67 protein-coding genes, 1 rRNA gene and 1 pseudogene are annotated in these 95,342 nt (G+C 38.8%); 12 read left to right on the top strand and 57 right to left on the bottom strand.

Annotation, left to right across the window (positions count from 1 at the left end; translation table 11 throughout):
* Nucleotides 1-119: 119 nt before the first annotated feature.
* The 13 genes from rpoC to DS885_RS05425 form a co-directional block, all read right to left on the bottom strand.
* The gene (gene rpoC / locus DS885_RS05360) at nucleotides 120-4,340 is read right to left on the bottom strand and encodes a DNA-directed RNA polymerase subunit beta' (RefSeq protein WP_113818373.1); all 4,221 of its coding nucleotides are present in this window, start codon (nucleotides 4,338-4,340) and stop codon (nucleotides 120-122) included.
* A gap of 80 nt (nucleotides 4,341-4,420) precedes the next feature.
* Entirely contained in the window at nucleotides 4,421-8,458 is a 4,038-nt protein-coding gene (rpoB, locus tag DS885_RS05365) for a DNA-directed RNA polymerase subunit beta (RefSeq protein ID WP_113818374.1), read from the bottom strand.
* 241 nt (nucleotides 8,459-8,699) lie between these two features.
* The gene (rplL, locus tag DS885_RS05370; protein ID WP_113818375.1) at nucleotides 8,700-9,065 is read right to left on the bottom strand and encodes a 50S ribosomal protein L7/L12; all 366 of its coding nucleotides are present in this window, start codon (nucleotides 9,063-9,065) and stop codon (nucleotides 8,700-8,702) included.
* Nucleotides 9,066-9,108: 43 nt separating this feature from the next.
* Nucleotides 9,109-9,612, bottom strand: a complete 504-nt coding sequence (gene rplJ / locus DS885_RS05375; RefSeq protein WP_113818376.1) for a 50S ribosomal protein L10 — start codon at nucleotides 9,610-9,612, stop codon at nucleotides 9,109-9,111.
* A gap of 267 nt (nucleotides 9,613-9,879) precedes the next feature.
* Entirely contained in the window at nucleotides 9,880-10,584 is a 705-nt protein-coding gene (rplA, locus tag DS885_RS05380) for a 50S ribosomal protein L1 (RefSeq protein WP_113818377.1), read from the bottom strand.
* Between the two features lie 4 nt (nucleotides 10,585-10,588).
* Nucleotides 10,589-11,017 (bottom strand): 50S ribosomal protein L11, encoded by a 429-nt coding sequence (gene rplK, locus DS885_RS05385; RefSeq protein ID WP_113818378.1) that lies wholly within the window; start codon nucleotides 11,015-11,017, stop codon nucleotides 10,589-10,591.
* 283 nt (nucleotides 11,018-11,300) lie between these two features.
* Entirely contained in the window at nucleotides 11,301-11,849 is a 549-nt protein-coding gene (gene nusG, locus DS885_RS05390; protein ID WP_113818379.1) for a transcription termination/antitermination protein NusG, read from the bottom strand.
* Between the two features lie 9 nt (nucleotides 11,850-11,858).
* A complete protein-coding gene (gene secE, locus DS885_RS05395) occupies nucleotides 11,859-12,239 on the bottom strand; it encodes a preprotein translocase subunit SecE (RefSeq protein ID WP_113818380.1) in 381 nt (126 codons plus the stop codon).
* Nucleotides 12,240-14,046: 1,807 nt separating this feature from the next.
* The gene (locus DS885_RS05400) at nucleotides 14,047-15,216 is read right to left on the bottom strand and encodes a nucleotide sugar dehydrogenase (RefSeq protein WP_113818381.1); all 1,170 of its coding nucleotides are present in this window, start codon (nucleotides 15,214-15,216) and stop codon (nucleotides 14,047-14,049) included.
* A 68-nt stretch (nucleotides 15,217-15,284) separates the two neighbouring features.
* On the bottom strand, nucleotides 15,285-16,241 hold the full coding sequence (locus DS885_RS05405) for a DHH family phosphoesterase (protein WP_113818382.1): 957 nt from the start codon (nucleotides 16,239-16,241) through the stop codon (nucleotides 15,285-15,287).
* An 83-nt stretch (nucleotides 16,242-16,324) separates the two neighbouring features.
* Nucleotides 16,325-17,440 carry a UDP-N-acetylglucosamine--undecaprenyl-phosphate N-acetylglucosaminephosphotransferase gene (gene wecA, locus DS885_RS05410; protein WP_113818383.1) on the bottom strand — a complete coding sequence of 372 codons (1,116 nt, stop codon included), beginning with the start codon at nucleotides 17,438-17,440 and terminating at the stop codon, nucleotides 16,325-16,327.
* A gap of 1,461 nt (nucleotides 17,441-18,901) precedes the next feature.
* Nucleotides 18,902-19,552 carry an ABC transporter ATP-binding protein gene (locus DS885_RS05420; protein ID WP_113818385.1) on the bottom strand — a complete coding sequence of 217 codons (651 nt, stop codon included), beginning with the start codon at nucleotides 19,550-19,552 and terminating at the stop codon, nucleotides 18,902-18,904.
* 121 nt (nucleotides 19,553-19,673) lie between these two features.
* Nucleotides 19,674-21,704, bottom strand: coding sequence for a HAMP domain-containing methyl-accepting chemotaxis protein (locus DS885_RS05425; RefSeq protein WP_181817701.1), 2,031 nt, complete (start codon nucleotides 21,702-21,704; stop codon nucleotides 19,674-19,676).
* Nucleotides 21,705-22,016: 312 nt separating this feature from the next.
* Between DS885_RS05425 and DS885_RS05430 the strand changes: the two genes are divergently transcribed.
* A complete protein-coding gene (locus tag DS885_RS05430) occupies nucleotides 22,017-23,321 on the top strand; it encodes an ABC transporter substrate-binding protein (protein ID WP_113818387.1) in 1,305 nt (434 codons plus the stop codon).
* A gap of 825 nt (nucleotides 23,322-24,146) precedes the next feature.
* On the opposite strand, the pseudogene DS885_RS05435 reads toward DS885_RS05430, so the two are convergent.
* The 27 genes and pseudogenes from DS885_RS05435 to DS885_RS05575 form a co-directional block, all read right to left on the bottom strand.
* Nucleotides 24,147-25,523 (bottom strand): annotated as a pseudogene (locus DS885_RS05435) (MBL fold metallo-hydrolase RNA specificity domain-containing protein).
* Nucleotides 25,524-25,709: 186 nt separating this feature from the next.
* Nucleotides 25,710-27,791, bottom strand: coding sequence for a sulfotransferase family 2 domain-containing protein (locus DS885_RS05440; protein WP_113818388.1), 2,082 nt, complete (start codon nucleotides 27,789-27,791; stop codon nucleotides 25,710-25,712).
* An 80-nt stretch (nucleotides 27,792-27,871) separates the two neighbouring features.
* Complete coding sequence (locus tag DS885_RS05445) at nucleotides 27,872-29,629, bottom strand: glycosyltransferase family 2 protein (protein WP_113818389.1); 1,758 nt, start codon at nucleotides 29,627-29,629, stop codon at nucleotides 27,872-27,874.
* Between the two features lie 72 nt (nucleotides 29,630-29,701).
* Nucleotides 29,702-32,002 carry a glycosyltransferase family 2 protein gene (locus DS885_RS05450; protein ID WP_113818390.1) on the bottom strand — a complete coding sequence of 767 codons (2,301 nt, stop codon included), beginning with the start codon at nucleotides 32,000-32,002 and terminating at the stop codon, nucleotides 29,702-29,704.
* Entirely contained in the window at nucleotides 32,002-34,161 is a 2,160-nt protein-coding gene (locus DS885_RS05455) for a glycosyltransferase family 2 protein (protein WP_113818391.1), read from the bottom strand. The genes DS885_RS05450 and DS885_RS05455 overlap by 1 nt, the downstream gene beginning before the upstream one ends.
* 90 nt (nucleotides 34,162-34,251) lie before the next feature.
* A complete protein-coding gene (locus DS885_RS05460) occupies nucleotides 34,252-34,878 on the bottom strand; it encodes an SCP2 sterol-binding domain-containing protein (RefSeq protein WP_181817702.1) in 627 nt (208 codons plus the stop codon).
* Nucleotides 34,879-34,974: 96 nt separating this feature from the next.
* Nucleotides 34,975-36,453 carry a hypothetical protein gene (locus DS885_RS05465; RefSeq protein ID WP_113818393.1) on the bottom strand — a complete coding sequence of 493 codons (1,479 nt, stop codon included), beginning with the start codon at nucleotides 36,451-36,453 and terminating at the stop codon, nucleotides 34,975-34,977.
* On the bottom strand, nucleotides 36,446-37,114 hold the full coding sequence (locus DS885_RS05470) for a sulfotransferase family 2 domain-containing protein (protein WP_113818394.1): 669 nt from the start codon (nucleotides 37,112-37,114) through the stop codon (nucleotides 36,446-36,448). The genes DS885_RS05465 and DS885_RS05470 overlap by 8 nt, the downstream gene beginning before the upstream one ends.
* Nucleotides 37,115-37,151: 37 nt before the next feature.
* On the bottom strand, nucleotides 37,152-39,920 hold the full coding sequence (locus tag DS885_RS05475; RefSeq protein ID WP_113818395.1) for a glycosyltransferase: 2,769 nt from the start codon (nucleotides 39,918-39,920) through the stop codon (nucleotides 37,152-37,154).
* A 360-nt stretch (nucleotides 39,921-40,280) separates the two neighbouring features.
* Nucleotides 40,281-41,696 (bottom strand): phosphomannomutase, encoded by a 1,416-nt coding sequence (locus DS885_RS05480; RefSeq protein ID WP_113818396.1) that lies wholly within the window; start codon nucleotides 41,694-41,696, stop codon nucleotides 40,281-40,283.
* A 17-nt stretch (nucleotides 41,697-41,713) separates the two neighbouring features.
* Complete coding sequence (locus DS885_RS05485; protein WP_113818397.1) at nucleotides 41,714-45,427, bottom strand: glycosyltransferase family 4 protein; 3,714 nt, start codon at nucleotides 45,425-45,427, stop codon at nucleotides 41,714-41,716.
* An 11-nt stretch (nucleotides 45,428-45,438) separates the two neighbouring features.
* Nucleotides 45,439-46,638: a hypothetical protein gene (locus DS885_RS05490; protein ID WP_113818398.1), complete on the bottom strand. Its 1,200-nt coding sequence runs from the start codon at nucleotides 46,636-46,638 to the stop codon at nucleotides 45,439-45,441.
* An 18-nt stretch (nucleotides 46,639-46,656) separates the two neighbouring features.
* Nucleotides 46,657-47,835 (bottom strand): hypothetical protein, encoded by a 1,179-nt coding sequence (locus DS885_RS05495; RefSeq protein WP_113818399.1) that lies wholly within the window; start codon nucleotides 47,833-47,835, stop codon nucleotides 46,657-46,659.
* 17 nt (nucleotides 47,836-47,852) lie between these two features.
* Nucleotides 47,853-49,034: a hypothetical protein gene (locus DS885_RS05500; RefSeq protein WP_113818400.1), complete on the bottom strand. Its 1,182-nt coding sequence runs from the start codon at nucleotides 49,032-49,034 to the stop codon at nucleotides 47,853-47,855.
* 115 nt (nucleotides 49,035-49,149) lie between these two features.
* Nucleotides 49,150-50,562 carry a mannose-1-phosphate guanylyltransferase/mannose-6-phosphate isomerase gene (locus DS885_RS05505; protein WP_309472381.1) on the bottom strand — a complete coding sequence of 471 codons (1,413 nt, stop codon included), beginning with the start codon at nucleotides 50,560-50,562 and terminating at the stop codon, nucleotides 49,150-49,152.
* An 89-nt stretch (nucleotides 50,563-50,651) separates the two neighbouring features.
* Nucleotides 50,652-51,878: a mannose-6-phosphate isomerase, class I gene (gene manA / locus DS885_RS05510; RefSeq protein WP_113818402.1), complete on the bottom strand. Its 1,227-nt coding sequence runs from the start codon at nucleotides 51,876-51,878 to the stop codon at nucleotides 50,652-50,654.
* Nucleotides 51,879-52,958 carry a dTDP-glucose 4,6-dehydratase gene (rfbB, locus tag DS885_RS05515; RefSeq protein WP_113818403.1) on the bottom strand — a complete coding sequence of 360 codons (1,080 nt, stop codon included), beginning with the start codon at nucleotides 52,956-52,958 and terminating at the stop codon, nucleotides 51,879-51,881.
* Nucleotides 52,959-53,398: 440 nt separating this feature from the next.
* On the bottom strand, nucleotides 53,399-53,743 hold the full coding sequence (locus tag DS885_RS05530; RefSeq protein ID WP_113818406.1) for a four helix bundle protein: 345 nt from the start codon (nucleotides 53,741-53,743) through the stop codon (nucleotides 53,399-53,401).
* 112 nt (nucleotides 53,744-53,855) lie between these two features.
* Nucleotides 53,856-54,800: a dTDP-4-dehydrorhamnose reductase gene (gene rfbD / locus DS885_RS05535; RefSeq protein ID WP_113818407.1), complete on the bottom strand. Its 945-nt coding sequence runs from the start codon at nucleotides 54,798-54,800 to the stop codon at nucleotides 53,856-53,858.
* 32 nt (nucleotides 54,801-54,832) lie between these two features.
* The gene (locus DS885_RS05540; RefSeq protein WP_113818408.1) at nucleotides 54,833-55,789 is read right to left on the bottom strand and encodes a glycosyltransferase family 2 protein; all 957 of its coding nucleotides are present in this window, start codon (nucleotides 55,787-55,789) and stop codon (nucleotides 54,833-54,835) included.
* Nucleotides 55,786-56,589, bottom strand: a complete 804-nt coding sequence (locus DS885_RS05545) for a glycosyltransferase family 2 protein (protein WP_113818409.1) — start codon at nucleotides 56,587-56,589, stop codon at nucleotides 55,786-55,788. Before DS885_RS05545 ends, DS885_RS05540 begins: the two co-directional genes overlap by 4 nt.
* A gap of 3 nt (nucleotides 56,590-56,592) precedes the next feature.
* Nucleotides 56,593-57,138: a dTDP-4-dehydrorhamnose 3,5-epimerase gene (gene rfbC, locus DS885_RS05550; RefSeq protein ID WP_113818410.1), complete on the bottom strand. Its 546-nt coding sequence runs from the start codon at nucleotides 57,136-57,138 to the stop codon at nucleotides 56,593-56,595.
* A 1,239-nt stretch (nucleotides 57,139-58,377) separates the two neighbouring features.
* Entirely contained in the window at nucleotides 58,378-59,283 is a 906-nt protein-coding gene (rfbA, locus tag DS885_RS05555) for a glucose-1-phosphate thymidylyltransferase RfbA (protein ID WP_220149650.1), read from the bottom strand.
* Between the two features lie 40 nt (nucleotides 59,284-59,323).
* Nucleotides 59,324-60,646, bottom strand: coding sequence for a lipopolysaccharide biosynthesis protein (locus tag DS885_RS05560; protein WP_113818412.1), 1,323 nt, complete (start codon nucleotides 60,644-60,646; stop codon nucleotides 59,324-59,326).
* 114 nt (nucleotides 60,647-60,760) lie between these two features.
* Nucleotides 60,761-61,549, bottom strand: a complete 789-nt coding sequence (locus DS885_RS05565) for an ABC transporter permease (RefSeq protein ID WP_113818413.1) — start codon at nucleotides 61,547-61,549, stop codon at nucleotides 60,761-60,763.
* Nucleotides 61,550-61,598: 49 nt separating this feature from the next.
* Entirely contained in the window at nucleotides 61,599-63,347 is a 1,749-nt protein-coding gene (locus tag DS885_RS05570; protein ID WP_181817703.1) for a polysaccharide biosynthesis/export family protein, read from the bottom strand.
* Nucleotides 63,348-63,379: 32 nt separating this feature from the next.
* Nucleotides 63,380-63,784: a hypothetical protein gene (locus DS885_RS05575; protein ID WP_113818414.1), complete on the bottom strand. Its 405-nt coding sequence runs from the start codon at nucleotides 63,782-63,784 to the stop codon at nucleotides 63,380-63,382.
* Nucleotides 63,785-64,138: 354 nt separating this feature from the next.
* On the opposite strand from DS885_RS05575, the gene DS885_RS05580 reads away from it, so the two are divergent.
* Nucleotides 64,139-64,987 carry a class I SAM-dependent methyltransferase gene (locus DS885_RS05580; protein ID WP_113818415.1) on the top strand — a complete coding sequence of 283 codons (849 nt, stop codon included), beginning with the start codon at nucleotides 64,139-64,141 and terminating at the stop codon, nucleotides 64,985-64,987.
* Between the two features lie 766 nt (nucleotides 64,988-65,753).
* On the opposite strand, the gene DS885_RS05585 is transcribed toward DS885_RS05580, so the two are convergent.
* The 5 genes from DS885_RS05585 to nirB form a co-directional block, all read right to left on the bottom strand.
* The gene (locus DS885_RS05585) at nucleotides 65,754-66,272 is read right to left on the bottom strand and encodes a transposase (protein WP_113818416.1); all 519 of its coding nucleotides are present in this window, start codon (nucleotides 66,270-66,272) and stop codon (nucleotides 65,754-65,756) included.
* 620 nt (nucleotides 66,273-66,892) lie between these two features.
* Entirely contained in the window at nucleotides 66,893-68,650 is a 1,758-nt protein-coding gene (locus DS885_RS05590; protein WP_113818417.1) for a bifunctional protein-serine/threonine kinase/phosphatase, read from the bottom strand.
* A gap of 18 nt (nucleotides 68,651-68,668) precedes the next feature.
* Nucleotides 68,669-70,141, bottom strand: coding sequence for a NarK family nitrate/nitrite MFS transporter (locus DS885_RS05595; RefSeq protein ID WP_113818418.1), 1,473 nt, complete (start codon nucleotides 70,139-70,141; stop codon nucleotides 68,669-68,671).
* Nucleotides 70,142-70,285: 144 nt separating this feature from the next.
* Nucleotides 70,286-70,630 (bottom strand): nitrite reductase small subunit NirD, encoded by a 345-nt coding sequence (gene nirD, locus DS885_RS05600; protein WP_113818419.1) that lies wholly within the window; start codon nucleotides 70,628-70,630, stop codon nucleotides 70,286-70,288.
* Nucleotides 70,631-70,643: 13 nt separating this feature from the next.
* Entirely contained in the window at nucleotides 70,644-73,169 is a 2,526-nt protein-coding gene (gene nirB, locus DS885_RS05605) for a nitrite reductase large subunit NirB (RefSeq protein WP_113818420.1), read from the bottom strand.
* Between the two features lie 509 nt (nucleotides 73,170-73,678).
* Here nirB and DS885_RS05610 point away from each other — a divergent pair.
* Nucleotides 73,679-76,405, top strand: coding sequence for a nitrate reductase (locus tag DS885_RS05610; protein WP_113818421.1), 2,727 nt, complete (start codon nucleotides 73,679-73,681; stop codon nucleotides 76,403-76,405).
* Nucleotides 76,406-77,050: 645 nt separating this feature from the next.
* On the opposite strand, the gene DS885_RS05615 is transcribed toward DS885_RS05610, so the two are convergent.
* The 7 genes from DS885_RS05615 to DS885_RS05645 all read right to left on the bottom strand — a co-directional run bounded on the left by DS885_RS05615 (nucleotide 77,051) and on the right by DS885_RS05645 (nucleotide 82,904).
* A complete protein-coding gene (locus DS885_RS05615; protein ID WP_113818422.1) occupies nucleotides 77,051-77,977 on the bottom strand; it encodes a biotin-dependent carboxyltransferase family protein in 927 nt (308 codons plus the stop codon).
* A gap of 21 nt (nucleotides 77,978-77,998) precedes the next feature.
* Complete coding sequence (gene pxpB / locus DS885_RS05620; protein ID WP_113818423.1) at nucleotides 77,999-78,682, bottom strand: 5-oxoprolinase subunit PxpB; 684 nt, start codon at nucleotides 78,680-78,682, stop codon at nucleotides 77,999-78,001.
* Nucleotides 78,679-79,437 carry a 5-oxoprolinase subunit PxpA gene (locus DS885_RS05625; RefSeq protein ID WP_113818424.1) on the bottom strand — a complete coding sequence of 253 codons (759 nt, stop codon included), beginning with the start codon at nucleotides 79,435-79,437 and terminating at the stop codon, nucleotides 78,679-78,681. Before DS885_RS05625 ends, pxpB begins: the two co-directional genes overlap by 4 nt.
* A 20-nt stretch (nucleotides 79,438-79,457) precedes the next feature.
* Complete coding sequence (locus tag DS885_RS05630) at nucleotides 79,458-79,973, bottom strand: winged helix DNA-binding protein (RefSeq protein ID WP_113818425.1); 516 nt, start codon at nucleotides 79,971-79,973, stop codon at nucleotides 79,458-79,460.
* A 3-nt stretch (nucleotides 79,974-79,976) separates the two neighbouring features.
* Nucleotides 79,977-81,281: a TRAP transporter large permease gene (locus tag DS885_RS05635; protein WP_113818426.1), complete on the bottom strand. Its 1,305-nt coding sequence runs from the start codon at nucleotides 81,279-81,281 to the stop codon at nucleotides 79,977-79,979.
* Nucleotides 81,278-81,835, bottom strand: coding sequence for a TRAP transporter small permease (locus DS885_RS05640; protein WP_113818427.1), 558 nt, complete (start codon nucleotides 81,833-81,835; stop codon nucleotides 81,278-81,280). The genes DS885_RS05635 and DS885_RS05640 overlap by 4 nt, the downstream gene beginning before the upstream one ends.
* Before the next feature lie 100 nt (nucleotides 81,836-81,935).
* Nucleotides 81,936-82,904: a TRAP transporter substrate-binding protein gene (locus DS885_RS05645; RefSeq protein ID WP_113818428.1), complete on the bottom strand. Its 969-nt coding sequence runs from the start codon at nucleotides 82,902-82,904 to the stop codon at nucleotides 81,936-81,938.
* A 523-nt stretch (nucleotides 82,905-83,427) separates the two neighbouring features.
* On the opposite strand from DS885_RS05645, the gene DS885_RS05650 reads away from it, so the two are divergent.
* The 3 genes from DS885_RS05650 to pcp are packed head-to-tail and all read left to right on the top strand — an operon-like array spanning nucleotide 83,428 to nucleotide 85,666.
* Nucleotides 83,428-84,120: a DUF969 domain-containing protein gene (locus tag DS885_RS05650; protein ID WP_113818429.1), complete on the top strand. Its 693-nt coding sequence runs from the start codon at nucleotides 83,428-83,430 to the stop codon at nucleotides 84,118-84,120.
* Nucleotides 84,114-85,019 (top strand): DUF979 domain-containing protein, encoded by a 906-nt coding sequence (locus tag DS885_RS05655; RefSeq protein WP_113818430.1) that lies wholly within the window; start codon nucleotides 84,114-84,116, stop codon nucleotides 85,017-85,019. Before DS885_RS05650 ends, DS885_RS05655 begins: the two co-directional genes overlap by 7 nt.
* A gap of 8 nt (nucleotides 85,020-85,027) precedes the next feature.
* Complete coding sequence (gene pcp, locus DS885_RS05660) at nucleotides 85,028-85,666, top strand: pyroglutamyl-peptidase I (protein WP_113818431.1); 639 nt, start codon at nucleotides 85,028-85,030, stop codon at nucleotides 85,664-85,666.
* Between the two features lie 73 nt (nucleotides 85,667-85,739).
* Here the strand turns inward: pcp and DS885_RS05665 are convergent, their stop codons facing one another.
* Nucleotides 85,740-86,564, bottom strand: coding sequence for a 2-keto-4-pentenoate hydratase (locus DS885_RS05665; protein ID WP_113818432.1), 825 nt, complete (start codon nucleotides 86,562-86,564; stop codon nucleotides 85,740-85,742).
* 350 nt (nucleotides 86,565-86,914) lie between these two features.
* Between DS885_RS05665 and DS885_RS05670 the strand changes: the two genes are divergently transcribed.
* Genes DS885_RS05670 through DS885_RS05680 form a run of 3 tightly spaced genes read left to right on the top strand, consistent with a single transcriptional unit; the run spans nucleotide 86,915 to nucleotide 89,706 of the window.
* The gene (locus tag DS885_RS05670; protein ID WP_113818433.1) at nucleotides 86,915-87,610 is read left to right on the top strand and encodes an ABC transporter ATP-binding protein; all 696 of its coding nucleotides are present in this window, start codon (nucleotides 86,915-86,917) and stop codon (nucleotides 87,608-87,610) included.
* Nucleotides 87,610-89,037, top strand: a complete 1,428-nt coding sequence (locus DS885_RS05675) for an ABC transporter permease (RefSeq protein WP_113818434.1) — start codon at nucleotides 87,610-87,612, stop codon at nucleotides 89,035-89,037. The genes DS885_RS05670 and DS885_RS05675 overlap by 1 nt, the downstream gene beginning before the upstream one ends.
* A gap of 6 nt (nucleotides 89,038-89,043) precedes the next feature.
* Nucleotides 89,044-89,706: a DUF3299 domain-containing protein gene (locus tag DS885_RS05680; RefSeq protein ID WP_113818435.1), complete on the top strand. Its 663-nt coding sequence runs from the start codon at nucleotides 89,044-89,046 to the stop codon at nucleotides 89,704-89,706.
* Between the two features lie 60 nt (nucleotides 89,707-89,766).
* Here the strand turns inward: DS885_RS05680 and DS885_RS05685 are convergent, their stop codons facing one another.
* Nucleotides 89,767-90,198, bottom strand: a complete 432-nt coding sequence (locus DS885_RS05685) for a hypothetical protein (RefSeq protein WP_113818436.1) — start codon at nucleotides 90,196-90,198, stop codon at nucleotides 89,767-89,769.
* Between the two features lie 170 nt (nucleotides 90,199-90,368).
* Here DS885_RS05685 and DS885_RS05690 point away from each other — a divergent pair, with 170 nt between their 5' ends.
* The 3 genes from DS885_RS05690 to DS885_RS05700 are packed head-to-tail and all read left to right on the top strand — an operon-like array spanning nucleotide 90,369 to nucleotide 92,105.
* Nucleotides 90,369-90,974 carry a flavin reductase family protein gene (locus tag DS885_RS05690; RefSeq protein WP_113818437.1) on the top strand — a complete coding sequence of 202 codons (606 nt, stop codon included), beginning with the start codon at nucleotides 90,369-90,371 and terminating at the stop codon, nucleotides 90,972-90,974.
* Nucleotides 90,971-91,408 (top strand): thiol-disulfide oxidoreductase DCC family protein, encoded by a 438-nt coding sequence (locus tag DS885_RS05695; protein ID WP_258546850.1) that lies wholly within the window; start codon nucleotides 90,971-90,973, stop codon nucleotides 91,406-91,408. Before DS885_RS05690 ends, DS885_RS05695 begins: the two co-directional genes overlap by 4 nt.
* Nucleotides 91,371-92,105, top strand: coding sequence for an SDR family NAD(P)-dependent oxidoreductase (locus DS885_RS05700; protein WP_113818438.1), 735 nt, complete (start codon nucleotides 91,371-91,373; stop codon nucleotides 92,103-92,105). The genes DS885_RS05695 and DS885_RS05700 overlap by 38 nt, the downstream gene beginning before the upstream one ends.
* Before the next feature lie 30 nt (nucleotides 92,106-92,135).
* Here the strand turns inward: DS885_RS05700 and DS885_RS05705 are convergent, their stop codons facing one another.
* From DS885_RS05705 to rrf, 3 genes are all read right to left on the bottom strand, one after another.
* The gene (locus tag DS885_RS05705; protein ID WP_113818439.1) at nucleotides 92,136-92,531 is read right to left on the bottom strand and encodes a DUF2391 family protein; all 396 of its coding nucleotides are present in this window, start codon (nucleotides 92,529-92,531) and stop codon (nucleotides 92,136-92,138) included.
* A gap of 36 nt (nucleotides 92,532-92,567) precedes the next feature.
* On the bottom strand, nucleotides 92,568-93,698 hold the full coding sequence (locus DS885_RS05710; protein ID WP_113818440.1) for a DUF3541 domain-containing protein: 1,131 nt from the start codon (nucleotides 93,696-93,698) through the stop codon (nucleotides 92,568-92,570).
* A 1,311-nt stretch (nucleotides 93,699-95,009) separates the two neighbouring features.
* Nucleotides 95,010-95,125 (bottom strand): 5S ribosomal RNA (gene rrf / locus DS885_RS05715).
* Nucleotides 95,126-95,342 lie beyond the last annotated feature (217 nt).

Raw genomic sequence — 95,342 nt, forward strand, 5'->3', positions numbered from 1 at the left:
TAGATCAGTTACTTACTATGATTGGTATTAATTGTTTCCACTTAATCCGCACCTCAAATTACAGGCATAAAAAAAGGTGCCGAAGCACCTTTTTTAAACAATATAGTTATATTGTTGTATTACTCACCAAAATCAACGGCGTTTAGTAAATCTGCTAAGTTTTGCTCAGCAGCTTCAACATCGATGATTGGCTCTTCTACTACAGGCTCAAGCTCTTTCGCTTTCTCTGCAGCACGAGTACGGTGATGTGCAAAACCAGTACCAGCTGGAATCAAGCGACCTACGATTACATTCTCTTTCAAGCCATGTAATTGGTCACATTTACCTGCAACAGCAGCTTCCGTAAGAACACGTGTTGTTTCTTGGAAAGATGCAGCTGAAATAAATGATTCAGTAGCTAGTGATGCTTTAGTAATACCTAGTAACTGGTATTCAAACTTAGCAACGATTTTACCTTCAGCTTCAAGTTTACGGTTTTCAATGATAACGCGTGCAACTTCAGCTTGCTCACCCACTAAGAATGCAGTGTCGCCGGCATCAGTGATGATACATTTACGTAGCATTTGGTTAACGATAACTTCGATGTGCTTATCATTAATTTTTACACCTTGTAAACGGTATACTTCTTGTACTTCGTTAGTGATGTAGTTAGCCACTGGGCTAATACCACGTAGACGAAGAATGTCATGAGGAGACTCAGGACCATCAGAAATAACCTCACCTTTTTCAATCTTCTCACCTTCGAAGATGTTTAGGTGACGCCATTTAGGGATCATCTCTTCGTATACATCACCGTCAGGTTTAGTAATCACTAAACGACGCTTACCTTTGGTTTCTTTACCAAATGATAATGTACCAGATACTTCCGCTAAGATAGCAGCATCTTTAGGCGTACGTGCTTCGAATAAGTCGGCTACGCGAGGTAGACCACCCGTGATATCACGAGTTTTCGAGCTTTCTTGTGGGATACGTGCAACCGCGTCACCAACTCGTACTTTAGCACCATCTTCTAGACTAACGATAGCTTTTGCAGGTAATGCGTATTGCGCAGCAACATCAGTACCAGGAATGAATAAATCATTACCTTTAGCATCAACTAGTTTAGTCATTGGACGCATTTCTTTACCAGCACTTGGACGTTGTGCAGGGTCAATAACAACAATACTAGATAGACCAGTTAGTTCATCTGTTTGTTTGTCAATGGTTACGCCTTCAATGAAGTCTAGGAACTCTATCGTACCTTCCACCTCAGTGATGATTGGATGCGTATGCGGGTCCCAGTTAGCGATGATTTCGCCAGCTGTGATAGCTTCGCCATCTGCTTTTTCAAGTACAGCACCGTAAGGTAGACGATGGTTTTCTTTCGTACGACCTAGTTCATCGATTACTGTTAATTCAGTAGAACGAGATGTGATAACTACTTTGTTATCAGAGTTAGTTACAAACTTAGCGTTATGTAATTTAACTTTACCAGAGTTCTTAACTTGAATACTGTTTTCAGATGCCGCTCGAGATGCAGCACCACCGATGTGGAACGTACGCATCGTTAACTGTGTACCCGGTTCACCGATTGATTGTGCAGCCATAACACCAACAGCTTCACCTTGACCAACCATGTGTCCACGCGCCAAGTCACGGCCGTAACATTGTGCACAAGCACCGAAGTCAGTGTGACAAGTAATAACTGAGCGAACCCATACTTGGTCAACAGAGGCTTCTTCGATTAAGTCACAGTATTTTTCGTCTAGTAATACGTTACGTGCGATTAATACTTCGTTATCTGTACCTGGTTTGATGATGTCACGAGCAACAACACGACCTAGTACACGTTCACGAAGTGGTTCAACAACGTCACCACCTTGAATTAACGGTGTTACTAATAGACCTTCTTCACTACCACAATCTTCTTCTGTGATAACTAAATCTTGAGCAATATCAACAAGACGACGAGTTAGGTAACCCGAGTTTGCTGTTTTAAGTGCGGTATCGGCTAGACCTTTACGTGCACCATGCGTCGAGATAAAGTACTGAAGTACGTTTAGACCTTCACGGAAGTTAGCTACGATAGGTGTTTCGATGATTGAACCATCCGGTTTAGCCATCAGACCACGCATACCCGCTAGCTGACGAATCTGAGCGGCACTACCACGTGCGCCCGAGTCGGCCATCATGTAAACGCTGTTAAACGAATCTTGCTGAACTTCTTCACCTTTCGCTGTTAAGACAGTGTCTTTAGAAAGGTTTTCCATCATCGCTTTAGCCACTTGCTCATTCGCACTTGCCCAGATATCGATAACTTTATTGTAACGCTCACCCGCAGTAACAAGACCGGCTTGGAATTGCTCTTGGATTTCTAGTACTTCCGCTTCAGCTTCGTCAACTAATGTTTTCTTAGCCTCTGGAATAACCATATCGTTAATACCAACAGAGGCACCCGATAGCGTTGCGTACTCAAAACCTGTGTACATTAATTGGTCAGCAAAGATAACCGTATCTTTAATACCTAGTAGACGGTAACAAGCATTCAATACATTAGAGATTGCTTTTTTGCCCATGTTCAAATCAACATGCTCAAACGGTAAACCTTCAGGCATGATTAACGATAAGATGGCACGACCAATCGTTGTTTCAACTAAAGCAGTAGTTGATGTACGCGTTTTGTCTTCAGCAATGTGTACTTGCGTCATACGAACTTTAACAATTGCTTGTAAGTCTACAACACCAGCACGGTACGCTTTTTCAGCTTCTTTTGCATTTTGGAAATACATGCCTTCACCACGTGCATTAATGCGCGTACGAGTCATGTAGTACAAACCTAATACAACGTCTTGAGAAGGTACGATAATCGGCTCACCATTTGCAGGTGATAGGATGTTATTCGTAGACATCATCAAGGTACGAGCTTCAAGCTGCGCTTCAATTGTTAACGGTACGTGTACCGCCATTTGGTCACCATCGAAGTCGGCGTTGTATGCCGCACATACTAATGGATGTAATTGAATCGCTTTACCTTCGATTAATACAGGTTCAAACGCTTGGATACCTAGTCTGTGAAGTGTTGGTGCACGGTTAAGTAGCACTGGATGTTCACGGATAACACCTTCTAAGATGTCCCAAACTTCACCACCTTCACGGTCAACTAGTTTCTTAGCTGCTTTAATAGTAGTAGCAAGACCTAATGCTTCTAACTTACCGTATACGAATGGTTTGAATAGCTCTAATGCCATCTTCTTCGGAAGACCACATTGGTGTAAACGTAGTGATGGACCCACTGTAATTACAGAACGGCCAGAGTAATCTACACGTTTACCTAGTAAGTTTTGACGGAAACGACCTTGCTTACCTTTGATCATATCTGCAAGCGATTTTAGAGGACGTTTGTTAGAGCCAGTGATAGCTCGGCCACGACGACCATTATCTAATAACGCATCAACAGACTCTTGTAACATACGTTTTTCGTTACGTACGATGATATCTGGTGCAGCTAGTTCTAATAGACGTTTCAGACGGTTATTACGGTTAATAACACGACGGTATAAGTCATTTAGATCAGATGTAGCGAAACGCCCGCCATCTAGTGGTACTAGAGGACGTAAATCAGGTGGAAGTACAGGCAGTACTGTTAAGATCATCCACTCTGGTTTGTTTGAAGATTGGTGGAAAGATTCAACCAATTTCAGACGTTTAGTCAGTTTCTTACGACGTGTTTCAGAATTAGTCGATTCTAACTCTTCACGCATACCTTTGATTTCATGCTCAAGGTCAAGATCTTTAAGTAGTGCAAATACGGCTTCAGCGCCCATCATTGCATCAAACTCATCGCCCCATTGCTCTAGGTTATCTAGGTACTCTTCTTCAAGCAGGATTTGGCCACGCTCAAGATCAGTCATACCAGGTTCAACAACCACGAATGATTCAAAGTAAAGGATACGTTCGATATCACGTAACGTCATATCTAGCATTAAGCCGATACGAGACGGAAGTGATTTAAGGAACCAAATGTGTGCAACAGGTGATGCTAATTCGATGTGTCCCATACGGTCACGACGAACTTTAGCTTGAGTAACCTCAACACCACATTTTTCACAAATAACACCACGATGTTTAAGGCGTTTGTATTTACCACATAAACATTCGTAATCTTTGATAGGACCAAAGATACGTGCACAGAATAAACCTTCACGTTCAGGTTTAAATGTACGGTAGTTAATTGTTTCAGGCTTTTTAACTTCACCAAAAGACCACGAACGGATCATTTCAGGTGATGCTAAACCGATTTTAATACCATCGAATTCTTTGGTTTTATTTTGTTGCTTTAAAAACTTGAGTAAGTCTTTCACGCTACTCTCCCATTAGGAGTTAAAACTAGGTGCCTCAACAAACAAGGCACCACATATGTACTTCAGCCGACAGCTATTGCTTAGCCGTTTTCTTCATCTAACTCGATGTTGATGCTTAATGAACGGATCTCTTTCAACAATACGTTGAATGACTCAGGCATGCCTGGTTCCATTCTATGGTCACCGTCAACGATGTTTTTATACATCTTAGTACGACCATTCACATCATCCGATTTAACCGTTAGCATCTCTTGAAGAGTGTAAGCAGCACCGTAAGCTTCAAGTGCCCATACTTCCATCTCACCGAAACGCTGGCCACCGAACTGAGCTTTACCACCAAGTGGTTGCTGAGTAACCAAGCTGTAAGAACCTGTTGAACGTGCATGCATTTTATCATCAACCAAGTGGTTAAGTTTTAACATGTACATGTAACCAACGGTTACTGGACGTTCGAATGGGATACCCGTACGACCATCAGTTAGTTGTAATTGACCAGATTCTGGTAAATCAGCTAAACGTAATAGTTCACGGATTTCACTTTCGTGAGCGCCATCAAATGCAGGTGTTGCTACTGGTAAACCTTTGTATAGGTTTTTAGCAAGACGTAATACTGCGTCATCATCGAAGTCATTTAAGTCTACGTGACAAGGTGCATCGCCAAATGAGTATAGTTTTTGTACGTATTCACGTACTTTACCGATCTCAACTTCACGTTGATCTTTGATCATACGTTGTAGTTTTTCACCAACACCTTTAGCCGCTAAGCCTAAGTGAGTTTCTAAGATCTGACCGATGTTCATTCGTGATGGTACACCCAGTGGGTTAAGTACGATATCAACTGGAACACCAAACTCATCGTGAGGCATATCTTCAACAGGAACGATATTTGAGATAACACCTTTGTTACCGTGACGACCAGCCATTTTATCACCTGGTTGTAGGCGACGACGTACCGCAAGGTAAACCTTAACAATTTTTTGTACACCAGGTGCTAAATCGTCACCTTGTGTAATTTTACGACGTTTAAGATCAAACTCTTTATCGTAGTCTGCTTTAACTTCATCGTATTGTGCATTGATTTGGTCTAAGTGCGTTTGCTTTTCGTTATCAGAAAGAACGATGTCGAACCACTGTGCCTTAGGCATTTGTAGTAGACGCGCTTCTTCTTGTCCAGCAGACACTAGTACTTTCAATGCTTTTTCGTGGATTGCGTTTTCTAAGATCTTGAACTTCTCAGTTAAATCTTTCTTCGCAGCACGTAATTGCATTTCTTCGATTTCTAATGCACGTTTATCTTTCTCAACACCATCACGAGTAAAGACTTGAACGTCGATTACTGTTGCGTATGTAGAGTTAGATACACGTAGAGAGCTATCTTTAACGTCAGACGCTTTCTCACCGAAGATTGCACGTAATAGTTTTTCTTCTGGTGTAAGTTGTGTTTCACCTTTAGGTGTTACTTTACCTACTAAGATATCACCTGGTTTAACTTCAGCACCTACATAAACAATACCAGACTCATCTAGTTTGCTTAGTGCAGATTCACCAACGTTAGGGATATCCGCAGTGATCTCTTCTGTACCCAATTTAGTTTCACGTGCAATACATGAGAACTCTTGGATATGAATCGTAGTGAAACGATCTTCTTGAGATACACGCTCAGAAATAAGGATTGAATCCTCAAAGTTGTAACCGTTCCAAGGCATGAAGGCAATCTTCATGTTTTGGCCAAGTGCTAAATCACCCATATCAGTCGATGGACCATCGGCTAATACGTCACCGCGAACAATTGGCTCGCCAGGTTTACACGTAGGTTTTTGGTTAATACAAGTATTCTGATTCGAACGAGTGTATTTAGTTAAGTTGTAGATATCGATACCCGCTTCACCAGCTAGTAACTCATCATCAGCAACTTTAACAACGATACGAGATGCATCAACGTAATCGATTACACCACCGCGCTTAGCGATGATAGTAACACCAGAGTCGATAGCAAGACGACGTTCGATACCTGTACCTACTAATGGCTTATCAGCACGTAGTGTTGGTACAGCTTGACGTTGCATGTTCGCACCCATTAAGGCACGGTTAGCATCATCGTGTTCTAAGAACGGGATAAGTGACGCAGCAACAGAGATGATCTGTTGTGGTGACACATCCATATAATCGATGTCATTTGGTCCCATAAAGGTAGTTTCACCTTTATGACGACACGGAATCATCTCTTCATCTAGTAAGCCATTTTCATTAACGTTAGCAGATGCCTGTGCGATAACGAAAGTACCCTCTTCGATAGCTGATAAGTATTCAACTTTATCAGAAGGTTTACCATCAACAACTTTACGGTAAGGTGTTTCTAAGAAACCGTAACTGTTAGTACGTGAGAACGTTGCTAACGAGTTGATAAGACCGATGTTTGGTCCCTCTGGCGTTTCGATTGGACATAAACGACCGTAGTGAGTTGCGTGAACGTCACGTACTTCGAAGCCAGCACGTTCACGTGTTAGACCACCAGGACCTAATGCAGAGATACGACGCTTATGTGTTACTTCTGATAACGGGTTATTTTGGTCCATGAACTGAGACAGTTGTGAAGAACCAAAGAACTCTTTAACAGCAGCAGAAATAGGTTTTGCATTGATCAGATCTTGCGGCATAGTTGCATCAAGGTCGCCTAGAGATAGACGCTCTTTAACAGCACGTTCTACACGTACTAAACCAACACGGAATTGGTTTTCAGCCATTTCACCAACACAACGGATACGACGGTTACCAAGATGATCGATATCATCTACTTCACCATTACCGTTACGGATATCAATCAGTGTTTTCATCACACTTAAGATATCTTCGTTAGATAAAATACCAGGACCTTCATCGCCATCGATACCAACACGACGGTTGAACTTCATACGACCTACTTTAGATAAGTCATAACGTTCTTCAGCAAAGAATAAGTTTTGGAATAGACCTTCAGCAGCATCTTTTGTTGGTGGCTCACCAGGACGCATCATACGGTAGATTTCTACTAACGCTTCTAAACGGTTAGTTGAAGAATCAACACGTAATGTGTCAGAGATGAAAGCACCACAATCTAGTTCATTAGTGTAGATAGCTTCGAAAGTTTTGATACCTGATTGTGCAAGCTCAGCTAATAGCTCAAGCGTGAATACATCATTTGCATTAACGATGATTTCGCCAGTTTCGCTGCTGATGTAATCTTTAGCAGATACTTTGCCTTCTAGGTGTTCAAACGGTACTTCGATGTGTTTAACGCCGTCTTTTTCAAGCTGACGAATATGACGAGCAGTAATACGCTTGCCACCTTCAACATAAGTTGTACCATTGCTCACGATGTCAAATGTAAACTGTTCACCACGTAAACGGTCTGCAATAAGAGCCATAGTGATCACACCATCTTTAATTACAAACTCAGTTGTATCAAAGAAGATGTCTAGGATTTGTTCTGTTGTATACTCAAGTGCACGTAACATGATCGTTGCAGGTAATTTACGACGACGGTCAATACGAACAAATAAGTTATCTTTCGGGTCAAATTCAAAATCCAACCAAGAACCACGGTAAGGGATAACACGTGCGTTATATAACACTTTACCCGAACTGTGTGTTTTACCTTTATCATGGTCAAAGAAAACGCCAGGAGAACGGTGTAATTGTGAAACAATAACACGCTCTGTACCATTGATCACAAAGGTACCATTTTCTGTCATGAGTGGCATTTCGCCCATGTAAACTTCTTGTTCACGGATATCTTTAACCGTACCTGCTGGTGCATCGCGGTCATAAATAACAAGACGTAATTTTACACGTAAAGAAGCAGAGTATGTTACTCCGCGGATTTGACATTCTTTTACATCAAATACGGGATCGCCTAAACGGTAACTAACATATTGTAGTTCCGACGTACCTGAGTAACTAGCGATAGGGAAGATGCTGTTAAAAGCAGCTTCTAGGCCCACTTCTCCAGTTAGATCGACTTCAATGAATCGTTTGAATGAATCTAGTTGAATTTCCAACAAGTATGGTTTTTCCATAACTTGTGGACGTTTCCCAAAATCCTTACGAATACGTTTTTTCTCAGTATAAGAGTAACCCATGTGGTTCCTTTGCTCGCTGATAAAATTGGTCATAGTTGTCTGGCTTGGTTTGGATCTTTAATATTAGACAACGGCGGCACATTATTTTGGTGTTAATGATGCGTTCTATAACATCACCTTAAGCGTCCGATGACCGTAAAAAATAATGATAAATCACGGTATCCTATAGCGCAAAAAGGCCGGTGATTAAATAATCACCAGCCAATGCCATTTTCATGGCTAATAAGTTAGGTAGTCTAACTTATTTAAGTTCAGCAGTAGCACCGATTTCTTCTAGCTCTTTCTTGAATGCTTCAGCTTCTTCTTTAGCGATGCCTTCTTTCAATACAGCTGGGCAAGATTCAACAGCTTCTTTAGCTTCTTTCAGGCCTAGACCTGTGATGCCACGTACAGCTTTGATTGCTTTAACTTTGTTCTCACCGAATGCAGTAAGTACTAGGTTGAATTCAGTTTGCTCAGCAGCAGCTTCGCCAGCAGCAGCAGGACCTGCAGCAACAGCAGCAGCAGATACACCGAATTTTTCTTCCATTGCTTCGATTAGTTCAACAACTTCCATTACAGATAGTTCTGCAACAGCATCAATGATTTGGTCTTTAGTAATAGACATGAGTCAATTCCTATATATAGATTATAAAATGGTATTACAGCTATTACGCTGCAGATTCTTCTTTCTGGTCGCGTAATGCAGCCAGAGTACGTACAAGTTTGCCAGCTGCAGCTTCTTTCATAGTAGCCATCAGTTTCGCAATTGCTTCGTCGTATGTTGGTAATGTCGCTAGACGGTCGATTTGAGCGGCTTCAATGAATTCACCCTCAAATGCTAATCCTTTAACTTCAAACTTTTCGTTTGCTTTAGCGAAGTCTTTTAAAAGACGTGCTGCTGCACCCGGATGTTCGTTTGAAAATGCAAGGATAGTAGGACCGGTAAACGTATCTGCCAGACATGCAAAGTCAGTACCTTCAACTGCACGACGTGCTAGTGTGTTACGAATAACTCGTAAAAATACACCGTTTGCACGTGCTGCTGCACGAAGTTCAGTCATTGCACCTACTGTTACACCGCGTGAATCGGCAGTTACAGCAGACAGAGCGCCTTTAGCAGCTTCGTTGACTTCAGCAACAATAGCTTGTTTGTCTTCGAGTCTTAATGCCATTTGGTTTTACTCCTGGATTCCACTAGGTTTTACCCTAGATAAACACCCCCACCTGATGGTGAGGCACTATTTTGGTTTCGGATCCAGTAGAATAATCTTTCTGGGGTCCGGTACCATCTACGCAGGAAATTAAGTGAATTCAAAGAATTAACACCTGCGGTCTAAGAAGGGACCTAAGGCCCTCCAAAGTAAGGTCGCATATTATACAAGCAATACGCGGCCTTGTATAGTCACTAAATGATTAATCACCTAGTGACTATAAAAAAATTACGCTACTACAGTTACTAGAGTTGCTTGGTCAACTTTAACGCCAGCACCCATAGTTGTAGATAGAGAAACTTTCTTGATGAATTGACCTTTAGCGCCTGATGGTTTTGCTTTTTTAAGAGCAATAATCAATGCTTCTAGGTTTTCTTTAATTTGTTCACCAGTAAATGTCGCTTTACCGATTGTAGAATGGATAATACCATTCTTGTCGTTACGGTAACGAACCTGACCAGCTTTAGCATTTTTAACTGCTTCTGCAACGTTAGGTGTAACTGTACCAACTTTCGGGTTAGGCATTAGGCCACGTGGACCTAAGATTTGACCTAATTGACCAACAACACGCATAGCGTCTGGTGATGCAATTACTACGTCAAAATCCATTTCGCCAGCTTTAACTTGAGCAGCAAGATCGTCCATACCAACGATATCCGCACCAGCAGCTTTAGCAGCTTCTGCGTTAGCGCCTTGTGTGAATACAGCAACACGAACTTCACGTCCAGTACCGTGTGGTAATACAGTTGCGCCACGTACGTTTTGATCACTACGACGAGGATCAACACCTAGGTTAACTGCAACATCAATGCTTTCGCTGAATTTAGCTGTAGCGAACTTTTGTAAAAGTGCTACTGCTTCATTGATTTCGTATTCTTTAGTTCCGTCAACTTCTGCACGGATAGCTGTCATGCGTTTAGATAATTTAGCCATTGTATTAACCCTCTACTTCCAGACCCATAGAACGAGCAGAACCCGCAATACAACGTACCATCGCTTCAAGATCGGCACCCGTTAAATCAACTTCTTTCGCTTTAGCGATTTCTTCAAGTTGAGCAACTGTTACTTTACCTACTTTATCTTTGTTAGGTACAGCAGAACCAGATTTGATGCCAGCAGCTTTCTTAAGTAAGTAAGATGCAGGTGGAGTCTTAGTTTCGAACGTAAAAGAACGGTCAGCATATACTGTAATTACTACAGGAACTGGAGCGCCTTTTTCTTGAGCTTCTGTTTTTGCATTGAATGCTTTACAGAATTCCATGATGTTAACACCGTGTTGACCTAGAGCTGGACCAACTGGTGGTGACGGGTTTGCCATACCAGCTGAAACTTGCAGCTTGATATATGCGGTTACTTTCTTAGCCATGATATATTACCTTTATTTGGGTATAACGCTGAAATAATCAGCTTCCCGTAAAAACGTAAGTGACTGCCTTATTGCAGCCAACTCGAACCCTGATCTTTCTGCTATTTTAAAATGCATTAAAACAGCAAATAAATTGGGCGGCGAATTATAACGTCATCAACACCTTTTCCACAAGATCTTTTGGCGTTTTTTTAAGCGTTTTATTTAATTAAACTTCAGAAAACAAAAAAGCCAATAAGAATGACCTCATTGGCTTTTCAAAATCGCATTTAAAAATGCTTAATTAGTTCTTTTCAACTTGAGAGAACTCAAGTTCAACTGGCGTTGCACGACCAAAGATAGAAACCGATACTTTCAAGCGGCTCTTATCGTAGTCAACTTCTTCAACAGTACCAGAGAAGTCAGCAAATGGACCGTCAGTAACACGAACCACTTCACCCGCTTCAAACAACGTACGCGGACGAGGCGTATCGTGAGACTCTTGTAAACGGTTTAAAATGTTATCAACTTCTTTCTTAGAGATAGGCGCAGGACGTTCTGCAGTACCACCAATAAAGCCCATAACACGGTCGATGCTTTTCACTAAGTGCCAGCTATCGTCATTCATAGCCATTTCAACTAAAACGTAACCAGGGAAGAACTTACGTTCACTCTTACGTTTTTGACCAGCACGCATTTCAACTACTTCTTCAGTAGGGACCAAGATTTGTCCGAAGTGCTCTTCCATCTCATTAAGACGAATATGCTCTAATAATGTTTTTTGCACACGGCCTTCGTAACCAGAAAAGGCTTGTACTACATACCATCTCTTTTTTTGAACTTCTTCAGTCATAATAAACCCTTAAATTGAGGTAGTGATAAACGAAACGACACGAACAAAAATGCCATCAAGACCCCATAGTATCAAACCAACAATGGTTGATACTGCTAAGATGATTAATGTAGTTTGTACGGTTTCTTGACGCGTAGGCCAAACAACTTTACGTACTTCAAGGCGTGCATCCTTAGCAAAGCCAAGGAACGTTTTGCCTTTTTCAGTAAATGCAGCAGAAAGAACCGCTAAAGCAGCTAGTACTAATAGTACAGCTACACGTAATACAACATGTGTTTCTTCACCGTATAAATAATTACCAACAATCACTGCCGCTAATAATAAAACGGTAATAGTCCATTTCAACCCATCAAGTGAGCTTTTGCTGTTTTCAGAATTTACTGTACTCATAACGCTTTGTATCCACTGTTAAAATTAATAATACCAATCTCAGCGCAATTGCTAAGAGGTAAAACAACGACTTATTATTTAGCCATTGTTTAATAGATGAAAGACCGCTTTTTATATTAAGCTAAGTCGCCACCTAAAAATAAAGCACGTAAGTATAAGGATTTTTCTCTCTTTTGTAACCAGAAAAGATACAAAAAGTTCAATTCTTATTGATAAGTCCGATCACACAGGACCATACATCCAACTTTTGCACAACAAAAACAGCCTAATTGAAAGCGGAAACAGCAAAAAACATATCGTAAATTACGCAGATAACCGCAAAAAAAGGCGCGGCAGTTATCAAGTGAAGCTTGATTTCTGGGCGCTTGGCGAATCAACCGTCAGGTTGGTCTCATGAGCGGGTAAGCTCTGCGCACCCTTTTTTTAGCCTGCCAGTCATCGCATACAACCATTAGCCACAATGAGCAAAGCGAACCAACACTCAATTCATAATATAAAACACTAAATTAAAAAAAATTCAAAAGAAGCAGGCTAAAGCATGCGCCCCTTAAAAGATGTTTCGTAACTTTTACAGATAACGTAAGAAATGAAGCTACACTTATTTCCTGAATTAAGAAGCAAACACAAATAAGAAGCGACAGCTATCAGACGAAGTCTGATTTTGGGGCGCAGGTCTTTAGCCTGCCAGTATGCGAGTCATCGCATACGACTATCAGCCACAATGAGCAAAGCGAACCAACACTTAATTCATAATATAAAACACTAAATTAAAAAAAATCAAAAGAAGCAAGCTAAAGCATGCGCCCCAAGGTCAAAACCAACACACAAAAACAAGCAGACTAAAAAAGGAATCGCAGAGCTCTTCCGCTCATTGCTCTAGTCTGCCGGCTAATTCGCTCAGCGCCCCTAAGGATGTGTCGTTACTTCTATTAATAATGATAAAATTCAAAAGATGTACCGTAACCTTCATTGATATCGATAAAGCTAAAAAATGTTTCGTATGATCCACAAACAAACACAAAAAAGAGCAATAGCTATCAAGCAAAGCTTGATATTAGGGGCGCAGGTCTTCAGCCTGCCAGTATGCGAGTCATCGCATACAACGAATAGCCTCAATGAGTAAAGCGAAACAACATGCGATTCACAACATAAAACATTAAAGTCAAAAGAAGCAGGCTAAAGCATGCGCCCCTTAAAAGATGTTTCGTAACTTTTAAAGATAACGTAAGAAATGAAGCTACACTTATTTCCTGAATTAAGAAGCAAACACAAATAAGAAGCGATAGCTATCAGACAAAGTCTGATTTTGGGGCGCAGGTCTTTAGCCTGCCAGTATGCGAGTCATCGCATACAACGAATAGCCACAATGAGTAAAGCGAAACAACATGCGATTCACAACATAAAACATTAAAGTCAAAAGAAGCAGGCTAAAGCATGCGCCCCAAAGTCAAAATCAACACACAAAAACACTGCAAGCTAAAAAAAGGAATCGCAGAGCTCTTCCGCTCATAACACTAGGCTGTCGCCTAATTCGCCAAGCGCCCCAAGGTCAAAACCAACACACAAAAACAAGCAGGCTAAAAAAAGGAATCGCAGAGCTCTTCCGCTCATAACACTAGGCTGCCGCCTAATTCACCCAGCGCCCCTTAAAAGATGTTTCGTAACTTTAATAGGGGTTACGTAAACATTCATAACTTTACACAAACAACAAAACTAAAAAGATAATCCCGACTTTTCCTCCACCAACAAAAAAGCCGTTGTTTATTCAACAACGGCTTTTGAGTGTTTACTTGTGTTCTATTTGTGATTAATCACTACCAAATAGGTCACGCGTGTAAACTTTATCAGCTACGTCTTTGATCTCTTCTACCATACGGTTCGATACAATCACGTCAGACATCGCTTTAAACTCTTCCAATGACTTAACCACTTTTGAGTTAAAGAAGTCATCACCTTCGAATACAGGTTCATAAATAACAACTTCGATACCTTTAGCTTTAATACGCTTCATGATCCCTTGGATACTTGAAGCCCTAAAGTTATCTGAGCCCGCTTTCATGATCAAACGGTAAATACCTACCACTTTAGGCTGTTTAGCTATGATAGAGTCCGCTACGAAGTCTTTACGTGTTGAGTTCGCATCAACAATCGCACCGATAATATTGTTTGGTACATCTGCATAATTAGCACGTAATTGCTTGGTATCTTTAGGTAAACAGTAACCGCCGTAACCAAAAGATGGATTATTGTAATGACTACCAATACGAGGGTCTAAACTAACACCTTCAATAATTTGACGACTATTTAAACCATGTGCTTCTGCATAACTATCTAACTCATTAAAGTAAGCAACACGCAGCGCTAAATAAGTATTAGAAAATAGTTTAACCGCTTCAGCTTCAGTTGAATCAGTGAAAAGTACTTCAATATTTTCTTTAATCGCCCCTTCCACTAACAAACTAGCAAAGGTTTCAGCACGCTCAGACTGCTCACCCACAACAATACGTGATGGATGTAAGTTATCGTATAACGCACGCCCTTCTCTTAAAAACTCAGGAGAGAAAATTAAATTATCACAACCTAACTCTTCTTTAATGCTCTTTGTATACCCCACTGGCACAGTTGATTTAATCACCATCACTGCATCTGGATTAATCGCCATCACTTCTTTAATCACCGCTTCTACTGATGAAGTGTTAAAGTAATTAGTAGTTGGATCGTAATCAGTAGGTGTTGCAATAACAACAAATTCAGCATCTTTGTAAGCTAACTCTTTATCCAAAGTAGCAGTAAAGTTTAATGCTTTATTGGCTAAAAAATCTTCAATCTCAACATCTACAATCGGTGATTTCTTTTGATTCAGCAGCGCGACTTTCTCTGCAATAACATCAACTGCAATAACCTGATTATGTTGTGCGAGTAAGACTGAGTTAGACAATCCTACATATCCCGTCCCTGCGACTGCTATTTTTCTCATATTAGATTTCTCGACTTTGATAATTAGTAAATAATATAAATACTTAATTTATAGATAAAACGATGCAATTACCCGTAATAACTTTCAACAGTACCAATAAACTTCTCTAAAGTAGTAACTGGTAAGTGATTTACCCCTGCCGCCGCGGCTCGCCCACCACCCGTTTCGAATTGACTACAAATATCACCTGCACCTTGCTTGTTCTCTAAAGGCGCACGTAATGACACTAAATAACCACCCAGTGCATTCTTAGTTAATACAGCAAACGCACTTTTGGGTCCTTTATTCGCTAATAAATTGCCATAAACACCACTAATACGACGAGACCATTTTTGATCAGGTAATTCAAACACGCTCAAAGTATCGCTGCTATGCATAGCAGGAATCGCTAACGCTTTTTCTAAGTCATCCTGATAAGCCGCTTGTAATGCATAATATGGAGAAGATTTATCGGCAAACACATCAAACGGACTTGGGTATTTTAATAGCGCTTGGAATAACTCGGCAGGGTCAAAGTGTAAGTCAGATAAATCAGCACCATAACCATTATAGTTAATCAAGGTACCTAACTCTTTTAACTGCTCAGCTTGCTCTTTAGTGTACCCAGCTGCCTCACACAATTGGTCAGCTTTAGCAATTAAATTATCACCGTAAGCCGCACAAATAGCCCAGTCATGGTATTGGCCATTTAAATGCTGATCGATAATTAACGCCGTACACATATTGGCATCTAAATCAATCAACGCAGTTAGGTTATCATGTTGAGGAATATCACCAGCACGGTGATGATCGGCATAAAACACCGTTAAACCTTTATCAAGAATATCAATTAAAGGCTGCGTGTTTTTCTCCATAGAAATATCTAACACAGTAAAACTATCTTCCTCTGCTGGAGAGATAGTTTTTAATAATTGAATATTACGTTTAACACCAGTTACTAATTGAGAATCTAATGGTGTAGCTAAACGCAGTTGGATTAACGAGATAATACCATCGGCATCACCGTTAAAAATATCATAATGCATAACAAAACCTTTTCAATGGAACAGGTAACCTCAAGTAATCACATTAAGTTCATCCCATTATTAATAAAATAACCAGACAACTATTAATTAACGCGATTAACCTTATTACCAAATAAACTATGGATTAAACCGCTCACTTTGTAGCTATGGGAATAGCAATGAAAATAAGCAGTAAATAAAATAATTAACGATAGCGACATCACCACATCCGGCACCTTCGCTATTTCAGCCATCACACCGATACTCACAGTAATCAGTGCAAGTACAGAGATAAAAATCAGCACTTGTTTATCCGATAAGCCCAAATCTTGTAATTTATGATGTAAATGACCACGGTCCGCTTGAAATGGCGACTGTTTCGCATTTACACGCCTAATAATATTAGCAATCATATCCATCACAGGTACCGCCATCAACCATAATGCAATCACAGGTCGAAAGGCAATATCACCAACAGGAGAAGAGCCAGCATCATCAATGTGCATCGATTGTTGACTGCCCGCCACTAATAAACAAATCATAGTGAAACCAATGAAAAAGCTACCAGAATCCCCCATAAATACTTTATAGCGATTATCAGGTAACAGCGATAAATTGCACATCAAAAAAGGTAATAAGGCAGCAATAAAACAGACACAGGTTGAAGATAAATGATATTGACCGTTCACACCAAAAAGCACTGCCATCGCTGCAAAACTAATTATACTGAGGCAACCTAATAGCCCGTCTACACCATCCACCATGTTAAAGGCAGTGATCACACCTATTACCACAATCATGGTAAACACTAAGGTGAAACTATTTAAGTTAACGTCGCCAAAGGCAAATAAATTACCCAGAGTGAAGATTTGAAAATCGGCAAAATAATACAAAAAGGCAGTAATCGACATCATAGATAACAGCCGCAATGAGACCTTTAAATTAATTTTGTCGTCAATCACCCCTAGCAACATTAAAAATCCCGCACAAAATACAAAAGCAAAAATCTCAGGCGTGAAGTTTTGGTTCATAAACAAAGCAAATACTAAAGCAATGTAAATAGCAGGTCCGCCAATAACAGGAATATTACCAGTGTGTAATTTACGGTGGTCAGCTTTATCAACAAGTCCGAATTGGATAGCTCTAGGGTGGAAAAAATAGAATAGAAAGGCAGAAACAGCAAAAGACATTAGCGATGTTATTATCATTGAACTTAACATTACCCATCCTTTATTGTTTGTTCACTTATTGTTCATCATAGGAGGTTATATTAAAACGATCTGAAAATAGGCTAAGTCACTATTTTTGAAATGATTTTAATATAACGAATAGATTAACGTTGAATCTAGATTGTAATTGAATTTGACTTTTAATCAAATAATCAATGGCAAATAAAAGACTATACCCCGCTCATAAAGTTCAATTTAAACAATAATATCTTGTAGTTAGAGAGTTGTACCATTGATAACTGCTTTAATCATCGTCGCTAACAGACGTATACGCTGACTTTAGTCTGCAGTGTTTTTGTGTGTTGATTTTGACTTTGGGGCGCTGGGCGAATTAGGCGACAGCCTAGTGTTATGAGCGGAAGAGCTCTGCGATTCCTTTTTTTTAGCTTGCAGTGTTTTTATGTGTTGGTTTTGACCTTGGGGCGCATGCTTCAGCTTGCAGTGTTTTTCTGTGTTGATTTTGACTTTGGGGCGCATGTTTCAGCCTGCTTCTTTTGAATTTTGTTTTTAATTTAGTGTTTTATATTATGAATTAAGTGTGAGTTCGCTCCGCTCAAGGTCGCTAATAGTCATATGCGATTACTCGCATACTGGCAGGCTAAAGCATGCGCCCCGGGTATTACACTTCGTCTAATTGCTATCGCACTATAATGCATAAGCAATACTTTTAATTTTGATGTGATGAAATTAACGAACAACTTCATAAGATGCGAAGCATGTTTTGACTTTGGGGCGCTTGGCGAATTAGGCGACAGCCTAGTGTTATAAGCGGAAGAGCTCTGCGATTCCTTTTTTTAGCTTGCAGTATTTTTGTGTGTTGGTTTTGACCTTGGGGCACATGCTTTAGCTTGTAGTGTTTTTGTGTGTTTGTTTTGACCTTGGGGCGCTGGCTTCAGCCTGCTTGTTTTGGGTTTTGTGTGTTGACTGTGTTGTTTTAGTTGTTGACGGTTCGCTTTGTTCATTGAGGCTAATAGTCGTATGCGATGGCTCGCATACTGGCAGGCTAAAGCCAGCGCCCCGAGTATTAGGCTTCGTCTAATTGCTATCGCATTGAGTATGGGTTCGCTCCGCTCAAGATCGCTAATAGTCATATGCGATTACTCGCATTCTGGCAGGCTAAAGACCTGCGCCCCTAATATCAAGCTTTGCTTGATAGCTATCGCAGTGTTTTGTGTGTTGGTGTTGAGTTTTACTGTTTTGAATGGTTCATCAGTTCGCTCCGCTCAAGGTCGCTAATCGTCATATGCGATTACTCGCATACTGGCAGGCTAAAGCCAGCGCCCCGAGTATTAGACTTCGTCTAATTGCTATCGCCTTGAGTGTGGGTTCGCTGCGCTCAAGGTCACTAATAGCCGTATGCGATTACTCGCATACTGGCAGGCTAAAGCATGCGCCCCGAGTATTAGACTTCGTCTAATTGCTATCGCATTGAGTGTGGTTCGCCCACCACCTCTATAACTCTTCGTAGACTTTAAGCGCTTCTTGCAGGTTATCGTAAAATTTCATTTCGCCTTGATGTAGGATAATTGCGCTGTCGCAGAACTCTTCTATCTCTTTCAAATCGTGGCTTACCATTATTACGTTGGCGGTTTTGCTTTTATCTAATAATGCCTGGCGGGCTTTTTTGCGGAATTTTTGATCACCTACAGAGGTCGCCTCATCAATCAAATACACTTCAAAATCAATAGCAATACAACAGCCGAAAGCTAAACGTGAACGCATACCACTTGAATAACTTTTCACTGGCAAATCATATTTAATGCCTAACTCAGCGAACTGCTTTACCTTTTCTTCATACTCATCTAGGTTTTCAACACCATTCACGCGGCCGATAAAGCGAGTATTTTCACGCCCCGTCATTTGTGGGTGAATCCCCGTTGCTAATGCCACTGGCCATGAAATCGCTTTATCCGTGACCACCTTCCCTTTATTAGGGTACTCACTACCCGCTAAAATTCGAAACAGTGTGGATTTACCTGCCCCATTCGAGCCTAAAATCCCAATATTATGCCCTTCTGGGATGATAAAATTAATATTCTTGAAGATATACTGAGGACCTAAATCAGAAGGATAATACTTAGTGAGGTTTTGTAATGTAATCATAGGTTGGCTAAGACTTTGTTAAAAAGTGGATGGTTAGCTTATCGTTATTAGCAAACTGGAGCAAGATAACGATAAACAAAACATCATAATTCGATAAGTCGCAATACACTAAGCCACAAGATTAACGCTCAAACACAAACTTAGCGACATTCTCTTGCAGTTTCTTAGCAATAGTTATTTGTGAGGTTGCTTCATCTTTTGCAGATTCCGCCTTGCTGTTGGTCTCGTTGGCTAACATTGCAATCTTGTTAATATTTTTGTCCAACTCACCCACGGTGACCGCTTGCTCTTCCGTTGCCGTTGAAATCAAGTAACTCAAATCTTGCACTTCAGACATCTTACTCTCAAAACTAGCAATAATTTCATCCGCCAACTTCGCCTGCTTAAGACTCTCATTAACCAAGCCTTCACTCTTAGTCGTTGCATCCACAGTTAACTTAGAATCGACCGTCATTGCCGATATTTTTTGTTGAATCTCTAAGGTCGACGCTTGCGTACGAGTCGCTAGAGTTCGCACTTCATCAGCAACTACCGAGAAACCTCTGCCCTGCTCACCTGCGCGAGCCGCTTCAATAGCCGCATTCAACGCCAGTAAATTAGTTTGATCTGCAATTTCAGTGATCGTATCAACAATATCTTCGATACTTTTTACACCATTATGCAAATCATTAATTGCCGATAACGTCACCTGTGTTTGTGAGGCTACTTGCTCAATACTATGATGATTATCCAAGACACGTTGGCGCCCTGTTTTAGACAACTCCACCGCATCCACAACGGCTTCGTGAGTTTTTTCAGTATGTTGCGCCACTTCATTGGCCGTTGAACTCATCTCCACCAGCGCCGTCGCCACCATGTTAAGCTCATCCTTTTGCTGATTCACAATTTCTAAAGTGCTCGTTGAACTATCTACCACAGAATCAACTGACGCTTCCACCTGTTTAGAAGAGCTTTCAATATCCAATACAGTCTGTTTTAAGTTATTAATCACCTTGCTTAAATAATTATTAAGTTGCCCAAATTCATCATTCACAGTAGAGGCAGGTATATCTCGCAATATCCCTTGTGATAACGCATCTAATTCCCCCATAAACCTTTTAATAGATTGACGGATCAAGCGCGTCATGGCGATCGACAACAACACAATACCGATCAAAATAGCCATACCAACCAATATACTAAGATTGTTTTGACTCTCAGTGCTGCTATTAATATCACTAGCTAATTGCCGATTTAAGGCAAAAGACTTATCCAATAACACACCCGTTAACTCACTTGCATGAGTGGTTTGAGCTTGCAACGTCGCAAAGTCAGCTTGTTGTTGCTCAATCAGCGCAATACGTTGCTCTTGAATCGCCAATAACCCTTTATCACCTTCGATAGCATCTAATAAAGACAAAGTTAACTCAGAAAGCTGACGCACAAAGCTTTGATAAAACGCATCGTTTGACGCAAAAATAAGGGAAGGTAATAAACTTGAGTGCTGATTTTGCCAATTAACAAATTGCTCTCGACTCACCGACAAATCCTCAATGGATTGCGCATTGGCAGTTTTTTCGATAATTAACATACCCGCAATCACCGAGCCATTAACCTCATTCACAATAGAGATAGTCGCTTCATCCTCAAGCTCAATTAGCGTATCTGATAAAAGCGGTGCAATTTTCTCTAATAGCCCATCAAGTGTCACAGTGATATCTTGTGTTTGCTTAATGGTCTCAACTATTTTCGCTTGTTTATCAATCAGTAACCTAGACTGTGCATCAACTGCTTGCATATCCGAATTAAGCTCCGACAAAGCATCACCAACAATATTGGCAAACTCACTGTTCAAAGGTAGTTCGGAGAATTCTTGTAAAGTGCTCGCAATCAGCTGGTTATTAGCACTCAATTGCTGTTCAGTTTGTTGGTATTCAGTATCCGTCTGGCTAGACAGTAATTTTAAAATTAACGGCTCAGTGGCATTCACTAATTCATTGGTTTTAGATGAGTAGTTAATAACAGGAGAAGACTCATTATTAATCAAGGTTAAACCGGCGATCACCTGCTTACCATTAATAAAACTAAACAACACCATACCAATAAACAAAACACCAATCAGCGAGAAGCTTAAGATGATTTTAGTGGAAAGATTGATATTAAAAATTTTCATAAATCCGTTTCGCCTGCTAAGGGTATCCATTTCCATAATAGATACTTTTCAATGATACTATTTGACTATATTTTTTACATTTTGTAAATTTAAACATCAGCAAACTATAACCAATTGAATACTCAAAGTAATTCAGCGGATTATACTAAAAAGCTAAATATTAAGCAGTGAAATACCCCACATAGCTGTATTTTTAAGCTTTGATTTTAAAGTAGCAATGCTATTATTTTGCTACTTGAACAAGCTAAACAACGGTTTATTAAACACATTGTTACCTTAGCTTGTACATAACACTTCCAGGATGGAAAGATAATGAAAAAAAACGCGCCCTTTATTCTTAGCCTTTTATCAATGGCATTCAGCACTAATGTATTCTCAGTTGACCTCAATATTGCAACCGTCAACAACGCGCATATGATGGAGATGAAAGCCCTCACGCCTGAGTTTGAACGTGATAACCCAGACATCAAACTGAAATGGCATATTTATAATGAAGGCAGTTTACGAATGCGTGCCATTGCCGATATTGCCTCTGCTGGCGGTCATTATGATGTGGTGACCATCGGCTTATATGAAGCGCCCATTTGGGCACAACGTAACTGGTTAATTCCACTAAAACCAGAAGCAAGCTACGATGAGAACGACCTACTTCCAGCGATCAAAGCCGGCCTATCGTTTGGTGGCGATCTTTATGCAGCGCCTTTCTATGGCGAAAGCTCAATGTTGATGTACCGTAAAGATATTTTAGAGAAGGCCAACATCTCATTTACAGGTCGCCCAAGCTGGACGGATGTTCAAAATGCAGCCAAAGCAGTGCATGATCCAGACAACGAGCTTTATGGTATCTGTTTGCGCGGCAAACCAGGCTGGGGTGACAACATGGCGCTAGTCTCAACTATCGCTAACAGTTTTGGCGGTCGCTGGTTTGATATGAACTGGCAACCTGAAATCAACAGCACAGCATGGAGCAAAGCCGTTAACTTTTATGTTAATCTGCTCAACAACTATGGTCCACCTAACCCAGAAAAAAACAGCTTCCCGGAGATCCTTTCTTTATCACGAGAAGGGAAATGTGCGATGTGGGTTGATGCTTCAATTGCCGCTTCATTTTTGATGGATGGGAAACAAAGCAAATACTCTGAGTTATGGTCTTATGCTGAAGCCCCTTATCAAGTCACCACCCGTGGTGCGAGTTGGTTATGGTCTTGGTCATTGGCAATACCCAAAGCGTCTAACCATGTTGATGCAGCTAAAAAATTCATTAGCTGGGCAACGTCTAAGGAATACATCAAAAAAATTGCAGGCAAAAATGGTTGGGCAAACATCCCTACCGGCACTCGCTTATCAACCTATAGCAACCAAGATTACATCAACGCTGTTGGTGACTTTGCCAAAGCAGAATTAGCGGCATTGAATGGCATAGATCCAAACAACAACACCTTCTATCCATCACCTTACTCAAGTGTGCAATTTGTTACCATCCCTGAATTTGTTTCCATCGCAGGCTTTACCGGACAAAAAATATCAGAAGCGCTACAAGGTAGCATCAGCGTAGAACAAGCACTAGACAGCAGCCAAAAAATCGCCCTCCGTGAAATGCGCAGAGCAGGCTACTAACCAACAGCCACCAAAGAAACATGGCGTCAAATCCCACGCCATGTTTTTCACAATCAGAATCAATGCCTTCGCTCATCGCATAACATTGCGATAGCTATCAAACAACGTTTGATTTAGGGGCGCTGACTTTAGTCTGCAGTTTTTTATGTCAAATAAACGAATGCATAGCGATAGCTATCAAGCAAAGCTTGATTTCGGGGCGCTGGCTTCAGCCTGCCAGTATGCGAGCCATCGCATACAACTATCAGCTTCAATGAGCGAAGCGAACTGATGAAGCATTCAAAACATCAAAACACTAAAACTCAACACACTAAATTCAAAAGAAGCAGGCTGAAGCATGCGCCCCAAGGTCAAAACATGTTTCGTAATTTTTATAGATAACATAAATAATAAAACTACAATTGTTTCGTTGAACTAAAAAACAAACACAAATGAGAAGCGGCAGCTATCAAGCAAAGCTTGATTTCGGGGCGCTGGCTTCAGCCTGCAGATCTTTTTGTGTTGGTTTTTAGGTTTTTTCTATCTTTTCAATTACAAAGCAATAACCCCAAAATCGACACACAAAACCAAAACACTGCAGACTAAAGTCAGCGCCCCTAAAGATGTATCGTAAGTTACATTACATGCACTCAATACAAGTAAGCTAAACTCAATAGCCCAAAGTCAACACACAAAACCAAAACACTGCAGGCTGAAAAAAGGAATCGCAGAGCTCTTCCGCTCATTGCTCTAGCCTGCCGGCTAATTCGCCCAGCGCCTCTAAAGATGTGTCGTAAATTGCCTTACATTCGCTCAGCGCCCCAAGGCCAACACAAAAACGCATTATTACGGTATCGTCACTATCAACTCATCATCCAATGCGATGAGTTTTGCTTTCAATGCCAGCTTTGCTTCATCATCACCGTGTACTATCACTACTTTTGCAGGGCCTTTACGAATACGCTTAATAAAATTTACCAAATTAGATTGATCTGCATGTGCTGAATAGCCGGAAATAGTATGCACGCCGGCTTTTATATCCAATTTAGCCCCATCAATAAACACATAACCACCGCGTGGACCATATTGCTGAATTTGACGGCCTAAGGTGCCATAAGCTTGATACCCCACAAACAACACATCTGCGGTTGGCTCACTAATAAAGCGTTTTAAATAATTGACCACCCTGCCGCCGCTACACATCCCACTGGCAGCAATCACAATCGCAGGCTTATCACGTTTAGCCAAATACTCCACTACCTGAATATGCTCTTGATGTGTATCTACCGTATACAAGGCATCAAAATTAAGTGGTTGCCTGCCTTGCTTAACACACCTTTTAGCTTCCGCATCCCATAACGTTTGAAACGCTTGATAATGTTCTGTGAACTTAGCTGCCATTGGAGAATCCACAATCACCTCAATATCCGCTAACTTTTTAAACTTAGCTTTTGCGGTGATCTGCTCTAACTCATAAAGCAACTCCTAAGTGCGCCCAATGCTAAAAGCGGGAGTAATGACGACTCCATTATCACTAATCGCCTTAATTAACACCTTTTCCAAGCTCTTAGCACGCTCACGACGCCCTTGATGATCCTTATCACCATAGGTACTTTCAATCACCACAATATCTGCTTTATAAGGGCTTTTAGGAGATGCTAACAAAGGCGAATAATTCGCACCTAGATCCCCAGAAAAAACAACACGACTAGATACTTCAGTAACAGGCTTAACATCCACCTCGATATAAGCTGAACCAAGAATATGACCCGCGGGCTGGAACTTAATTTTGGTTTTAACCTCCCCAACTAAATCAAGCACAAACCAGCGCTTATAGGGCACTGCAATCAACTGCTCACTTAAACGCGACAAACACGCCTTAATAATTGATTGATTACGCGTCACGCCGACTTTCAACGCATCTTCAATCACCATAGGCAATAAGGCCGCCGTGGCTTCAGTCGCGATAATAGGCCCAGAAAAACCAGCGGCTAACAAATAAGGAAGGCGACCAACATGGTCGATATGGCAGTGTGTGACTAATAAAGCTTGTACCGTACTAATATCAAACTCGATGGATAACAGGTCATCATCACCTCGTCCTGACGTTTCAGCCCCCTGAAACAAACCACAATCCACCAACACACTATTCGATGAATCAATCACTAATTGATGGCACGAACCAGTCACACCATTAACTGCACCGTGATGAAGTATTTCCATGCCCCCTCCTGAAACTCATTAGCTAAATCACTGCAATGAGTATGATCCAAGAGCCAATAAATACAAAAATAGCGTGTTTGAAATGAGAGGAGAAAACAAAAATAGAAGGGCCAATAAACAAAAAGCACCGTATCCACTTATAACCAGAATACAGTGCTTTTCTTTTATATGACCAAATTCAGGTAATTACTTTTTAACAGTTAACGGCTTAAAGGTAAGTTGCTGCCCTGTTTCCTTAGCAAACACCTCAATCTTATCGCCTTTTTTACAATGGCTAGATAAAGGTAAATGCACACCGATATAACGCTCACGCGGGAAGTTAACTTTAGGCTGACCACCATAAAAACCATCAGCAATTATCGTTTCAATGAGTTCACCATTACACAACACCTCAAATTCAACCGCATCTGAAGAATGACTATAATAAGCACAACCAATCAACACATTATTAGGGTTAATCGCAAAATGACTATACACCCACTGTTTATTCTCTTGGGTTAACGCCATACGTTGTTTGTGAAGAAAGCGCACTTGATTAACACAGGCAATATCTGCTTTATTTTGCTCGCTAATCTGCTTTCTCAACGCCACTGAAACAGCCTCTTTTTCAATGGTCTTTTTCTTATTTACATTAGCATTTTTCACATCTAATTGAAGATCATAATAACCATTAATCAAAGCAACACTTTCATCATAACAATCCGTCAAACCAATATAGCCAATCAGGCCAAGTGGCATCGGGTTTAAATTCTTCCGTTGAAAATTAGACGCTGCAGGACGCTTTAGGAATTGTTCAATGTCCCCTTTGAAACCATGATGAGTAACATAATGATTAAAATGAGAAATCACTTGCTCAACAGGATCTCGCACAAACGCAATGATATGGCGAGCAGACACCATATCCGAATATTGAGGAAAACTAACATGCCCCGAGATCCAAGTATGCTGCATCGTTTTTAATTGGCTTTTCAGTGCAAAAGGCGATTTCGCTTTATAAATAGTCTCTTTTATTTCTTCAGCCGTAAATTTGGATTTATCACCGTAATCTCCTAATACAACAAACTTGTCTTCTAATGCCCGTCTAAAACTAGTTCCAGCTGTTTTAGGGATATGAATAAAGAAAAAATTATGATTTAACTCAATTTCACTCAATTCTCTAGATTCAGTTATTGAAAATCGGTTTTCTTTATTACCTTTGAAAGCACTATTAACTCCGTTAATAAAAATGGATTTTTCATCATTATTTAACCATGGGTATATGTATTTCTTATTGTTTTTCAAAGATTTTTTCAATAATCGATTACGTTGAATATCATCCTCACTTTTATGTGTAGGCGCATCTTCTGAGAGTAATCCTGTATTAATACATGGGAATCCTAGTGTACTTCCCATCAAACCATTAAATCCAAGCTTAAGAAAACGTTGAGTCCACTCTACATGGCCACAACCATACCCTTTGAAAATAGGGTTTAAATACCCATTCTTTTCAAAGGCGGCTAAACTAGTTGCAGTGCATTGACCAGTTACCGCTTTAGAAATAAACGGAGAATGAATTTCTCCATTTCCTTTTATTAGCTTAGCAGGACTTATAACGCGTTTGTGTGCAAAATTAACATGCCCCCACGCCAGTGCAGTTAAAGCCCATCTTTCATCCCAGTTTTCAGCAATAGGTGTACAGTCATCTTCCAGCAAAATACTTACATCGCAGTGTTCAATTTCATGTAAGTAATAAAGCGCTCTATTTTTATTCGCTACGACACCTGTATTCACCTCGCCCATACAAGGAATATTATTTTTATCACACCATGCTTTAGTCCCATCTTGACTGCCGTCATCAGCAACCACCAATGCAGTATTGTCATTAGAGAAAACTCTAATATTATTAATATTATCTTGTAATCGCTTTAGACGATTGTAAGTAATAACCGCCACACCAATTTTAATATTCGCTAAAGCACCTTTCTCTAATGACTTAACATCTACAAAGTGGATAGAAGCAGAGGGAGCAAAATAACGAAATAGAGTAAACAGTTGATACGCTTGTACTGGATAATTACCCTCAACAGCGACAACCAAATCTTGTAAATATTGCAATTGTTTGAATGTTAAATGAGAGCAACACTTAAACCACTCTATATTAAGATTTACAGCTTCAAGTGATAATAGTTCAGAGTCTATCACTCCATTTTTTTGATAATCAGCAAACCCTTTAGGGGCAATTTTACCTTGAACACTTCTATGAATTTTATTTACAATTTTTTTTAACATTATTGTTTATTACCAACATAAGTTTAATTATCTTACCCAGACGCTCCATTTAGAATATTTTCTAGCGCTCAAATTAATATTCAGCGCAAGGTAAAATCTTCTCTGTCCAAAGTAAGCCATTGGCTATAACACGGGTCATGCAATAACTGCTCACCCCATGTTTTTTTCATGTAATTCACTTCACTAGCAAAACGCGCTTGTTTTTCAGGGGTATCTTCTGTACCACGACTAATCGATTCATGATGTACCATTTCAATGTAGGGAGACCATAAATTGCGATACCCTGCTTGTTGAACCTTTAGACAAAAGTCCACATCATTAAAAGCAACCGTCAAATGTTCTTCATTAAAACCACCGACCTCTTCAAATACCTCTTTACGAACCGCCAAACAGGCTGCAGTCACAGCCGATAAATTTTGAACGACTTGTAAACGTTTAAAATAACCTGGATGCCCTTTCGGGAAATATTTATGAGAATGCCCTGCAACGCCCCCTAACCCGGTGATCACTCCGCCATGTTGTAGTTTACCATCGGGATAATAGAGCTTAGCACCGACACAACCAATATCAGGGCGACTCATATTCGCGACCATCTCTGTTAACCAAGACTCAGACAGTATTTCAATGTCATTGTTCATTAATACTAACAACTCACCTTTTGCTTGAGTAAATGCAAAGTTATTAATCGCAGAATAGTTAAAAGGCTTATCGTATGAAATAAGTCTTATCTTACCTTCCGCTTCAAGCGCCTTGAAATACTCCACACTAGCCAAATCATCGGACTGATTATCTATCAGTAAAATTTCAAAATGAGGGTATGAAGTTTTTTTATAGAGTGAGTGAATGCATTGCTTAACCAGTTTTTTAGCATTCTTAGTAGGAATGATAATTGAGACTAAAGGTTGTGACTCTGTAATTGGCCAATTTACCTTGTAAGTATTAGCTAGCTTCCCCTGCTCAACAGAAACAACTTGCCCAGCTAACGCATTTTGTAATGCTTTCAAACCGGCCTGTTCAGCATAAGACTTTTCAGACTCTGCCAAAGCAGTAGAACCTTGAATAGCTCGCCAATGGTATAGCACATAAGGCACATGCACTATTTGTTGGTCATGACACTTAGCCACACAACGTAATAACAAATCATAATCCTGGCTACCTTCAAAACCAACACGAAAGCCACCTACCGATTCCACTAACGCTCGCTGATAAACACCAACGTGAGAGATGTAATTCATGGAGTACAATAAATCACGATTCCACTGAGGTTTAAAATGAGGCGTTACTCGCTCGCCTTTATCAGTTATTTTATCTTCATCACTATAAAGTACTTGTGTGTCAGGACTGTTATGGATCGCTTCAGCCATCGCAGACAACGCATCACTGTGCAACAGATCATCATGATCCAACAACACAATATAATCACCAGTCGCCGCAGCTAAACCATCATTAGAAGCTTGTGATATATGACCATTTTCAACTCGTTGAATAACAGTAATTCGCTTGTCTTCCATTAACGAGCTGAGATAATCAGTTAACGCTTGATCTTTAGAGGCATCATCAACCAGTATTAATTGCCAATGATGGTAACGTTGCAATAAAACAGACTCAACCATCTCTTTAAATAAAGTCAGATCAGGTTGATAGATAGGCACAACAATAGAAAAAGTAGCTTTTAATCGATTAAGCTTGATGCCTGAAAGTAACTTATCTTGAGCCGTTTTTATTTCAGAATAGCCGCCATCAATAGGTAGCTTCATAAAAAATTTTCGGTATAAACGCGCAAGCCAATCAATTTTTTTTAACTGATTGCGTATAATAAAAGGGATTAATTTGATCATATAAAACGCTTATGTAAAGTAATTAAAACCACTACAAACGCATTTCTATAGTGGCTTTAAAATTGCTAAATATTAACTACCTTGCTTGAGCTTTGATTCATAACTAATTATTTTTCTTTTAATTATTAACCCTTTAGGCCTTCCTATTAAAGCTATCCTCATTAGATCTAAAGACACATTCAGGTCAAAACGCTCCATATGAATAGCTAAATCTCTTAACCTATCAACAGGTCTCTCCATTTTTAGTAATCGATCACCAAGGGTTCTCATACGGGAATGTAAAAGAGGGAATGCACTAGTACCATTTAGTACAGTGTAATAGGTTTCAATATTTTCAAGTATTTCTTCATCACTAACGTTTAAGATCTGTTTTGCTCTGCCTTTAATTTCACTTCTTTCTTCGTTTAAAATTTCACGCAAACTGCATGTAGAAATAAAAGCATTAAGACTTTCATAATAAACATTTAAAGTTTCTTTCGGAATATCTAATTTTAATAAGCCAGGCTTTACAAAAATCCCATTACGATTATTTTTCAACCTTAATGTAGATGCAGGCCTTTTCCTTAGTAATAAAGCTAAATACTCTAAATCTGAGCGAATCATTCGATGAAGAATAAAGCCTTTTTGATTGCTAGAAAAGTTTATTTGAGATATTTCCCTATGCTTACCTTCAACAAAAGGTAAGCCACTTGCATCAATATGTAAGCCATTTTTTTCACATAATAATGGGATATGAACAGTAAATTTTTTAATCTTTTCAAAAGCACTTCTTGAGATCACAGTTTTAACTTGTGGCCGAATATAGTATTCATTATTTGCAAATGGAGGCAAAAATTCCTCACTATCAACTCCTTGACAAGCCCAATGAATTGATAACATTTCATTTTCAGGAAAAGAGCCAATAAAATCGTTTATATTTTTTTTAAAACATTTTGGATAGAAAAACTCATCAGCATCTAGACTTAAGCAATGTGTAACATTCTTATTTTTAAAAACTTCGTTAGCCAAAAAACTGTAGGATAACCTTTGCATATTAGGGTTAATTCCGCTTTCGTCAGAGTCTTTATCAATCCAATCTGTAATGAAATACTTAACGGATTGATACTTACTACAAATCTTATCTAAAACCTCAATCGTCCTATCTGATGTTCTATTTACAGCTAAATAGATATGATTAAAACCGAAATGATGATAATGATGAACCCATTCATGAATATATGCAGATTCATCTTTAATAACTGCTATAACAGCAGTTTCATTACAAATAGCTGGGTTACTTTTTTTATTTTGGAACATAGTTAATAAAGACATAATATGATTATCTTCAGGGTTTAGCTTTTTTGCTTTTTCCATAATTAGAATTGCACTTTCTAAATAATCCTCGTTTAAAAAAGCAGCCAATTTACATAAAAAATCACAAAACTCTTGAACTTTATTATTTTCCTCTTTATCCATAGCCCATCTAACGACATCTTGAAGTACTTTTGTCTCATTTACTTCTTTTGTTTGTTCGTTAATTGTCTGCTCTTTAGAGTTTTCTAACTTAATAAAATCATTATTGTGAATTAAATTGTCATTAATCCACTTTAGATCTTTTGTCGCATGCTTCTTTGTTTTCTCGAGCAACTCATCATCATAAAAAACGGCTGTAGACTGCTCAGGGGAGAGGTTTATGAGATAATCAGAAATTTCAGTTGAAAAAACACCTTTATGTAGCTCGTTCATTTTTCTTAATACTTCAGACTCAATGAAGGTGAGACTACGATTAACTTTTTTATTTTTTACAACAAATTTATTTGCTTTAATGCCTAATAATTGAGCAAAAGAATCGTATATATCAGCTTTACAGCTATCGTAATTTAAAACGGTCAGTTCATTCTCAAAAACTTTATTGTAGTTCTCGAGAAAGCGCCGTTGTGGCTTATACCCCATACCTTCTCTTTCCCCGAATCGAAATGTAAAGCCATGCCTCTTTACCCCTTGTAAATAGTTAGAATAAAGTAACTCATAAACACTTCTCGCATAAGCAATAACATTTACCGATATATTATTTTTTTGACAAATATCATTTACCATCTTTATGGCCAAAGGAGATATATTCTGTAATGTTTCACTACTGATAATGGCTTTTTTATTCTTTTTAAAATATACGCTTAATATTAACCTTTCAGCCTCTTCCCAGTTTTCACTATTGCAAGCATGAAATAACAAAACACCGTTACCTGCTGTAATCTTTCCATCTTTAGCACTAGGGTTTAAATCAGCATAATCCACGCCTTGCTTGCTCAATTTTTCGACATTCAACGATAGCCAAGATTGAATAGCTGATGAACCCGTTTTGCTAAGCCCAATATGTATATATAACTTTTTCATTATTTACCCACCGAAAAATCTTCGCGCTCTACGCTTAAATTTGGACTATAACAAGGGTCTGCTTTTTTATCTGTATTCCATGTGTCTTTCATATAATCAACTTCTTTATTAAAACGCGCGACTTTTTCTGGGTTATCTTCCGCACCACGACTGATAGATTCATAATGGTATAACTCTGCATACGGCGTCCACAGATTTCTATACCCTGCAGCCTGTACCTTCAAGCAAAAATCAACGTCATTAAAAGCCACTTTTAAATCTTCTTCATTTAAGCCATTTACTTCATCAAAAACAGATTTACGCACTAACAAACAAGCAGCTGTCACGGCAGATAAGTTTTGCACTAACTTCAAACGATAAAAATACCCTGGATGGTCACGAGGGAAGTACTTATGAGAGTGTCCAGCAACACCACCTAAACCGGAAATAACACCAGCATGTTGAATAGTGTCATTATCAAAGTACAACATCGCACCAACACAACCAATGTCTTTACGCTGGGCATGAGAAACCATTTCAGTTAGCCATTCAGGTGTAATGACTTCTACATCATTATTAACTAAACCAATGATTTCACCTTTAGCTTGCTTAGCAGCAAAGTTGTTAATAGCAGAATAGTTGAACGGGTAAGGATAACGAAGCACTGTTATTTTCTCGTGCTTATCAAGCTCTTCAAAGTATTCTAGCGCAATTGGATCATTAGAGTTATTATCTACGAGCAAAATCTCATAGTTTAGATAAGTCGTTTTTTCTAAAATAGAATCAATTGCTTGCTTAGTAATATCATAACCGTTGTAAGTTGGGATAATCAGCGACACTAAAGGTTCCTCAGCAATTTGCCAACTAACCTTGTACATATTAGCACCCGCGCCCTTTTCAACCGTAACGTATTTATTTAAAGCTTCAAAGTGGTCTTGTAACGCTTTAATACCTGCATCCGTCGTGTAAGTTTTCTCTTCAGAGGCAAGCGCTGTAGAACCTTCTACCATACGCCAATGGTAAAGTACTTTAGGAATATGCACGATATTAGCATCGTCTATTTCACGTGAATAACGCAACAGTAAATCGAAGTCCTGGCTGCCTTCATACCCTTTACGGAAACCACCAATTTTATGAACAATATCTGTTTTATAAATACCAAGGTGAGAGACATAGTTTTGGCTGTATAAAAGGTCTAAATTCCAATCAGCTTTAAAATGAGGGCCACTACGCACACCATCTTCATCTATCTTATCTTCATCACTGTAAATCAGCTCAGTTTCAGGCTGTTGATTTAGGACTTCCACAACATGGTATAGCGCATGCACATGTAATTCGTCATCATGGTCTAACAATGCCGACCATTCACCTGTAGCAACCTCCAAGGCACTGTTACTTGCTTCTGAAATATGCCCATTCTCTTCACGGAAGACAACTTTAATACGCTTATCTTTTGCGGCGTATGTTTCTAATACTTCACGAACATCTTCATTTGGTGATTTATCATCAGCTAAACAAAGCTCCCAATTGTCGTAAGACTGTTTAATAACAGATTCAATACACTCAATGAGTAGTTGTTTTTCAGGGTTATAGACAGGAACGATGATAGAAATAAGTGGCTTATGTTTGAACTCTTTAATGTTTTGTAATGCAAGAGAAGTTGTCACCACTTCATGGTTATTAATCCATTCTTGGTAAGACTGAGAGCTAGCTGAGTTCGATTCGGTTCTAAAGTCACAGTACGCACGATTTTCAGCACAACCATGATTCACAAAGTGTAATAACAGGTTTGCTTCCCACCCTGCTAAATCCGGGTTCTGTGCAACATAAGCAGAGGGCGAAAAATACGGGTTAGGTTTACGCCCTTCTGCTTCACCATGTTCAATGTAGTGCCATAATGGGTTTAAATTAGCTTCTTTAACGTCGGCATTTTCAAATAAATAATAAGCAGTAGAAAAGTGTGGGTGCGGGTTATAAAACTGATTAGCACCTTCAGCTAAATAATGATCTAATGCACTGTTATAGGGGGTATATTGCCCGTATGTACTTACATAAAAAGTTTCATCGAATAGGCCTGACGCATTAACATCATCAAAAATATCTTGGCTAACATATTTACACTTACTTGAAATTCCTAATATTTTTTTTATTTCATATTTAACTTTAGTTGTTAATTTCATGTTTATTTACCATTAAAAGAAGGTTTATATATGTAAGGGCTAAGGCTACTCGTCTTAAGTAAAAGTTCACAAAACAGCCTAATAATTACTCTACTTTGTTAATAACGCTTTATACTGCAACACTTTTTTATTAATAAAAGGGCCTTTGGGTCTTGCTTGCTGCGCTAACAGCATTAAAGATAACGCTTTAGGCAAGTTAGCTTTTTCTAATTTAAGAGCGGCATCTCGTATGAAGTCCACATCATCTTTATTTTTCAAATCACTTAATATTACCGTTTGAATATCAATTCTTTTTGACTCATTCTTAATTCTAAGAAAAGAGAAAAGACGTTCCGAAACTTCATTCAGACGTTTTTCATCCAAATTAGATACTAACCCCCTCATAGCTATAATTAACTCATCATCACCTTTAAGTTTTATCTTGCCTGTTTGTAAAGCACCTAATATTGAACCTTTATCTTTTAAGTTGATTGCCGTATCAAAATCAAGGTTCACTTCAAGGTTAAATTCTCTTGATTTTATGGGGCTAAAGGTGGAACTTTGATAAATAACAGTCCAGTTTTTTTTAAGTTCATTAACTTTAATATTAACTATTTTATGATTAAATTTGGACAACTCGTGCTGAGTAAAAATATAGTTTAATGCTTTACAAATAGCTTTGTTTTGAAGAGTCGATGGGGTAAGCGCTAAAGCTGTGGAGATGATTCTTTTTTTCATACTAATCCGTAGTTTACAAGAGGATCCATTAAGCATTTAATCCTACAGAGTCCTATGAAAATTTCATCTTTTTTATCTATTAAAAAGATTAATAATTTAATTAATATTTTTATTTATCTTTTTAATAAGCTGACTAGTTTCTCGCTCAACTCTATCTCTAGTTAACATTCCATTTGAATAAACATGATTATAAACAGAAATTTTATCGATACTTAGATTTCCTTTATAGACTTGAATATCAATTTCATTGAGCTTCTTACATTTTATTATTAGTAATTTAGCAGCTTCATCGAAGCGTTCACCATTAACACTGAAGTGCAAAAAGTCATCCTTGGATGTACATTTCACTTCTAATATCGCTTCTTTCAAAGGCTCTTTAAGCTTTTGAAATAAGGTCGCTCCATCTCTTAAAATTAAAGTATTATCCAGCTCTTCCGTAAAAGATGACTCCCAGCCCTTAAGGGATAACTCAAATGCCCCGTTAAAAACTTTATCATTAGTCCAGTCAAAAATCCCCCAAATTCCATACCCAGAAGTTCCTGAAGATAAAACAGGTAAAATGCCAGATAAGAAATCATTATGAATTTCTGGTTTAATTCTTCCAAAATTAGGGTATTGAGGATTAGAGATATGGAAATTTAATTGATCAATAAAAGGTAGTCCGCGTTGCACACTGTTTGCCCTAAAGGAATTCACAACCTTAGAAAAGTGATCAATAGCCTCTCTAGCAGTAAAAGCTTTATTGCTTTTTTCTCCAATCATCGGATGATAATAAATAGCATCAACTTTAATATGCTTTTTGCTATAATTTGAGTCTAAACTTCCATCAATAGCGGATAAATCTGAATCAATTCTGTGTTCATAAACTATATCATCATGCTTAAGCGCAAATTTAGTAAGTGATATTATTTTTAATAAATAAATATTATCAAAAAAGAAATGTAACTCTTTAAAAAGTGCTTCGTTAAAAAGTGGTATAACGACCTCATTCAAACTGTTTAAATTACACTTATAAATTAGGTTCAATTCTTCAACAGAGTAACTTGCAGATAAATAATCCTGAAAACCACACCCTTTAGCGATAGCCAACCTATTTTCAAGTGTTACGTTTTCATTGCACCTTAATACAGACCAATAGAAATCTTCCCAACATAAGAAAAACTTATAATTAATATTGAAGCTCGCAACAATATTTTCAATCGTTTTGATATAATCTACCCAAGAGTGTTGAAGTTTTTTATTAATAAAAAACTTCCTATATCTCTCGAAAGTATTAATGTTTTCAGTAGAGTTAGACCATAAATAACCAACCCTTAAAATTAAATTAAAGTTTTGTAACTTAATAATAGAACAAATAAAACTTAAACGATTTAATAACTCTTGATCATAAGTAATTGGATCTATTTTAGTTTGAAAAGGCGACCACGGAAGAATTAAGATAATAGTATTAAAACCATGTAATTTAATTATTTCAAAATCACTTTCGACCTTATTTTTTTCAAAAGTATTCCAAAAGTTTCCCATGGAACATTCACCAAAATAATGAGTAGCTTTAACATATTGATCTTTAAACAATTTTTTTATAACCTAAAAATGCAAAATCTCTAGCATAAAAGGAATTTATTTTTTCAATTGCCTTTTCATTCAACTTATAACTTCCTTCAGTTTTATTTAACTGAGGGCTCTCATTTACATCAACGCTTACACCTTCTATTTGAGACATTATTCTTGCTAGATCTTCATCTAAAGTTTCTAACTTCCCAACATAATCAACAATCACTTTATTTCTATCATTTACATCAGTCAGCCAAAATACTTGAGGTCTAAAAATAGAGTCAGGTCCATCTGAATCTTCCCACATAGAAGAAAGGACATACTCATTAATATCTTTAAAGCTTTCTAATTTCTCTTTGATTGGCGCTGGCGTACCGCCCCATTTTAATAAAAATTTATAAGTAGAAATAACACGGTCATAAGGGTTGCGAACAATACTGAACTTATACATGTTATCCCATGCATCTTGACCAATAACATTGCGAATATTTGATGCCGCAGAGTGTTTACACAAACCAAACCTATTTTTGTAAGCTGGTTGAATAGACTCACCAAAATGAGTACCACCTATCTCCAAGTCTTTATAGGTAGTATATTTTGCCAACACATTAGTCACAGAGGTTCCTGCCGCTTTCGGGACATGTACAAATACAAACTGTTTTGAATTATTAATAATTGCCATAGATAAATGTAAGGCTTACACCTTACATCCTTATATTTTATTTACTTGAATAGACACCAACACTTTCAAAAATACTTTTAAATACTTTTTTACCGTGTTCAAAGGAGTACTTCGCTTCGACTAAGGTTTGGCTATTTTCTGCAAATTTAGTCCACAATACAGGGTCATCATATAACTTAATAATTGCATCTACCCACTCTTGTGGTTCATTCGCAATTAGGGTGCTAATACCATGCGTTAATCCAGTACCTTCAGCAGCAACTTCACTTAAAATAGTAGGGGAGTTATAAGCCATTGCTTCTAATACTTTACCTTTAATACCTGCGCCAGACAATAAAGGAGCGACAAAAAGCCTATGGTCATGATAAACACTGTCTAATGACTCTGCAAAACCAACAATTTTAATATTATCAGTTTCAAGTTCTTTCATCTTTTCAGGCATATTACTACCAAAAACATATAACTTAATATCTGGGCGTATTTTAAGCAGTAATGGCATAATTTCTTGCGCTAAATAGTGAACCGCATCCCCATTAGGGGTGTGGTTAAAACCACCTAAAAATGCAATACCTTCACGACTATCAAAGCTTGGGCCTTGTGCTTTTTCCTCTAAAACCCAAGGGGTAATATGCAACTTTTCAGCCTCTAAAATATGGCTTGTAATAACCGCATGCTCGGTGCTGTTGTAACATAGAATCGCATCAACTTTTTCACAAACAGCTAACTCATCACTTCGAGTGACTAGCGCCTTTTCTAAAGCTTTTGGATCTTTAGCACCTTTTAAAGCAGCTCTCATCTCACGAAGGAAATGTAGATCTGCATTATTAAAGATAATTTTTGCATTTGAGTGCTCACGGATATAAGGGATATACTCCTGTGCAATATGGTAACGAGTAATATAAACCGCATCCATTTCATCAAGCCTTTCTTCAAGCACATGAGCAACACTTTGATAAAATGGAGCATAGAGTACTTCTACACCCATTTTTTGTAGATCAGTTGTATACTTACCAAAATGCGCTAAGTTAGCTGGAATAAACGTCACTTTAAATCCAAGTGACTGAATTAGCTTCATCTCCTGAATAGCAGCATAACTACCAGCATCTTTATTTGGCATAGGTGAAGCGTAATCGATAACTAGCACTCGTTGATCAATGTTACGATCTTTATCAAAGCGAAGGTTATGAAGACTAGGAGAGCCGTTATTGCTATATGTTTTAAACCATTTTTTTCTAAACGTCTCTTCGTTAACCACTTGATAACGTTTTAAGCCTTTATTCAAATCAGTCCCATGACTCCGTCCTTCAAAGTGCGTGACAACAGAATGAGGAACATAAACGGTTTTGTAACCAGCCTCTCTTACTTTAAAAGCTAAATCAGTATCTTCATAATAACATGGGGCTAACTCTTCACTAAAGTGCCCTACACCATGCCAAATATTACTTTGAATGCACATAGCCGCACCAGTCAAATAATCCACTTCTCGTGCATAATTATATTCAGGCGCTAAAGGGTGACTATCGCGCCCAACGTTCCATGGTTCACCTGTTTTCCAAACTAACCCACCGGCTTCTTGCAAAGAACCATCCAAATTGAGTAGTTTAGATCCAGTCATACCAATATCAGGGTCGCTTTTCATCTTATTAATTAATTCATCAATCCAGAATGAGTTCACCTCAGTATCATTATTTAAGAATATAATGAATTCGCCTTTGGCTTTTTCTGCAGCTCGATTACAACTACGTAAAAAACGCAGGTTTTCAGTGTTTCTAGAAACAACAAGGTTTCCAATAATTGACTCAGCGATAGCTGTTTCATCATCAGAACAGTCATCAGCTAAAATCACTTCGTATTTAGTTTTGTTGTAAGCTAAAGCAATAGACGCAATACAATGATAAGTTAATTCAAACTTATTAAAAGCAGGAACAATAATCGACACTTCAGGTTCCTGACATTCAGGTAAAGTAAAAGCGGGGAAGGTTTTTCTTCCTTCGTAACCTTCCACAATAACATGGTGAATAGCAGATATATTAGCCGGGTTAACACTTACATCACCTTTTGCTAAAGCATCCAATTGATATTGTAGTGACTCATAACGACTATCTGCTTGCTTACTCATTCCAAGAAAACCAGGCTTATTGTAGCTATCCTTCAAATACAACCAAGGAGTTTGAATGCACTGTACCGAGAAATAACCAGTGGCAATAATTTCAGGGGTCCCTAAAACGCCAACTTTAAATAATTTACGTTGGCCATCTTGCAATGTAAGTGGAATTGGCTGTCTTATTTGAATTTCAGTTTGGTCTGTATTAAATACTAGACGATGAATCACTTTATCTTCATGAAATAATTCTACCGTTTTTTCCCCTAACGGTTTTTTAGAGACTAAGCGCGTCACAATATGGCCATGCTCTTCTCTTACTATTTGCCCATAAACACCATTATCCTCTATGAGGATTTTCTTAGGCTCCGCCTCTATTTTTTGTAGCGTATCCGCTTCAACAATGGTTAGCTCTATTTCGCCATATAAAAATTCTGGCCAGCTATCCATTACCGTTATCTCAAATGCATGTTGTCCACTGTGGATACCTGCATCCTCTAAATCTTTTCTATAAATATTGGCACACCCACTGCCTATAACTTGTTCATTGCAAATAACGTGTAGATTTATATATCTATTATTTTCATTAGCGACAGCCCATCCCTTGACTGTACCCGTATCGAAACTATCAATAGAGCCTCGTAACGTTTCGGTAACTTCTTCAGAGGCGTGCTCGAGAAGTTGCTCTTTTTTTTCTTCTGTCATTTGTTTTGCCTTTTTCTTCCATATCTATTCTAGTGAAGATATTAATGAATACTTTCAACATTTAAAGGTCATTAAAAGCGGAAAGAACACTAACAAGCTCCTAAATTATCTACTTAACCCAGTAAAGAATCTGATCTGATATGCAATCACACCTGATTCATCACCTACAAAATACTAATTGAGTAAATTAGTTGAGTGTATAACCTGTCAATTGCTCACACTAAATAATTGATAATTTAATAAAGCGCCTAAGTTAGCAACCTTGTTATAGCAGTTATACTGATTAAAATAAATCTTATAAAAAAGGGAAAATCCAATTTTCCCTTTTAATTCAAAAAATTAACGTCTATATAATAAAAGTTATATCAATTGTATTTTAGTTAATACTTGTTGAACGTAAGCCCTTGCTTGCTTTTCTGTCTCACTTTCTGCATAACAACGCAATTCAGGTGCATTACCTGATGGGCGTAAATGAACAACATCATTATTATCCAGTGTTAAACGTAAGCCGTCAGTGACATCAACATGAGTAACGGAATCATCATAACCAAGCTGTGCTAATAGCGCTTTCGGGTCATTAATACCTTCAGCAATAATTGACAGACTACGTTGAGTCTCAAACTCTTTAATACGGTCACTTGCAGTAAAGCGCTGTGGTAGACTTGCAACCAATTGAGATACACCAACTTGCTTTGCTGATGCCAATAACACTATCGCAGGAAGAACAGCATCTCGCGTTGGTAACGCAGTTAAACGACTATTATTAATCGTAATATCTGAACCTAACAAAAAGCCACCGTTTGCCTCAAAACCTGCAACACTAGCAAACTCTGAGTTTAATGTAGCAAACTCCGCAATGACGTAAGGAGAACCAATCTTTGTACGAGTAACTTGTTTAAAACTAGCAGACTTTTCAACAGCAGTATTACAACTAACAGGTATTGCAAGCGCTTCAATGTCAAGTAATTGCGCACAAAGAAGCCCTAAAATATCGCCTCTTAACCAATCGCCATTTTCATCAGCCACTAATGGTCTATCGCCATCACCATCCGTAGAAAAAATAAAATCGAATTGATGTTCGGTAGACCAGTTACGTGCTTTAAGCGCGTCTTCATCACTTACCGCTTCAGTATCAATAGGGACAAACACATCCGAACGTTCTAATGCAGTAACGCTAGCGCCTAGTTTAGTAAAAATATCAGCATACAAGTCTCTACCAGCACTTGAATGCTCGTAGATACCTACTTTTTTACCCGCCAATACACCATGATCAAATAACGATGTGTAACGTTCGATATATTGCTCTGCAGCCGCCGGGTTAACACTTAACTCATCAAGAGAGGTAATCTCTTCAAATGAAGCATTATTATCTAATATCAACGCCTCATCTTGCTTGTCGATTTCACCATCTGGACGATAAAATTTAAGCCCATTTCTATCAAAAGGAATATGACTTCCCGTCACCATAATTGATGGTATTTTCTCTGCCATTGCAGTTGCAGCTAACGCAGGAGTAGGGACAACACCGTAATAGACAACTTCCAGCCCTACTTGAACCAGCATTGCTGCACAAGCTTTTGCGATGTCAGGGCTACTTGGACGATTATCTATTGCTAGTGCCACTTTAGTGAAGTCAAAACCACCTTTCATGACATCGATAAATGCAGCAGTAAAAGCTGCACATGTATTACTAGTAAAATCAGTTACTAACCCACGAGCACCACTTGTGCCAAAGCCAACGCCTGATGCTTTAATTACTTGAGATGTTATTAACATAAAAATATAAACCTTAACTATTTATTAGCGTTCAGGGTGGTGAATGAAATATTCGCAAAACAGATTGACAGCATACGCTCTCCACCGAGCTCTTGAGCATGACCATTAGTAACAAACTTAATACGATATTGATTTTTAATTAACGCGCGCATTTGGTCTTTATTAATGTCGAAGATGTATTCCATAAAATCACTTGAAATAATTTTATTCTCAATGAGTTGTTTGCCAAAAAAGAGATGAAGTTCAACAGGACCTTGAATTTGTTTAAATGGAGAACAAACGACTCTCACTTTAGTCATTAATGTTTTTTCTTTAATCAAGTTGCTGATATCGATTTCACCAGTCATTTCAGACATCCACACATGCGAGCCTTCTAACTCATTAAAGCCACGTAATGTAATAGCGGAGTCTGATGAAAATGACGCAGATAATTCTTGAGTTGTCGCATTATCAGCAGTTAATGGTTCCATCCAAGCAAAGTCGTCAACCTGAACTTTAGGCTCAACTTTTAATTGCTCAATTTCATGAGTTGCTAGATCAAAACGCCACGCGTGATCTTGATAAGTAACTTCAATAAATTCAGAAGCTTCAATATGCTTAGCATTAGTAAATAGACCAATATAACCAGAATTATAAGCTTCAACACAATCAAAGTGACTAACAGCCCAAACACCTTTGTTAGATTTATTACCTTCTTTATCCACTAAAGCATAAGTAAAGAGTGGCGCTTTATCTTGGTCGTAATAAGGTAAAGCAAACTTTTCACTATTAATCACAGAGAATAAAAAGTATTGCTCTGTGTCTAAAGCGGGCCCAAAAGGTCCACGGAAATAAACCAATTGAGGCGCACTTAACTTAACCTCTGCCGGAGCAAGCTCTACATGAGCATCAGCCACATAAGGCTGTGTCAATAATAGATTTAACTCATTACCAAACCAACGAACACCTTCTTGCACAAGCTCTATACCAACAGAGTGAGCACCTTTTAGTAACCAATCTGTATCCACACGAATTGGCATAATAATTTCATTACCCACTGGCAATACAAACGGTATATGAGTGCGTGGGTTATCGTAATTTAAAATGTTTCCGGCCTTATCATATAAATGATAACTCAGATTGATATTTCTACCTGCAGGATGTCCTAAATTGCTTGACCACAAATTTTCACTTAAATTTTTCACCGCAACAGCAATACGTAAGTGAGAACCGTCATCTGACAAGAATGGTCCTTCTGCAATATTCAATGAATGTGCTGTTTCATGCTCATTTAACGCTTTAAGTGTATAAATTTCACCAACATCATCAAAACGTGTATTTGGTAATACTTGTTCAGGCTCATAATATTTATGCCAGTTACCATTTAACACAACGTCTTTAATTTCCTGTGCACTTTCATCCCAACTTGGCCAGCTCACTTCAACTGATTTGAGGTCATCATCTAACTCGGTCTCAATATATTCTACAATCGTATTTGCCAACGATGTAGCAGAGCCTGTCTCAAAATAAGTGGCTTTAGGCGCCCCTTCACCAACTTCACGGAATACCGGTAAATCAGCCAAAATAACAGGGCAGTTTTTACGCCCCGCTTCGACCACAGGTAAACCAAACCCTTCAAGGTAAGAGGTCATAATAAGCGCATCAGCTTCTTGGTAAACGGCAGCTAATCCAGCATCGGAGATGCCTTGACGCCAAAACAGACGTTTTTCTCGTTCAGGGTGATTTTCCAGCATCGCTTGTAGTAGTTTTGTATCCCAACCTGCTTTACCCACAATCACTAAGTTAACGTCAACACCTTGTTCCCATAATTTCTCAAAGGCTTTTAAACCGTAGTATTGCCCTTTGCGTGGTTCAATAGTCCCTACCATTAAAAAGGTCGGACGCGTTTTAACAAAACCAAGTTCAGCAGCATCAGGCTCAACATCAGCAAAATCAGCCCCTAAACGAAAGTAACCAATTTTCATTGGACGAGGTAATTTAATATCTTCAATAAGCTGATAAACTTCGTCGGCTACCGCGCGTGAAACACAGACAATCCCCGTTGAATACCCCAGTACAAATTCAAACCAACGTCTAAACGCCGGCGGCATACCTTCATCAGTCATCGCCGACATGGTTAACGGTCCAATATCATGAATACCATGTACCACTTCTTCACCGCAGACTAACGCATCGGCTAATCTAGGCTCTTGCCCTTCAATGAAGGTCCAAGAACTATCCAGCAATAAGTATGAGTCATTACGTTGAAATGCAATTCTATTTTGAGGCGTTAGTTTGACGGCAGGTTTACTTAATTCAGACAGAGCATACCAACCAGAAGCATCTCGACAATAACTTAAAACTGTTTGATTATGCTCAGTTGCATTTTGTTTTAAGGCTGCTTTTGATAAGTTATGCATCACACGCTGAATGCCTGATAACACAGGGCTTTGTGCCGTTGATGTCACATCCATAATAAGGCGGGACTCAACTTCATTTTCAACAAAGTTGTCAGCTAAAACTTCCGTAGAAGGTGAAACTGGACGTTTATTTAACGCCTTGTAAAATGCATCAATACTTAAGTCAACCGCTTTTTCCCAAGAGAAGGTCGACGCTCGATGATAACCGTGGCTAATAATGGCTTCTTTAAATTGAGGCTCTGATAATAATTTTTGTAAAAGATGGGTCAGTGTATGGTGAACATCAGGATCAAATAATTGTGCTTCATTTTGTACCACTTCTTCAACCGCACCGCCCGCAGCCGAAAAGAAAGGAGTACCACAAGCCATTGCCTCTAATGCACCTAAACCAAAACCTTCCATACGTGAAGGTTGAACAGCAGCAACAGCATTTTTATAGAGATCAACAAGCTCTTTATCAGAGATATAACCGGTCGTTACTAAACAAGTTTGTGGAATATCATATTCATCAAAAATAGCACGTAAAGGTGTAATATATTCATCACCAAAATCCCCTACTAACACTAATTTTAATTCACCTGAACGACATGCAGGTAAATTAGCCATGCCTTTGACTAAACAAGGCACGTTTTTACGCCAGTCCATGCCGCCTACATAGACTATATAATCACCATACTGTTGAGCCAGTGAGTTTTCATCATAAACCCAGTCATTGATGAGAGATTGAATTTCATCAGATAAACCCGCTGAGATGGCAACACTATTTTTTTGTTGATAAATATCTTGGTACTCATCTTCAGTAAATTGAGAGTTACACAGCACCACATCAAAGTTAGCAATTTCATCAAAACGACGATAATACAATTTATGAGCATTCTCATCTTGTAAATAAACATCAGGGTATCGATGTGGAATCGCATCATGAAAAATGCATGACGTTAAAATACTTTTATCAACATAGGCAGTCTTAATAAAGGGGTTAGAGCAATCAACAGAACCTTCGAAAGGGCTAGGGGAAATCGCAATGTCAGGCTTAATCATATTAATATGATCGGCTAAAATATGCTCATCTGTCATGCGCTCTGTACAGTAACCTCGTCTAACTTCTCCATCAGGTGTAATACCGTACCAAATCTGTATATCACAATCAGGAACAACCTTTTTGATATAGTGCCTTGCTGCAACGGTCTCCTGTTTCATTGAACCATTTAAAGAGACAACTAGATCAACTTCCTTTTCTGCCATCTTTTTTATAAAATCAATAACATAACGGCCAATTCCGCGCACATTACTGCCTGTTTGAAAACATTGTCCATCTACCCAAACTTTCATTATTCCATGCCTTATATTTTTACTGTCTGTAACTTAGTTTTTAACGCGTTCACTTTATCGCTAACGCGTTTTAAGTTGTATTTACTTTCAAAATTAATACCATCAAACTTTGCTAATAAACTAAGTAATTTCACTCTAAAAGCAGCTGCATTACTCGGATTCCCCCTTGCTAATGCACGTTCTATTTTTATAAACTCATTTTCACACTGTGCAATATTAATTTCGCAATAATTACGTATTAGTATTTCCACTAAAAATTCAATAGTATCGCTTTGCTCAAACATTTTTTCAGCAGTCCCATCAACAGGAAACTTTTTTAAATCAGCTTCAACATCAGTAAGTGAAAAATGAGGGTTAGCTTCACAAAACTTTAAGTTCGACTCTCGATAAAACGCATTAATTTTCGACGCAAGCGCTCTCGATATGGTTATAGGCTCCTTACACTCTATTTGTTCAAAATATAAGTTAAGTAATTCTTTTTTCATTGAGATTGATTCAATTGCTTCATTTAATTGATGAGCAATTAACCCCATTCTATAGTCGAGTTTTTCGTTTACCCTCGCAGGGGTTTCAAAGTCGGCTAAACCTACACCAACTATTTCAGCTATATCTGCAACAACATTTTTGTGTTTGTTAAAGGGCTTAAATGTAACTTGATTAAATACCGTTGACCAACGTTGCCACATAGCAAAATTATCAAAATAAGTAATATCTTTTTGCCACTTATTATCAAGCTCACTTTCAAATATATCTAAATTACGAATATTTACTGAGACTCGACTTTGGAATAATTCTGCTTGGGGCCTGATATAAGCAAGTATTTCTATATCGTCAAAGTAAGGAGTAAATAGCTTCTTTACCTCTTCAACCATAGCGATATTATCGATTCTGGAGTGAAAATGCTCACTCGATACAAAAAAGTAACGGCTATTTAGACTTTGAGCACACTCAACTTCTTTAGCTAAATCTTGCTCAACCTGGCGCTTAAATTGCTCGTGTTGGTCTACGCTTTCAATACCATAGCGAGTAAAACCATCATCAGGTTCGTTCGATAAGCGAGCATACACACTTGCTTTTCTATGATCGAGCACACCTAATGACTCGGAATAAAACACACCAGCCTCTTTCAATAGTTCTCTATTTTGTGAGCCCCATTGTTGTACTGATGAAGAACCTGTTTTTTCAGTACCAATATGAATAATAAGTTTCATTACTTATCTCACCTTATTTTATAGTTTAGTCGTTTCATTAATTAAGTCGCTATAGAGCTGTAATTTATTTTTAATGGTAGGTCCTTCTGGCCTTATTTTATGTGCTAGACTCATTAACTTATAAGCTGTATCTATTTCCGTATTCTCAAATTTTATTGCTACATCTCTGCATACATCAGCATAACTATCATCAATTGTTGAACTTAATAGCAATTGTATTAACGGTAATAAATCTTTGACTACATGTTCGACATTTTCATTTTTATAACTTTTTTGAGGTGGAGATGGCATAAACAACTGCGTTTTTTTATTAAAATACTTTAAGGCAACTTGGGTATTAATCACTTTAAATTGTTGGAATAGTTTTTGGTATGTAGTTTCATCAACATTCTCCCCTTTGCCTGAATACTGAACATGTATAAACTTGCTAACCGCTGGGCTAAGTGGTTTTTTTATTGCTGAGTCACTGTTTATTGCTTTTAACAAACACTGACCAATGTAATTAAGTGATTGATTAGTTTGTTGTGAACGTATAATTTTGGTTTGGGATGTATCAAACTCTATTTTGTAAAAAAAGTCGTCGACTATATCGTTATTTTTAAGTGTTTTTTTATCAAACAAGCCAACAATTAAATTACTTTTACCAAATACAGCGCTCCACCTATCAAGTAAATCAAGGTAGTTGTAATAAGGGTTTTGTGGTGAGCATTTTTTTATAAAGTTACTTAATTCACTAGACCCTCCTGTTTTTATACTTGTTGAGTAATGTGATAAACAAGTATTTACCTGCTCTCTAAGATAACAAATGACCTTTACGTCATTGAAATATTTTGCTACCAAACTTTTCATTAAGTCAACTTCAGATTGATTAATTAATAATGAATGAAAATGTTCACTACTAATTATTACTGTATGAATATTGCTAGGTAGACTTTCAACTTCATTTTCGAAGGCTTGTTCAAAGTTACTTTTAAACTCTCGCCTTTTTTCTATAGTGTTAATATTATTATTTTTAAAGTAAGGATCATCTCGGCTTTCATCCATACAATAAAGGGGATACTTTAAGTTATTAATTTTACCGCCACATTGTGAGAAGTAATACCCATTTTTAATAAGTAGAGCTCTATTACTTTGTAAAGCCTCTTGGATAGAGCTTGTCCCTGTTTTTTCAGTTCCTATATGAACAATAAGTTTCATTACTTATTTCACCTTATTTATAGTTTAGTTGCTTCATTAATTAAGCCGCTATAGAGCCGTAATTTACTTTTAATGGTAGGCCCTTCTGGCCTTATTTTGTGCGCTAGACTCATTAAATTATAAGCTGCATCTATTTCCGCATTTTCAAGTTTAATTGCAACATCTCTGCATATATCAGCATAAATATCATCAGTTGTTGAACATATTAGTAATTGTATTAACGGGAATAAATCTTTAATCACTTGTTCAGCCTCCTCATTTTTATGCTTTTCTTGGGGTAGAGAAGGCAAAAACATCGGCGTTTTTTTATTAAAATACTTCAACGCAACTTGGGTATTAATCACTTTAAATTGTTGAAATAGGCGTTGATATGTTGGCCCATCAACATTTCCCGCCTTCCCTGAATACTGCGTATCTATAAACTTACTAACAGCAGGATTAAGCGGTTTTTTTATAGTTGGGTCACTGTTTATTGCTTTTAACAAACACTGACCTATGTAATTAAGTGATTGATTAATTTGCTTTGAGCGTACAATTTTAGCTTGCGGTGCATCAAACTCTATTTTGTAAAAAAAATCATCGACTATATCATTATTTTTAAGATTTTTTTTATCAAATAAGTCAACAACTAAATTACTTTTACCAAATACAGCGCTCCACCTATCAAGCAAATCAAGATAGTTATAATAAGGATTTTGTGGTGAGCACCTTTGAATAAAAGTACTTAATTCATCGCTATCACCTGTTTTTATTCTAGTGGAGTAATGCGATATACAAGTAGCTACTTGATCCCTTAAGTAACACACTATTTTTATACTAGAAAACATATTACCCAGCAAAGCCTTAAAGGTTTCTACCTCTTGCACGTTCACTAACAAAGAGTGAAAATGTTCGCTGCTTATAATGACTGTATGTATATCTTTTAAAGCATTTACTTCATCTACAAAATTTTTTTTTAAATCGTTGTAGTATTGCCCTCTTTGCTGGCTAGTTGTTATGCCGTTTCTAGTAAAGTAGTGGTCTTCATCTTCTCGGTCATGGCCCATGCAACTTAACGGAAATTGTATGTTATTTCTGTTACCTGCACATTGTGAAAAATAAAAACCGGCTTTTAAAAGCAGCACTTTATTTTCAAATAAAGCATTTTGAATAGAGCTAGTTCCAGTTTTTTCTGTACCAATATGAACAATAAGCTTCATAACAACCTACAACCATTAGAGTTAAACTTTAAACTACATACAGTATAAATATAGGGTGGCTATTTTCATTTATATACATACGAAAATAGCCACATTCTAACTTTAAAAATTCAGTTTAATCTTTATCAAAACCATATAAATCTTCTAAGCGCACTATATCATCTTGTGCAATATAGGATCCTGTTTGCACTTCCATCATCACTAAAGGAATGCTACCTGGATTTTCAATGGCATGTGCTGCACCAATTGGAATATACGTGGATTGATTCTCAGTAATTAATGACTCTTTGTTGTCACACAATACTTTTGCAGTACCCGATACCACAATCCAATGCTCAGCTCTGTGATAATGCATTTGTAAAGATAAACGCGCATGCGGTTTAATCGTCACCTGCTTAGACTTATAACGCTCACCACGTTGTAATAGATTGATGTGGCCCCAAGGGCGATAAACCGTTCTATGTTGTACTGACTCAGAACGCTTTTCTCTATTAAGTTCTTCTACTATTTTTTTAACGTCTTGTACTCGTGACTGATCGGCCACTAACACGGCATCACTGGTTTCAATGATCACTAAATTATTCACACCAACCGTCGCAACCAATTTGTCACGTGCATCAATTAAACAACCACTGGTATCAATGGTTTTGATATCTCCACGTTTTACATTTTGCTGCTGGTCTTTCTCTTTGACTTCCCAAATAGAAGACCATGAACCAACATCACTCCAACCGGCATTTAAAGGCACCATAGCAGCATGTTCAGTTTGTTCCATAATAGCGTAATCGATTGAATCATCAGGACAGGTTAAAAATGATTCGGCATCAACACGAATAAATTCTGAATCCGTGACGGCATTTTCTACCGCAGCTTTACAAGCTGTTAATATTTCTGGTTGGTGTTTTTCAAGCTCTTGAATGTAGGTGCTGGCTTTAAATAAAAACATACCGCTATTCCAAAAGTACTCACCAGACTCAACATAACGTGTTGCGGTTTCAAAGTTTGGTTTTTCTACAAACTCTTCAACTAGCAAACATTCACTGTCTTGAATTTTTTGACTACTACGGATATAACCGTAACCTGTTTCAGGCTTATCAGGGACGATACCAAATGTCACTAATCGTCCCTCCTTGGCACATTTTTCAGCTTGTGCTATCGCATTATGGAAAGCAGGGACATCACTAATAACATGATCAGCAGCTAACACTAATAGTAATGGATCTGAACCTTTCTCAATCGCCTTAATTGCCGCTAATGCAACAGCAGGAGCAGTATTACGCCCTTGTGGCTCCAATAATATCTCACCGCCTAACGCATCAATTTCATTCAGCTGTTCAGCAACAATAAAACGATGCCCTTTATTACAAATAATAGTAGGGGCAAGCGTTTTTAACCCTTTTAAGCGCAAGATCGTTTCTTGCAACATCGTGCTTTCACCCACTAATGAAAGAAATTGCTTTGGGTGCTGTTTACGCGATAATGGCCAAAGTCTCGACCCGTTTCCGCCTGACATAATTACAGGTAAAATCATAATTTCCCTTTAATATTAAAACATAAATTGTTTATAAAATGACAAAGCAGTATGACTCAGCAGAGTTATACTGCTTTTAAAATTAACTACGCACTAGGTGTTATAGCTCTTGCTATTTTTGCATTACCTTGTACAACATATTGTTTACATTGGGCAGAAACAAAATAACTATCGCCTTTTTCAAGCAATGATTCTCGCTCGTTTTCTGTCGCCCCTTTGAGTGTTAATTTCCCCTCCACAACAAATAATATTTCCGCACTATTAACCTCAATAGTGCCACCTGCTTCAGTGACCTCTAAAATACTAAACTGAAAGTCTATGGCTGGTGTAACGTAAATATGCTCTTGGTTATTACGTGCTAACCTTGGTTTTAATTTTAATTCCGCTAAAGGCGTCGCTTCAAACACAGTTGTCGACATTAATTCAGGGACATCAATGTGTTTAGGCGTTAAACCACCGCGCAGTACGTTGTCTGAATTGGCCATTAACTCTAACCCAGTGCCCTTTAGGTAAGCATGCGGTGTACCTGCTTTTAAATACATTGCTTCATTTGGCGCAAGAATAATGTAATTCAGTATGAACGCTGATGTAATACCAATATCGTTAGGGTAATAGTCATTTAACGATATTACTAACTGGTAAGCGTTTAATGCTTCTTCCGATAGGAGTTCATTGTTTAACTGTTGCGCACAACCTTCTAATACTTCCGCCACGAACTTCGTTTTATCGGGATGCGTTAAGATACTTTGATAAAATTGCTTTAACCCTGCTGACTGTTGCTGGTTTTTAAACTCAGTCAATAAAGGTCGAATAAGGTCACTCTCAATGCGTTCAAATAGGCTAATAATGACATCAAATTCTCTGAACCCATTTAATGCATGATACTCCGTAATAGAAAAAACTAATTCTGGCTTATGGTTATCATCTTTATAGTTACGATGTGCCGCATCCAATGGGATATCAAGCAAATTTTCACGTGCCCACCCATCTTCAGCTTGTTGCTTATTAGGGTGACTTTGAATCGATAAAGGTGACTTTGCAGACAACACTTTAAATAAATAAGGCAGACGGTTGTGAAAACGCTCAGCACATGATGTGCCTAATACGGTATCAGGCTTCGAGGCGATATAGGCATCTAACGCAATAGTTTCCCCTTCACTTTGGATCAAAGAGGGAGCTTTAGGATGCGCCCCCATCCAAAGTTCAGCCATTGGTTTATTGTGTGAATTTTCATAACCAAACAGCTCAGTCATGCTTTTTTCACAACCCCAAGCACTATTCATGATTGTGTTGTTAAGTTTAAAAATACTCATTTACAATAATTCCTTCCACCAAGCCTCATTTTTTAAGTACCACTCGATGGTTTTACGAATACCTGTTTCAAAAGATTCGACAGGTTTGTAACCTAACTCTGTATTGGTTTTTGTTGCATCAATCGCATAACGCCAGTCATGGCCTGCGCGATCTTCAACAAAGGTAATAAGCGAGGAAGCTTGGTCTACTAATACGGCTTTAGCCTGCGGGAAACGAGATGCGAGAGCCGGATCCTTAGCAAAAAACTCCCCCATAAGCTTACAAACTAGTTTCACGATATCGATATTCGCCCATTCATTATGACCACCGATATTGTAGTTTTCACCTAAACGACCTTTATTTAATACAAGCTCAATACCACGAGCGTGATCTTCTACGTATAACCAGTCGCGAATTTGTTGACCGTCACCGTAAACCGGCAATGGTTTATCGTGCAGGATATTAGTAATGATTAATGGGATCAGTTTTTCTGGGAAATGGTACGGGCCATAGTTATTTGAACAGTTTGACGTCGTTACTTCTAAACCGTAAGTATGATGATAAGCACGCACTAAATGGTCACTTGCCGCTTTAGACGCTGAATAAGGCGAATTTGGTGCGTAAGCTGTATCTTCGGTAAAGGCTGGATCTTTAGGACCTAATTCACCGTAGACTTCATCCGTAGAAACATGGTGGAAACGATGTTTAAGCGGCGCTTTACCATCTGCTTTCGGATCATCAATCCATACTTTCTTCGCTGCTTTTAATAAGCTGTATGTACCAATAATATTGGTTTCAATAAAGGCATCTGGCCCAGTGATTGAACGATCTACATGAGACTCAGCTGCAAAATGCACTAAAGTATCAACCTTATGCTCTTTTAATAGACTTTCTACTAACGCAGTGTCACAAATATCGCCATGAGCAAATACAAAATTTGAGTTATCTTCAACAGACGCTAAGCTTTCGCGATTACCTGCATAGGTTAAGGCGTCTAATACCACAATTTTGTCTTGTGGGTTGTTTGCAAGCCAATATAGAACGTAGTTTGCGCCGATAAAACCAGCACCGCCAGTTACTAATAAGTTTCGTTTTTCCATATCTTGTTACTACCTTTTGAGCTTAAAATTGTATTCTTTGTGAGAGACTCAAGGTTCAAGAGACAAGGTTCAAGGTAAAAGTTAAAAGGTTCAAGGAAAACAGTTATCACCTTATGCCTTGCTCCTTGCATCTTGAAGCGAAGCACACTTACCTCTTTCTCGAGGTTCAAGGTAAAAGGTTCAAGGAAAACAGTTATCACCTTATGCCTTCCATCTTGCTCCTTGCGCCTTATGCCTTGTTCCTTAAAGCTTGCGCCTTGTTCCTTGCATCTTGAAGCGAAGCACACTTACCTCTTTCTCGAGGTTCAAGGAAAACAGTTATCGCCTTATGCCTTCCATCTTGTGCCTTGTTCCTTAAAGCTTGCGCCTTGTTCCTTAAAGCTTGCGCCTTGTACCTTATTCCTTGCATCTTGAAGCGAAGCACCCTTAACCTTGCACCTTCAACTTCCCTTTTTCACTGCCATTAAACCCGCTATCATTCTTGATATTTCTTCTGCTTCTTTTACCCAAAGCATGCCTATTTCTTTTTCTATGTAGTTAATTTTAATACCAATATAAATTTGAGTTCTTAGCTCACCGCATGAGCCTTTGGCATACGACAGAAAGTTAACAAACTCTTTGTCACTTTTTCTTTCATAGCCCTCTGCAATATTAGATGGAACTGAAAGTGAGGAGCGTGTGATTTGATCTTTAAAGCCAAAGTCTTTTGAAGCTTGGAAATATTTATATATTTCAGCAGATAACCTGGCAGAACGTTTCCACACATCTAAATCTTCAAATCGCATGAGCCCCCCTTAATATAAAAAAGGTTCAAAGAACAATAGTCCTCACCTTGCACCCGAACTCTTATACCTTTAACCTCGCTCCTTGCACCTTATTCCTTTAACCTTGTACCTTTTACCTCTCACTTTCGGCGAGTTCATCCATCATAGTTGATAGCTGCTTGCGCCAATGCTTTGTTTCTACGCCACTCGCTTGTTCTGCAGTACTTTTATCGATGACGCTAAAGCTGGGTCTTGTTGCTGGTGTTGGGTAGGCGCTAGCGGGAATTGGTCGTACTGGGATGGCTTTATCCAACATACCTTTTTCAATGGCCAGTTCTTGAATGGCTACCGCAAAGTCATACCATGAACACACGCCGGCATCAGTCCAGTGTAGCAGGGTGGCTGAAGAAGAAAGGTTCAAGGGCACTTCGCTTAAAGGTTCAATGTTTTCCTTGTTCCTTTCATCTTGTACCTTGCCACTTTTATCTACTAACGACCAGATCATTTCTGCTAAGCCTTTTGCCCAGGTTGGGGTGCCGACTTGATCATAAACGATGCCTAGTTGCTCTTTTTCAGCCATTAAACGTAGCATGGTTTTAACGAAGTTATTGCCATTGACGGAGTAGACCCAAGCGGTACGAATGATAGTCGCTTGTTCACCTAGAATAGTATTGACTTTACGATCGCCGGCTAGCTTTGATGCGCCATAAACATTAATAGGATTAACGGGATCATCCGTTTGATAAGGAGTGGTTTTCGTGCCATCGAAGACAAAATCGGTAGAGACATGGATCAGTTTTGCTGATACCTTTTTACAAGCAGTAGCGATATATTCACTGCCCAAGTCGTTCACAGCGTAAGCGGTTTCTGTATCACTTTCAGCTTTATCGACGGCAGTATAAGCAGCGGCATTAATAACAACATCAGGTTGAAATTGCGTGATGGTTTGATTCACTTGATCTGCATTGGTGATATCAAGCTCTTCAACTGAACAACTAAGTAATTGTATGCCTTGTGGTGCTAGCTTCTCTAATTCCCACGCGAGCTGACCGCCCTTCCCTGTAATTAATACTTTCATAGCAACCTTACTTGTTTTAAATTATTTTTTTATTACTTTTGTTTTTTTTTACTATCCAAAAGTGATACTAAGAGCGCTACTTTACCGAAAAAATGAGATCGAGTCACTTTCCCTTTACAAAAATAAGACATTTTTTTGCACAAAGTCGCGTCACTGAGACTACTCAAAATAGCGAGGGTTTCATTCTCACTTAATTTATTTTTTTGTTCGAACTGTTTAAAGGCAATTGCTTGATTAATAATGCCTTGTTGGCTTTTTTTAAATTGGCGTAAATGGTGAGTAAATTTTAAAAACAACGAGATAACACTGCGTTCACGTGCACCAATAGTGTTGTGATGATGTTGACGATATTGGATCAATGCTTTGTCGATAAACACTATATATCCGCAACGATGCGCCACCAGTGCTAACCACCAATCATGCATGTAAGCTTGCTCTGGTATTGGCAAAGCTTTATCCATTAATGCACGATTAAATAAGGTAGTACAGCCTGAGACGACGTTCTGTTGGCATAGCTGTTTAAATGTGCGATGCCAATCTTTGCTGATGTTCTTTAAGCTAAAGTAGCTATCGCAAATGAGTTGCAAATTTTGATCAACAATTTGCTTGTCACTAAAGACTAATATTGGCGTATGAGACGGTAATCTGTTTTCTGCTTGTTTTAAGTGCTGTATCGAAGCGCTGATTTTTTCAGGGAACCAAATATCATCTTGATCGCACAACATGAGGTAGTTCGCCGAGGTTTTAGTTAACCCATAGCCGAAATTATGACTTGGGCCGTGTAAACCACTTTCATTGAGATGTAGCTCTATGCGCTGATCTTGTTTAGCTAGCTGCGTAACAAGGTTGAGTGTGTTATCCGTTGAACCATCATCCACAATAATTAAACGTGAGACTAAAGCGTGATAATCGATACAAGCTTGAATTGACTGTATCTGCTCAGCTAAGAAACGTTCTCCGTTATAGGTGGCGAGTACGATATCGATCATTTTTTATATCTATTCTGATATTCAAGGCGCGACGTAAGTGCGGTTTCTTGTTTTTTAGAGAAGGAGTATTTGAAAACGCTTTGTACATGCCAAAAGAAGTATTTGCTCATAAACTGCTTACTGGCACAACGTCTAAAATGCACCGCTTTAACGTTCTCTAAATATTGTAATGGAAAACCCGCTTTATTCGCTCTGAAGCTGAAATCGATATCTTCACAATACATGTAATAGCGCTCATCTAAGCCATTGAGTTGATTATACAGGTCCGCTTTGATGATCATAAAAGCACAACTCGCCCAATATTCTCTATTGTTAGCAAGTCCTCTTTTTCTGTTAACCATGGTTGAGCGATCGTTTAGTAAGTAGGTTTTAACAAAGCTGGAGAATTTAGGGTAAAGACGAATATTATCGTCTTGCACCATCTCTTCTCTGTCTAAAAATAAGTTTCCGACACCTAAATTAATGGTTTGGTTTTTTAGTACATCAATCAGCTCGAGTATATTTCGCTGGGTAATAAATACATCTGGGTTTAGTAGAATAAAGTAGTCATCTTCTTCCATCCCTAACTCAAACTTACAATGCATGTAATTGGCATTATTGTTAGCAGAAAAGCCTTGTTCATGCCCATTAGCAAGGTAGTGTGCATTGTACTTGTCACAATATTTTTTTAACTTGCCAACGGGATCATTATCTCGACAGACGACAGTGATTTCATCGTATTTCGAGAGTGCCTTAATAGTGCCTAGGTTGATGATCACATCATGATGGCGGTGCGACACTATTGATATAAAGATGCGCATTAATTAAAACTTTGGTGCATCAGTAAAGCTTAAACCTGCTTCATCTTTGGCAGAGAGTAATGGTTTTTTATCTGCTGCGATTGGCCAATCAATGCTCAGTGATGAATCGTCCCATTTTAGAGAGACTTCTGCGTTTGGGTTGTAAACGTCTGTACATTTATAGACGAATTCAGCTTCGTCAGTAGTGACGTAAAATCCGTGTGCAAAGCCTTCAGGCACCCACAGTTGGCGTTTGTTTTCAGCTGAAAGTAATACACCAGCCCATTGTCCGAATGTTGGAGAGTCTTTACGCATATCTACGGCAACGTCAAATACTTCACCTTTGGTGACACGCACTAGCTTACCTTGGGTGTTTTCGGTTTGGTAATGTAGACCGCGTAGAATACCGTAACTCGATTTACTGTGGTTCTCTTGTACGAACTCACGTTCACCACAATGTTCGTTAAATAATGTGGTGCGGAATGTTTCCATAAAGAAGCCACGTTCGTCACCAAACACTTGTGGTTCGATAATTTTCACATCAGGAATATTCGTTTCAATAAATTTCATAAATACACTCAGTTATAAGTTACAAGTTAAAAGGCTAAAGTTACAAGTTAAAAGGTTAAAGTTACAAGTTAACAGTCAAAATCAACACCTTCGCTCATCGCATAACACTGTGATAGCTATCAAGCAAAGCTTGATACTCGGGGCGCATGCTTCAGCCTGCCAGTATGCGAATTATCGCATACAACGATTAGTATCGCTGAGCAAAGCGAACCGTGAATGACTAAAACAGCACAATCAAAACACAAAAAAACAAAATCAAAAGAAGCAGGCTGAAGCATGCGCCCCTTAAAGATGTATCGTAACTTACTATATTATTCGTCAATTACGTCACATCAAAATTCAACACCTTCGCTCATTGCATAGCAGTGCGATAGCTATCAAACAACGTTTGATAGCCGGGGCGCTGGCTTCAGCCTGCCAGTATGCGAGTTATCGCATACAACGATTAGCATCGCTAAGCAAAGCGAGCCGTGAATGACTAAAGGCTACATTCAAATTCAACACCTTCGCTCATCGCATAGCAGTGCGATAGCTATCAAGCGAAGCTTGATACTTGGGGCGCTTGCTTTAGCCTGCCAGTATGCGAGTTATCGCATACTGTTGTTAGTTACGCTTCATTCGAAATCAAAGCTCAAGTTCAAAAAACTACAGTCAAAAGAAGCAGGCTGAAGCCAGCGCCCCAAAAACATCGAAACTTACCATGCAGTTCGTTAAAAGCATTACATTCAAAATCAATCAACACAAAAAACACTGCAAGCTGAAGCATGCGCCCCTAAAGATGTTTCGTAACTTACTATATTATTCGTCAATTACGTCACATCAAAATTCAACACCTTCGCTCATTGCATAGCAGTGCGATAGCTATCAAACAACGTTTGATAGCCGGGGTGCTGGCTTCAGCCTGCCAGTATGCGAGTTACCGCATACGTTTTTAGCTACGCTTTATTCAAATATAAAAGCTCAAGTTCGAAAGGCTACATTTAAAATCAAAACACAAAAAAACAAAATCAAAAGAAGCAGGCTGAAGCCAGCGCCCCTAAAGATGTGTCGTAACTTGCGCGACACTCAGCTCAAAACAAGCAGGCTGAAAAAAGGAATCGCAGAGCTCTTCCGCTCATTGCTCTAGCCTGTCGGCTAATTCACCCAGCGCCCCTTAAAGATGTTTCGTCAACTACGTTGTACTAACATCGAACACACAAAATCCAAAAAAGCAGGCTAAACCATGTGCGCCTAAACATGTTATGTGCTTGGTAATATTCTTACTTCTAGTAGGCTTAGTAAGTACTCACCGTAACCTGATTTTTTTAATGGTTCTGCTAGTTTTTTGATGCCGTCTGCGTCTATGTATCCCATACGGAATGCGATTTCGCCTGGGCAACATACTTTTAGACCTTGGCGTTTTTCGATAGCGCGTATGTATAGTGCTGCGTCTAACAGGTCATCTAATGTGCCTGTATCTAACCATGCGGTACCGCGGCCCATTACTTCTACTTTTAATGTTTTATTATCAAGGTATTGAGAAATAACATCAGTGATCTCTAATTCGCCACGTGGTGACGGTTTAACATTTTTTGCGAATTCAACAACATCTGCATCGAAGAAGTATAAACCAGGCACGGCGTAAGAAGATTTAGGCTCTGTAGGCTTTTCTTCAATCGAAATCGCTTGCCCTTCATCATTGAATTCAACCACACCATAAGACGTTGGATTTGCCACGTAGTAACCAAATACAGTTGCTCCCGTTTCTTGTTTGTTAGCTCTTTGTAATGATTTAGCAAGGTCATGACCATAAAACAAGTTATCGCCTAGAATTAATGCGGCAGGTGACCCATCTAAAAACTCTTCGGCTAATAAAAATGCTTGTGCTAAACCATCAGGACTTGGCTGTACAACATATTCAATGCTCACCCCCCATTGTGAACCATCTTTTAATAGCTCTTTAAAACGTGGTAGTTCCAATGGTGTTGAAATGATTAATATTTCAGTAATACCGGCCATAAACAGGTTAGAAAGTGGGTAATAGATCATCGGTTTATCGTAAACCGGCATCAACTGCTTACTCACAACTTTTGTTAATGGATAAAGTCGCGTACCTGAACCACCAGCTAAGATAATCCCTTTGCGGTTTAATGGGTTATTATTCATACTCATTCCTTTCCATTTATTTGTAACAATTGAAATAACGTTATTTCAATTCTTTAATTGTACTAATAATTATTTTACCGATACCAAAAGCAAGGCTTAATAATAGTAAAAACAATGAAATGTTATAGATGACATCTGGGTATTTGCTGTCTTCACTCAAGGTTGCTTTTTCAACGGTAATTAAATATTTCAATTGGCGATAAGCCTCTATACGAGACTTTTCTAATGAGATTTGCGATGACGTATAAGCTTGTAACGCGAGATCCATTTTGATTTTATAGTCAGTAAAGCGAGAGAGAAGTTCACTGACCGGCACTTCGTCTAATCCAGTTTGTGACAACTTATCTCTTTCTACTTCTAACTGTGCATTTAATGCAGATAACTCATTTTTTAACCCTTGTACCTGTGGAGAGCTATCACTCATGATCGCTTTTAAGGTTTTTATTTCTGTCTGTTTAGTGGCGATTTGGCTTTCGATGGTATTAGTAATCGTTTGTTTGGCGGTGCCTTCAGCAGTTGGATCTAATAGGTTATATTTTTGCTGGAACACTAATAAGTCTTTTTGTGCAGAAGAAAACCGTTCTTCGATGCGTTTATGCTCGCCTTGCATAAAAGTTAATTGTGCATTAGCGAGTTGATGGCCAATGGAGTTAATAAACCACTCCGCTCTCTCTACTATAGTGTTGGTGAGTAACTGTGCGTATTGGCTATCAAATCCCTGCGCTGCGACTGTAATTACTCCTGAAGCATCATCTAATATGACATCGACATGTTCTTGATAATATTGGTTTAATGCTTCTTTAGAATCGTCATCATGAATACGGCTAAAGAAATCGATATTAGATTGAGAGTAATGTTCTCTTAAGGCGATGTTATTATCTAAATATTCGACCATGTCATTAGAGTAGATATAAGCTTTCACCAGTTCTGGGTCCGACCCACTACTACTGCCAGTTAATCCCGTTAATAACGCCATCCCAGAATCCATGGTTGAAGCACTATCAGGTTGCTGGACAATCACCTTAGCTTGACTTTCAAAACGCTCCGTCGCCCATAACAATTGATAAGCTGCAAAGATTAAGGTGGGCAATACAACACAAGCAAGGAAAGGCGAACGTTTTAGTTTAGTCAGTTTTGAATGGGGTTTAGCAGTCGCTTTCGTTTTTTGAACAGGTGGATGCTGTTTTGGCTGAGCTTGCTTTTTAACCTGTGATTTTAGATTGTTCACTCGGATTAAAATACGATCTGATAATTCAGGATCTGTTGCTCTCAATGACTCTGCTTTCTTTTGTAAAAATTCAACATGATTAAACTCTGCTGGAGTGATTGAATTTTTAAACTCATTAAATCGTTTATCTAACATAAGTCGCTATAAAGGCTATAGGTAGTAATACCTAAAGGCTTGAAAATTAATAAAAGCTTTAAATATTAATGTTTAAAGCCTGACAAATAGAGCCGTTATCTGTTTGCAATGAGATTAACGACTTATCGCTTGTTTCCACCCGATGTGATAACAAGCGAGTGCAAAAAACACGCTAATTAACGTACACATATCTAAAAAGAAATAACTTACCCCTTCATGACCGTAACTTGGATAAGCCGCATAACGAGTTAATTCTACGGCGTGCAATAAAGGGTTCCAATCTAGGTAGTGCCAATACTCTCTTGGAATATCTTGTAAACTGAAGAATATGCCAGAGATAAAAAACAGAGGACGCGTCAGTAATTGTTGTATTTTTTTTAGTTCCGGTATAAAGCAGTATGATAAGCCAAATATGGTGCCTAAACTGACGCCTATTAACCACACTTTAAAGAAGTTAGTGATCACTGAAATGGCATCATGGACGACTATGTCTATCTGCAAAACAAAACAAATTAAAGCAATGACAAATACAACAGCAATCTTGATGAGTAGTTCAAAGAAGCCAATTGCGATAATTGAGCTGATAGGTTGTACCTGCCTAAAGGCATACAAAGGTTTATTTTTTTGTACGGCACCACTCGTTTTACCTAATACACTTAAGAAAAATTGAATTAAAATCATGCCGTAAACCATAAAAAACATAGTTGGCATGCCGTGCGTATCGCCTCCACCAGACAATAAGGTACGCATTGCTGTCATACCCGCAATCATGATCAAAGGTGAAACCACGGTCCAAATTAGCCCAATTTTATCGGTCGATTGGCTTTTAACTTCACGTAAAAAAATGGCAAATATCACGTCTCCCCAGACTTTCAGGGTTGAGCGTTTTTGAACTAAAGCCATTGTTTTAGGCCTGCCTGATCAGTGAATATTTGCATGTTGAGGCTGTACATTAGTTAATGGCCACATTAGCTGCAACAGCAATTTGATAAACAATTTGTGTAATATCTTTAACAGACTGAATGATTTTTGTATCCACTTTCGGTAATACTAATACTTGATCACCACGATTTATCTTAATGGATTTAGCCTCTTTATCATCTTTAGCAAAGATCACCATGCCGTTAGCACGCACAATTGAGATACGCTCATCGTCAGCTCTGTCAGTAAAACCGCCAGCCCAAGCAACGTAATCGTCTAAAGTTGCATCTGGGTTATAAACAATCGCCTGCGGAACGAGGACTTCACCACCTACATTGATTAAGTCGGTGTAATGTGGGATGACGATTTGATCCCCCTTTTCTAAGAAGATATCTGCTGTAACACCATTATCGGATACGATGACTTTACCTAATGGTTTTACTTGGCGCGCTTTTTCGACAAATTGCATCACTAGTTCCGCTTCTTTTGCACGAATCGATGCCTCTCCATCTGATGCCGCAGGAGCAGTAAAGACACTTCGTTCAAGCCTATCTAATGAGTCATCTAAGATCTGTTTTTGACGTTCAGCCACACTTTTCCTTAAGATGTAAATCGATTGATTATCAGTTAGCTCAGGTACGATAGGGATGGCATTAAGTAGGTCGTGTAAACGAGTGCTTTTTTTCACGGCAAAATATGATGGGCCAAGGTAGCTGCCAGATACTTGCACATCAATGACTTGTGCATGGTTATCGTCATTAAAGACTAGGCTATCACCGTCTTGTAATGTGTAGTTTAAGAAATCTTGATAGGTCAGATAAACTGAGAAAGGCCCCGTGTCACGGGTACCAAACACGCCTACGTGACTTATTTTCACCAGTGGTTTCGCGTATTCTGCTAGCTCACGGCCTTTGGTTTGTTTTTTCTTTAACTCAAAGCGGAATGGGTTTTTAACACCACCAGACACATTCACTGCAGACTTTTGTGGTTTAACGAGAATGACGTCTTTATCTTTAAAGGTAATGCTTGGTAATTGCCCCGTTTGTACAAAATTGTACAGGTCGACCTCTTTTAAGACTTTATTGTCTCGAATAATTTGAATACTGCGGTAACTGCCACGTTCAGAATCGATACCACCAGCACGTTTTAAGTAATATAAAACACTGTCTGATGCCATACCTGCATATTGCCCAGGACGAATAATTGCACCAGATAAATACACGCTTACCGGCGTGGCTGTTAGTAGGTTAACGTAAACTTCAACGTTGTTGGTGTAAATGGCTTTGATTTTAGATTGTACTAGTTGGTTTACCTGGCTTGCTGGCACATCTAACACATTGATTGGCCCGATATTAGGTATGAAGATGTTGCCTTGGTTGTCGACGGTTACTACACTGCTGTAGGAAACTGCGCCCCAAATCCAGATATTGATTTGGTCGCCTGCTGCGATCAGGTAGTTTTCGTTTAAGCCGTCAACACGTTCGGTTTCATACCCACCAGCGAATAAGTTTGCGCCATAAGGCGGTGGGTTATCTTCACCTGATGAAGGTAATAGTTCACTTACGTCCACTTCGCCTGGTAATAAAATGCCTGAACGAGATTGATTTTGATAAGAGCCAATACTGCTACTGGCGGCATCGTCATTGGCTTCTATTTGTGGAATGCCAGCACTAGTGCTGTTTTGAAGGTCAATCGTGCTTGGCTCAAAAGCGGCAAAAGCATTTGGCATGATAAATACACTTGTGAGTAACCAAACCGTGGTTGTTTTAAAAATATTCATATTAGGCTCAACATTGTTAATAAGTGTTCATGCTATAAGTCGATATTATTATCTGCTTCGGTAATAGCGTGCTCTAAAAACCAAGATTTTGTGAGTGTGTCACTCTCTTTATAAGGAATTTCACAGGCAATTCTGGTTTTTGATGCTTGGTTTGATTCATTAAATACCATCTGGCGACATGAGTGCCCTAAAGCAGAGACATAAGTGGGAGCGATGGTGATTTTATATTGTTTGTAAGTCAGCGCTCTTGCTGCTGGATTACTTAGTGCAGAGGCAAAAGTAGGCGGTAGTTGTTTTTTGTTTGGTTTTACATCATTAGCGGTTACTAACGGTATTGTTGCATAAACTTCTCGAGGTTTACTGGTACAAGCAGCTAGGGTTAAGAGCAGAGGGAACAGTAAAAATCGACTGCGTTGTAAAGGTAAAAAATTAATCATAACACCTACTTAAGGCTAATCTAAGAAAGAAATTTTTGACAAAAAAAAGACTGACAATAACAAAATCAAACTTTTAGAGCAATCTATAAGCCATTAATTTACACATCAAATTTTTCATAATCAAATCCATATCAAGCTACTTTATAACAAAAGTAACATTTATGCTCGTCTATTATAGGTATTAATGTTTGTTAATACCTACTTCGCCTGTAGCACCAATTAAGTTAAACTCTGTGACAGCCTGACGCCAATACTATAAAATCGTCTCTATTATATTTACACGTTTGTTGAGATAATTTGAACAAACGCACTATTACTTGTAGTTTTCATTCACTTTCAAAAAGCTAACTTCCTATGATAAAACGCACTTTTACTTCCCCTTGGCCTGACTATGAATTAATCGATGCTGGTAATAGCCAAAAACTCGAACGCTGGGGAGATGTTTATACTATCCGCCCAGAGATGAATGCTTATTTTGAACCAGTTTTATCTAAAAAAGAGTGGCTAAAAAAAGCACACTTCGAATTTATTGAAAGCAGTAGCAGTGCCGGTGAGTGGAAACCACTTCAAGGTAACTTGGAGCATGACTGGCAGATTAAGTTCAATAACATCACTATTAATTTACACCTGACTAAGTTTAAACATGTTGGACTGTTTCCTGAGCAACGCGTTAATTGGGATTTTATTGCTGAAAATTTAAAAACTGGCGATCGTTTTTTGAATTTATTTGCTTATACGGGTGTGGCCTCTTTAGTGGCAAGAGATCAAGGCGCAGAAGTGTTGCATTGTGACTCGGTAAAGCAAATCATTAAATGGGGCAAAGAAAACATGGAGTCATCAGGGTTAACTGATGTGCACTGGGTGTTGGAAGATGCGCTTAAATTTGCTCAACGTGAGATTAAACGCGGTAAAAAATATCAAGGACTGGTGATGGATCCCCCCGCTTTTGGTATTGGTGCGAAAAAAGAGCGTTGGAAAATCGAAAATAAATTCCCCGAACTCATTGAAGCCGCTTTAGCCTTACGAGCAAAAGGCGGTTTTATCGTTGCCAATACCTACTCCCCGCGTTTAAACGCCGAACGTATTCATCAAATCACTAGTGAACTATGTACCAATGAAAAAGTACAAGTCACCACACTTAGTGTAAAAAGCCAAACCGGAAAGATTTTAGACTACGGATTAAGAACAATTATTACTGGGTAGGGTTTTAGTTTCTAAGGGTCGAAACATCTTTTGACCTTAGAGCCTGCCTTTAGGCTGCTTGTTTTGTGTTTTATCGTTATCAATGAAAGTTACGAAATATCTTTAGGGACGCTGGGCGAATTAGCCGGCAGGCTAGATCAATGAGCGGAAGAGCTCTGCGATTCCTTTTTTTAGCCTGCTTCTTTTGATTTTTGTGTTTTTATGTTTTGAATTGATTGTTGGTTCGCTTCGCTCATCCTAGCTAATACCCGTATGCGATAACTCGCATACTGGCAGGCTAAAGCCAGCGCCCCTAATATCAAGCTTTGCCTGATAGCTAGCGCTCTGTTACGCGCTGTGGAATTGAATTCTAATGCGACGTAATTAACGAATAACATCGTAAGTTACGAAACATCTTTCAGGGGCGCTGGGCGAATTAGGCCATAGCCTAGTGTTATGAGCGGAAGAGCTCTGCGATTCCTTTTTTCAGCCTCCTTCTTTTGATTTTTGTGTTTTTATGTTTTGAATTGCTTTTTGATTCGCTTCGCTCATCCTAGTTAATACTCGTATGCGATGGCTCGCATACGGGCAGGCTGAAGCATGCGCCCCTAATATCAAGCTTCGCTTGATAGCTGTCGCTCTGTTATGAGACGAGTGAAGGTGTTGAATTGTGATGTTGATCTAACGTATTTACGAAACATCTTTTAAGGGGCGCTGGCTTCAGCCTGCTTCTTTTGATTTTTACTTTCTGAAGTTATGGCAATACGATTTATTCTTTAATTTCCTACTACTCATATATTCCATAGAAACGCTTTGATGCATCTGCTAGCTCAGCTTTGTATGCGTTGTTTTTGATGTACTCATAAGTGATTCTGAATTGCTCTTCGGACCTGACTATTTTATCGTAATAACTTTTATCCCACAGCACACCGCTCCTCCCTAGATGTCGATTTATTAGTAATGAACTAGCGCCTTTGATGTGTTGCATTATTTTAGTTAGAGGAACTAGTTGTTCAAACATAATATGTACGTGGTTGGGCATTATTGATACTGCTACCAGGTTATAAAGTGAATTGTTTTTTGATAATAGATATTGCATCAGCAATTCAATAACTTCTGTATTTAGTATTGCGCCTTCTTTTGAAAGGTCTAATACTTTATCCATTTCGAATTGTTGTTTAGCTGCACTATTTGCTTTATCTGCATGATTGTTTTGTAGATAATAACGGATGCTTTCTTGTGTTCTGAATGTAACAAACTGAATCGCATTGGGATGGTCGATGTGAAACAGGCTTTTAATATGCATGCGTTCCCCCTTTTAATCGCCACATAAAAATAGTTTAGGTTAGTTTTAGGGATTTGGACTATTGGGCTGAACACTTATTTACGGTTATTGGTTCGCTTCGCTCATCCTAGCTAATTCCCGTATGCGATAACTCGCATACGGGCAGGCTGAAGACCTGCGCCCCGATTATCAAGCTTCGCTTGTTGGTTCGCTTCGCTCATCCTAGTTAATACTCGTATGCGATGACTCGCATACTGGCAGGCTGAAGCATGCGCCCCTTAAATTAGACTTTGTCTAATTGCTGTTGCTCCTTTTTTTGTGTTTTTTTGTGGATCATGAGAAGCATGTTTTGAGTTTTATCGATATCAATGAAGGTTACGATACATCTTTAAGGGGCGCTGGCTTCAGCCTGCTTCTTTTGATTTTGTATTTTGACTGTGTTGTTTTAGTTGTTCACGGTTCGCTTCGCTCATTCTAGTTAATACTCCTATGCGATGCCTCGCATACGGGCAGGCTGAAGCATGCGCCCCTAATATCAAGCTACGCTTGATAGCTATCGCGAGTTAATAGTAATGAGTAATGTTAATAACGCTGCTTTTCTGTCTGCGTTCGAAGCAACAACATATATGTAATCCCTACACTCAGAAGTTATCTCTTAGCATGATGAAGAGTTGTGATGCGCTGATGCCCATGAAGATGAAGGCGAGCCATTGCCAGAATTTTACTGGGTCTCTTTCTAGGAGTGATTTTTTTGGGGCTTTTGCGATCTGTCTTTGTTGCACTTTGGTGAGGTCACCGATGAATTCGCTCATGCTACTGTAGCGTTGGTTAGGCTTTGGATTAAGGGCTTTTTGTAAGACTTTATCTAGGCGTGATGAGATTTCCGGGCGTAATGGTTGAATAGATACATATTCCCAGGTGTATTGTCTTGCTCGGTCTAATGATTGTGCTTGGTTGCTGGGATAAGGCAATTGCCCTGATAGCATTTCGTAGGCGATCACGGCAATCGAGAATAGATCTGACAGCGCACTACTTTCACCGTTGTTTAAGTATTCTGGTGCAATGTAATCCACTGCGCCTAGTGGCTCTTCTTGTTGCTCTTTGACTATCTCTTCAAAACCATTTACACGCACGGTTCCGAAATCTAATATCTTTATGTTTCCGTCTGACGTAAGCATGATGTTTTCTGGTTTTAAATCTCTATGTACCATGCCCGCACGTTGTAATACGCGAACGGCATTAACCACTTTGTTAATGATCGTATTCACTTGCTGTAGTTCAGGATGAGGGTTATCTAGCATCCATTGTCGTAGCGAGACCCCTTCTACATATTCACAGATGTGATATAAAAATACTGAGTTTTTAATATTATTGGCTATCGACATTATGCTTGGGTTATCTATCGACTGCCCTACCCACTGCTCTTTGTAAAAACCAAGTAGGTAATTTAAATCTTCTTCAAAATTAAGCGATGGCATTTTTAATACCACTTTGTTTTGATTACTTTTATCAGTCGCTAAATAAACATGACTTCTTGCGCCTTCGTGCAACACTTTATCAATTCTAAAGCAATCTATCTCGTTGCCTACTTGCAATGCAGGTGGGATAACTAACGTACTCAGGTGAGTAAATAACTCAGAGAGATCCGCATTAGGTAATGTGGTGATTTTGACGATTAAACAACTGATATTATCGCTACTGCCCTGCGCTAAAGCTTGGTCACAAATATCTTTCGCAACTTGTTCGTAGTCTTTGGTGGTGGCTCCCTCTGACAATCGACTTAAGTTTGCAGCTATTACCTCTTTCTCAAGATAATCATGTACACCATCGCTGCTTAGCATAAATAGGTCATCTACTTGCAACGAGACAGCTTGATAATCAATATCTAGATGACAATCCATGCCTAATGCACGGGTTAATACTGAATTTTTAGCATGAGTTCTTCGGCTGTGGTCATGAGACAGTTGTGTTAATGCTTGTTCACGATAACGATAGATACGGCTATCGCCAATATGAATAAGGTGTGCTGTGGTTGATTTAAATATCACACTACTAAAAGTGGTGATCAGGCCGTTATGTCTTAGGTCATTTTGATTATGTTGATATAACCAAGTATTGAGGGAGTTTAAGACTTTACTGGCAGATTGTTTGACGTCCCAACTGTTGTTGGTGCTGTAATAGTCTGCAATGAATTGCGTGACGCTAGTATGGCTGGCTTGTTGCCCGTTATCACTGCAGCTCACGCCGTCAGCAACACAGGCAACAATACCTTTAATACGTTTTTCTGAATCTGAATAAGGGTCCTTTAGCGCAAAAGCATCTTGGTTAACTTCTCGATTACCCGCTGTGGAGTAACCACCCATTGATACTGTTAGCTTAGCTTTAGGACGCTTATCCATGTTCTGTATTACCTTCTATTAATGGCTACTCACATCTATCATAGTAACACTACCATCTTCATTTACTTCGGCAATTTTACCTTTAGGTTCTGCCATGAATAATAGCGTGATTAAACCAATAAAGGCAGTACAAGCAATCACATAGAAGAATGTTTGGTAACTTACAAAAGATAATACTGTTAAGTAAACAACCGCCCCCACGTTACCATACGCACCAGTCATACCTGCAATTTGGCCAGTCATACGACGTTTGATTAATGGTACTGTTGCAAATACTGCACCTTCACCTGCTTGCACGAAGAAAGAACATAACATTGCTGCTGCAACGGCAATCCATAGTGTCCAGCTAGATTCAATTTGTGCCATTAGTAAGTAACCTAATGCTAAACCTGCTGTTAAGATAATTAACGTTGATTTACGACCAAACTTATCAGACAACCAACCGCCACCTGGGCGAGAAGCTAGATTCATAAAGGCATAAGCTGAGGCAACCATACCCGCAATAACCGGTGTTAATTCAAAGGTTTCTAGGAAGAATAACGGTAACATTGAAACCACAGCTAATTCAGAACCAAACGTTGCAAAGTAAAGAATATTTAATACCGCTACTTGCTTGAATTTGTACTGGTGAATTTCAGGTACTGGTGTAGTGAAAATTGATTTATTAACTTTCCATACCTGTGACCATTCATATAGGTACAAAGCAAATAGGAATGCGTAAATCACATAACAGATTGTGTTAGAGATCATACCTACGTTGTCTGGTGATAATTTCCAAGCTAATAGGGCAAGTGCCGCATACATTGGTACTTTCATGATCAGTAATAAGAAGAAATCACCTTTTGAAGTCACTTCCATTGCAGTTAGATTTTTAGGTTTAAAGTAAGTTGAGCCTTTTGGTGTATCGGTAATGTTTGTGTAAAAGATAAAACCAAATACTAAGCTTAGTAGACCCGTTACTACCATTGCATAACGCCAGCCGTCATCACCGCCAAACATTAATGCAACAGTTGGTAGGGTGAATGCTGCAGCAGCACTACCAAAGTTACCCCAACCGCCGTAAATACCTTCGGCTGTACCGAGCTCATTATGTGGGAACCATTCAGATACCAAACGAATACCGATAACAAAACCAGCACCAATGAAACCTAGAGCAAAACGTGAAATCGCCGCTTGCATAAAGTTATCTGAAAAAGCGAAAGTGAAACAAGGGATTGAACATAAAACTAATAACGCAGAGTAAACTAATCGTGGACCATATTTATCTGTTAGCGAGCCGATAATGACACGAGCAGGAATGGTGATCGCAACATTTAAGATTAATAGGGTTTTAATTTCTTCTGTGGTTAAGCCTAGGGTTTCTTTTACTGATTGTAATAATGGCGCAAAGTTAAACCACACAGCAAAAGTAATAAAAAATGCCATCCAGCTTAAGTGTAATGTTTTCATTTTTCCTTGGAAGGAAAATATATTAAATGAACTGTTACTCATAGATATCCTGTCTAATTATTGAGAATTCATACCAAGCATGCTTGTTAATAATTTAAAGCTCGGCATAACAAACAAGTTACTTTAAGAGAGACTGAGTCTCTCATTAAAATAACTTGTTAGGTGTAGGCTGATGTAATGATCTGATTAAGACGCTTCTTTTAGCTGAACTTGATCATTCTCGATACGTACGTTGTAGGTTTTTAATTTATGATCAGGTGAATCTAAACACTCACCAGTTGATAAATTAAAACGCTGTTTGTACAGAGGAGAGGCAACATAGATAATATCTTGCGTTGAACCAATTAAACCACGTGATAACACATTGGCACCGCCAAATGGGTCGTAATTAGCAACGGCATAGACGTTATTCGTTTGTTTACATAAGAAGATAGCCACTTGCTGCTCGTTATATAAAGCACAAATACCTGCGTTAGGTGTTAAATCATTTGCTGCGCAGATATTTGTCCATGTTGTGTTTGATGTTTCCATTTTCTTATCCCTATTAAACTAATTCTGTAACTTCAATTTCTTTCTCTAGCGGGAAACGTTGCCCCCTAACAATTTTATAAACTAGACCAGAATCTTGTTCCTGACTGTTAATAAAGTGTTTGAAACGTTTCAGTTTTTCAGGACTTTCAATGGTAGTTTTCCATTCACATTGGTAATGCGCAATGTTGTTTTGCATCTCTGCTTCTAGCTCTGCATTGATGTTAAGCGAGTCATCAACCACTACTTTACGTAAGTATTCGATACCGCCTTCTAAGTTTTCTAACCACACTGATGTACGTTGTAAACGATCAGCGGTGCGAATGTAGAACATATAGATTCGGTCAATGTAAGTACGTACTTGCTCATCGGTTAAATCAGATGCAAATAGGTCTCCATGACGAGGACGCATACCACCATTACCACCGAAGTATAAGTTCCAGCCACCATCAGTTGCGATCAAGCCAAAGTCTTTACCCTGTGCTTCAGCACATTCACGGGTACAACCCGACACACCGAACTTCACTTTATGTGGTGAGCGTAAACCTTTGTAGCGATTCTCTAGCTCTATCGCAAAACCAATACTGTTTTTCACTCCGTAGCGACACCAAGTATCACCCACACAAGATTTAACAGTACGTAACGATTTTCCGTAGGCATGACCAGTTTCAAAACCCGCGTCCACTAGTTTTTTCCAAATCGTCGGCAGTTGATGTAACTGTGCACCAAAAAGATCCACACGAGCGCCGCCCGTTACTTTGGTATAAAGGTTAAATTCATTCGCTATTTGACCGATAGCAATCAAACCATCTGGTGTCACTTCACCGCCTGGCATACGTGGAACTACTGAGTAAGTGCCATCTTTTTGCATGTTACCAAGGTAGTTATCATTGGTATCTTGTAAACCAACGTGTTCGTCTTCTAATACGTAATCATTCCAGTAAGAAGCAAGGATACTTGCCACGGCTGGTTTACAAATTTCACAACCGATACCTGAACCACATTCCGCTAATAGAGCAGAAAACGTTTTGATGCGTTTAACACGAATGATGTCGGCTAATTCTTGACGTGAGTATGCAAAATGTTCACAGATATCTTTGTTTACTTCAAAACCTAGACTGGCTAATTCGCTGTCTAACACTTGTTTCGCTAATGCTGAACAACCACCACAACCTGTCGCGGCTTTTGTCGACTCTTTTAGGTCACCCATGCTACAACAACCAGCTGCAACGGCTTCTTTGATATCACCTTTTGATACATCAAAACATGAACAAATTGCAGCGGTATCAGGTAACGCATCGACGCCCATTCCAGCAGCTTCTTCACCACCAGCAGCAGGTAGAATTAAGACACTTGGATTAGCCGGTAAATCCATATCGTTTAATTTTAGTTGCAGTAAAGTACCGTAAGCTTCTACATCGCCCACTAATACTGCACCAACCATTTTCTTACCATCAGCTGATACGATTAAACGTTTATAAACTTGTTCGATTTCATCATGGTAAGTATAAGATTGCGCGCCAGGTGTTTGACCGTGTACTTCACCAATACTCGCTACGTCTACACCTAACAGTTTTAACTTGGTACTCATGTCTGCACCAGTAAACTCGGTTTCTTTGTCACCTTGCATATGTGCTGCAGCGACTTTTGCCATTTGGTAACCCGGAGCAACTAGACCGAAGATAAAGTTTTCCCACAGGGCACATTCACCAATGGCATACACGTCATCAATATTAGTTTGACAGTGATTGTTGATTACAATTCCGCCACGCTCACCAATGGCAATACCACAGCTACGCGCTAGTTCATCTTGAGGGCGAATACCCGCAGAGAAGATGATCATATCGGTCTCTAAGAATGAGCCATCCGCAAAGTTCATGCGGTAACGACATTGCTCACCCGCGACTATTTCAGTGGTTGCTTTCTGTGTATGTACTTGTACGCCTAATTCTTCAATTTTGCGTTTTAATAATGCACCACCGCCGTCGTCTAGCTGAACAGCCATTAAGCGTGGAGCAAATTCTACAATGTGTGTTTCTACACCCAGATTAACCAGTGCATTACCAGCCTCTAGGCCTAATAAACCACCACCGATCACCACACCAACTTTACTGGTTTTACCTGATTCAGTGATATTTTCTAGGTCATCAATAGTACGATAAACATGACAATGTTCTTGGTCATTACCTGGGATTGGAGGAACAAAAGGGAAAGAGCCAGTTGCCAATACTAATTTATCGTAGCTTTCTACGCGGCCGCTTGCAGTGATAACGTTTTTGTTTGGGAAATCTAAATCTACGACTTTGTCATTTAAAACAAACTTAATACCATTTTCTTCGTAATACGCAGCATCTGTTAATGCGAGGTCATCAGCTGTTTTACCTGAAAAGAAGTAACTTAATTGTACGCGGTCGTATGCTAGGCGGGATTCTTCAGAAAAAGTGATCACCTCAAAATTGTGGTTATCACTACCAATAATGGTATCGATAAACTTATGTCCCACCATGCCGTTACCGACGACAATAACACGTTGCTTGCTCATAGCTTTTTACATCCTTTTAACATTATATTGTTACTTTCGCTTATTTGCCCGGATAAGCGGCTTAATAATTACGTTGCAAAGAAAACGCCAAAAAATAAATAAAAAACAATAAAAATAATAACTTATATTATTCAACACCTTAGCAATGACCACTTGGACAAGACCTTAATCAAGGTGTATGCCTTACCACCATTTTGTTAAAAAAATGTGAAGTTCTAGTGCGCAAGGCACCAAGATGGTGCGATATTTCTTTTGTTATTAATTCATTTAATTTTTTCTTCTTTATATAGCTGTTTTAAGTTGAACTTTAGCCATTGATTTTAAAGAACATTTAAGATTATTTTTTAGTATGTAGAAAAAGCACCACTAATTGGTCTGCTCTTTGCTGTAAAAGTACTGTAACTATTTAAATAGATATCAACCGGACATTCATAACAGTTAGATTATTGTGTGTATTCCCTATCATCTAGCATTGGTGATAGCGCTAATTGTTATCAAAGAGAGACAAAATGACTCAAAGTAAAGATTTATGGACTAAATCAACCTGTGCTTATTGTGGAGTAGGCTGTGGTATTGAAGCGCAATTACAAGCCTCTGGAGAATTAACAATACGTGGTGATAAATCCCACCCAGCCAATTATGGTGACCTATGTTCAAAAGGATTAGCACTAGGTGAAACCGTTACCCACGAAGGACGTTTACTGCACCCTTCCATTGACGGAACGGAAACAGATTGGCCAACTTCCCTGCAACATGTTGCAGAACAATTCTCACAAACCATTGCTGAACATGGTCCTGACTCCGTGGCTTTTTATGTATCAGGACAGCTATTAACCGAAGATTATTACGTCGCAAATAAATTAATGAAGGGCTTTATCGGTAGCGGTAATATTGATACTAACTCGCGCTTATGTATGTCCTCCACCGTAGCTGGGCACAAGCGCGGTTTTGGTAGTGATACAGTTCCAGGCTGTTATGAAGACCTTGATACTGCTGAACTAGTAGTGATCACGGGATCTAACTTAGCGTGGTGTCACCCAGTGTTATTTCAACGTTTGAAAAAACAGAAAGCTCAGCGTGATAATCTATTTATTGTGGTGATTGACCCTCGTGAAACAGATACTTGTTCCATTGCCGATTTACATTTACCCATTCGACCAGAAACCGATGTGGCGCTATTTAACGGTTTACTCTCTTACCTTGTTACCCATAATAAAATCGATAAAGCCTATATCGACAATCACAGTGAAGGATTTGAAGCCGCATTAAGTAGTGCTCAACAAGATGCACAATGCATTCAAGCATTAGCTGAAACGTTAGCAGTGAATGAACAGCATATTTCTCAGTTTTTTGAACAGTTTGCAAACACAGAAAAAGCGATCACTATTTTTTCTCAAGGTGTTAACCAATCCACACAAGGCAGTAACAAGGTAAACAGTATTATTAATTGCCATATCGCCACTGGCCGTATAGGCAAACCTGGTATGGGCCCATTCTCTGTAACTGGACAACCCAATGCCATGGGTGGCCGCGAAGTTGGTGGCTTATCTAATACGCTAGCAGCGCATATGGAGTTTGGTGATGATCATGCTAATCACTTGATTAGCGATTTTTGGAGAACGAATACTTTAGCCACTAAACCTGGCTTAAAAGCCGTGGATCTATTTGACCAGATGCATCAAGGCAAAATTAAAGCGGTTTGGATCATGGCGACTAATCCAGTCGTCAGCATCCCTAATAGCAATAAAGTCAGAGAAGCCCTAGAGAAATGTCCCTTTGTAGTGGTGTCTGACTGCATTGCAGAGACAGCAACCACTGAATATGCAGATGTGCTTTTACCTGCGCAAGGTTGGAGTGAAAAATCAGGCACAGTGACTAACTCTGAACGCCGTATTTCAAGGCAAAGGCGTTTACTCTCTAGTCCAGGTGTTGCTAAGCCTGACTGGTGGATCATGAGTGAAGTGGCAAAACGTATGGGATTTGAAGAGGCTTTTAACTTTTTGCATGAAGGCGAAGTGTTTGCTGAATTTGCCAAGATGACCACCTTAGATAATGAAGATGGACGTAACCGAGATTTAAACTTGATTGGGTTAACGCAACTTGATGCTAAAGGTTATAGTCAGTTAACCCCACAACAATGGCCAGTGACTGAGTTGCAAACAGAGATTATTCAACAGCGTTTATTTGCCGATAAACAATTCTTCACTGCCTCTAAAAAAGCGCAGTTTGTTTCTGTTTCATCGAGTATCAAGGCGAAGGTCTCTGAAAAATCATTAATTAAATACCCTCTGATTGTAAACAGCGGACGTATTCGTGACCAATGGCATACTATGACCAGAACTGGTTTATCGAGCCGTTTAGCCGCGCATATTACTGAGCCTTTTGTCGCGATTCATCCTGATGATGCCTCACCATTAGCGATTGAAGATAATAACTTAGTTGCCATCAATAGCCCGCAGGGAGCTATGCTAGTCAGAGCCTTAATTACTAAGCAACAAAATGTTGGGCAGATATTCACACCAATTCACTGGAACAGACAAACAGCTAAAACTGCTAATGTATGTAACTTAGTCAATGATGATACTGACCCTGTTTCTGGTCAACCTGCTTTAAAATCAACACAGGCTAATATCAAGAAATGGCAATATCAGAGTGAAGCTATGTTGTTAACGCGTACTCAACTTGATTTTGACGAGTTTGATTATTGGGTGAAACAGAAAGTTGAACAGGGTTATTTATACCGCATTGCCGATGAGCGTTTACCTTCTGAACTAGCTGCCTCGCTTGAAGCTCTGTTAAGTAATGAGTCAGGTAAAACCTTGCAGTTTGCTAGCACAGATAGCACGCAACAGATGTTATATCGCTATGCATTTATTCAGGAAAATCAACTAAATAATGCTTACATAGCGTCGGATAAGCTCACCAATCACTCCTTAGATTGGTTACAGAGTGTATTAGATATGCCTTTAGATGGCAGTATCGAACAGACACTTATTTCAGGTGTGGTAGAAGGTAAACTTGCTCAAGGTAAGATCATCTGTGCCTGTAAACAAGTGGGCATCAATACGATTACCAACGCCATTATCGAAGACGGTTGTTCAACCATCGATAGCATTAAAGAATGTACCAGCGCCGGTACAGGTTGCGGCAGCTGTTTACCAGAAGTGCAAAGCATCTTAGACGAGAAACAAGAAACCGTCATACAACGCATTCAAATCGAAGAGTTTGTAGCTTAAGGTTATGGTTAGCTTAATCGCTGACGCTATTCATCACCATTGAGTAAATGGTATACAGTAAAATATAACGTAGCTTTATCTATCGAAGCTACGTTATATTTTGACTTTGCTATAACGAATCACTTTTTTACCTTGTTATCACGAAGAATCTATCAAAGTTGCTAAACATCTTTTGACCTTGCTATCACGAAGAATCTATTAAAATTTCGAAACATCCTTTGACCTTGCTATCACGAAGAATCTATTAAAGTTACGAAACATCTTTTGACCTTGGGGCGCTGCCTTTAGGCTGCTTCTTTTGATTTTTGTGTTTTATGTTTTGAATTGCTTATTAGTTCGCTTCGCTCATCGAAACCAATACACAAATGCGATAACTCGCATACGGGCAGGCTAAAGCCAGCGCCCCGAGTATAAAGCTACGCTTGATAGCTGTCGCTCTGTTATGAGATGAGTGAAAGTGTTGAATTTTAATGTTGATGTAACGTATTTACGAAACATCTTTTGACCTTGGGGCGCTGGGCGAATTAGGCGACATCCTAGTGTTATGAGCGGAAGAGCTCTGCGATTCCTTTTTTCAGCCTGCTTCTTTTACCTTTTTACTTTTATCTTTTATCTTTTATCTTTTATCTTTTTACCTTACCCTTTTTACTCACCTTCAAAAAAGTACTGTTGTGTTTGTTGTAATTCTGCTTCGGCTTGGTATAGGTCTTGTTCGAAGAATTGAATCTTGGTGCCTGGTGTGGCTTGGCTTAGTAAGTTTAAGTCGCGTTGGCAGATGCAACCTATTTTTGGATAACCACCTATAGTTTGCCTATCACGCATTAATACGATTGGCTGACCATTGGCTGGGATTTGAATTGCACCTAACACGATCCCTTCTGAGATGAAGTTTTGTTGTTTAACTTCTATCGCTTTGCCTTTTAGACGATAACCCATTCGATCCATTTCAGGCGTCACCGTATATAATTCATTAAACAATGTTCTTCTTGCGGCATGACTGAACTCGTGGAATTGATAAGTAGGTAAGACTCCTAATCGAATCATCTTGTTAAAATCAGGAATAAACTGGGTTGTCACTGTCCGTGTGTAATGACGTTTTACGCTTTGATACGGAATAACATCACCATCACTCAATTTATGGCCTTGCTGGTCTAAACCACCTAATTGGTCACGTACCACGCTGCTAGCACTGCCTAAAGTTTCAGATACTTGAAAACCACCAGCAACGGCAAGATAACTACGTAACCCTTTACTTGGATAACCTATTTCTAATAGATCACCCTTTTGTGCCTGCCATGAACGCCAAGGTGAAAGACTTATGCCATTGAGCTTCAATTCCACATCTGCACCGCACACACTGAAAGAGGTTTCTGCTTGAAAGTGGGCTTGGAAAGGCCCCATGGTTATCTCTATTTGTGCGGAATTAGCTGGGTTATCTAGTAATTTATTTGCCCAATGAAATGCATGGCTGTCCATCGGACCACCGGGCGTTACGCCAACATCTTGATGTCCATAACGACCAAGATCTTGTAACAAGCTCAACACTCCAGCTTGTTTGATATGTAATGTCATACTCTGTCCATTTTATTCACGTTACAGCTCGCCACCCATTGCCAAAAAAGTAGCGCGGTCAATGGCTTCAAAACGTACTTGTTCGCCTACCGAGAATTGACTTAAATTATCTTGAGAAAAGTCTAATAGGTTAACCGGAGTACGGCCAATCACTTGCCAGCCACCGGGTGAGGTTCGAGGGTAAACTGCCGTTTGTTGGTCTGCAATAGCGACACTACCTTTAGGCACTTTGGTTCTTGGGGTCATTTTACGCGGCATCTTAATTGATTCTGGTGTATTACCTAAATAAGCAAAACCTGGGGCAAAACCAATGGCAAATACTCGATAGCATTCGGAAGTATGTAACTTCACTACTTCAGAAAAAGATAAACCAGCATGTTCGCTGATCTGTGCATGGTCTAAGGCAACCTCTTCTCCGTAATAAACAGGTAATGTGATCTGTTTGGCAGCAGGGGTTTCAATATTATGTGCTTCTATTTGCTCAAGGACTTTCTTCACCTCCAAGACAAACCCTTGTAGCCCTGTTTTACGTAAATTACAGCTTAATAAAATCGAGGTATAGGAGGGCACGATATCTGACAACATTGTCGATAGTCCGTTTCGTAACAAGTGACAAGCATAAGCAATGCGATCCGCAGTTTCGATACTGACAGCATCTGAGAAATAGATGATCACACTGTTTTCATTAACCAAGTTAATTTTCATGAAACATTCTCAGCGCTTTCACTTACATTTTTAAGTCGTTGATATAATGCCTTTGCAACATCAACTGCAAGCGTCCCATCACCATGTATACATAATGTATCAGCTTTAATAGGCACTTCGACATTATCAATACTCAACACACTTTGTTGCTCCACTAGTTGCATTGCTTGGTCACAGATAGACTGTAAATCACTATGACAAGCGCCTGACTGACTTCTTGGAGTTAAACGACCATCCTGCTGATAAGTACGGTCAACAAAAGCTTCGAATAAAAGGCTAATGTTATGTTGTGCCGCTATCTCTTGGTAGCGTTGATAATCAGGAACCGCCATCGCCATAAACGGTAAGCTGTTATCGTATTTAGCTAACGCTTCCATTAATGCCATAAAAATAGCATCGGATTTCATCATCGCGTTATATAAAGCCCCATGTGGCTTGACATAACTCAGCTGAACACCTTCACTTTGGCAAATACCTTGTAATGCACCAAGTTGGTAAATAAACAAGGCTTGTAATTCAGGCAATGGCATTTCAATAAAGCGGCGACCAAAACCTTGTAAGTCGTTATACCCAGGATGCGCGCCAATTTTAACATTGTGTGCTTTAGCACAGCGAACCGTCTCTAACATCACACTGGGGTCAGAAGCATGCATTCCACAGGCAATATTCGCCATATCGATAAAAGGCATAATCGTTTGGTCTTGTCCTAACTCCCAGATACCAAAGCTTTCACCCATGTCACAATTTATAAGCATCATTTACTCCTTACCAACTATTAAAGAGAACTTGCCGATCTTGAAGCTTGCGCATAGACACCCGACAGCGTTCGCATGAGTTTTGCCACTTCACCTAATGAATCGTCAATAGAGAGATGTTCTAGTGCTTGAATAAGGCACTTCTCTCTCACCTCCGCATACTCTAAACAATATTTTTTACCTAACTCTGTCACGCTGTAGAAGGTTTCTTTACCGCGTTTTTCATGGGTCAACATGCCACTTTTTACTAACTTTCTCACCGAGTAAGAGACGTTATGTGTATCATCTATATTTAAAGTAAAAGCGACATCGGTGATACGTTTTGCTCGCTCTCGATGAAATATATTATGGATAACCAAGTTATCTAATGGGCTTAAATTGTGTTGTTCACAGGCATTACTACATGACTGCATCCAACGTTGGAAAGCATTGTTAACCATGGTTAAACCGTATTCGAACTCACTTAAGGCTTGGCCATTTTTACCCACTAAATGAGCGGACGATAAAATCGGTACATATTCTGGTTTTTTATTCATTTTTTATCCTCTCGACATCGAGTTTGGTAACCAAGTAACAATCTCAGGAAAGACTGTGACTATAAACACTGCGACAACTAATAATAGGAAGAAGGGTAAAGCCGCTTTAGCAACAAAGAAAATATTTCGCCCAGTTAAACTTTGAATAACAAACAGATTAAAGCCAACCGGTGGGGTAATTTGTGACATTTCCACCACTAATACGATATAAATACCAAACCACAGTGGGTCAATACCCGCTTCAATCACCATGGGTAAGACCACTGATGTGGTTAATACCACAACTGATATTCCATCCAAGAAGCAACCAAGAATAACGAACATAATGGTCATCAAAAATAACAGCATATAAGGAGAAAGATCTAATAACGCAATATTCTCAGCTAGCATTCTAGGCAAACCAATAAAGCCCATCGCCATGGTTAAGAAAGCAGCACCAGCAAGAATAAAGGTGATCATACAAGAGGTTTTAACTGCGCCCATTAAACTTTCAATAAAGCTGTTTAAGCTTAATGAACGACTACCAAGTGCGAGCACTAAAGAACCAAGTACACCAAAAGCCGCTGCTTCTGTTGGTGTTGTTAAACCAGCATAAATAGAACCAATGATGAAAATAATTAATGCACTAACAGGTATTAAACGCGTTAATGAACGTAGCTTTTGTGCCCATGAATAGTGTGTTGCTTGTTGTGTTTTATGACCCTTTCGACGCATAGCCCAAAACGCGGTATAGCCCATAAACATGATAACTAACATCAGACCAGGTAATGCGCCTGCCATAAATAAACGGCCAATGGAGACTTCTGCTGCAACACCATAAACAATTAAAATAATTGAAGGGGGTATTAATAGTCCTAAAGTTCCTGAGCCAGCTAGTGTTGCAATGGCCATTTTATCATCGTACCCCTGACGCTTTAATTCAGGTAGCGTCATTTTTCCGATAGTCGCTGCCGTTGCAGCCGATGAGCCAGATACAGCAGCAAAAATGCCACAGCTTAAGATATTTACATGCAATAATTGCCCTGGTACTCGGCTTAACCAGGGGGTTAAACCTTCAAAGAGATCTTTTGACAATCGTGTTCTGAACAGGATTTCCCCCATCCAAATAAATAATGGTAATGCCGCTAATGACCAATCAGAGACGGCACCCCACGTTGATGTACTATATAACAAACCAAAATTATCATTTCCTAACAGCATTAATCCTGCAAATGAAACAGCAATTAAAGTAAAGGCAATCCAAAAGCCACTGGCCAACAATGCAAATAAAACAGCTAATAATATGAATCCAATTGTTATCTCATTCATGACTTACTCTCCGCGGCTGATGATACATTAAGGTCGATAGGCGCACTTTCACTCAGCGCTTCTTCTTCAGATTTTGGAAGAGCTTGATCAAACAGTAAATGACAAATAGTTTGGTCAATAATGGCGACACTGAAAATAATCATGCCAATCGCTAAAGGTAATTGTACTAACCAGAGTGGCACGGCAATGTAACCAGAAGAAAGCTCATCGAAAATATAGGATTCATACACTAAGTAGATAAGTTGCCAGCATAGATACAAAATTAAGCCACAACCTAAAAATAAGATGACTCTTTCAATGAATTTATTAACGGCAGTTGGTAAGCGAGATGTAAATAGACTTACGCGAATATGCCCGCCTTCACGGAAGGTATAAGCTAGCCCTAAAAAAGTTGCCGCGGCTAATAAGAAACCTGCAAAATCATCGCTAGAAGGTGCTTCGATACCCAGCCAACGACCAATAACACGGGCCAAAATAATACAACAGATAGCAATAATACATATGCCCGATAATGCACCGGAACACAGATAAAGTTTATCTAAAAAGGAACGCATAGCGCTAACTCCTATGATCTTGATAATACTGCTCAGAATTAGATTATCTAATCCTGAGCTAAGAAGATAACTAGGTCGTTATCATCATAAAAGTAAGTGACTAGTGGTATTCACTTAATAGTGCTTTACCTTCCTCTCCTGCTTCTTCAGCCCATTCTTTAGCCATATCATCACCAATGGCTTTCAGTGACTCCATTAGTTCAGGCGTTGGCTCAACGACCTTCATGCCTTTCGCTGCTAGCTCTTGAGTTTTACTGGTTGTTTCATTCATTGCCATTTCCCAACCGCGCTGTTCTGCAGTGGCTGCGGCAGTTAATAATGCTTGTTGGAAAGATTTGTCTAAACGTTTAAATGCACGTTTATTAACAATCACCATATTTTTAGGGATCCACGCTTGTACGTCAGTGTAGTTATTGACGTAATCCCAAGATTGGCTACTCACACCTGTTGTTGGTGAAGTGATCATCATATCAATAATGCCCGTTGAAAAGGCTTGTGGAATTTCTACTGATTGTACTGTTGTTGGTGAGGCTTCTAATAAAATCGCAAGACGTGATAAAGTAGAGCTATAGGCACGTAGCTTGGCACCTTTAAAATCAGCGATGTTATTGATTGGTTCTTTACTATATAAACCTTGTGGAGGCCAAGGCACAGAATACAAAAGCATCATCCCTTTTTTATCTAACTTAGCTTGTAGCGCTGATTTAGACACTTCATATAGCTTTTTAGCTTGCGTAAAGTTTGTTGCTAAAAATGGTAGGTTATCCAATTTATAAATAGGGTCTTCATTACCTAAGATGCCGATAAAGACTTCACCGATTGGTACTTGTTGTGTACGCACTGCTCTTGGTATCTCTTTATGTTTAATTAAAGAAGCGCCGGCATGCACAATAATTTCAAATTCACCATCTGTTGCTGTTTTTACTTCTTCAGCAAACTGGCGAATATTTTGTGTATGGTGTGTTGCATCAACATAAGGTGTTGCCATATCCCAACGTGTTGCTGCATTTGCTGTTACAGAGGTACAAACCGCCACTGTTAATGCAGCCATTTTAATAAATTGTTTCATAGATCATCCTTATCCTTTATTAACTTACAAAATCAACGTAAATACATATTACGCGTAAATTACATTCAATATATCCAATGATTCGTAAAATGCATGGTTCGTACCATTTTCAAAGATTGATACTTGACCTTGAGTTCTCCCTTCAAGAATAAAATCTAAATAATTGTTTAATAACAACTAAATTTAATTTTCTATTTTCATCTCCCCCTTTTTTAAAAGTAAAACATTAAAATAACAGGCTCTCCTTAAGTCTAAAAACAAACCAAAGTAGTGCGTTAAGCCCCAAATTAGTGCAATAAAAAACAGCTTTGCTTAATCAATTTCTGTTAAATAAGTAATTTGTGACCGCTCAAGCATCTATTTATCAGGATCAAAAAAAGATCTATCACAAACAAGAATATTGGCTCAGTATATGCTAAATACAATTTACACGCATTTTGCATTCAATATAAACACAAAATGTAAACCAACTAAAAATTCAAACTTTGAGTTTCAACAAACACTTTATATTAGGGACAATATTATGATCGATTTATGGCCATTGATCGGCATTGCTATTATTACGATAGGCTTTGCTTTTAGGCTTAATACGTTACTGGTGATTCTAGTCGCAGGAGTGGTGACAGGTTTAGTTGCACATTTAGATCTTATCGAGATCCTATCTATATTAGGCGCTTCATTTACTAAAAATAGATATATGTCGTTATTTATACTTATTTTACCCATGATTGGTTTGTTAGAGCATTATGGCTTAAAAGAACGAGCTGAATCGTTAATCTCCTCCATGAAAAAATCATCCGTTAGTAAGGTCACATTAAGTTACTTATTACTTCGTAAGGTGACCAATGCTATTGGTTTAAGCCTAGGTGGTCACCCTACTATGGTTCGTCCATTAATTGCACCAATGGCCGAGGCTGCTGCAGTAACTGATAATCCAGACTTACCAGTTAAGGAAGGCTTACGTGTTAGAGCTTTTAGTGCAATGAGTGAAAACTTTGCTAATTTCTTCAGCCAATTATTGTTTATTGGTAGTGGCGGGTTGTTACTTATCAAAGGTGTATTAAATGAAAGCGGTTATGCCATGGAGCTGGATGAGATGTATTACTGGGCGCTGCCAACCGCTTTTGCCTCCATATTTATCTTTTATATATTTGCTAAGTTACAGCAACGCCAAATCGATAATGCCAATGCAACTGTGGAGAAAGAGCAATGTTAGAATATGTATATCAAGCAACAGGCTTACTCTTAATTGCCTTTTCACTACAAACCTTTGTAGATACTAGTAATAGCAAACGTATTGGCACTGGCTTATTTTGGTTAATTTACGGCTTATCCTTTATTTTAGGTACTGTCTTACCTGATTGGTTTATCGGCTTAATGGTATTAGCTTTAACCTTGATTGCTGCAGGTGGCTTTATGGGAATAGGTAATTATCGCCACTCTGACCCAGCATTTCGTACAGCCAGTGCGGATAAACTAAAAAATAAAATGTTCATTCCTGCGTTAATCGTGCCTATTGGTACCATCATGTGGTCTAAGTTTACTGGTACCAGCGCATTAATAGGATTAGGGATCAGTGCTTTACTCGCATTAATCGTTGCGTTAATGATCACCAAAGGCAAAGCACAGCAAAGTTTACATGAAGGACGTCGCCTTATTGATGCGATTGGTTGGGCTGCTATTTTATCGCAATTTCTAGCTGCATTAGGTTATTTATTTGGTGAAGCGGGTGTGGGGAATACTGTGTCACAAATAGTGAAAGAGATCGTGCCCGATAGCAACTTATTTGCTTATGTACTTTGTTACACATGTGGAATGGCACTATTTACTATTATTATGGGTAATGCATTTGCTGCTTTTGCCGTGATCACAACAGGTGTCGCTATCCCTTTGTTGATGATAGAGCAATCAGGCGACCCAATCATCATAGGTGTGATTGGTATGTTATCTGGTTATTGTGGGACATTAATGACACCGATGGCCGCTAACTTTAATATTGTGCCCGCTGCATTATTAGAATTACAAAATAAAAACCAAGTGATTTACATGCAATTTTTCCCAGCCCTATTAATGCTTGCCATTAATACGTTCCTTATCTACTTCTTAGCATTTTAAGGTTAATCATGAAAACTATACTTATTACAGGATTTGAACCTTTCGGTGGTGAAAAAATCAATCCAGCACTTGAGGCTATTACACGATTAGAAAGCACACCTATTGAGGGTGCAAAAATTATTACTTGTTCAGTGCCAGTGGTTCATCAAAAATCGATTGATACTGTAATTGCAGCCATTGAACAACACAAACCAGACTTTGTGATGACCGTTGGACAAGCTGGCGGACGTACCGCAATCACCCCTGAACGTATCGCCATTAATCTTGATGATTACCGCATTCCAGATAATGAAGGTAATCAAGTTACCGATCAGCCAGTCGTTGCAGATGGACCTGCGGCATACTTTTCAACTTTGCCGATTAAAGCAATGACCAAAGCGATTCAAGATAAAGGTATTCCAGCACAGGTATCAAGCACTGCAGGTACTTATGTCTGTAATCATCTTTTTTACGGTGTGCAACATTATTTACGCAACTCCACTATTGGCCACGGTTTTGTGCATATTCCACTTATGTCAGAGCAAGCTATTGACGGTTCCAAACCGACTTTATCTTTAGATTTAATTGTTGAAGGATTAGCGGCGGCGGCACAAGCGATTGTTAGCCATAAGCAAGATATTGACTTTCAAGGTGGCAGTATTTGTTAATTAGCTTTGGAAATGGCATAAAAAAAGCGATCTAATAAGATCGCTTTACCTGTTTCTCTATTCGAGGAGTATTTTAGCTTTTAGTATTATCTACTAGTGTGAAGTTCATTTCACATACATCGCCAAATTTCACTGTAGATGTTGCGCCTACTAATGCTTCATGCACACCAGTAATTGCACCTGTGCTACAAATTGAACCTGCAGGCAGTGTGATGCCACGCTCAGCACAACAGTCGATCATAAAGGCTAATGCAGACATAGGACCATTTAAAATACCATCTGTAGCTGCTGTGTTAATTAACTCACCATTGATGCTAGTGCTGGTTTCCATCTTAGTGATCGCATTTTCCCAATCTTCAATAGCAGTGCCTACGATCACACCGTATTGGTTACCAATATCTGAAATAATTGCCGTTGGGCCGTAACTATTTAAGTCCACCACAGGGCTGCTTGCCATTTCGATACCGGCATAAACGGCTTTAACTAAATGAGTCACACCATCAGCAGTATTGATACTACCAGGTTTAATCTCTTGGTTAATTTCTACTACTAACTCAGGCTCAATAGCAATAAAACCACCAGCAAAAACAGGTAGGTCGAATGCTTCACCAGTTGCTTGCTTTTCAGTTAATTCAATATGTACATCTTTAAAAACCGGACCTAGTACACGTACATCACCTAATGTATCGCGCAAATCAGGTGGTATCATGCCTACTTTCCAACCAACGATTTCTTGATCTAAAGCTTCGATAGAGGCGTCTTGTACTTGATAAGCTTCTTTTAGGGTGTTCGGAATAGGCCCTGGAAAACCTTCTACAATACGAATCTCTTTACGTGCACTTGATAGTGCTTGAGCTAGTTCATTAATTTGTACACTCGTTAATGCTTCAGTTGACATAAAATACTCTCACAATGGTTTGATAAGTTTATGGTTGATTAGCGGCAAGTAGGGTTAATACTTGTGCAGTTAAAATCAGTATAAACGTCCTATAAGTTCAAACAAAGTGATTCTTTTGTATTACTTAATGATTTTGACTAAGATCTATTATTCAACAACTTGCTAAAAATAGTCTCTGTGACAGATATATTTAATATAACAAATGACTGACTATTTTTGCCTATGCTTAACTATTCCCTTATCTGACACAAGTATCTCGTAAAATTTTTAAATTTCGTTATGTTATGACCGGATTATTGTTATATTGTAACAAAATGATGTTTGACTATATTTAAATAAATGAGAGAAATATGATCAATATAAATAACTTACGTTTTGCATGGCAAAAAGAGCCCATTATTAATATCGATGCACTCAGCATTGAACAAGGCCAACACCTTTTTATTGAAGGCTCTAGTGGAAGTGGTAAAAGTACACTATTAAATTTATTGGGTGGTGTTATCACGCCGCAAAGTGGTGAGGTTGAAATACTCGGTCAATCATTAAACCAAATGTCTTCAAGCCAAAAAGATAGTTTTAGAGCCAATCATATTGGTTTTATTTTTCAGCAATTTAATCTTATCCCTTATTTAAGTGTCTTAGAAAATATCACTTTACCTTGTACTTTCTCTATTGACCGTAAACAGAAAGCCTTAAGCCGCAGTGGCAGTTTACAAAAAGAAGCGATTCGTTTGCTGTCTGCATTAGGGATTAATGATCCAGCGTTAATAAAACGCAGTGTAAATGAGTTAAGTGTCGGTCAGCAGCAACGTGTGGCAGCAGCAAGAGCGATGTTAGGTAGCCCGGATATTATTATTGCCGATGAGCCAACCTCTGCACTGGATAATGACCACCGCCAAGTGTTTATTAAAATACTCTTTGAAGAGTGCGAAAAAGAAAATATCACGTTAATTTTTGTTAGTCACGATGCTACTTTAAAACACCATTTCTCACATCATATTAATCTTCAAGAACTTAATCAGGTTAGCATTAAGGAGGCCTTATAATGGCTATTTTATCATTAGCTTTTAAGAGCTTACTTAACCGTAAACTGACATTTTTTATCACCCTATTTTCAATTGCAATCAGTGTAACCTTGTTACTAGGTGTACAAACCTTAAAAACAGAAACCAATAGCAGCTTTATGAAAAGTATCTCTGGTACTGATTTAATCATAGGCTCTAGAGGTGCATCATCACAGTTACTATTAAGTTCGGTTTTCCATATTGGGAATACTCCTAACACCATTCAATACAATACCTATAAAAAGATTAGCCAATCACCTGCGGTTGAGTGGGCAGTGCCTATATCAATGGGTGACTCTCATAAAGGTTATACGGTAATGGCTACTGATTTAAGCTTTTATGATTACTTTAGTTTTGCTAATAAACAGCATTTAAAAGTTGATAAAGGCGCAATTGATGATGATATGTTTGCTGTTGTTATCGGCTCAGAAGTTGCTAAAAAATTAAATTATAACATTGGCGATCAAGTGATCGTGACACATGGTGGCGGTGAAATAGAAGGTCATCATCATGACAATATTCCTTTTTATATTAGTGCCATCCTAGCACCCTCTTTCACTGCGATTGACCAAACATTAATTATTTCATTGGAAGCAATGGAAGCAATGCATACTGATAATCACGGTCACTTTGGTGCACTACCTGGAGAACAAATTCTACCGAGTGATAATCATCAAGCGCATAGTGATCACGATGAACATGAACATCATGACGAAGCTATTCATGAAGAACATGCTGACCATGACGAGCATGAACACCATGATGCAGCAGCGCATGCCGACCACGATGCCCATGCACACCACGGTCATCAAGATACGCAAGAGCAACGTGTTGCTCGCTTATTAAAAATAAAACCAGAAAAAATCAATGCTATTTTTGTTGGTTTAACTTCGCCTCAAGCGATTTTAAGCATGCAAAGTTATGTGAATAACTACCAAGCTGAGCCATTATCTGCGATTATTCCTGCCGTTGCGCTTCAAGAGTTATGGCAGTTCTTTAGCCTTGCTGAAGTCGCATTGAACATTGTTACTGTTTTTGTTGTCTTAGTTGGGCTATTAGGTATGTTAAGTATCATCTTAATGAGTCTGAATGAGCGTCGACGTGAAATGGCAATATTACGCTCAGTAGGAGCAAGACCTGGTCATATCTTTGGTTTAATTATTGGTGAAGCTGGTTTTGTTTGTTTTGCTGGTATTTTATTAGGTGTTGCATTACTTTACCTACTTCTGTTTACGCTACAGGCGCCATTAGCAAGCTATTATGGCTTCTATTTAGATATCAATATGCTCACATCTAATGATTGGTTTATCTTAGCAATCATCCAACTAAGTGCTTTAGTGATCGCATTTATTCCAGGGTGGTTGATTTATAAATATTCATTATCAGATGGGATGAGTATTAAGTTTTAGGAAATTATGAAGAAACTATTTTTAATCACTTTATTGCTGGGTTTGACCTCCATGGTGCAAGCCCAGCCAATGAAAATCACATGGCAGGACTTGGAAGGTAAAGTAGAACCTTACCAAGACCCTTTTGCAGATTTAACCGATGAACAGTTATATAATCTTTCTGTGTATGGACGTATTTCAGAGATGCAACGTTTATACCCTGATTACGATCTGACAGAGGCAATGTTACAAGAAGCAGAAGATGCTAAAGCGCAATTAATAGCAGAGAATGTCGATATTGATTATATGTTTGAACAACGCGAAATCATCATTCAAAAACGCGAGAAAGCAGCATTAATCACCAATGATCTATTAGCTGATAGAGAAATTGAAATGTCGGGTTATATGCTTGCGCTAGAATTTGATAAAGGAACAGTTTCTGAGTTTTTATTAGTACCAACAATCGGCGCTTGTTCTCATAAACCTGTGCCGCCAGCGAATCAGTTGATTTTTGTGAAAGCAAAAACACCTGTTGCTGCTGGCTCACCTTTTATGCCGATTAAGATCACTGGTACTTTACGTATAACACCTGAAGTGAAAGACCTGTATCTTGTGGATGGCAATAAAAAGATCACTATGTCATACAGTTTAGACAATGCAATCGTAGAGCCTTACATTGCAACACACTAAATAATACCAATCACTTATTTTATATAACTTGATGGTAACCAACTCATCGCTGCTATCGAGTTATTTATTATTTCGAATCACCTTAAACTCTTTTCCTGCTTCACTTGATAAGTTCACCGTTACCGTTTTATCACCCCAGCCATGCTCATTACATTTAGCACGGACCACCACTTTCTGTAGTTCAGGTTTAATCTGAACATTACACAAACTGCGTGTGAAAGGTTGTTCATTATCATGAGGGTGAAGTAATTTTCTTTCACCTAATACATTACCTTGTAGATCCAACACTTGCCATGCATCAGCATAATGTTCCCAGCCTTGGTCGTTATGATGCACCTGAGTATTAAAACACCAACTCCCATTTTGGCTCTGTGTAGCTTGTACATAAGTTACCTGAGCGAGATCTAATGAAGCCCCTTCAGTATTACTTGCCTGTGCAAAAGGAGTGATAACCAATGATGTTAATAATAAACAAAGAGAAATGCGTTTCATTAGTTCACCTATAGAGTGCTATAAAGGACTATCAAGATAACATAACAAGCTGTTAATTTTATCTGTGGTAGATCTTAAGTTCAGGCATTAACGTATCTTTGAATATTAAAAATAGATGCTAGGGGCTTGTTATCGCCATTCAACATTTCACACAACAACAAATTAAACAGATGCCAACACGAGAGCGTGCGCGTTTTATTAACAGTTTATCGGGATTTAAAAGCGCGAACCTAATTGCCACACAAGACAAGCAAGGTAACACTAATGTAGCCATATTCAGCTCTGTTGTTCACTTGGGTGCCTCTCCTGCGTTAGTGGGATTTATTATGCGTCCAGACACAAGACAACGACACACTCTAGATAATATTATTGAAACTCAAGTCTATACCATTAACCAAGTCTCTGAGGCGTTTTACCAACAAGCCCATCAAACATCAGCACGTTATCCAATAGAAGAGAGTGAATTTGAGATGGCTGGCCTTGAATGTGGTTATATTGATAATGTCCCTTTTGTCAAAGAAAGCAGTTTAAAGTTCGTGGTTAAATTAAAAGAGATACTGCCTATCGCACTTAATAATACGCAGATGGTGATTGGTGAAATTAGCCATGTATTATGCGAAGAGAGTGCGATCAAAGAAGATGGGTATATTGATATAGAGGCGTTGCAGACCGTTGCTATTTCAGGGTTAGACAGTTACCACAGTAGTCAACGTTTAAGCCGATTAAGCTACGCTAAACCAGATTCACCACTTCATCAAGTAGAGGCGTCGAAATGAATATGCAACAGCTTACTATTTTCTATGATGGGCAATGTCCACTATGCAGCTTAGAGATGCAAAGGTTAAAGGAACAGGATAAAGCAGACCAAATCCTACTCGTGGATCTCCATCAATCGGATTTTAATACTATTTATCCTGAGATCGATATTAACCAAGGATTAGCTATTTTACATGGCAAATACCAAGGCAAAATACTCTTAGGTTTAGATGTTACCCATAGAGCTTGGACACTAGTTGGTAAAGGCTGGTTAGTTGCTCCTTTGCAATGGCCAATAATTAAACCTCTCTCCCATCAAGTTTATCTATTAGTTGCTAAATATCGCCAGCCAATTTCAAATTTCATCTACCAACGTTTTGGTATAGGCATTAAACACTGTGAACAAGGAACCTGTTATGGCAAACCCAACGACATTAATCATCGGGGCAAATAGTGAAATAGCAAAAGCATTAGCGTTACAAACAGTCAATAAAAGTAATAATGGACTAATTGTTATTACTCGTGATCCTAGTTTTTATCTGCAACCGCTATTCCGCAACAGTAAAGTCATCACTTTAGCTGATTATCAAGAGTACTCTATCAATGAAGCTATTGATTCGATTAAGGAAAATAAAGCGACGCTGATAACCAATGTCTTTATCTGTCATGGATTATTGCATAACCAGCATATTACCCCTGAGAAACGCTTACAGGCTTTTGATGTGGATAGTTTCACTGAGGTTATGAATGCTAATACCATCACACCTATGTTATGGCTGAAGAATCTCGTGCCGTACTTATCTGGTAAGGAAACCTGTAAAGTTGTTATTTTCTCCGCAAGAGTAGGCAGTATTGCTGATAATAAAATCGGTGGATGGTATAGCTACCGAGCTTCTAAAGCAGCAACGAATATGTTGTTAAAAACCGCAGCCATTGAGCTTGCTAGAACGGCTAAGAATATTAAGCTCATTTCATTTCACCCTGGCACAACGGATAGCCCTTTATCTAAACCATTTCAGAAGAATGTACCAGAAGGAAAACTATTTACTAGCGAGTTTGTTGCCTCACAGCTTTTTGCCATAGTAGACAACAGTGAGTTAGACGGTGAAGTCAGCTTTGTGGATTGGCAAGGTAAAAGTATCCCTTGGTAATAACTTAGGTAGAGTAAGGTTAATGTTTCCTTACTCTTTATCGAAACTATCTACGACAATTGCGCCCATCGATGCAGGCATACTGATAACGATAATACGTTTAATGGCTATCCAAGGAGAGTCAAGGAATGGCAATTTATTAAGACACAATAAAACCAGTGCAACGACAAAAGCAGTCATCAAATAAGCAATCACAATGCGAAAAACAAAGACATAACGTCGTTCAATAATATTAGTTTGGAAAACACTGTGATAGGTATAAAGGCTTAAAAATAGAATGGATAAGAACAACAACATTAACAAGTTAGGTGTGGGTAAAGTTTCACCCAGTTTCCATGCTTCTTCAGAAAAAGAAACGGGTACCGCTAACGCAAATGCCCCTACAAATATCTGACCAGCATCTTCTACATTAAAGCTATATTTCATATAAACCTTTCTTGTTATTTGTTTTGATTAGAAGCGTTATTTATTAACTAAACCATAGGGCACAGACTTAAATAAATCAGGTTGAGCATTCACCGTTGGCGCTTGATGTACACCTTGCCAATCTAATAGCATAATTGCTAATACATTACGGTGTTCGCCTTTTTTAAGGTCAAACTCGCCATCTACAGAAGGTACTAACCCATGCTCTCTATCAAGTGATTTTTGAATAACACTTTGTGTTTGTAGTACAACAGGATCGTCAGCTAAACCAGCAAGTAAAAAATTAATACCCACTTCTGCAATCACATCTTCTTTAGTGCGCTCAATAATCATATCGATATTGTTTCGATAATAATCATAGATCCATTGAAAATCGGTCTCGTTAATTGGAAATTGATAATAGGCTGAAGCAGCAAATATAATGTGGGTTAAACCATACACTTTGTTAATTAACTGTTGTTCAGATAATTGCTGATCTTGATGATCTGGATAGGTTTCTCTGAATGCTTCGATAAATTCTTCAGTTACATCCTGCTCACCTAGTTGCTTTAACCAGTATACTTGATTAGCTAACTGTGCAGCCCAAGCCTTTATCATCTCCTGATTGGTGGCATAGTTAGTAAAATCATAACGACCTATTACTTCCCTTAACTTAGCATCCTGTTGATGTTTCAAGCCATACTCATTTGCACGGGCCATAGAGCCTAATAAATCAACACCAAGGTACAAATATTCAGGTATCGCTTTTGTAACCTGATAACGTAATACACTTCGTTCACTGGCATCTACTAAATAATTATTAATGCGCTTTGCTGAATAAGCAGTTATTTGCGCGGATGTATTCACTTCATTAGCAAAATAGTTTAAACGACTGGCTACTCGAGCCATATCAGACCAAATAGCAGCCGCATATTTATCATCTAAGCTTTGACGGTACATTCTCAGCCCATAGTGGCCAGATTTGAAAGCAGATAAGGTATATAACTGAGATTCATAGGTATTGCGGATCAAAGCAGCATCTTGTTTAAATGCATTGCCAATAATACTTTTATCACTTGAACTATGAGAATTTACATGCGCAGCATCTTCTGAATGAAATGGTTCAAAGAAGGTCATTGTAATCAATAAACACAAAACAACCACTAGACTAAGCATGAGTGATTTCATAACTATTTCCTTATCAATATAATACCAATTGTATTAAATAAGCGATCTCAATTTTGCGCAGGAAAAATGGCTTAGTTCAAGGCGTCATTTAAGCCTTTCGACGATTAACTTCGTTAATAGTCTATTAACGAAAATCACAACGAAGGCGTCAGTTATTTTAACAAGTAAAATAGATCAGTTACTTAGTGTGATGGGTATAACTACCCTTTAATACCAATACATTAATACCCTGATCATTCTATAAAGCCTAATACTATCTACCAAAAATTTAAAAATTAGCAAAATAAACCTATGTTTAATAATGTATTAAGAAAGTAATGAATAATAAGACATTGTTTAAATGCTTAAGTTGCTATTACTAAATAGACATTTTCTAACTCTCTGATATCAATACTAATCAAGAAATGTTGATGCTTAAACTATCGGGCACAATTAAATAGATGACAAGATTCAAACAATGATTCGAAGTTTCGATGATGAGTGCTTAATGAGTAGCGACAGCAATTAAGCATTGCTTGATACTCGGGGCACTGGACCAATGAGCCCAAGGTCAACACATTAAAATCAAAACACTGCAGACTAAAGTCAGCGCCCCTTAGGAGATGTGTCGTAACTTACAATGTTACTCGTCAATTACCTACCTCAAAACTCAACACCTTCGCTCATTGCATAACACTGCGACAGCTATCAAGCGAAGCTTGATATTCGGGCCGCTGGGCGAATTAACCGTCAGGTTAGTCTATGAGCGGGTAAGCTCTGCGCACCCTTTTTTTAGCCTGCCAGTATGCGAGTTATCGCATATGTGTATTAGTTTCGATGAGCGAAGCGAACCAATAAACAGTTCACAACATAAAACATTAAAATCAAAAGAAGCAGCCTAAAGGCAGCGCCCCAAGGTCAAAAGATGTTTCGTAAATACGTTACATCAACATTAAAATTCAACACTTTCACTGATCTCATAACAATGCGACAGCTATCAAGCGAAGCTTGATATTCGGGGCGCTGGCTTTAGCCTGCAGTTTTAATGTGTTGGCTTTTAGTGATATTGTGAGTATTAATCAGCTCCTTAAACACAGAAAACGACCACATTCGGCTAATACCCTAAATGGGAGAAGCTAATGATTATTTAATTTTTAATGTCATAAGCTAAAACCAAAATTAACACAAAGACACTGCAGGCTAAAGCCAGCGCCCCAAGGTCAAAGGATGTGTCGTAAACAGAATAGGTCAGTACGATAAGTATTATATCCTCGAATTTCAGACATAAAAAAACCCTGTCGACGTAAGTCAACAGGGTTCGTTTAATGAGGCGCTTGGCGATGACCTACTTTCACATGGGGAGACCCCACACTATCATCGGCGCAGCTGCGTTTCACTTCTGAGTTCGGCATGGGATCAGGTGGTACCACAGCGCTATGGCCGCCAAGCATAAATTGTAATTAGGAAAGTGATTTTCTAATGTTCTTGTTTTTTGCTCTATCTAATCAGCACTATGTAAATACGCTATCACAAGCGCTTATATTTTAACGTCTTCTTTGACTATCTTGGTCACATAACAACACTACTTAGGTGTTGTATGGTTAAGCCTCACGGGTAATTAGTACAAGTTAGCTCAATACGTTGCCGCACTTACACACCTTGCCT

Origin of the sequence: Psychromonas sp. B3M02 (assembly GCF_003318165.1) — a bacterium.
GTDB lineage: Bacteria > Pseudomonadota > Gammaproteobacteria > Enterobacterales > Psychromonadaceae > Psychromonas.

What these genes read in the sequence shown, in the direction of transcription:
- rpoB (WP_113818374.1), bottom strand. Translation starts at nt 8,458, where the DNA reads ATGGGTTACTCTTATACTGAGAAAAAACGTATTCGTAAGGATTTTGGG.
- rplL (WP_113818375.1), bottom strand. Translation starts at nt 9,065, where the DNA reads ATGTCTATTACTAAAGACCAAATCATTGATGCTGTTGCAGAACTATCT.
- rplJ (WP_113818376.1), bottom strand. Translation starts at nt 9,612, where the DNA reads ATGGCATTAAGACTCGAAGACAAACAAGCTATTGTTGCTGAAGTCAAC.
- rplA (WP_113818377.1), bottom strand. Translation starts at nt 10,584, where the DNA reads ATGGCTAAATTATCTAAACGCATGACAGCTATCCGTGCAGAAGTTGAC.
- rplK (WP_113818378.1), bottom strand. Translation starts at nt 11,017, where the DNA reads ATGGCTAAGAAAGTAACCGCATATATCAAGCTGCAAGTTTCAGCTGGT.
- nusG (WP_113818379.1), bottom strand. Translation starts at nt 11,849, where the DNA reads ATGACTGAAGAAGTTCAAAAAAAGAGATGGTATGTAGTACAAGCCTTT.
- secE (WP_113818380.1), bottom strand. Translation starts at nt 12,239, where the DNA reads ATGAGTACAGTAAATTCTGAAAACAGCAAAAGCTCACTTGATGGGTTG.
- DS885_RS05400 (WP_113818381.1), bottom strand. Translation starts at nt 15,216, where the DNA reads ATGAGAAAAATAGCAGTCGCAGGGACGGGATATGTAGGATTGTCTAAC.
- DS885_RS05405 (WP_113818382.1), bottom strand. Translation starts at nt 16,241, where the DNA reads ATGCATTATGATATTTTTAACGGTGATGCCGATGGTATTATCTCGTTA.
- wecA (WP_113818383.1), bottom strand. Translation starts at nt 17,440, where the DNA reads ATGTTAAGTTCAATGATAATAACATCGCTAATGTCTTTTGCTGTTTCT.
- DS885_RS05420 (WP_113818385.1), bottom strand. Translation starts at nt 19,552, where the DNA reads ATGATTACATTACAAAACCTCACTAAGTATTATCCTTCTGATTTAGGT.
- DS885_RS05425 (WP_181817701.1), bottom strand. Translation starts at nt 21,704, where the DNA reads ATGAAAATTTTTAATATCAATCTTTCCACTAAAATCATCTTAAGCTTC.
- DS885_RS05430 (WP_113818387.1), top strand. Translation starts at nt 22,017, where the DNA reads ATGAAAAAAAACGCGCCCTTTATTCTTAGCCTTTTATCAATGGCATTC.
- DS885_RS05440 (WP_113818388.1), bottom strand. Translation starts at nt 27,791, where the DNA reads ATGTTAAAAAAAATTGTAAATAAAATTCATAGAAGTGTTCAAGGTAAA.
- DS885_RS05445 (WP_113818389.1), bottom strand. Translation starts at nt 29,629, where the DNA reads ATGATCAAATTAATCCCTTTTATTATACGCAATCAGTTAAAAAAAATT.
- DS885_RS05450 (WP_113818390.1), bottom strand. Translation starts at nt 32,002, where the DNA reads ATGAAAAAGTTATATATACATATTGGGCTTAGCAAAACGGGTTCATCA.
- DS885_RS05455 (WP_113818391.1), bottom strand. Translation starts at nt 34,161, where the DNA reads ATGAAATTAACAACTAAAGTTAAATATGAAATAAAAAAAATATTAGGA.
- DS885_RS05460 (WP_181817702.1), bottom strand. Translation starts at nt 34,878, where the DNA reads ATGAAAAAAAGAATCATCTCCACAGCTTTAGCGCTTACCCCATCGACT.
- DS885_RS05470 (WP_113818394.1), bottom strand. Translation starts at nt 37,114, where the DNA reads ATGGCAATTATTAATAATTCAAAACAGTTTGTATTTGTACATGTCCCG.
- DS885_RS05475 (WP_113818395.1), bottom strand. Translation starts at nt 39,920, where the DNA reads ATGACAGAAGAAAAAAAAGAGCAACTTCTCGAGCACGCCTCTGAAGAA.
- DS885_RS05480 (WP_113818396.1), bottom strand. Translation starts at nt 41,696, where the DNA reads ATGTTAATAACATCTCAAGTAATTAAAGCATCAGGCGTTGGCTTTGGC.
- DS885_RS05485 (WP_113818397.1), bottom strand. Translation starts at nt 45,427, where the DNA reads ATGAAAGTTTGGGTAGATGGACAATGTTTTCAAACAGGCAGTAATGTG.
- DS885_RS05490 (WP_113818398.1), bottom strand. Translation starts at nt 46,638, where the DNA reads ATGAAACTTATTATTCATATTGGTACTGAAAAAACAGGTTCTTCATCA.
- DS885_RS05495 (WP_113818399.1), bottom strand. Translation starts at nt 47,835, where the DNA reads ATGAAACTTATTGTTCATATAGGAACTGAAAAAACAGGGACAAGCTCT.
- DS885_RS05500 (WP_113818400.1), bottom strand. Translation starts at nt 49,034, where the DNA reads ATGAAGCTTATTGTTCATATTGGTACAGAAAAAACTGGAACTAGCTCT.
- manA (WP_113818402.1), bottom strand. Translation starts at nt 51,878, where the DNA reads ATGAGTATTTTTAAACTTAACAACACAATCATGAATAGTGCTTGGGGT.
- rfbB (WP_113818403.1), bottom strand. Translation starts at nt 52,958, where the DNA reads ATGGAAAAACGAAACTTATTAGTAACTGGCGGTGCTGGTTTTATCGGC.
- DS885_RS05530 (WP_113818406.1), bottom strand. Translation starts at nt 53,743, where the DNA reads ATGCGATTTGAAGATTTAGATGTGTGGAAACGTTCTGCCAGGTTATCT.
- rfbD (WP_113818407.1), bottom strand. Translation starts at nt 54,800, where the DNA reads ATGAAAGTATTAATTACAGGGAAGGGCGGTCAGCTCGCGTGGGAATTA.
- DS885_RS05540 (WP_113818408.1), bottom strand. Translation starts at nt 55,789, where the DNA reads ATGATCGATATCGTACTCGCCACCTATAACGGAGAACGTTTCTTAGCT.
- DS885_RS05545 (WP_113818409.1), bottom strand. Translation starts at nt 56,589, where the DNA reads ATGCGCATCTTTATATCAATAGTGTCGCACCGCCATCATGATGTGATC.
- rfbC (WP_113818410.1), bottom strand. Translation starts at nt 57,138, where the DNA reads ATGAAATTTATTGAAACGAATATTCCTGATGTGAAAATTATCGAACCA.
- rfbA (WP_220149650.1), bottom strand. Translation starts at nt 59,283, where the DNA reads ATGAATAATAACCCATTAAACCGCAAAGGGATTATCTTAGCTGGTGGT.
- DS885_RS05560 (WP_113818412.1), bottom strand. Translation starts at nt 60,646, where the DNA reads ATGTTAGATAAACGATTTAATGAGTTTAAAAATTCAATCACTCCAGCA.
- DS885_RS05565 (WP_113818413.1), bottom strand. Translation starts at nt 61,549, where the DNA reads ATGGCTTTAGTTCAAAAACGCTCAACCCTGAAAGTCTGGGGAGACGTG.
- DS885_RS05570 (WP_181817703.1), bottom strand. Translation starts at nt 63,347, where the DNA reads ATGAATATTTTTAAAACAACCACGGTTTGGTTACTCACAAGTGTATTT.
- DS885_RS05575 (WP_113818414.1), bottom strand. Translation starts at nt 63,784, where the DNA reads ATGATTAATTTTTTACCTTTACAACGCAGTCGATTTTTACTGTTCCCT.
- DS885_RS05580 (WP_113818415.1), top strand. Translation starts at nt 64,139, where the DNA reads ATGATAAAACGCACTTTTACTTCCCCTTGGCCTGACTATGAATTAATC.
- DS885_RS05585 (WP_113818416.1), bottom strand. Translation starts at nt 66,272, where the DNA reads ATGCATATTAAAAGCCTGTTTCACATCGACCATCCCAATGCGATTCAG.
- DS885_RS05590 (WP_113818417.1), bottom strand. Translation starts at nt 68,650, where the DNA reads ATGGATAAGCGTCCTAAAGCTAAGCTAACAGTATCAATGGGTGGTTAC.
- DS885_RS05595 (WP_113818418.1), bottom strand. Translation starts at nt 70,141, where the DNA reads ATGAGTAACAGTTCATTTAATATATTTTCCTTCCAAGGAAAAATGAAA.
- nirD (WP_113818419.1), bottom strand. Translation starts at nt 70,630, where the DNA reads ATGGAAACATCAAACACAACATGGACAAATATCTGCGCAGCAAATGAT.
- nirB (WP_113818420.1), bottom strand. Translation starts at nt 73,169, where the DNA reads ATGAGCAAGCAACGTGTTATTGTCGTCGGTAACGGCATGGTGGGACAT.
- DS885_RS05610 (WP_113818421.1), top strand. Translation starts at nt 73,679, where the DNA reads ATGACTCAAAGTAAAGATTTATGGACTAAATCAACCTGTGCTTATTGT.
- DS885_RS05615 (WP_113818422.1), bottom strand. Translation starts at nt 77,977, where the DNA reads ATGACATTACATATCAAACAAGCTGGAGTGTTGAGCTTGTTACAAGAT.
- pxpB (WP_113818423.1), bottom strand. Translation starts at nt 78,682, where the DNA reads ATGAAAATTAACTTGGTTAATGAAAACAGTGTGATCATCTATTTCTCA.
- DS885_RS05625 (WP_113818424.1), bottom strand. Translation starts at nt 79,437, where the DNA reads ATGCTTATAAATTGTGACATGGGTGAAAGCTTTGGTATCTGGGAGTTA.
- DS885_RS05630 (WP_113818425.1), bottom strand. Translation starts at nt 79,973, where the DNA reads ATGAATAAAAAACCAGAATATGTACCGATTTTATCGTCCGCTCATTTA.
- DS885_RS05635 (WP_113818426.1), bottom strand. Translation starts at nt 81,281, where the DNA reads ATGAATGAGATAACAATTGGATTCATATTATTAGCTGTTTTATTTGCA.
- DS885_RS05640 (WP_113818427.1), bottom strand. Translation starts at nt 81,835, where the DNA reads ATGCGTTCCTTTTTAGATAAACTTTATCTGTGTTCCGGTGCATTATCG.
- DS885_RS05645 (WP_113818428.1), bottom strand. Translation starts at nt 82,904, where the DNA reads ATGAAACAATTTATTAAAATGGCTGCATTAACAGTGGCGGTTTGTACC.
- DS885_RS05650 (WP_113818429.1), top strand. Translation starts at nt 83,428, where the DNA reads ATGATCGATTTATGGCCATTGATCGGCATTGCTATTATTACGATAGGC.
- DS885_RS05655 (WP_113818430.1), top strand. Translation starts at nt 84,114, where the DNA reads ATGTTAGAATATGTATATCAAGCAACAGGCTTACTCTTAATTGCCTTT.
- pcp (WP_113818431.1), top strand. Translation starts at nt 85,028, where the DNA reads ATGAAAACTATACTTATTACAGGATTTGAACCTTTCGGTGGTGAAAAA.
- DS885_RS05665 (WP_113818432.1), bottom strand. Translation starts at nt 86,564, where the DNA reads ATGTCAACTGAAGCATTAACGAGTGTACAAATTAATGAACTAGCTCAA.
- DS885_RS05670 (WP_113818433.1), top strand. Translation starts at nt 86,915, where the DNA reads ATGATCAATATAAATAACTTACGTTTTGCATGGCAAAAAGAGCCCATT.
- DS885_RS05675 (WP_113818434.1), top strand. Translation starts at nt 87,610, where the DNA reads ATGGCTATTTTATCATTAGCTTTTAAGAGCTTACTTAACCGTAAACTG.
- DS885_RS05680 (WP_113818435.1), top strand. Translation starts at nt 89,044, where the DNA reads ATGAAGAAACTATTTTTAATCACTTTATTGCTGGGTTTGACCTCCATG.
- DS885_RS05685 (WP_113818436.1), bottom strand. Translation starts at nt 90,198, where the DNA reads ATGAAACGCATTTCTCTTTGTTTATTATTAACATCATTGGTTATCACT.
- DS885_RS05690 (WP_113818437.1), top strand. Translation starts at nt 90,369, where the DNA reads ATGCCAACACGAGAGCGTGCGCGTTTTATTAACAGTTTATCGGGATTT.
- DS885_RS05695 (WP_258546850.1), top strand. Translation starts at nt 90,971, where the DNA reads ATGAATATGCAACAGCTTACTATTTTCTATGATGGGCAATGTCCACTA.
- DS885_RS05700 (WP_113818438.1), top strand. Translation starts at nt 91,371, where the DNA reads ATGGCAAACCCAACGACATTAATCATCGGGGCAAATAGTGAAATAGCA.
- DS885_RS05705 (WP_113818439.1), bottom strand. Translation starts at nt 92,531, where the DNA reads ATGAAATATAGCTTTAATGTAGAAGATGCTGGTCAGATATTTGTAGGG.
- DS885_RS05710 (WP_113818440.1), bottom strand. Translation starts at nt 93,698, where the DNA reads ATGAAATCACTCATGCTTAGTCTAGTGGTTGTTTTGTGTTTATTGATT.